Source organism: Halolamina sediminis, from assembly GCF_001282785.1.
GTDB lineage: Archaea > Halobacteriota > Halobacteria > Halobacteriales > Haloferacaceae > Halolamina > Halolamina sediminis.
This window is the reverse complement of sequence record NZ_CVUA01000001.1, coordinates 166,345-275,294: the sequence shown is the minus strand read 5'-3', so window position 1 is coordinate 275,294 and position 108,950 is coordinate 166,345. Positions and strand designations below refer to the sequence as shown.

The 108,950-nt window shown below is 68.9% G+C and carries 119 protein-coding genes, 2 tRNA genes and 1 pseudogene (1 of these 122 running past the window's edge); 62 read left to right on the top strand and 60 right to left on the bottom strand.

Annotated elements, in window-relative coordinates; genetic code table 11:
* Positions 1–34: 34 nt before the first annotated feature.
* From BN1959_RS14595 to BN1959_RS01400, 4 genes are all read left to right on the top strand, one after another.
* The gene (locus BN1959_RS14595; RefSeq protein WP_154018205.1) at positions 35–703 is read left to right on the top strand and encodes a DUF1102 domain-containing protein; all 669 of its coding nucleotides are present in this window, start codon (positions 35–37) and stop codon (positions 701–703) included.
* Positions 704–966: 263 nt separating this feature from the next.
* Positions 967–1,422 carry a hypothetical protein gene (locus BN1959_RS01410; protein ID WP_154018204.1) on the top strand — a complete coding sequence of 152 codons (456 nt, stop codon included), beginning with the start codon at positions 967–969 and terminating at the stop codon, positions 1,420–1,422.
* 232 nt (positions 1,423–1,654) lie between these two features.
* Positions 1,655–2,227: a DUF1102 domain-containing protein gene (locus BN1959_RS01405; protein ID WP_053946946.1), complete on the top strand. Its 573-nt coding sequence runs from the start codon at positions 1,655–1,657 to the stop codon at positions 2,225–2,227.
* Positions 2,228–2,604: 377 nt separating this feature from the next.
* Entirely contained in the window at positions 2,605–3,228 is a 624-nt protein-coding gene (locus BN1959_RS01400; protein ID WP_154018203.1) for a hypothetical protein, read from the top strand.
* Between the two features lie 166 nt (positions 3,229–3,394).
* Here BN1959_RS01400 and BN1959_RS01395 read toward each other — a convergent pair whose 3' ends face one another.
* A complete protein-coding gene (locus tag BN1959_RS01395) occupies positions 3,395–4,306 on the bottom strand; it encodes an MBL fold metallo-hydrolase (protein ID WP_053946944.1) in 912 nt (303 codons plus the stop codon).
* 530 nt (positions 4,307–4,836) lie between these two features.
* Entirely contained in the window at positions 4,837–5,973 is a 1,137-nt protein-coding gene (locus tag BN1959_RS14590) for a thiolase family protein (RefSeq protein ID WP_053946943.1), read from the bottom strand.
* A 114-nt stretch (positions 5,974–6,087) separates the two neighbouring features.
* Here BN1959_RS14590 and BN1959_RS14290 point away from each other — a divergent pair, with 114 nt between their 5' ends.
* Positions 6,088–7,929: a flippase activity-associated protein Agl23 gene (locus BN1959_RS14290; RefSeq protein WP_161803738.1), complete on the top strand. Its 1,842-nt coding sequence runs from the start codon at positions 6,088–6,090 to the stop codon at positions 7,927–7,929.
* A gap of 52 nt (positions 7,930–7,981) precedes the next feature.
* Positions 7,982–9,325, top strand: coding sequence for an ATP-binding protein (locus BN1959_RS01380; RefSeq protein WP_053946941.1), 1,344 nt, complete (start codon positions 7,982–7,984; stop codon positions 9,323–9,325).
* 33 nt (positions 9,326–9,358) lie between these two features.
* On the opposite strand, the gene BN1959_RS01375 is transcribed toward BN1959_RS01380, so the two are convergent.
* The 4 genes from BN1959_RS01375 to BN1959_RS01360 are packed head-to-tail and all read right to left on the bottom strand — an operon-like array spanning position 9,359 to position 13,467.
* Entirely contained in the window at positions 9,359–10,183 is an 825-nt protein-coding gene (locus BN1959_RS01375) for an ABC transporter permease subunit (RefSeq protein ID WP_053946940.1), read from the bottom strand.
* A complete protein-coding gene (locus BN1959_RS01370; protein ID WP_053946939.1) occupies positions 10,183–10,923 on the bottom strand; it encodes an ABC transporter ATP-binding protein in 741 nt (246 codons plus the stop codon). The genes BN1959_RS01375 and BN1959_RS01370 overlap by 1 nt, the downstream gene beginning before the upstream one ends.
* The gene (locus tag BN1959_RS01365; protein ID WP_053946938.1) at positions 10,920–12,857 is read right to left on the bottom strand and encodes a NosD domain-containing protein; all 1,938 of its coding nucleotides are present in this window, start codon (positions 12,855–12,857) and stop codon (positions 10,920–10,922) included. Before BN1959_RS01365 ends, BN1959_RS01370 begins: the two co-directional genes overlap by 4 nt.
* Position 12,858: 1 nt before the next feature.
* Positions 12,859–13,467, bottom strand: coding sequence for a nitrous oxide reductase accessory protein NosL (locus BN1959_RS01360; protein ID WP_053946937.1), 609 nt, complete (start codon positions 13,465–13,467; stop codon positions 12,859–12,861).
* Positions 13,468–13,614: 147 nt separating this feature from the next.
* On the opposite strand from BN1959_RS01360, the gene BN1959_RS01355 reads away from it, so the two are divergent.
* Entirely contained in the window at positions 13,615–14,382 is a 768-nt protein-coding gene (locus BN1959_RS01355) for a Nif3-like dinuclear metal center hexameric protein (RefSeq protein ID WP_053946936.1), read from the top strand.
* A 70-nt stretch (positions 14,383–14,452) separates the two neighbouring features.
* On the opposite strand, the gene BN1959_RS01350 is transcribed toward BN1959_RS01355, so the two are convergent.
* Positions 14,453–16,327, bottom strand: coding sequence for a PAS domain-containing protein (locus tag BN1959_RS01350; RefSeq protein ID WP_053946935.1), 1,875 nt, complete (start codon positions 16,325–16,327; stop codon positions 14,453–14,455).
* 190 nt (positions 16,328–16,517) lie between these two features.
* On the opposite strand from BN1959_RS01350, the gene BN1959_RS01345 reads away from it, so the two are divergent.
* Positions 16,518–17,360, top strand: a complete 843-nt coding sequence (locus tag BN1959_RS01345; RefSeq protein ID WP_053946934.1) for a fructosamine kinase family protein — start codon at positions 16,518–16,520, stop codon at positions 17,358–17,360.
* Positions 17,361–17,364: 4 nt separating this feature from the next.
* Here the strand turns inward: BN1959_RS01345 and BN1959_RS01340 are convergent, their stop codons facing one another.
* The 8 genes from BN1959_RS01340 to BN1959_RS01305 form a co-directional block, all read right to left on the bottom strand.
* On the bottom strand, positions 17,365–18,915 hold the full coding sequence (locus BN1959_RS01340) for a TrkH family potassium uptake protein (protein WP_053946933.1): 1,551 nt from the start codon (positions 18,913–18,915) through the stop codon (positions 17,365–17,367).
* A gap of 12 nt (positions 18,916–18,927) precedes the next feature.
* The gene (locus BN1959_RS01335) at positions 18,928–19,164 is read right to left on the bottom strand and encodes a hypothetical protein (protein WP_053946932.1); all 237 of its coding nucleotides are present in this window, start codon (positions 19,162–19,164) and stop codon (positions 18,928–18,930) included.
* 70 nt (positions 19,165–19,234) lie between these two features.
* The gene (locus tag BN1959_RS01330) at positions 19,235–20,347 is read right to left on the bottom strand and encodes an ABC transporter substrate-binding protein (RefSeq protein WP_053946931.1); all 1,113 of its coding nucleotides are present in this window, start codon (positions 20,345–20,347) and stop codon (positions 19,235–19,237) included.
* 201 nt (positions 20,348–20,548) lie between these two features.
* Positions 20,549–20,633 (bottom strand) — tRNA-Ser (locus BN1959_RS01325).
* 41 nt (positions 20,634–20,674) lie between these two features.
* Positions 20,675–21,169, bottom strand: coding sequence for a DUF7519 family protein (locus tag BN1959_RS01320; protein ID WP_053949289.1), 495 nt, complete (start codon positions 21,167–21,169; stop codon positions 20,675–20,677).
* 55 nt (positions 21,170–21,224) lie between these two features.
* The gene (locus BN1959_RS01315) at positions 21,225–22,499 is read right to left on the bottom strand and encodes a DUF58 domain-containing protein (RefSeq protein WP_053946930.1); all 1,275 of its coding nucleotides are present in this window, start codon (positions 22,497–22,499) and stop codon (positions 21,225–21,227) included.
* Positions 22,496–23,056, bottom strand: a complete 561-nt coding sequence (locus tag BN1959_RS01310) for a DUF7269 family protein (RefSeq protein WP_053946929.1) — start codon at positions 23,054–23,056, stop codon at positions 22,496–22,498. Before BN1959_RS01310 ends, BN1959_RS01315 begins: the two co-directional genes overlap by 4 nt.
* Entirely contained in the window at positions 23,053–24,018 is a 966-nt protein-coding gene (locus BN1959_RS01305) for a DUF4129 domain-containing protein (protein ID WP_053946928.1), read from the bottom strand. The genes BN1959_RS01310 and BN1959_RS01305 overlap by 4 nt, the downstream gene beginning before the upstream one ends.
* Before the next feature lie 128 nt (positions 24,019–24,146).
* Here BN1959_RS01305 and BN1959_RS01300 point away from each other — a divergent pair, with 128 nt between their 5' ends.
* Positions 24,147–25,196: an NAD(P)/FAD-dependent oxidoreductase gene (locus BN1959_RS01300; protein WP_053946927.1), complete on the top strand. Its 1,050-nt coding sequence runs from the start codon at positions 24,147–24,149 to the stop codon at positions 25,194–25,196.
* Here the strand turns inward: BN1959_RS01300 and BN1959_RS01295 are convergent.
* Positions 25,183–26,241 carry a zinc-dependent alcohol dehydrogenase family protein gene (locus BN1959_RS01295; protein WP_053946926.1) on the bottom strand — a complete coding sequence of 353 codons (1,059 nt, stop codon included), beginning with the start codon at positions 26,239–26,241 and terminating at the stop codon, positions 25,183–25,185. The genes BN1959_RS01300 and BN1959_RS01295 overlap by 14 nt on opposite strands.
* Before the next feature lie 152 nt (positions 26,242–26,393).
* On the opposite strand from BN1959_RS01295, the gene BN1959_RS01290 reads away from it, so the two are divergent.
* The 9 genes from BN1959_RS01290 (at position 26,394) to BN1959_RS14585 (ending at position 35,075) form a co-directional block, all read left to right on the top strand.
* Complete coding sequence (locus BN1959_RS01290; RefSeq protein WP_053946925.1) at positions 26,394–27,299, top strand: NAD(P)H-binding protein; 906 nt, start codon at positions 26,394–26,396, stop codon at positions 27,297–27,299.
* Positions 27,300–28,004 (top strand): DUF7530 family protein, encoded by a 705-nt coding sequence (locus BN1959_RS01285; protein ID WP_053946924.1) that lies wholly within the window; start codon positions 27,300–27,302, stop codon positions 28,002–28,004.
* 121 nt (positions 28,005–28,125) lie between these two features.
* The gene (locus tag BN1959_RS01280) at positions 28,126–30,357 is read left to right on the top strand and encodes a type II/IV secretion system ATPase subunit (protein ID WP_053946923.1); all 2,232 of its coding nucleotides are present in this window, start codon (positions 28,126–28,128) and stop codon (positions 30,355–30,357) included.
* The gene (locus tag BN1959_RS01275; RefSeq protein ID WP_053946922.1) at positions 30,354–32,261 is read left to right on the top strand and encodes a type II secretion system F family protein; all 1,908 of its coding nucleotides are present in this window, start codon (positions 30,354–30,356) and stop codon (positions 32,259–32,261) included. The genes BN1959_RS01280 and BN1959_RS01275 overlap by 4 nt, the downstream gene beginning before the upstream one ends.
* Positions 32,258–33,019: a DUF7289 family protein gene (locus tag BN1959_RS01270; protein WP_202594629.1), complete on the top strand. Its 762-nt coding sequence runs from the start codon at positions 32,258–32,260 to the stop codon at positions 33,017–33,019. Before BN1959_RS01275 ends, BN1959_RS01270 begins: the two co-directional genes overlap by 4 nt.
* Entirely contained in the window at positions 33,016–33,486 is a 471-nt protein-coding gene (locus BN1959_RS01265; RefSeq protein ID WP_154018201.1) for a DUF7266 family protein, read from the top strand. Before BN1959_RS01270 ends, BN1959_RS01265 begins: the two co-directional genes overlap by 4 nt.
* On the top strand, positions 33,483–34,139 hold the full coding sequence (locus BN1959_RS01260) for a DUF7263 family protein (protein ID WP_053946921.1): 657 nt from the start codon (positions 33,483–33,485) through the stop codon (positions 34,137–34,139). The genes BN1959_RS01265 and BN1959_RS01260 overlap by 4 nt, the downstream gene beginning before the upstream one ends.
* A complete protein-coding gene (locus BN1959_RS01255) occupies positions 34,132–34,539 on the top strand; it encodes a DUF7262 family protein (RefSeq protein WP_053946920.1) in 408 nt (135 codons plus the stop codon). Before BN1959_RS01260 ends, BN1959_RS01255 begins: the two co-directional genes overlap by 8 nt.
* Positions 34,536–35,075 carry a DUF7261 family protein gene (locus tag BN1959_RS14585; RefSeq protein ID WP_154018200.1) on the top strand — a complete coding sequence of 180 codons (540 nt, stop codon included), beginning with the start codon at positions 34,536–34,538 and terminating at the stop codon, positions 35,073–35,075. The genes BN1959_RS01255 and BN1959_RS14585 overlap by 4 nt, the downstream gene beginning before the upstream one ends.
* 93 nt (positions 35,076–35,168) lie before the next feature.
* On the opposite strand, the gene BN1959_RS01245 is transcribed toward BN1959_RS14585, so the two are convergent.
* Positions 35,169–35,780: a translation initiation factor IF-2 subunit beta gene (locus tag BN1959_RS01245; RefSeq protein ID WP_053946918.1), complete on the bottom strand. Its 612-nt coding sequence runs from the start codon at positions 35,778–35,780 to the stop codon at positions 35,169–35,171.
* 155 nt (positions 35,781–35,935) lie between these two features.
* On the opposite strand from BN1959_RS01245, the gene BN1959_RS01240 reads away from it, so the two are divergent.
* The 3 genes from BN1959_RS01240 to ftsZ all read left to right on the top strand — a co-directional run bounded on the left by BN1959_RS01240 (position 35,936) and on the right by ftsZ (position 37,979).
* Positions 35,936–36,415: a double zinc ribbon domain-containing protein gene (locus BN1959_RS01240; protein WP_053946917.1), complete on the top strand. Its 480-nt coding sequence runs from the start codon at positions 35,936–35,938 to the stop codon at positions 36,413–36,415.
* 187 nt (positions 36,416–36,602) lie between these two features.
* Positions 36,603–36,776, top strand: a complete 174-nt coding sequence (locus BN1959_RS01235; protein WP_053946916.1) for a ribbon-helix-helix domain-containing protein — start codon at positions 36,603–36,605, stop codon at positions 36,774–36,776.
* A 3-nt stretch (positions 36,777–36,779) separates the two neighbouring features.
* Positions 36,780–37,979: a cell division protein FtsZ gene (gene ftsZ / locus BN1959_RS01230; protein ID WP_053946915.1), complete on the top strand. Its 1,200-nt coding sequence runs from the start codon at positions 36,780–36,782 to the stop codon at positions 37,977–37,979.
* A gap of 39 nt (positions 37,980–38,018) precedes the next feature.
* Here the strand turns inward: ftsZ and BN1959_RS01225 are convergent, their stop codons facing one another.
* Genes BN1959_RS01225 through BN1959_RS01215 form a run of 3 tightly spaced genes read right to left on the bottom strand, consistent with a single transcriptional unit; the run spans position 38,019 to position 40,467 of the window.
* Positions 38,019–38,663 (bottom strand): DUF7095 family protein, encoded by a 645-nt coding sequence (locus BN1959_RS01225; RefSeq protein WP_053946914.1) that lies wholly within the window; start codon positions 38,661–38,663, stop codon positions 38,019–38,021.
* A gap of 43 nt (positions 38,664–38,706) precedes the next feature.
* Positions 38,707–40,044 (bottom strand): threonine synthase, encoded by a 1,338-nt coding sequence (gene thrC / locus BN1959_RS01220; RefSeq protein WP_053946913.1) that lies wholly within the window; start codon positions 40,042–40,044, stop codon positions 38,707–38,709.
* A 42-nt stretch (positions 40,045–40,086) separates the two neighbouring features.
* The gene (locus BN1959_RS01215; RefSeq protein ID WP_053946912.1) at positions 40,087–40,467 is read right to left on the bottom strand and encodes a helix-turn-helix domain-containing protein; all 381 of its coding nucleotides are present in this window, start codon (positions 40,465–40,467) and stop codon (positions 40,087–40,089) included.
* Positions 40,468–40,584: 117 nt separating this feature from the next.
* Between BN1959_RS01215 and BN1959_RS01210 the strand changes: the two genes are divergently transcribed.
* The 8 genes from BN1959_RS01210 to ftsY all read left to right on the top strand — a co-directional run bounded on the left by BN1959_RS01210 (position 40,585) and on the right by ftsY (position 44,870).
* Positions 40,585–41,274 carry a DUF5828 family protein gene (locus BN1959_RS01210; protein WP_053946911.1) on the top strand — a complete coding sequence of 230 codons (690 nt, stop codon included), beginning with the start codon at positions 40,585–40,587 and terminating at the stop codon, positions 41,272–41,274.
* Positions 41,275–41,391: 117 nt separating this feature from the next.
* Entirely contained in the window at positions 41,392–41,916 is a 525-nt protein-coding gene (locus BN1959_RS01205; protein ID WP_053946910.1) for a hypothetical protein, read from the top strand.
* Between the two features lie 50 nt (positions 41,917–41,966).
* Positions 41,967–42,119, top strand: coding sequence for a 50S ribosomal protein L39e (locus BN1959_RS01200; protein ID WP_049981178.1), 153 nt, complete (start codon positions 41,967–41,969; stop codon positions 42,117–42,119).
* The gene (locus BN1959_RS01195; protein ID WP_053946909.1) at positions 42,119–42,397 is read left to right on the top strand and encodes a 50S ribosomal protein L31e; all 279 of its coding nucleotides are present in this window, start codon (positions 42,119–42,121) and stop codon (positions 42,395–42,397) included. Before BN1959_RS01200 ends, BN1959_RS01195 begins: the two co-directional genes overlap by 1 nt.
* 6 nt (positions 42,398–42,403) lie before the next feature.
* Complete coding sequence (locus BN1959_RS01190) at positions 42,404–43,069, top strand: translation initiation factor IF-6 (protein ID WP_053946908.1); 666 nt, start codon at positions 42,404–42,406, stop codon at positions 43,067–43,069.
* A gap of 80 nt (positions 43,070–43,149) precedes the next feature.
* A complete protein-coding gene (rpl18a, locus tag BN1959_RS01185; RefSeq protein ID WP_053946907.1) occupies positions 43,150–43,326 on the top strand; it encodes a 50S ribosomal protein L18Ae in 177 nt (58 codons plus the stop codon).
* Entirely contained in the window at positions 43,326–43,784 is a 459-nt protein-coding gene (gene pfdA / locus BN1959_RS01180) for a prefoldin subunit alpha (RefSeq protein WP_053946906.1), read from the top strand. Before rpl18a ends, pfdA begins: the two co-directional genes overlap by 1 nt.
* A gap of 6 nt (positions 43,785–43,790) precedes the next feature.
* Positions 43,791–44,870: a signal recognition particle-docking protein FtsY gene (gene ftsY / locus BN1959_RS01175; protein ID WP_053946905.1), complete on the top strand. Its 1,080-nt coding sequence runs from the start codon at positions 43,791–43,793 to the stop codon at positions 44,868–44,870.
* 10 nt (positions 44,871–44,880) lie between these two features.
* On the opposite strand, the gene BN1959_RS01170 is transcribed toward ftsY, so the two are convergent.
* A complete protein-coding gene (locus BN1959_RS01170; RefSeq protein ID WP_053946904.1) occupies positions 44,881–46,041 on the bottom strand; it encodes a PQQ-binding-like beta-propeller repeat protein in 1,161 nt (386 codons plus the stop codon).
* Between the two features lie 78 nt (positions 46,042–46,119).
* Here BN1959_RS01170 and BN1959_RS01165 point away from each other — a divergent pair, with 78 nt between their 5' ends.
* The 6 genes from BN1959_RS01165 to BN1959_RS01140 all read left to right on the top strand — a co-directional run bounded on the left by BN1959_RS01165 (position 46,120) and on the right by BN1959_RS01140 (position 51,073).
* Complete coding sequence (locus tag BN1959_RS01165; protein ID WP_053946903.1) at positions 46,120–46,641, top strand: hypothetical protein; 522 nt, start codon at positions 46,120–46,122, stop codon at positions 46,639–46,641.
* Positions 46,642–46,707: 66 nt separating this feature from the next.
* On the top strand, positions 46,708–48,096 hold the full coding sequence (locus tag BN1959_RS01160) for a signal recognition particle protein Srp54 (RefSeq protein WP_053946902.1): 1,389 nt from the start codon (positions 46,708–46,710) through the stop codon (positions 48,094–48,096).
* Between the two features lie 47 nt (positions 48,097–48,143).
* Positions 48,144–48,602: a hypothetical protein gene (locus tag BN1959_RS01155; protein WP_053946901.1), complete on the top strand. Its 459-nt coding sequence runs from the start codon at positions 48,144–48,146 to the stop codon at positions 48,600–48,602.
* 53 nt (positions 48,603–48,655) lie between these two features.
* Positions 48,656–49,894: an MFS transporter gene (locus tag BN1959_RS01150; protein ID WP_053946900.1), complete on the top strand. Its 1,239-nt coding sequence runs from the start codon at positions 48,656–48,658 to the stop codon at positions 49,892–49,894.
* Between the two features lie 43 nt (positions 49,895–49,937).
* Entirely contained in the window at positions 49,938–50,519 is a 582-nt protein-coding gene (locus BN1959_RS01145; RefSeq protein WP_053946899.1) for a magnesium transporter, read from the top strand.
* On the top strand, positions 50,516–51,073 hold the full coding sequence (locus BN1959_RS01140; protein WP_053946898.1) for a magnesium transporter: 558 nt from the start codon (positions 50,516–50,518) through the stop codon (positions 51,071–51,073). Before BN1959_RS01145 ends, BN1959_RS01140 begins: the two co-directional genes overlap by 4 nt.
* On the opposite strand, the gene BN1959_RS01135 is transcribed toward BN1959_RS01140, so the two are convergent.
* Genes BN1959_RS01135 through BN1959_RS01125 form a run of 3 tightly spaced genes read right to left on the bottom strand, consistent with a single transcriptional unit; the run spans position 51,063 to position 52,538 of the window.
* Complete coding sequence (locus BN1959_RS01135; RefSeq protein ID WP_053946897.1) at positions 51,063–51,539, bottom strand: HPP family protein; 477 nt, start codon at positions 51,537–51,539, stop codon at positions 51,063–51,065. The two genes, BN1959_RS01140 and BN1959_RS01135, sit on opposite strands and share 11 nt — an antisense overlap.
* 4 nt (positions 51,540–51,543) lie before the next feature.
* Positions 51,544–51,960: an RNA-binding domain-containing protein gene (locus tag BN1959_RS01130; protein WP_053946896.1), complete on the bottom strand. Its 417-nt coding sequence runs from the start codon at positions 51,958–51,960 to the stop codon at positions 51,544–51,546.
* Complete coding sequence (locus BN1959_RS01125; RefSeq protein ID WP_053946895.1) at positions 51,957–52,538, bottom strand: nucleoside monophosphate kinase; 582 nt, start codon at positions 52,536–52,538, stop codon at positions 51,957–51,959. Before BN1959_RS01125 ends, BN1959_RS01130 begins: the two co-directional genes overlap by 4 nt.
* An 84-nt stretch (positions 52,539–52,622) precedes the next feature.
* Here BN1959_RS01125 and BN1959_RS01120 point away from each other — a divergent pair.
* Positions 52,623–52,722, top strand: a tRNA-Arg gene (locus BN1959_RS01120).
* Between the two features lie 94 nt (positions 52,723–52,816).
* Here the strand turns inward: BN1959_RS01120 and BN1959_RS01115 are convergent.
* From BN1959_RS01115 to BN1959_RS01055, 14 genes and pseudogenes are all read right to left on the bottom strand, one after another.
* Entirely contained in the window at positions 52,817–53,419 is a 603-nt protein-coding gene (locus tag BN1959_RS01115) for a hypothetical protein (RefSeq protein WP_237560292.1), read from the bottom strand.
* 21 nt (positions 53,420–53,440) lie between these two features.
* A pseudogene (locus BN1959_RS15465) lies at positions 53,441–53,578 on the bottom strand (double zinc ribbon domain-containing protein); the annotation flags it as partial.
* Between the two features lie 535 nt (positions 53,579–54,113).
* Entirely contained in the window at positions 54,114–55,763 is a 1,650-nt protein-coding gene (gene thsA, locus BN1959_RS01110; protein WP_053949286.1) for a thermosome subunit alpha, read from the bottom strand.
* A 335-nt stretch (positions 55,764–56,098) separates the two neighbouring features.
* Positions 56,099–57,538: a V-type ATP synthase subunit B gene (locus tag BN1959_RS01105; RefSeq protein WP_053946893.1), complete on the bottom strand. Its 1,440-nt coding sequence runs from the start codon at positions 57,536–57,538 to the stop codon at positions 56,099–56,101.
* On the bottom strand, positions 57,538–59,304 hold the full coding sequence (locus BN1959_RS01100) for an ATP synthase subunit A (RefSeq protein WP_053946892.1): 1,767 nt from the start codon (positions 59,302–59,304) through the stop codon (positions 57,538–57,540). Before BN1959_RS01100 ends, BN1959_RS01105 begins: the two co-directional genes overlap by 1 nt.
* Before the next feature lie 2 nt (positions 59,305–59,306).
* Positions 59,307–59,633, bottom strand: a complete 327-nt coding sequence (locus BN1959_RS01095; RefSeq protein WP_053946891.1) for a V-type ATP synthase subunit F — start codon at positions 59,631–59,633, stop codon at positions 59,307–59,309.
* A complete protein-coding gene (locus tag BN1959_RS01090; protein WP_053946890.1) occupies positions 59,630–60,685 on the bottom strand; it encodes a V-type ATP synthase subunit C in 1,056 nt (351 codons plus the stop codon). Before BN1959_RS01090 ends, BN1959_RS01095 begins: the two co-directional genes overlap by 4 nt.
* Positions 60,682–61,263: a V-type ATP synthase subunit E gene (locus BN1959_RS01085; protein ID WP_053946889.1), complete on the bottom strand. Its 582-nt coding sequence runs from the start codon at positions 61,261–61,263 to the stop codon at positions 60,682–60,684. Before BN1959_RS01085 ends, BN1959_RS01090 begins: the two co-directional genes overlap by 4 nt.
* Before the next feature lie 21 nt (positions 61,264–61,284).
* Complete coding sequence (locus BN1959_RS01080) at positions 61,285–61,542, bottom strand: ATP synthase subunit K (RefSeq protein ID WP_053946888.1); 258 nt, start codon at positions 61,540–61,542, stop codon at positions 61,285–61,287.
* Between the two features lie 183 nt (positions 61,543–61,725).
* Positions 61,726–63,891 carry a V-type ATP synthase subunit I gene (locus BN1959_RS01075; RefSeq protein ID WP_053946887.1) on the bottom strand — a complete coding sequence of 722 codons (2,166 nt, stop codon included), beginning with the start codon at positions 63,889–63,891 and terminating at the stop codon, positions 61,726–61,728.
* A complete protein-coding gene (ahaH, locus tag BN1959_RS01070; RefSeq protein WP_053946886.1) occupies positions 63,878–64,210 on the bottom strand; it encodes an ATP synthase archaeal subunit H in 333 nt (110 codons plus the stop codon). Before ahaH ends, BN1959_RS01075 begins: the two co-directional genes overlap by 14 nt.
* Before the next feature lie 202 nt (positions 64,211–64,412).
* Positions 64,413–65,372: an electron transfer flavoprotein subunit alpha/FixB family protein gene (locus BN1959_RS01065; RefSeq protein ID WP_053946885.1), complete on the bottom strand. Its 960-nt coding sequence runs from the start codon at positions 65,370–65,372 to the stop codon at positions 64,413–64,415.
* The gene (locus BN1959_RS01060) at positions 65,369–66,166 is read right to left on the bottom strand and encodes an electron transfer flavoprotein subunit beta/FixA family protein (RefSeq protein ID WP_053946884.1); all 798 of its coding nucleotides are present in this window, start codon (positions 66,164–66,166) and stop codon (positions 65,369–65,371) included. The genes BN1959_RS01065 and BN1959_RS01060 overlap by 4 nt, the downstream gene beginning before the upstream one ends.
* A 67-nt stretch (positions 66,167–66,233) precedes the next feature.
* Positions 66,234–67,280, bottom strand: a complete 1,047-nt coding sequence (locus BN1959_RS01055) for a helix-turn-helix transcriptional regulator (RefSeq protein ID WP_053946883.1) — start codon at positions 67,278–67,280, stop codon at positions 66,234–66,236.
* A gap of 96 nt (positions 67,281–67,376) precedes the next feature.
* Here BN1959_RS01055 and BN1959_RS01050 point away from each other — a divergent pair, with 96 nt between their 5' ends.
* Both BN1959_RS01050 and BN1959_RS01045 read left to right on the top strand, forming a co-directional pair.
* A complete protein-coding gene (locus BN1959_RS01050; RefSeq protein WP_053946882.1) occupies positions 67,377–68,684 on the top strand; it encodes a DUF7096 domain-containing protein in 1,308 nt (435 codons plus the stop codon).
* Positions 68,685–68,722: 38 nt separating this feature from the next.
* The gene (locus BN1959_RS01045; RefSeq protein WP_053946881.1) at positions 68,723–69,217 is read left to right on the top strand and encodes a type IV pilin; all 495 of its coding nucleotides are present in this window, start codon (positions 68,723–68,725) and stop codon (positions 69,215–69,217) included.
* A gap of 23 nt (positions 69,218–69,240) precedes the next feature.
* Here the strand turns inward: BN1959_RS01045 and BN1959_RS01040 are convergent, their stop codons facing one another.
* A complete protein-coding gene (locus BN1959_RS01040; RefSeq protein ID WP_053946880.1) occupies positions 69,241–69,864 on the bottom strand; it encodes a methyltransferase domain-containing protein in 624 nt (207 codons plus the stop codon).
* Positions 69,865–69,969: 105 nt separating this feature from the next.
* On the opposite strand from BN1959_RS01040, the gene BN1959_RS01035 reads away from it, so the two are divergent.
* Positions 69,970–70,812: a polyprenyl synthetase family protein gene (locus BN1959_RS01035; protein ID WP_053946879.1), complete on the top strand. Its 843-nt coding sequence runs from the start codon at positions 69,970–69,972 to the stop codon at positions 70,810–70,812.
* A gap of 13 nt (positions 70,813–70,825) precedes the next feature.
* On the opposite strand, the gene BN1959_RS01030 is transcribed toward BN1959_RS01035, so the two are convergent.
* Complete coding sequence (locus BN1959_RS01030; RefSeq protein ID WP_053946878.1) at positions 70,826–71,116, bottom strand: hypothetical protein; 291 nt, start codon at positions 71,114–71,116, stop codon at positions 70,826–70,828.
* 64 nt (positions 71,117–71,180) lie between these two features.
* A complete protein-coding gene (locus BN1959_RS01025; protein ID WP_053946877.1) occupies positions 71,181–72,272 on the bottom strand; it encodes a DUF373 family protein in 1,092 nt (363 codons plus the stop codon).
* Between the two features lie 76 nt (positions 72,273–72,348).
* On the opposite strand from BN1959_RS01025, the gene BN1959_RS01020 reads away from it, so the two are divergent.
* The 5 genes from BN1959_RS01020 (at position 72,349) to rpiA (ending at position 77,351) form a co-directional block, all read left to right on the top strand.
* Positions 72,349–73,215: a hypothetical protein gene (locus BN1959_RS01020; protein ID WP_053946876.1), complete on the top strand. Its 867-nt coding sequence runs from the start codon at positions 72,349–72,351 to the stop codon at positions 73,213–73,215.
* Positions 73,216–73,494: 279 nt separating this feature from the next.
* Positions 73,495–74,490 carry a radical SAM protein gene (locus BN1959_RS01015; protein ID WP_053946875.1) on the top strand — a complete coding sequence of 332 codons (996 nt, stop codon included), beginning with the start codon at positions 73,495–73,497 and terminating at the stop codon, positions 74,488–74,490.
* Positions 74,491–74,754: 264 nt separating this feature from the next.
* Positions 74,755–75,882, top strand: a complete 1,128-nt coding sequence (locus BN1959_RS01010) for an ORC1-type DNA replication protein (protein ID WP_053946874.1) — start codon at positions 74,755–74,757, stop codon at positions 75,880–75,882.
* Complete coding sequence (locus tag BN1959_RS01005; protein ID WP_053946873.1) at positions 75,882–76,607, top strand: VOC family protein; 726 nt, start codon at positions 75,882–75,884, stop codon at positions 76,605–76,607. Before BN1959_RS01010 ends, BN1959_RS01005 begins: the two co-directional genes overlap by 1 nt.
* A gap of 57 nt (positions 76,608–76,664) precedes the next feature.
* A complete protein-coding gene (gene rpiA / locus BN1959_RS01000) occupies positions 76,665–77,351 on the top strand; it encodes a ribose-5-phosphate isomerase RpiA (protein ID WP_053946872.1) in 687 nt (228 codons plus the stop codon).
* A gap of 60 nt (positions 77,352–77,411) precedes the next feature.
* On the opposite strand, the gene BN1959_RS00995 is transcribed toward rpiA, so the two are convergent.
* Positions 77,412–77,579, bottom strand: coding sequence for a DUF1931 family protein (locus BN1959_RS00995; RefSeq protein WP_053946871.1), 168 nt, complete (start codon positions 77,577–77,579; stop codon positions 77,412–77,414).
* A 297-nt stretch (positions 77,580–77,876) separates the two neighbouring features.
* Here BN1959_RS00995 and BN1959_RS14955 point away from each other — a divergent pair, with 297 nt between their 5' ends.
* Positions 77,877–78,032: a DUF7563 family protein gene (locus BN1959_RS14955; protein WP_202594628.1), complete on the top strand. Its 156-nt coding sequence runs from the start codon at positions 77,877–77,879 to the stop codon at positions 78,030–78,032.
* A gap of 126 nt (positions 78,033–78,158) precedes the next feature.
* Complete coding sequence (locus tag BN1959_RS00990) at positions 78,159–78,419, top strand: GIY-YIG nuclease family protein (RefSeq protein WP_053946870.1); 261 nt, start codon at positions 78,159–78,161, stop codon at positions 78,417–78,419.
* A 43-nt stretch (positions 78,420–78,462) separates the two neighbouring features.
* Here the strand turns inward: BN1959_RS00990 and BN1959_RS00985 are convergent, their stop codons facing one another.
* A complete protein-coding gene (locus tag BN1959_RS00985; protein WP_053946869.1) occupies positions 78,463–79,074 on the bottom strand; it encodes an NADPH-dependent FMN reductase in 612 nt (203 codons plus the stop codon).
* Between the two features lie 91 nt (positions 79,075–79,165).
* On the opposite strand from BN1959_RS00985, the gene BN1959_RS00980 reads away from it, so the two are divergent.
* The gene (locus BN1959_RS00980) at positions 79,166–80,578 is read left to right on the top strand and encodes a phosphoglucomutase/phosphomannomutase family protein (protein ID WP_053946868.1); all 1,413 of its coding nucleotides are present in this window, start codon (positions 79,166–79,168) and stop codon (positions 80,576–80,578) included.
* A 4-nt stretch (positions 80,579–80,582) separates the two neighbouring features.
* Here the strand turns inward: BN1959_RS00980 and BN1959_RS14950 are convergent, their stop codons facing one another.
* On the bottom strand, positions 80,583–81,728 hold the full coding sequence (locus BN1959_RS14950; protein WP_202594627.1) for a GNAT family N-acetyltransferase: 1,146 nt from the start codon (positions 81,726–81,728) through the stop codon (positions 80,583–80,585).
* A gap of 73 nt (positions 81,729–81,801) precedes the next feature.
* A complete protein-coding gene (samp2, locus tag BN1959_RS00970) occupies positions 81,802–82,002 on the bottom strand; it encodes a ubiquitin-like small modifier protein SAMP2 (RefSeq protein ID WP_053946867.1) in 201 nt (66 codons plus the stop codon).
* Between the two features lie 226 nt (positions 82,003–82,228).
* Between samp2 and BN1959_RS14890 the strand changes: the two genes are divergently transcribed.
* The 3 genes from BN1959_RS14890 to BN1959_RS00955 all read left to right on the top strand — a co-directional run bounded on the left by BN1959_RS14890 (position 82,229) and on the right by BN1959_RS00955 (position 85,857).
* A complete protein-coding gene (locus BN1959_RS14890) occupies positions 82,229–83,008 on the top strand; it encodes a hypothetical protein (RefSeq protein WP_161803737.1) in 780 nt (259 codons plus the stop codon).
* A 562-nt stretch (positions 83,009–83,570) separates the two neighbouring features.
* Complete coding sequence (locus BN1959_RS00960; protein ID WP_053946865.1) at positions 83,571–84,554, top strand: replication factor C small subunit; 984 nt, start codon at positions 83,571–83,573, stop codon at positions 84,552–84,554.
* A gap of 163 nt (positions 84,555–84,717) precedes the next feature.
* Positions 84,718–85,857 (top strand): hypothetical protein, encoded by a 1,140-nt coding sequence (locus BN1959_RS00955; protein ID WP_053946864.1) that lies wholly within the window; start codon positions 84,718–84,720, stop codon positions 85,855–85,857.
* On the opposite strand, the gene BN1959_RS00950 is transcribed toward BN1959_RS00955, so the two are convergent.
* The 3 genes from BN1959_RS00950 to BN1959_RS00940 all read right to left on the bottom strand — a co-directional run bounded on the left by BN1959_RS00950 (position 85,848) and on the right by BN1959_RS00940 (position 88,446).
* The gene (locus BN1959_RS00950; RefSeq protein ID WP_053946863.1) at positions 85,848–86,054 is read right to left on the bottom strand and encodes a DUF7472 family protein; all 207 of its coding nucleotides are present in this window, start codon (positions 86,052–86,054) and stop codon (positions 85,848–85,850) included. The genes BN1959_RS00955 and BN1959_RS00950 overlap by 10 nt on opposite strands.
* Positions 86,055–86,098: 44 nt before the next feature.
* On the bottom strand, positions 86,099–86,644 hold the full coding sequence (hjc, locus tag BN1959_RS00945) for a Holliday junction resolvase Hjc (protein WP_053946862.1): 546 nt from the start codon (positions 86,642–86,644) through the stop codon (positions 86,099–86,101).
* Between the two features lie 518 nt (positions 86,645–87,162).
* A complete protein-coding gene (locus BN1959_RS00940) occupies positions 87,163–88,446 on the bottom strand; it encodes an adenosylhomocysteinase (RefSeq protein ID WP_053946861.1) in 1,284 nt (427 codons plus the stop codon).
* A 226-nt stretch (positions 88,447–88,672) separates the two neighbouring features.
* Between BN1959_RS00940 and BN1959_RS00935 the strand changes: the two genes are divergently transcribed.
* Complete coding sequence (locus BN1959_RS00935; RefSeq protein WP_053946860.1) at positions 88,673–89,911, top strand: inorganic phosphate transporter; 1,239 nt, start codon at positions 88,673–88,675, stop codon at positions 89,909–89,911.
* 2 nt (positions 89,912–89,913) lie between these two features.
* Here the strand turns inward: BN1959_RS00935 and BN1959_RS00930 are convergent, their stop codons facing one another.
* The 4 genes from BN1959_RS00930 to BN1959_RS00915 all read right to left on the bottom strand — a co-directional run bounded on the left by BN1959_RS00930 (position 89,914) and on the right by BN1959_RS00915 (position 92,538).
* Positions 89,914–91,215, bottom strand: coding sequence for an amidohydrolase (locus BN1959_RS00930; RefSeq protein ID WP_053946859.1), 1,302 nt, complete (start codon positions 91,213–91,215; stop codon positions 89,914–89,916).
* A 61-nt stretch (positions 91,216–91,276) separates the two neighbouring features.
* Positions 91,277–91,678, bottom strand: coding sequence for a DUF7473 family protein (locus BN1959_RS00925; protein WP_237560291.1), 402 nt, complete (start codon positions 91,676–91,678; stop codon positions 91,277–91,279).
* Positions 91,679–91,683: 5 nt separating this feature from the next.
* Positions 91,684–92,244 (bottom strand): TATA-box-binding protein, encoded by a 561-nt coding sequence (locus BN1959_RS00920; protein ID WP_053946857.1) that lies wholly within the window; start codon positions 92,242–92,244, stop codon positions 91,684–91,686.
* Positions 92,245–92,343: 99 nt separating this feature from the next.
* A complete protein-coding gene (locus BN1959_RS00915; RefSeq protein WP_053946856.1) occupies positions 92,344–92,538 on the bottom strand; it encodes a hypothetical protein in 195 nt (64 codons plus the stop codon).
* Between the two features lie 85 nt (positions 92,539–92,623).
* Here BN1959_RS00915 and BN1959_RS00910 point away from each other — a divergent pair, with 85 nt between their 5' ends.
* The gene (locus tag BN1959_RS00910; RefSeq protein WP_053946855.1) at positions 92,624–93,688 is read left to right on the top strand and encodes a methyltransferase domain-containing protein; all 1,065 of its coding nucleotides are present in this window, start codon (positions 92,624–92,626) and stop codon (positions 93,686–93,688) included.
* A gap of 494 nt (positions 93,689–94,182) precedes the next feature.
* Here BN1959_RS00910 and BN1959_RS00905 read toward each other — a convergent pair whose 3' ends face one another.
* From BN1959_RS00905 to BN1959_RS14945, 3 genes are all read right to left on the bottom strand, one after another.
* Positions 94,183–94,794: a protein sorting system archaetidylserine decarboxylase gene (locus BN1959_RS00905; RefSeq protein ID WP_053949285.1), complete on the bottom strand. Its 612-nt coding sequence runs from the start codon at positions 94,792–94,794 to the stop codon at positions 94,183–94,185.
* Positions 94,794–95,816 carry an AAA family ATPase gene (locus BN1959_RS00900; protein ID WP_053946854.1) on the bottom strand — a complete coding sequence of 341 codons (1,023 nt, stop codon included), beginning with the start codon at positions 95,814–95,816 and terminating at the stop codon, positions 94,794–94,796. The genes BN1959_RS00905 and BN1959_RS00900 overlap by 1 nt, the downstream gene beginning before the upstream one ends.
* Positions 95,817–95,929: 113 nt before the next feature.
* The gene (locus tag BN1959_RS14945) at positions 95,930–97,468 is read right to left on the bottom strand and encodes a DUF4382 domain-containing protein (protein WP_053946853.1); all 1,539 of its coding nucleotides are present in this window, start codon (positions 97,466–97,468) and stop codon (positions 95,930–95,932) included.
* A 160-nt stretch (positions 97,469–97,628) separates the two neighbouring features.
* On the opposite strand from BN1959_RS14945, the gene rnz reads away from it, so the two are divergent.
* The 4 genes from rnz to BN1959_RS00875 all read left to right on the top strand — a co-directional run bounded on the left by rnz (position 97,629) and on the right by BN1959_RS00875 (position 101,340).
* Positions 97,629–98,561 carry a ribonuclease Z gene (gene rnz, locus BN1959_RS00890; RefSeq protein ID WP_053946852.1) on the top strand — a complete coding sequence of 311 codons (933 nt, stop codon included), beginning with the start codon at positions 97,629–97,631 and terminating at the stop codon, positions 98,559–98,561.
* A gap of 43 nt (positions 98,562–98,604) precedes the next feature.
* Positions 98,605–98,838, top strand: coding sequence for an antitoxin VapB family protein (locus tag BN1959_RS00885; RefSeq protein WP_053946851.1), 234 nt, complete (start codon positions 98,605–98,607; stop codon positions 98,836–98,838).
* Position 98,839: 1 nt separating this feature from the next.
* Complete coding sequence (locus BN1959_RS00880) at positions 98,840–99,229, top strand: type II toxin-antitoxin system VapC family toxin (RefSeq protein WP_053946850.1); 390 nt, start codon at positions 98,840–98,842, stop codon at positions 99,227–99,229.
* 107 nt (positions 99,230–99,336) lie between these two features.
* Positions 99,337–101,340: a DUF460 domain-containing protein gene (locus tag BN1959_RS00875; protein WP_053946849.1), complete on the top strand. Its 2,004-nt coding sequence runs from the start codon at positions 99,337–99,339 to the stop codon at positions 101,338–101,340.
* Positions 101,341–101,352: 12 nt separating this feature from the next.
* Here BN1959_RS00875 and BN1959_RS00870 read toward each other — a convergent pair whose 3' ends face one another.
* A complete protein-coding gene (locus BN1959_RS00870; protein ID WP_053946848.1) occupies positions 101,353–102,237 on the bottom strand; it encodes a mechanosensitive ion channel family protein in 885 nt (294 codons plus the stop codon).
* 117 nt (positions 102,238–102,354) lie between these two features.
* Here BN1959_RS00870 and BN1959_RS00865 point away from each other — a divergent pair, with 117 nt between their 5' ends.
* Entirely contained in the window at positions 102,355–103,353 is a 999-nt protein-coding gene (locus tag BN1959_RS00865; protein ID WP_053946847.1) for a tyrosine--tRNA ligase, read from the top strand.
* Between the two features lie 26 nt (positions 103,354–103,379).
* Here the strand turns inward: BN1959_RS00865 and BN1959_RS00860 are convergent, their stop codons facing one another.
* Both BN1959_RS00860 and BN1959_RS00855 read right to left on the bottom strand, forming a co-directional pair.
* A complete protein-coding gene (locus BN1959_RS00860; RefSeq protein ID WP_053946846.1) occupies positions 103,380–103,799 on the bottom strand; it encodes a hypothetical protein in 420 nt (139 codons plus the stop codon).
* Positions 103,800–103,860: 61 nt separating this feature from the next.
* Positions 103,861–104,040 (bottom strand): DUF7470 family protein, encoded by a 180-nt coding sequence (locus BN1959_RS00855; RefSeq protein ID WP_053946845.1) that lies wholly within the window; start codon positions 104,038–104,040, stop codon positions 103,861–103,863.
* Between the two features lie 143 nt (positions 104,041–104,183).
* On the opposite strand from BN1959_RS00855, the gene eif1A reads away from it, so the two are divergent.
* From eif1A to BN1959_RS00830, 5 genes are all read left to right on the top strand, one after another.
* Positions 104,184–104,480, top strand: coding sequence for a translation initiation factor eIF-1A (eif1A, locus tag BN1959_RS00850; RefSeq protein WP_053946844.1), 297 nt, complete (start codon positions 104,184–104,186; stop codon positions 104,478–104,480).
* A gap of 283 nt (positions 104,481–104,763) precedes the next feature.
* Positions 104,764–105,642, top strand: coding sequence for a serine/threonine-protein kinase Rio1 (gene rio1 / locus BN1959_RS00845; RefSeq protein ID WP_053946843.1), 879 nt, complete (start codon positions 104,764–104,766; stop codon positions 105,640–105,642).
* Positions 105,643–105,689: 47 nt separating this feature from the next.
* A complete protein-coding gene (locus BN1959_RS00840; RefSeq protein WP_053946842.1) occupies positions 105,690–106,232 on the top strand; it encodes a KH domain-containing protein in 543 nt (180 codons plus the stop codon).
* A 107-nt stretch (positions 106,233–106,339) separates the two neighbouring features.
* Entirely contained in the window at positions 106,340–107,035 is a 696-nt protein-coding gene (locus tag BN1959_RS00835) for a V-type ATP synthase subunit D (RefSeq protein ID WP_053946841.1), read from the top strand.
* 3 nt (positions 107,036–107,038) lie between these two features.
* Positions 107,039–107,440, top strand: a complete 402-nt coding sequence (locus tag BN1959_RS00830) for a DUF6276 family protein (protein WP_053946840.1) — start codon at positions 107,039–107,041, stop codon at positions 107,438–107,440.
* A 60-nt stretch (positions 107,441–107,500) separates the two neighbouring features.
* Here the strand turns inward: BN1959_RS00830 and BN1959_RS00825 are convergent, their stop codons facing one another.
* Both BN1959_RS00825 and ribB read right to left on the bottom strand, forming a co-directional pair.
* Positions 107,501–108,436: a branched-chain amino acid transaminase gene (locus tag BN1959_RS00825; RefSeq protein WP_053946839.1), complete on the bottom strand. Its 936-nt coding sequence runs from the start codon at positions 108,434–108,436 to the stop codon at positions 107,501–107,503.
* 49 nt (positions 108,437–108,485) lie between these two features.
* A protein-coding gene (ribB, locus tag BN1959_RS00820; protein ID WP_053946838.1) for a 3,4-dihydroxy-2-butanone-4-phosphate synthase crosses the window boundary here: on the bottom strand, positions 108,486–108,950 show its 3' portion. 216 nt of this gene lie beyond the right edge of the window; the window shows 465 of its 681 coding nt (coding positions 217–681); the start codon falls outside the window, past its right edge; its stop codon occupies positions 108,486–108,488.

The following is a 108,950-nucleotide window of genomic DNA, read 5'->3' as shown; positions in this document are numbered from 1 at the left end:
CGGAAGACCGGGGGCGTGACGAGGTACTACGACAATGGATCGACGGAAGTTCATCGCTGGTCTGGGATCGCTTACCGCCGCTGGTGCGGCGGGCATTGGTACGGGCGCGTTCACAGGTGTCCGGGCGAGTCGTGACGTTTCTCTTGAAGTGTCGGGTGACGGGAATGCCTATCTTGGCCTCCAACCGACTAGCGAATACGCATCCTTCGACGGGGATGGGGCACTAACTCTGGACTTTACGTCGGATGGGGACGGTGATGGTGGCCTGAATCCGGATGCGAACACCAACTTCAACGACCTATTCACGATCACTAACAACGGATCTGAAACAGTGGCGGTTTGGTTTAATACTGGGAAGCCAAACGCGCCCGGCGCAGGTAGTTCGGAGCCAACATTCCATGACGAGCTCGCTGACCTGTTGAATGTCTCTCCATCTGGACTCAACCCTGGTGGAGGACGAGGCGCAAACTATGGGTTCTATCGATCGGATCTGGACAGTGCAGACGAAAACTTCGACGACGTTACGTGGTCACCTTCAAATCAGGGCACAGTGAACGGTAGCTGGGAAGTTGCTCTTCCGCCCGGAACCACCGTTAGTGTTGGGTTCTGGCTTACCGTTCCTCCTGGCTCCGACTATAACGCCGATATGAGTGGTTCAATTAAGATATTTGCTTACACTGAAGACCAGGCCGAAAGCTCGTAGATGAGTTTACTGATGGCTACGATACCGTAGCCATCCCTTGCTCAACCAAAATGAGACGCCGCAAATTAATTATTGAATTCGGTTCGCTCACCACCGTGTTAGCGGCCGGAATCGGTGCGGGAGCGTTTACAAACGTGAGCGCCAGCCGAAATATGCAAGTGAGCGTCGTCAACGACGCGAACGCATATCTGCGTCTAGTTCCCGTACCGGACAGCGAAAATGCGGCGTTTGTTGATCCGGTTGAGGGAAAACTGAGTGTCGACATGTCGTCAAGTAATGAGGAGGTGCTTGGGAACGGCGTAAACGCGAACGCCGTAACCGAGTTTGACGACCTGTTTCGGATCGAAAATCAGGGAACCCAACCCGTCTACGTCTGGCTGGCCGAGGACGGCGGCCGGAACGGGAGCAAACAGCACGCGTTCTACGTCGGCTCGTGGAGCGACGACGCCACCGCGATTAGCCTCGCGAACTTCAACGGCGACCTCGACGCGCTGAAGCCTGACGGCCGACAACGCCAGCCGCAGTACGACGCCGGCGTCGACACCGCCGCGGTCGAGCTCGGCGTCGGCGACCACATGGACGTGGGGCTCGTCGTCGACACGCCGGAAGGCAGCGCGGGGAGCCGCGTACTCAAGGACGGGCAGGGGCCGACGATCCACGCGACTGCCGAACAGTCTTCGCTCGCGGACGTGCTGACGCCGGCGGTGACACCGGACTGATTCGCGCCTCGTTCTGTATGCCGACGGGATACGCCGAAATCTCGTAACGACCAGAGTCTGACGGGTTCGATCGATCCGGTACGAGACGTCTCAGGGGGAGCCATACAGCACGGAACGAACGACAGACTGACGCTGAACGGAGTCAACGGACGCAATACTACCTCCCCGTAGTGGCCTCGAACAGAGGAAACGTTCCGGTGCGGATCGGGGCGTTAACGAGGCACGAACCACAATGCAACGACGGAAGTTCATCGCTGGACTGGGATCGCTCACCGCCGCCGGGGCGGCAGGAATCAGCACCGGCGCGTTCACAAGCGTCCAAGCCGACCGAAACGTCGCCGTCGAGGTCGCCGACGACAGCGATGCGTTCCTTCAGCTGGAGCCCGCCGACGGGCCGAACGGCGAGTACGCCACGACTAGCGGCGGAACGCTCGCCATCGACCTCTCCGGGAGCAACCCGACCGATGCTGGCGGGACGGGAGTGAACACGAGGGCAATCACCGTGATCGAACGCATGTTCGCTATCGAGAACCAGGGGACGCAGGCGGTGGACGTGACCCTCGCCCCGGACTTCTTGATGTCGAACGCCGCCGGTGATTCGATGTTCGCGTACATCTATCCGGAGGACGAGTCCGAGGAGATCCTGGGTAGCGACAGCGACGGAGTCGAGGCTGACGGTATCGATCCGGTGACCCTCGGCGTGGGTGACCGCGAGCACTACGACGTGTACGTGAGCACGACCACGACCGACGCTCCGCCCATCGACGGCAGCATCACGATCGAAGCCGAGGCGTCCTCGACGTAGTTCGTCTCGCACGACAGTATCGATCGTGTCGACCGTTCTGGGACGAGGATCGAGTCGGAGAGTACTGTGAGAATCTACGTAATTCTTCCACCACCGAGCAGCCCTCACTCGGCGACGTACTGACGCGGATAGGTCACGAGAATACCCCTCATTTCGAAACACAGGCTGGATCTGGGGTGTTTCAGGAGATGTCTGTCGGGATATCCGAGTCTGGTAACGATCGCTTGTTCCCTGTCAGAGGTTCCCATACTTCGTGAGCCGAGTGGACAGGATCGTGCTGATTTCCGTCAGCGAACTCAATACTACTTACCAACGGGGGTATGTGGTGAACGAAGCGTTCCCGGGGCAGCTCGGGGCGCGAACGAGGTCAAACCACAATGGAACGACGCAAGTTCATCGCTGGTCTGGGATCGCTCACTGCCGCCGGTGCGGCGGGCATTAGCACGGGCGCGTTCACTAGTGCAACTGCAGAACGTGACGTTGCAGTTAACGTTGCTTCTGGTGACGAATCAGCATACGTAGGGATCGAAGCTCTTGAAGGGCCGAACGATGTTTTTGTGGATCAAGACGGATCCTCTGGAGGCGGGTTATCCGTTAGTTTCGCGGATACGGCAGTCGGCGGCGATGGTGTCAACGAAGACGGCGAGTTCCTGTTCGACAACCTGTTCGAGATCAGGAACCAGGGGACTCAGCCGGTGTGGATCTGGACGGAGGGAGGTGGCAGTATCAAGCCCTACGTGATGGACGGAGAAGGAATGGGCGGCGACGGAGACCGTCGTGCGATCGAGGTCGGTAGCGCCGATCAAGGGGAGTACCACCTCGGGCCTCGCGGCATGGCCTTCCACTACTTCGTGGGAGAGAAGAAGAAAGTCGGGTTCGAAGTGAATTCGTCCGGCGTAGCAACGGACAGCGATATCGGTGGCAACCTGAAGATTCACGCGGCTGCGAACAAGTCGGACGTTCCGAACCCCGGTGGGTTCGACGTTCAGAACGCTCCGTGACTGAAGAGGTTCAGTAACAGGGCATTACCCTCGCTCCCTGTGATTTCTCCTTCGTTCGGCGATTCGTTCGCATCACCACTGACGGCCGGTCCGCCACCGAACGGACCACTGTTCGGACGGAGAGAGACAGTTCGTCGAATTCAGTACCGACGCCGAGACCCGCCCCTTACTCCGTTTGCTCCCTCAGATACGCCAACACGCCCCGTGTATTAAGCCGCATCTCCGCCTCGGCCTTCCGCTGGCCCCACACCTCGGCGCCAGCCATCTCGTCCGCATGCCCAACGAAGTGCTCGATCACCGCCTCCTCGTCCGCCAACTCGGCCCGCTTCCGTCTCACAGCCTCGACCCACTCCATCAGCGTGCGCTTGTACCCCTGCAGCTGCTCCTCGTCGAACGCCCGCGGGCCGAAGTGCGAGAACGCCAGGATCTCCGGCTCCAGGTCCGCGATGGTCGACACGTCCCGGCGGGCCTGATCCAGGTCGAACTGCGGCGGCGGGCTGGTCTCCCGGATCGTGTCCACCTCGGGGACGTAGATCCCCGCGGCGTCGCCGGTGAAGACGATCCCCGCGTCGGCGTCGTGGAACACGTGCTGGTGGGGGGCGTGCCCCGGCGCCTCGTGGGCGGTGAGCGTTCGGTCGCCGAGATCCACCGCGTCGCCGTCCGCGAGGCGGGTGACTCGTTCGTCCGGGATCGGCTCGGGTTCGGCGTAGTACTGCCACTGGTCGCCGACCGCGTCCTTCGTGCCGGCGACGAGGCGCTCGGGGTCGATCAGGTGCCGCGCACCGCGCTCGTGGACGTACGCCTGCGCGTCGGGGTAGTCTTCGAGCAGATGCCCGGCGCCCCCGGCGTGGTCGAGGTGGACGTGGGTGAGCACCACCGCGTCCAGCGCGTCGATGCCGAGTTCGTCGAGTGCGCCGGCGATCTGTTCGTAGTCGCCGCCCGTGCCGGAGTCGACGACGGCGGTTCGTTCGCCGTCGATGACGTAGACGGAGCCGTACTGGGGCGTGTCGTACATCCCGGTGTCGACGTAGTGGACGTTCTCGGTGCCCGCGACTGCCTGAACGTCGCCGATGGCCATACGTTGGTGGCCGGCGGGACGGGAGAAAACGATTCTGGTGGCTTCTCGGTAGTTGGTACTGGGGAGGTCTAGACGCGTGACGGTATCTGGATCGTTGGCTAGTGGGACAGCGACCGGGACGGCGACGAAATCTCGATCGTTGGCAACTGAAACAGCAACCGCGACGGCGACAGCAGCTCGACGCTAGACCACTTGTGACCGCAGTGTGCCGGACACAAGGTCCGGCACAGCGCCGAGTCCCCACCCCTCCCCCGCGCGGCGGCGACCGGTGCCGCCGCGCGGCGTCCACCGCCACCGCACCGCGGTCGCTGTCGGCGCGAAGCGCGAGTCCCTGCGTGGACGAGCAGGCGCGAGGGACGACTGGCCGAGCGAAGCGAAGGAGGGAGTCGGCTGGGGAGGTTCGTGGGCCGTGCGGAGCGGTGCGGTCGCAAGTGGTCTAGCGTCAAGCTGCTGTTGCTGTTCGCCGTCGCGGTCGAACCACACCCAACAAAGAAAGCGCTCGCAAACAACCGAAAACCGCAGTATCAGCCTCAGTCCATCAGGAACTCGATAGCGGCTCCCTGCCCGAAGCCGACACAGAGCGTCGCCAGCCCCCGGCTATCCCCACGCTTCTCCATCTCGTGCAGTAGCGTCACGGGCAGGCGCGCTCCACTGGCCCCCAGCGGGTGGCCGATCGCAATGGCCCCACCATTCACGTTGAACTGGTCCTCCGGGATCCCCAGCTCCTCCCGGGCGTACACACACTGGGAGGCGAACGCCTCGTTCAGCTCTACGAGGTCGTACTCCTCGATATCCGTCCCGGCTCGCTCCAGCAGCCCCTTCGTCGCCGGGACGGGGCCGATCCCCATCACCGTCGGATCCACGCCGACGACCTCGTTCGTCCCGATCTCGGCGACGATATCCAGCCCGTGCTCCTCGGCGAACGCCTCCGAGGTGACCATCACCAGCGAGGCGCCGTCGGAGATCTGGCTGGAGTTGCCCGCGGTCACCGTCCCGTCGCCCGTAAACGCCGGCGGGAGCCCCGACAGCTTCTCGGCGGTCGTGCCCGGGCGGATCCCCTCGTCCTCTTCGACGACGCCGTCATCGGTCTCGATCGGGAGGATCTCGTCGTCGAAGCGTCCGGACTCGGTGGCTTCGACCGCGCGCTGCTGGCTGCGGGCGGCGTACTCGTCCTGTGCCTCGCGGCTCACGTCGTACTCCTCGGCGACCTTCTCGGCGGTCATCCCCATCTGGAGCTGGAACACGTTGTACTGCTCGGAGATCCCCGGGTGGAGGTGCTCGTAGGAGTCGCCGTCCATCGGCACCCGGCTCATGTTCTCGACGCCGCCGGCGATGATGCAGTCGCGGTTGCCCGCCGCCACCGCGTCGGCCGCGGAGATGACCGCCTGCATCGACGACGCACACCAGCGGTTGATCGTCGTCGCCGGCGTCCCCTCACCCAGCGGCGAGAGCAGCGAGATGACGCGGGCGACGTTGTTGTCCTGCTCGCCGCGCTGCTGGGCAACGCCCCACATCAGGTCCTCGACGTCCTCGGGCGCGACGCCGGTCGTTTCCAGCGCATCCTCGATCAGCGGGACCGAGAGGTCCTCGCTCCGGGTCTCGGCGAAGACGCCGTCTTCCTTCCCCTGCGGGGTCCGTCGAGCGTGTACGACGACAGGTGTCGACATACCCCGAAGTGGGAGCGGCACCGGGATAAATCCGACCGAACGCGGCGTGCGTGGTCGAGGGTTTCCGACCCCGACGGAGAAAGTACTTACAGCCCGGCCCGGACCGTTCCGGACGTGTCCCGCCCCGCTCGCTGGGCGCGCCGTCGCCCAGTCGCGGCCGTGCTGGCGCTGACGGCGCTTTCCCTCCTCCTCCGGCTGGTCGCGCTGGGCGACCGGACGATGCACTGGGACGAGGCCCGCGTCGCCTACTGGACGCTGCGGTACGTCCGCGGCGCCGGCTTCGCCTACCGCCCCGTCATCCACGGCCCGTTCGTCCCGATCACCGTCGCGCCGCTGTTCCGGCAACTCGGCCCGACGGCGTTCGCGGCCCGGCTCCCGGTCGCGATCGTCGGCGGACTCGCACCGCTGTCGGCGCTGCTGTTCCGGCGCTCCGACGGCGGTACGGCCTCGGCCACGGTCGATATCGGCCTCGACGACAGCGAGACCGTCGCGCTCGCCGCGCTGCTGGCGGTCACGCCGAGTCTCGTCTACTACTCGCGGTTCATGCGCTCGGACGTGCCGCTGGCCGTGTTCGCACTGTTCGCGCTGGGATTTGCGGTCCGCGCGCTCGCGACCGCGCGCCGACAGCACGTCCTCGCCGCGGGACTGTTCGTCGGCCTCGCGATCCCGACGAAGGAGAACGTCCTGCTGTACGCCGCCTGCGCGGTCGGGACGGCGGGGGTCGCGGTCTGCTGGCCCGCGGTCGTTCCGCTGCTCCCGTGGTACAGGGCGGACGAACCCCGGAACGCGGCGACGACTGCGTTCCGAGAGTCGATCAGTCGCGCTCGTGCCGCACTCGCCCGCCACCTGCCCGCGGTCCCGCTCGCGTTGCTGGTCGCACTGGTCCCGGTCGTGTTCTTCCTCGCGCCGCGCGGGCCCGCAGGCGACCCTACGCTGGGCGCCGCGCTCGCGGGCGATGCCGGCTGGCTCGCGCTGATCGAGCGCGCCACCGTGGGGACGTGGGAGACGTTCGCGTCGAGCTTCTGGGCCGGCAGCCGAGGGCACTCCTACCCGAGCTACGCCGGGAAGCTGCTGGCCTACCTGCTGGTCGGCGCGCTCCCGGTCGTCGGCGGCGCGGGCGTCGCGTTCGTCCGTGAGTTCCGCTCGCCGTCGCGGCCGCTGGTCGTTCCACTGGTCGCGTGGGGTGTTGCCGCGATGCTGGGCTACCCGCTCGCGACGGACATCCCGGCGCCGTGGATCTCGCTGCACATCGCGCTTCCGCTGTTCGTCCCTGCCGCAGTGGGCTGGGTCGCGATCGCTCGGGAGCACGCGTGGAACGTCGGGCTCCCCGACGCCGACACACTCCCGGATCCGGGGACGCGCGGGCGGTACGCCCGCTACGCGCTGGCCGGGCTGGTGGTGCTCTCGGCGGTGCAGGTGCCACTGGTGCTCGCCGCCTCGTCGATCACGCCGCCGCTGTACGTGAACGTGCTCGCACAATCCGCCCAGCCGCCGGACGACCTCTCACCGATGGAGGATACCGTCGCGGACGCCGCGAACGCGGCCGAGCGAAGCTCGGCTGGCAGCCGGACGCAGTCCGGCGACGACGGCGGGGTACTGTTCTACGGCGAGGCGTACTACCTCCCCAACGAGAGGATCGACGACGACCCGCCGGCCGAGGGCGAACACTGGCTCGGCTGGTGGCTGAACCGCCTGCCGATGGCGTGGTACGTCGAGCGGGCGGGCGCGGAGTCGTCGTACGCCCGCGACCCCGCCGCGTTGGGCGACCGTGAGTCGGTCCCGCCGGTCGTGTTCGCCGCGCCCCACGAGGCCGAGGGGGCGGCGTCGGTGCTCGACGAACGCGGCTACGAGCGGACGCGCTACGAACTCGGGCTCTACCACGAGCAGGCGGTCGTCGTGTTCGTCGACGAGTCGAGAGTGGACGGCGAGCCGGCGAACAGATCTGTCCACTCCTGAACGGGGCTGGGGTCCGACGCGCTTAACCGATTGGCCCGGCAACCCTAACGGGATGAGCGACCCCGCCGTCGACGTCGTAGAGTTCCTGTTGACCGCACACACCTACACCGAGGAGGAGGAGCTGGACGAGGACGACCTCCCGCCGCGGTACCGGCAGGTGTTCTGGTCCGACGGGTCCATCGAGCGTCCGCTGGCAGTCACACAGGACCGCGCGCGAACCGCCACCAGCGTCGATCACCCCTGGGACGCCGTCTCCGATCTCCTCTTTACCCAGCGCACGGAGTTCTCCGGGGAGATCTCGCTGACCCAGCCCGACATGGCGCTGGAGTGGTATCTCGACCACGCCGACGAGGACCGGCTCGCCGCCAACCCCACGCTGGCCTACGCCGCCGAGAACGACGGTGACGCCGACGTGGAAGTCACCCGAGAGCAGGCCCGCGAGGCGAACCAGCCCATTCAGGCAGACCGCGTCTGGATCGACTCGCTGCTCGACGAGTACTTCGACGAGGAGGAGGACGCGGAGATGCTCGACCTCGTCCACATCCTCGCGCCAGAGGAGATCGAGACCACGCTCGACGACCTCGTCCTCACCGAGGACCAGAACGACGAGGTGAACAAGATCGTCACCGCGATCGAGAACCGGGACTACCTCGCCAGCATCGGCCTGAGCGAGATCGGGAAGATCCTGTTCGTCGGCCCGCCCGGCACCGGGAAGACCACCATCTCCCGTGGGCTGGCCCACGAGCTCGGCCTCCCGTTCGTCGAGGTGAAGCTGTCGATGGTGACCAGCCAGTATCTGGGCGAGACCGCCAAGAACGTCGAGAAGACGTTCGAGGTCGCAAAGCGGCTCTCTCCCTGTATCCTCTTCATCGACGAGTTCGACTCAGTCGCGAAGACCCGGAAGTCCGACGAGCACGCCGCACTCAAGCGGGCGGTCAACACGCTGCTGAAGAGCATCGACGACATCTCGCTGGTGCGCGACGAGGTGCTCACGGTGGCCGCGACGAACCACCCCGACCAGCTCGACGCCGCCGCGTGGCGGCGCTTCGACGAGGTCGTGAACTTCCCCAAGCCCGACCGCCAGATGCGGTCGGACATCCTCCAGATCGTCACCCAAGACATGCAGATGGCGGAGTTCGACCCCGACGCCGTCGCCGAGGAGACGGAGGGACTCACGGGGTCGGACCTCCGGATGGTGCTGCGAGAGGCTGTCCTGCAGGCGCTCACCGAGGGCCGACGCGAGCTCACCCAGGAGGACGTGATGGACGCCGTCCAGGGGTTCGAGGAGCGGGACAACCTGAAGAACATGGACATGATCGACGGGGAAGGCGCCGCGATCGCGGGCGACGGCGACAACAGTCACGAGCACGGGCACGGTCACGACCACGACAACTGACGGCGCTTCTCCGCGTCGACGCCCCCGACGCGTCTACCGTTCGACCGGGCGCCAGACCGCCGCGGCGGCGGCTGCCAACGCGATCACGGTCCAGCCCGCGAGTCCGAACGCGCTGACCACCGGGTGCGCCGTCGCGACCCCCGGATCCGTCGCGATGGCGGGACGGATCACGAGTTCGAGCACGAGGCCGCGGAACGCGCTGGCGGGCGCCAGCCCGACCAGCACGCCGATCAGGTCGCCGACGAACCCCGTCGTCAGCAGCGCCACGAGCGCGAGGTCGGCCACGAACGCCACGACCACGACGGCCCCGATGCCCGCCGCGAGCGCCTCGCGGTCGGTCCGGGCGAGCGCGGAGCCCGCGAGCACGAACGCGACCGTCGCGAGGGTGTACCAGCCGGCGAGGAGTACGAACCGGGCGTAGACCAGCGGCGTGTCGCCGGCCGAGTGCGTCGCCAGGAACGACGAGGTTTCCGGGGCCCCGAGGCTCGCGACGACGCCGGCGGCCGCGAGCGCCGCGACGACGGCGACGAACGCCGGGAGCGCACGACCGACGAACACTCCGAGGACGTACTCGGGGCGCGAGACCGAGTACGTCCGGAGGATCGAGAGCGTCCCCCGCTCGTCGTCCCCACGGATCGACTGGAAGGCGACGGCGAACGCGAGCACCGGCACGAGGAGTTCGACCGGCAACAGCAGATCGTACGTCAGCGAGACGTAGCCACCGGGCGAGCCCATCGAGGCGCCGCCGAGGCCGATCACGACGACGGCGAACACTCCCACGACCGCCGACAGCGCCCGGTTCCGCAGCAGTGTCCGGACCTCCCGGTTCGCCACGGCGACGACGGGGCGAACGCGCATCACTCCCCACCCCCGTCGGCCGACACGTCGACGTCGACCGCGTCCCGACCGGTCCCCGCGACCGCAGCCGAGAACACGTCACGGAGTCGCGCTTCGCCGGCCTGTTCGAGCAGCGCGGCGGGCGACCCGTCGAGAACGAACTCGCCGTTGGCGATCAGGAGTACCCGGTCGGCGTACCGCGAGACGGCTTCGAGGTCGTGGCTGGTCGTCAGCACGAGGCGGTCCCCGGCGGCCATCGTCGCCGCGGTCTCGAAGATGTGGTCGGCGATGTCCGGGTCGAGCCCGCTAGTCGGCTCGTCGAGGACGACGACCGGCGGGTCGCCGATCAGCGCCTGTGCGAGCCCCAGCAGCCGTGCCATCCCGCCGGAGAGCTCGTCGACGCGCCGGTCGGCGGCAGCACTCAGCCCCACCCGGGCGAGGATCGCGTCGGCGTCGACCGCCTCCGCGACCAGCGAGCCGTAGAACTGGACGACTTCGCGGACAGTGAACCCCGGCCGGAACCGGGGCGACTGCGGCAGGTAGGCGACGGTCCGGCCGTCCGTCGCCGGGCGGGTGACCGTCCCGGCGTCGAGCGGTCGCAGGCCGGCGAACAGTTCGAGGGCCGTCGTCTTCCCGGAGCCGTTCGGCCCGACCAGCGCGACGAACGTCCCCGATTCGAGCGCGACGCTCGCGTCGTCGAGGATCGTCACGTCGCCGAAGGAGAAGGCGGCGTTCTCGAACCCCAACACCGGCTCGCTCATCCGGCCACCTCCGTCGCGTTCCGCGACTCGCGCAGCGCCGCGAGCCGCTCGGGGCGGACGGGGGTCGTCCGCGGCGCCACGTCGACGACGCCGGTCGCGCGCAACCCCGGGACGGTCTCTTGGACCGTCCGGACGAGGTCGACCGCCGGCGAGCGCGCGAGCGTCCACGCGCCGGGCGTCGACTGGACGCGCGCGTCGACCGAGCCGGTCGGCCGGAACCCGCGTTCGTAGTGGCCGTCGGCGTCGGTGTCGGTGCCCGGGATCGGCCCCCAGTAGTTACCGCGATCGCCGACGGTCCACACCCGTAGCGGGCCGAGGCTGGCCGTCGCTGCCCGTTCGTTCCCGACGACGTCGTTGGCGGTGAGGAGGTTGGTCGCGAGCGCGTCGCCGGCCCGGAGCCCAACGTCGTTCCCGACGACCGTGTTGTGGACGTACAGCGACTGCGAGCTGTAGACGTTGAACCCCCGTCCGTTGTCGGCGACGACGTTCGACGCGAAGTACGACCGCGAGCCCGCGGTGGAGATGCCGACCCGGGAGTCACGCACGTCGTTGCCGACGAGGAGGTTGCCGGAGGGGCGGGTCATCATGAAGATGCCCGCGTTCGTGTCGCGGGCGGTGTTGTTCCGCAGCAGCGAGTCGGAGGTGTACATCTCGTGGATCCCGAAGCGGCTGTCGGCGAAGGCGCTGTCCCGGACGACGATCCCGTCGGCACGGTGGGTGTAGACGCCGTCGCGGCCGCCGGTGAAACGGCTCCGTTCGACGACGATCGGCTCGTACATCGCGACCAGCCCCATGAACCCCTCCTGGGTGCCGCCGGCGATCGAGACCGTCGACTCGCGGACCACGGCGCCCCGACTGTCGAGCGTGACGATGCCCGAGGCCGGCGTCTCGATCGAGACGCCCTCGACGAGCGAGCGCTCGGCGTCGACCAGTCGGATCGCGGCGTCGCCCCGGCCGTAGGCGAGTTCGACGTTCTTCGACCAGTTGAGCCCCTCGATCTCTGTTTCGTTGAGCGTGCTCCGGCGGCTCCCCACGTCGCCGACGCCGTCGATTCGGAGCGCCCGGAGGGTGGTCCGGGGCGCCGCGATCGTGAGCACGGTACCGTTGCCGTCGCCACGGATCGTCGTCGCGTTCCCGGCGCCGGCGATCGTCAGCGACTTGTTCACGAGCAGGCCGTCCGTGCGGTAGGTGCCCGGCGGGAGTTCGACGGTCGTGTTCGGCGGGGCGGCCGCGACGGCCGCTTCGAGGCTGTCGGCGTCCTCGCCGACGACGATCGACGTCGGCCGCTCGCGGTCGGTCGCCGCGGCGACGGCGTCGTTCGCCCACGCCGAGCGGTTCTCGACCGCGTCACGGAGCGCCGATTCGGACGCCGGGTCGCGGGCAGTGACACGCTCGGGGACCGCCTTCCACGGCACGATCTCCCCGCCGTACGCGTCGACGAACGCCGCCGCGGCGTCGCGATCGGAGAACGGCACGGCGACGGGACCGCTGGGCAGGCGAGCGCGGCTGTCGACGACGACGACGGTTTCCTGCGCGGGAGCGAAGTCGACCTCGCCCTCGGCAGTCAGATAGCCGTCATCGGTGAGCGAGGCGTTGGCGCCCGCGTAGTCCGAGACGAACGCCGCGACGGGCTGGCCGAAGCGCCGGTCGTGGCCGGTTCGCTCCTGTTCGGCGACGTAGGCGCCGACGCTGTTGAAGCCGACCACGTACTCGTACGCCGAGTAGTACACTTCGACCCGGGGGATGGAGAACCCCCGGGCTTCGGTCTGGCGCACCGTCTCGTCGGTGAGGCCAAGCGTGAACGTGTCCTCGAACGGTACGGGCTCGACGTCGTCGGCCGCGCCGACGGGAACGACGAGAGTGGCACTCAGGACCACCACGGCGACGACGAACACCGCGACGAAGGCGGTCAGCGGGAGCGTGCGGCCGACCATCTCAGCGTCCGAGCGTCGAGAGGAGTTCTGGGGTTACCTCGTCGAAACCGACGATCTCCCCGCCGTGTTCGGCCTGGAACGACTCCGCCTCGGCCTCGTCGGCGAAGCCGATCAGGTCCTCGCCCATCGCGCCGACGACGGACGAGCCGGCGACGAACGTGACCGTGGTCGCGTCGACGAACGACGCGGCGTCGTAGTGTGTCGAGATGACCTGCTGGTCGCCGTCGGTCCGGATCTCGTAGTCGACCGCCGCGTAGTCCGTGACGTAGAACGCCTCGCGCGACCAGTCCTCGCGTTCGAAGTCGAACTGGAACGCCTCCCACGTGCTGTCGAACCGGGCGGGGTTGTCGTGACCGCCGGGGCGTCGGTCGGCGTAGAAGATCTCCGCCGTCGGCCCCGGGTGCTGGGAGATGACCATCCCACACACGTCGCAGGTGGCCTCCTCGGGCAGCGTCACCGCTGCGGGCGCGTCGCTGCCGTCGCCGCCGAGACAGCCGGCGAGGCCGGCAGTGATCCCGACGGTCGCCGCGATCGCGTGGCGGCGGGTACAGCTGCTGGCTGTCGATGCCGCGTCCGAGTCGGTAGCGCGGTCGTGGGTGCTGGGATTCATGGGCGGGTAGGGCGGTGGACGCCTCGGTAGGGCGGCACCGCTCGCGTACGTGAACGTACACGCTACCGGCGAAAAGGGGTGTTGGTGCGATAGTCGAAAGCGCGTCGAGTCGGGGAGTACAAGCCGGCCGCGCTCGACGGCTCTCGCATGGACCGCGCAGACTTCTTCGACAGGCTCGACGAGGAGCTCCGCACCGACGCGTACGCCGACGTGGACGCCAGCCCCAACGGGCTGCAGATCGGGAGTCGAGAGGGGGAACTGGAGACCGTCGCGTTCGCCGTCGACGCCGCCGCAGCGACGATCGACGCCGCGCTCGACGCCGGCGCGGACGCGCTGGTCACCCACCACGGGATCGTCTGGGGCGGGCTGGACCGCCTGACCGGCCGCGAGTACGAGCGGATCGAGCCGCTGATCACCAACGATCTCCCGCTGTACGTCTCCCACCTGCCGCTCGACGGCCACCCGACGATCGGTAACGCCGCGGGCGTCGCCGACCTGCTCGACCTCGTGGCGCGGGAGCCGTTCGGCGAAGTCGGCCCCGAGACCGTCGGCCTGCTCGGCGAGCGTGACGAGCCGATCGAGGTCGGCGCGCTCTCCGAGCTACTGGCCGACGAACTCGACACGGGCGACGAGGGCGTCCAGACGCTCTCGTTCGGCCCCGAGGCGGTCGAACGGGTGGCAGTGCTCACCGGCAGCGGCACCGACTGGCTGGACGAGGCTGTCGACGCCGGCGCCGACACGCTGATCACCGGCGAAGGGAAGGGGAAGGTGTACCACGAGGCCCGGGAGGCGGGGATCAACGTCCTGCTGGCGGGCCACTACGCGACCGAGACGTTCGGCGTGCGGTCGCTGGCGGCGCTTGCCGAGGAGTGGGGGCTGGAGACGGTGTTCGTCGACCACCCCACCGGGCTCTAGCGGGGCGGAGGCAGCACTCGCGACGGCGAAGGGAGGTCGCGGGACGTGGCGCTCGCCCGGTCGGGCCGGGTCACTGCGGGCGGCGCAACTCGAGGACGAACACGCTGCCCTCCGGGTCGTTGTCCTCGACCCAGACGTCGCCGCCGTAGCGCTCGACGAGCGTTTGGACGAGGTACAGCCCCAGCCCGGTGCCGTCACTGTCGAGCCCCTTCTCGCCCTCCTCGAAGATGAGCTCCTTGTGTTCGTCGCGGATACCCGGGCCGTTGTCGGCGATACGGAGCCGGACCACGTCGTCGTCGACGGCGGCCGAGACGGTGAGTTCGGGGAGCTCCTTGTCGTTGTGAACGACCGCGTTGTTCAGCAGGTTTCGGAACACCGACTCGAGCATGTCGTCGGCCAACACCTCGACGTCCGGGATGGGTCCGTCGACGGCGGCGATGGCCCGCTCGTGGTTGGCGCGGACGTCGTCGATCTGCGCCTCGAGGACGGGGCGGACCGGGATGGGGGTGCGGTCGGTCTCCGAGCGGAGCAGCACTTTCGTCACGTCGCCGGCGGTCTGGGTGATGTCGACCGCCTCACGCCCGGCCTTCAGGATCTTCCGGAGGTACGCGTCGCCTTCCTCCTCGACGAACTCCTCCAGCATGTCGCCGTAGGCGAGCACGAGCTGGAGGGCGTTGCGGACGTCGTGTCGGACGACTTGGTTGAGCACTTCGAGGTTGTCACGCTGCCGCTCGAGAGTGCGCTCGTAGTCCTTGCGTTCGTCGATGTCGAGGTGGATACCGACGGCGCGGGCGGGGTCGCCGTCCGCGTTCCGTTCGACGATCTCGCCGATGTCGCGGATCCACTTCCACTCGCCGCCGGCGGTCCGCATGCGGTGTTCCGTATCGTAGCGGTCGGTTTCGCCTTCGATGTGTGCGTTCAGGGCGGTTTCGACGCGTTCGAGGTCGTCGGGGTGGACGCGCTGCTCCCACGCATCGAGGGCGGGCTCGACCTCGTCGGGGGAGTGGTCGAGCATCCGGGCCCACTGATCGTTGAACTCCACCTCGTCGGTGCGCATATCCCAGTCCCAGATGCCGAGGCTCGCCCCCTCGACGGCGAGTTCGAGGCGCTCCTTGAGGCGCTGGAGCTCCCGTTCGCGCCGTTTCTGGTCGGTGATGTCGGTGGAGACGCCACAGACCGCCGAGATCTCGCCGTTGTCGTCGTACACTGGCGACTTCCGCGTGATCCGGGTCGTGTTCCCGGTGGCCGTCGGGATGGTCTCCTCGATCTCGATTATCTCGCCGCTCTCGACGACCTGTCGGTCGTCCGCCCGGGCCCGTTCGGCGACGTCCGGCGGGGTGATGTCGTAGTCGGTCAGCCCGACGATCTCCTCGTCCTCGACGTTGAACAGTTCACGGCACGCCTGGTTCATCATGAGATACCGACCCTCGGTGTCCTTCAGGAACACCGCCGCGGACATAGTTTCCATGACCGTCTCGAAGCGACGGTAGACCCGCTGGAGCTCCGCCTCTTGCTGTTTCTGCTCGGTGATATCCCGAGCGACCCCGACGATCTGGGCCACCTCGCCGTCCTCGACGACCGGGGTGAGCTTCGTCTGCCAGCGACTGGTCCCTCCGGGCAGATCGAGCGTCTCCTCGTACTCGATTGTCTCCCGCTGCTCGGCGCAGTCACGGTAGTTCGCTGCGACGGCCGCGCCCTGCTCGTCGCCGAGCAGTTCCCGCGGGGTCTGTCCCCGCAGTTCGTCATCGGAGAGCCCGGTTCGGCGTTGGTGTGAGGCGTTGTTCCGGCGGAAGACGAACTGGTAGTCGTCGTCGGTCCGCCGGACGTCCATCAGAAAGACGGCGTCTTCCATCTCGCGGAAGATCGCCTCGTAGACGTTGTCGGATTCGCTCCCGCTCGTCGGGAACCCCTCGGAAGCGGCATCCGCGTTCGGGTCTTCGTGCATCGTGGTCGCTCGTGTACGGGTAGGGGGTGTCGATAATTATACTGTCGGATCGCGTATCGCGGGGCTGGACGCCGCTGCCGGCGATACCGACAGAGCGGCCGGTCGACTGCGGGGGGTGCGCCCCGGACGGCGGGAGTCGTCGTCGACGCCCGAACGGTGGGATTTTCTCCCCGTCGGGAGTCGTTCGGTCGTGAACAACGACACGCGTCGGGCCGTCGAGTCGTGGGCGGAGTCGGGCATCGACTCGGCGACCGAACTCGACGGCGGGGAGGTCGGGAGCGTCCACCGCGTCGACCTCGCGGACGGCCGGCGCGTCGTCGCGAAAATCGCCGACACCGACCTCCGGATCGAAGCGCGGATGCTCCGCCACCTCGCCGAACGCGGGCTCTCGGTGCCCGAAGTGTACCACGCGACCGAGGACCTGCTCCTGCTGGCGTTCGTCGACGGCGGGTCGGCGGTCACACCGAGCGTCGAGCGGGACTTGGCCGACCGACTCGCCGCGTTGCACAGCCACGAGGCGCCGACGTTCGGCTTCCCGATCGACACGCTCACCGGACGGCTCGACCTGCCGAACCCCCGGATCGAGGACTGGCCGACGTTCTTCGGCGAGCACCGGCTGGCGTCCATGGCCGAGCACGCAGCCGGGGCGGGGCTCCTTCCGGCCGCCGATCGGGACCGCATCGACGCGCTCGTTGCGGACCTGCCGTCGCTGCTGGACCACGAGCCGACCCCGTCGCTGATCCACGGCGACGTGTGGGCCGAGAACCTGATGACCGACGGCGAGCGCGTGCGGGCGTTGCTCGACCCCGCCTGCTACTACGCCGATCCGGAGGTCGAGCTGGCCTACATCGACTGGACCGACACGGGCGGCGACGCCTTCCGCGAGCGCTACCGGGAGCAGGTGGAGCTGCCCGACGGCGTCGCCGACCGGCAGCCAGTGTACCGACTCCTGCCGCTGTTAGTCCACCTACGTCACTTCGGGGAGACGTACCTCGATCCCATCCGGGAGACGCTGGGGGAGATCGGCTACTGACCGCTCAGCGCGTCCAGAACGACGGCGTGAAGATCGCCAGCACCGAGAGCACCTCCAGCCGGCCGATCCACATCAGGAACACCATGAACAGCTTCGCGGCGTCGGAGAACGGCAGGAAGCTGTCCATCGGCCCCACGGGACCGTACCCCGGACCGACGTTGCCCAGCGTCGCGATGGCGGCGCTCATCGCTTCCAGCCCCGAGAGCGTCAGCTCCGGCGTGCGGTGGCTGTCGAGGTAGAGCAGGACCGTCCCCAGCGCGAACAGCGCGAGGAAGAGGACGACGAACACGAACACCTCGAGGATCGTCTCCTCGTCGACCACCTCGTCGTTCAGCCGGACGGGCCTGACGGCGTCGGGGTGGGCGGCGACGAACAGCGATCGGTCGGTCGCCCGCTTGGCGATCACCCAGCGGACGATCTTGATCGACCCCGCGGCCGAGCCGGCGGAGCCGCCGAGGAAGTACGCGAACAGCAGGATCGTCTGCGCCGAGGCGTCCCACGTGTTGAGGTCCATGCTGGCGTAGCCGGTGGTGGTGACGATCGCGATCGTCTGGAACAGTCCCTGTCGGAGCGCGTTCTCGACGTTGCCCGCGATCGCGTCGACGTTCGCCGGCGCCTCGGCGATCCCGACACCGAGGTACAGCACCGCGGAGACGACCGCGCCGACGCCGAGGACGGCGAGCAGGTACGCACGGAACTCCGCGTTGTCGGTCAGGTGGCGTGGCTTCCCCCGGAACACGTGCCAGAACAGCGCGAAGTTGGTCCCGGCGATCAGCATAAAGGGCATCATCGCCCACTGGATCGCGGGGACGAACGCCTCGGCGCTGCGTGGCTCCGGCGAGAAACCGCCGGTCGGGAGCGTGGTGAGCGCGTGGGCGACGGCATTGTAGAGGTCCATGTTCGGCGCGACGCCGACGGCGCCGAGCGCGGCGTACACCAGCGCGGCGAGCAGCGTGAAGCCTGCGTAGATGCCCCAGAGCGCGCGGGCGGTCTCCTGAATGCGGGGCGTGAGTTTGTCCAGCGAGATCCCCGGCGCCTCCTGGTTCATCACCTGTGCGCCCCCGACGGATATCTCGGGCAGTATCGCGACCATGAGGACGAGGATCCCCATCCCGCCGAGCCACTGGGTGAGCTGGCGCCACAACAGCATCGCGTGGCCGTGGCGGTCGACGGAGATCGCCCCCAGCACGGTCGCACCGGTGGTCGTAAACCCCGACATCGACTCGAACAGCGCGTTGACCGGCGACGCGACCGTCCCGGTGCCGGCGACGAGATAGGGGACGGTGCCCGCCAGCGGGACGACCAGCCACGCGAGGCTGACCAGCAGGAACGCCTCGCGACGGCCGAGTTCGCCCTCGTGGCCGAGCACGCGCTCGAACAGCAGCCCGACCGCGAGCATGACCGCGCTGGTCGCGACGAAGGGGACGGGGCTCTCGCCGTAGTAGAGTGCGGCCAGCAACGGGATCAGCGGGGCGAGGCCGATGTACTGGAGGACGCGGCCGACGAGGCCGAGGCTCACTCGGTACTCGACGTACGTGTTCAGATCCAGACCCATCGAACGACGGCGTCAGTTCGCACCCGATCGGGGCGAGAGGGCGATCTCTTCGATCCGGGCCTGCTCGTCCGCGATCCGCCGGAGTTCGACCGCCATCCCCTCGGCCCCGTCGTCGCTCTCGACCTGGGCCATCCGGTCGGCGGTGCTCGCGAGCAGCGCCGCCGCCTCCGCGATCGTCTCGCGCTCTCCCCCCCCGAGCCGAGAGACGATCTCGGTGTAGCACTGCTCGGTCGGCTCTTCGGTGCTCATACTGGTCGTTCTCGGGGCGGGACTATCAAACCCCGTGTGCGGGGGCTCCGAGTGTCAAGCGACCGAACGCCTAGAACTCGCCGGCGACGATGTCGCTCACGCGGCCGGCGTCGTACAGCTGTCCGTCGACGTCGTAGAGGTCCTCGGCCAGTCGCTGGGTGACGACGAAATGTGTGATCGGCCCCTGGTACAGCGGGCCGGCGCGGTAGACGTCGCCGTTCTTCACCGCGGTCAGGTCGCTGGCAACGTCGTGGTTCTCCATGAACGAGACGACGGTGTTCCGGAACTCCTCGGCGGTCTGGTGCTCGTGACCCCGACAGAGCAACACCTCGGGGTCGACTTCGAGCAGCGTCTCGTAGTCGACCTCGCTGCGGTTGCTGTGGAAGTCGCGCACCTCGGTGTCCGCGAAGGCGTCCTGTACGCCCAACTCGCGGAGGTGCTTGAAGCTCGTCCCCTCGCCGACGATGTACGGCGAGAACGACTCGGGCTCGTTGCCGGCGGCCCAGACGACTGCCGCCTCCCGACGCTCGCTCTCGGCGGGGACGGCCCCTTCGACGTTCGACTGGAACTCCGAGTGCAGGTCCGTGAACGCGTCGTAGCGGTCGGTCTCCTGGAACACCTCTGCGAGCTTCTCGAACGCCTCGTAGAGATCGTAGTACTGGTACTCCTCGTGCCAGCCGTAGCCGGTCGAGAAGATGCTGTTGCCGAAGAAGGGGCCGACGTTCTCCTCGATCTCGTCGACATCCTCCTGCTCCCAGCCGCTGAAGCGGTTCATGAGGAAGTTCGGGTCGACGACGTGGACGTCGGCACCGAGCTCGTAGAACAGCTCCTTGTCCACCCCGTCCTGATAGAGGTCGGTCATCCCCTCGGTGTCGACGCGCACGCCGTCGATCTCGTCGTAGTACTGGGTGTGGTAGCGGCTGGTAAGCCACAGCGCCTCCGGCGGCGCTTGGCCCAGCGCGATCCCCATGTCAGCCCAGCTTCCGTTGTTGGCGACCCACGTCTCGGGGACGCCGTCGAACTCGACCTCCCCCACCGGCTCCATCGAGACGGTGTAGCTGCCGCCGTTGCCGGCCGGCGTGTCGGTTCCGTCGCCGCCGGCACAGCCCGCCAGCAGCCCGCTAGCGACGACGGCACCGCTTGCGAGATACGCTCGACGCGTCGACTTCGGTCGGTCGTCCATACGGATTAGGCCGACCTAATCGTGTAAAAGCCCGTCGAAGTTTAGGCGGGCCAAAAGTGCGAGGTCGTGGAGAGGTACGGGCGGTGCTCGGAGCGGGTACAGAGCTTCAGACAGGGCTCAAAATCCCTCGGACGGCTTCGACTGCGTACGGCGCCGTGGCCGGAGCCGACGCTCCGGGCTGAGCACGTTGTACCACAGAAACGCCGAGGAGGGGATTTGAACCCCTGAGTCCGTGAGGACAGTAGATTTCGAATCTACCGCCTTGGCCAGGCTAGGCTACCTCGGCTCAGCTAACCGTCGGACGTGCTGCGGTTAATCGGTTACGGTTCAGCGTAACGCGTTCACCAGCGCGACCGCGCCGGCGACCAGCAGGAACACCGACGCGATCGGCTGCCCGCCCGCGGCGGCGACGTACACGCCGAAGCCGACGGCGACGGCGAGGCTGCCGACGAGGAACGACGACACGACGTGGACGACCTCCCCCCGGGTCGAGTCGGTCTCCTTCCCCAGCTGCTCGCCGACGGAGACGGCGTTGCTGGCGGCGTCCCACGCGAGCACGCCGAACAGCGCGCCGATCAGCACCGGCAGCGGCGGCGCACCGGTGTAGCCGGCGTACAGCACGCCGAGCAGCAGGAGCCCGCCACCGTTGGTGACCAGCCGACGCGACGCCCGCCCCAGCCCCGCGACAAGCACGAGCAGTCCGAGCCCCGAGATCGCGGCGGCGGTCGGCACCACCAGCGCCGTCGCGGTGATCGACAGCAGCGCGAACCCGGCCGAGACGGCGATGCCGAAGCGGGACGGCTCGCGGGTGATTTCGGTCATCGAGACCACCTCCGCTCGCAACGGCGAGCGGTCTTGTGGGCTCGAGGAGCGCTGGTCATCGAGACCACCTCCGGGTCGCCCGCGCCAGTTCGACCGCGAGCGGGCGCTCGCCCCAGTCGATCACCCGGATGCCGTGGCTCCGGAGCCCGCGGAGGCGCGTGTCACGTTCGAGCCGGGCGAGCCGGTGGGGGGCGGTGTCGTCGATCGTCGGATCGGGGCTGATCAGCGTGAGCTGGTGGCCGTAGGCGTCGAGCCGTTCGGCGACCGACGCGATGTAGTCGTCGGTGACGGGACTGAACAGCACGATCTGTGCGTCCGCCGGGAGCCGCCGGCGGAGTCGTCGCAGCGAGATCGAGGGGTAGAACGGCCCCTCGGCGGGGGAGACCGAGAACGCCGCGTGATCCGCGAGCAGCCGGCGGGCGGTCGCGCGGTGCTGTTCGCCCGTCGCAGGTGCGAGCCAGCACTCCTCGGGCCCGAAGCTCGCGATCCCCACCCGGTCGCCCGTCGAGAGTAGGGCCGAGAACGCCTCGCCCGCGGCCTCGACGCTCCGCTCGACGGCGTTGGGCGTCTCCTCGTCCGGCGTGCGGTACGCCTCCTCCCGGCTGTCGATCAGCAGCACCACCGTCGCCGCCCGCTCCTCGCGGAACGACACCGTCGAGAGCTCGCCGCTCCGGGCGTAGCGGTTCCAGTCCACCCGCGAGAGCGGGTCGCCCTGCCGGTACTCCCGGGTGGAGTGAAACTCCAGCCCGGAGCCGGCCACGTCGGTCGCGACCCGGCCGGAGTACGGCGTCGTGAGCCCGCGCAGGGGGAGGTCGCTGCTGGCTTCGAGCGTCGGGAGACAGCGCATCGTCGTCGTCGCCTCGACCTCGACGGTACGTTCCTGCGAGCCGCTGGCGTTGCGGACCACCGCCGTCAGCGGCTGCCACTCGTGGCGCCCGCGGCTCGTCGTCACGGTGTAGCTGAACGTCGCGCGCTTGCCCGGCCGGAGTGCAGTGCCCAGCCGCGCGGCGCCGTCGGTGACGGAGAGCCCCGGCGGTACGCCGTCGATCAGCCGGAGATCCGGCAGCGTCGCACTCCCCTCATTCTCGACGGTGACGGTCACCGTGACCTCCGCGTCTGGCGTCGGCGACTCCTCGGACAGCTCCCGTTCGACGCTGAGGGCGGCCGGCGGGGCATCGCCGAGCCGGGCGTACGCCGAGAACCCCACGCCGACCAGCGCGACGAGGAACAGCGCGGGCCGCTGGAACGGCAGCCCGAACGCGAACGCGACGAACGCCAACGCGCCGATCCCCGCCCAGTGCTCGGTGTCGACGGCGTCGACGGCGCTCATCGGCCACCCCCGGACGCGATCTCGTCGACGACCCGAACCGTCCGATCGAACGCCGCCTCGTACTGCGAGAACGGCGCCGCCGCGAGCAGGCGCGCGCGCTCGGCGGGGGCGAGCCCCACGTCCCGGCTCAGGAACCACGCCGCGACCGGGTCGTCGGTCCACTCGCCGTCCTCGATGCGGTCGTGCGCCTCGCTCTCGGGACACCCCTCGGCGTCGGCGATGGCCGCGGCCGCGACCGCGACGAGGCGTTCGCGAACCTGATCGCGGGAACGGTTGGCGCCGCGGGAGCGGTTGCTCGCAAAGCCCATCAGCTCGTGGAGATCGTCGCCGGGTGTCGGCGCCTCGTAGCGCCGCTCGGGGTCGCCGGTCTCCGTCTCGTAGATCGGCGTCCGGCGCCGGGCGAGGACGGTGCTCACCGACTGGATCCCGGCGGCGACCGCGATCAGCAACACGAAGATCCAGTTGCCGGGGAACAGCCCCGCGAACTCCTGCTGGAACGAGACGAACAGCCCCACGAGCACCGCGACGGCGCCGAGGCCGGCGAGGGCACGCCTCATTCCTCGCCCTCCTCGGCGTAGCTGTCCTCGATCCGTCGGAGCGCCGCAGTCGCGCGCTTTTCGCGTTCGTCGGTGACTTTCTGATCGCCGTACCGCACTTCCTCGAACAGGTCGGTGAGCTCGCGCACGTCGTCCGGCTCCATCCCGGCCTCGACGGCTGCGGTCGCGAACTCCGCCGGCGTCGAGGACTCGGGGTGTTCGACCGCGAGGTGGGTGGTCATCTCGACCCAGGCGCGGAACACCTCGTTGTCGAAGGCGTCGCCGGCCTCGATCCGGTCGGCGGCCTCGCCGGCGAGCCGGCCGACCGCCGCGATGTCGCTCACTTCCTCCTCGTCGTCGGGCTCGCGGTCGACCTGTGAGTTGACGATGTCGTCGGCCGACGCGACGTACAGCAGTACGATCGCCGCGAGCACCAGCACGACGAGTACGACCACGAGCAGGACCGACGGCTGGCTGGTCGCCGTCTCCGCGGCGCTGCCGAGCCCGCCGCTGCCGCCGGCGCTCCCGTTTGCGGTCCGGGTCTGGTTGGCCGTCTGTCCCGCCGGCGACGCTTCCTGGATCGTCTGGCAGGTCCCGAGCGCGTACCAGAGCATGTAGACGATCGGTCCGTAGAGAACGGCCGTCACGAGCCCCATTCCCGGCGAGTCGGTTCGCCACCACACGTAGCCCGCGAACACGACGACGGAGCCGAACAGTAGCAGCTTCGCCGAGAGGGTCTGGAGGACGGTGATACAGGCACCGCCGACCTGTCCGCCGAGTTGCATGGGGCTGCCGCCGGTCGCCGAGCTCGCGTTGCCGTCACCGCTCCCACCGCTCCCGCTCCCGAAGCCGCTCCCGCTCCCGGACCCGATGCCGGAGCCGGAGTCGGTCTCGGCGGGGTTCTCCAGCGTCGCACCCGCGGCGCCGATCGCGAGGAGGGCGAGGAGGGCGAGGACGATCGCGACTGCAGTGTCCCGCTGCACGGTGCGTGGTTGTAACAACCGAGGTATAGTGGTTTCGTTGACGAAAGCGATCGTCGTAGGGAACGCCGACTGCGCCGAGCGTGCCGGCACCGGCCCGCTTGATACGTGTGGCGCCCGAACGGCCCGGTATGCCCGAGATCGGAGTCGTCGGCGCCGGGAGCGCGGCCGCCGCCGCGACGTTCGTCCTCGACGATGCGCTGCCGAACGCCGACGTGACCGTCCTGGAGAAGTCCGGCGGGCTCTGTGGCCGCGCGGCGACCCGCCGACACGGCGAGCTACGGTACGACTACGGCGCGAACTACGTCACGTCCGACAGCGATCGCGTGAGCGAACTCCTGACTCGAACGCTCGACGACGACGGCCTCGTCGACGTGACCGAACGGATCTACACGTTCGACGAGACCGGCGAGGTACAGCCGGGCCGGGAGTCGGACGGTAACAAGTGGTCCTACCGAGAGGGGCTGACACAGATCGCCAAGCGGCTGTTCGGCCGAACCGACGCCGAGATCCACCGTCGAACGCGGGTCGAGACGCTGCGGCGCGATTCGGCAGCCGAGACGTGGACGCTCGTCGACACGGACGGCGAGGTGTGGGGCCCCTTCGACGCCGTGGTCCTGAACCCGCCCGCGCCCCAGACCGCCGAGCTGCTTCGCGGGGCCGAGTGGGAGTCGCCGGTTCGGGAGTCGCTGGTCGCGGCGGTTTCGGACGTGCCGTTCCGGACGATCTGGACCGCCGTGCTCCACTACCCCTTCGAACTCGACCTGCCGTACTACGCGCTCGTCAACACGGACAAGGAGCACGAGGTCGGGTGGCTCTCCCGCGAGGCGTGCAAGCCCGGCCACGTCCCCGACGGCGAGTCGCTGCTGGTAGTGCAGGCCAACCACGACTGGTCGGTCGAGCACTACGACGACGACCCGGCGGCGAACGTCGACGCGCTCGCGACCCACGCCAGCGAGATCGTCGGCGACGAGCGGTTGGCCGACCCCGACTGGACCGACGACCAGGGGTGGCGCTACGCACTGCCCGAGGACGGCGCGCTCGCCGGTCCGCTCGACGCCGCCGAGGCCGAAGGGCTGTACTGTACGGGCGACTGGGTTGCCGGCGAGGCCCGCCTCCACGCCGCGCTGGAGAACGGACTGGAGGTGGGCGAGGCGCTCGCGACGGCTACTCGAAGGTGAGGATCTCGATCCCGTCGGTGTCGTAGTCGGTCATCGCCGCCAGCCGGGCGGAGACGTCCTCCAACCCCACCTCGCGGCCGACGAGCGCGCCCGGGTCGAGCGTGCCGTCGTCGACCATCGCGAGCAGTTCCTCGAAGCGCGCGGGCGGCATCCCCCGCGAGCCGAGCCAGTCGATCTCCCAGCGGGTCATCCAGTCGGTCGGCAGCGACACCTCGCCCTTCTCGGCGTCGGTCGTCAGCCCCACCTGCACGTGGGTGCCGCGGGAGCGCAGACAGCGGACCGAGTTCCGCGCGGTCTCCGCGCGGCCGAGCGCGTCGAGGCTGACCGCAGCGCCGCCGTCGGTGAGCTCGTGGATTCGCTCAACTGCGTCCGCGTTGCTCCCGTCGACCGTCTCGCTCGCGCCTACGTCCGCGGCGCGGGCGAGCGCGGCGTCGCTCACGTCGACCGCGATCGGTCGCGCGCCGAGCGCGTCGGCGATCTGGACCGCCGAGAGCCCGACGCCGCCGCAGCCGTGGACCGCGACCCAGTCGCCGCCGCCCACGTCGGCGCGGTGGGAAAGCGCGTGGAACGCGGTCATGTACCGGCAGCCGACCGCGGCCACGTCCCGGAAGCTCACGCCGTCGGGCAGCGTCTGGAGGTTGTGGTCGGCGTGGGGGACGCCCACTTTCTCGGCGAACGCGCCGGGCACGTCTGACTCGAACCCCAGCGCGAGGCCGTCCTCGCAGGTGTTCCCGTGGCCGGTCCGGCACTCCCCACAGCCCCCGCAGCCGAGGCTGAACGGGACGACCACGCGGTCGCCGACCGCGACGCGGTCGACGTCCTCCCCGACCGCGACGACCCGACCCGCCGGCTCGTGGCCGAGCACGTAGTCCAGCGGCACCTGATCGTCGGCCCACTCGCCGTGGCCCTGCCAGGCGTGCCAGTCGCTCCGACAGATCCCGCACGCCTCGACCTCGACGACGGCGCCGTCGGGCCCGGGCTCGGGGTCGGACAGTTCGGTCACGTCGAGCGGTTCGCCGTACTCGCGGAGCACTGCGGCGCGCATTTGGGCGGGGTTGGAGTGGGGTGTGGGTAGGGTTGTCGGTGGGGGTGGTTTGAGGCGAGTTCGGTCCCGCGTTCAACTCCCGGGAACGGTAGGCGAGTCGAGGGTGTCAACACCGTCACAGCACCTAAACGCCTCCGAGCCCTCTCTCCCGCATGAACGTTCTCGTCACGGGGGCGACCGGGTTCGTCGGGGGGCTGCTGGTCCCGGCGCTGCTCGAGGCCGGCCACGACGTATCGGCGCTCGTCCGGGACCGATCGACGTACGACGCCCCGGAGGGCGTGACCGTGTTCGAGGGCGACGTGCTGGAGCCGTCGGGGCTGGACGAGGCGCTGGCGGGCGTCGACGCCGCCTACTACCTGATCCACGCGATGGGCGGCGGTCGCGGCTTCGAGGAGCGCGACCGGCGGGGGGCACGCAACTTCGCGAACGCGGCCGAGCGGGCCGGCGTCGACCGCGTGTTCTACCTCAGCGGCCTCGGCGTCGACGGCGACGACCTCTCGGCCCACCTGCGATCTCGGCGGGAGGTCGAGACGGTGCTCGACCGCGGGGCGTACGACCTGACCGTGCTCCGGGCGGCGATCATCGTCGGCGCGGGCAGCGCCAGCTTCCGGATCGTCCGCCAACTCGGCTCGCGACTTCCGGTGATGATCACGCCACGGTGGGTGTCCACCCGGGTCCAGCCGATCGCGATCGACGACGTGATCGCGTATCTCGTGGGCGTGCTCGACGAGCCCGAGACCGCAGACGGGACGTTCGAGATCGGCGGCCCGGAGGTGCTGACCTACCGCGAGATGCTCGCGGCCGTCGGCCGGATCCTGATCGGGCGGGAGCCGTGGATCGTCCCGGTGCCGGTGCTCACCCCGCGTCTCTCGGCGTACTGGGTCGATCTCGTCACCGACGTGCCCGCGGGGGTGGCGTACCCGCTGATCGACGGGATGGCGACGGACGTGGTCGTGACCGACGACCGGATCCAGTCGCTGGTCCCGATCGAGAGAACCCCCTTCGAGGCGGCCGTGGAGCAGGCGCTCGACGAAGAGGCCGCCGGCGAGGGGCGCTGAATGGCGCCGGATCTAGGAGAGACCTGGGTGTACGAGAGCCTCGTGAGCGCGGTGCCGGGGCTGGATCTCTCCGACCGGGCCGCGCTGCTCACGCAGTTCGTCGTCTTCGAGGCGATCGTCCTCGCGGTCGCGGCGGTGTACGACCTCTGGACGGCGGTGCCGGCCGGCACCGCGGCGATCGTCGTCGCGGTCGCGGGGAGCTGGCTGATGCTGACGTTCAGCCGGACCGTCCGCCGGATCCAGCCGCCGAGAACGTACCGCCGGCTGCTGTTCGGTTCCAGCATCGAGCTCGCGCTCAGTGTGATGGCGTTCGTGCTGTTCGTGACGTACGTGTTCGTCGTCGATCCGCGGGACGGCGGCTCGTTGGTCACGGAGCTGTTGGGCCCGGAGCCGCCTGCCGTCGCGATCGTGCTGCTGCTACTGATCACCTGGGACGTGATCTACCGGATCGGCGCCTGCTGGTGGGCGACGGTCGTCGGGCTCTGGCGCGCGCTCCGGTACGGGTTCGACCGCGAGACGACGCGGACGCTGACACGCCTCGACGCGCTCAACGTCGCGTTCGCCGGGGTACAGGTCGCGATGGTGCCGTTCGTGCTGGGCCACCCAGTGCTCGTCGCCGCGGTGGTCGGCCACCTGTTCGCCGTCGTCGTCGTCTCGGCGGCGACGGTGGTGCTACAGCGGCGCGCGGTCGGCGCCGGCGAGTGAGCGACGACTCTCGATAGCCGACGACGCACGACGCTCGGTCGCGTAAATCCGATATTTTCAGAGATGAATTCTCCGTCAAAACTCTTAAACAAGAGAACGGAACAACGGTCTCCAAGACCCCATGTCCACTACGGAGCCACGGTTCGACCGCGTGCCTGCCCCAGCCCCGCCACAGCACGGCGACGCGTGGTACGCCCCCGACACGCTCGCCCAGTACGAGAGCACGCCCGGCGTCGTCGCCACCGTCTCGCGGAACGGGGACGACGAGCGGACCGCCGAGTTCGCCTACGACGCCCGAGAACCGCCCCTCTCCCCGAGCGAGCGCGCCGAACTGGATCGGGTCCGCGACCACTTCGCCGGGACCCGGCGCCGGCGGCCTCTCACGCGGCAAGGCGCCGTCGAGCGCGCCGAGTCGGGGCTCTCGCCCAAGTACGAGCGCGCCCTCGACGGTCTACTCTCGGGCGGCGCGGGCGCGCGACGGCGGCTGCACTACCACGCGCTTCGGGATCTCCGCCTGCTCGGCGACGCCACGCCGCTGGCGCTCGACGACGAGGTGGGTGTCGCCGACAGCGAGGCGGCCGCCGACGGCAGCCTCGTGGTCCACACCACCGACTTCGCACCCGCAGTGACCGATCTCGACGCCGACAGCGCGTTCGTCGACCGGGTGGCCGCCGAGCGGCTGCGGCGCTACGAGGTCGAGTTCGCGGGCTACCCCGTCCCTGTCGTCGTCTACCGCGACGGCATGCTCGGGAGCGACCGGTTCGCCACCCGGTACGCGGTGCTGGAGCCGGACCTGCTCCCGGGCGACGAGGCGCTCATCGAGGAGTGTAAGGAGCGCGTCTGGGAGACCAGCACGGAGGACGTGATCGGCGGCGGCACCGACCGCCGCGCGTTCGTCGCCGAGCGCGCACGGCGGCTGCTCTCCCGACGACTGACCGGCCGCAACACCCGCGAGTGGCTGGCGTCGGCACGCTACCGGATCCGGTCGGCGCTGGCGGATCTCGGCGTGGGGCTGCCGCCGGTCGACGATCGCTACGCGGCGGATCGGCTGGACGACCTCGTCTACCACGTTCTCCGGGATTACGTCGGCGAGGGGCCGCTGACAGTGCCGATCCGGGACCCGAACCTGGAGGACATCGAAGCCAACCGCGTCGGCGAACGCGTGAAAGTCGTCCCGAGAACCGAGATCGCCGGCGGTGGCCGGGTGCCGACGAACCTCGCATTCGATACCGAGAGCAGCTTCGTCAACGTCGTTACCCAGCTCGCGGCGAGCGACGGGGTCGAACTCGACGCCTCGAACCCCAGCGCGAAGGTGAACCTCGACCCGTCGGGCGTCGCCGAGACGGTGCGATGTGCGGTCGCGCTGCCGGTCATCAGCGAGGGGGGCCCGCACGTCTCCATCCGGAAGCAGGCCGCCGAGACGATGACGCCCGTCGACCTGCTCCGGAACGACACGCTGTCGGCCGATCTCGTCGCGCTGCTCTGGCTCTGCTACGAGCATCAGGGCGTGGTGCTGTTCTCCGGGCCGACCGGGGTGGGGAAGACGACACTGATGAACGCGCATATGCCGTTCGTCCCCTACGACGACCGGCCGGTGTCGATCGACGAAGGGTCGCGAGAGGTCCGCCTGCCCCACGAGACCGGCGTCTCGCTGACGACGCGGGACCACGAGAGCGAGTACAAGCGTGTCACGATGGCGAACCTGATGACCGAGTCGAACTACCTCAACCCCGACACGGAGGTGATCGCGGAGATCAACACGCCCGAGAGCTTCGAGACGTTCGCCGAGACAGTCAACACTGGCCACGGCGTCGTCGGCACCACCCACGCCGAGGACGTCCGGACGCTCGTGAACCGGGTAGTCGAACAGGGCGTCCCCGCCTACCTGCTCGAAGAGATCGACCTCGTCGTCTTCCCGCACCGCTCCGGCGGCGATCGCTACGTCGCCCGGGCGGTCGAGTTCCTCTCGCCGGAACAGGCCGAGAAGCTCCCGCCCGGCGCGGGAGAGGTGATCGAGAAGGGCGACACGACGATCCACGTCAACGAGGTGTTCGCCCGCGACGTTGCCGGGGCGTTCACCCTCTCCGGGCCGACCGACCCCGCGACCCCCGACGACCGCGGGTTCCGGCTGTTCCACCGGATCGCCGCCGCGACCGATCGCTCGCCCGACGCGGTCGAGCAGGAGTTCCGGCGGAAGCGTCGCTACGTCGAGTTCCTCGACGACGAGGGCGTCCGGGAGTTCGACGAGCTGTTCGACCTGCTCGCGGATCTCCGGACCGACGAGGCGGCGACGGTCGAACGCCTCCGGCGGACCGCGGTCGCCGACGGCGGCGACGAGGAGGACGAACGATGAGCACCGAGCGCGGTCCCCCCAGCGCGGTCGACGCCGACGCCACGTCCTCTCGCCTCTCGGCGCTCGACCGGACGCTGTACACGCTGTTCGCGAGCGAGGCCGACGCCGCGCGCCACAGCGCTCACCGCGAGCAGTACCGTGGCACCGACCTCGGGGTCGGCTTCGACGTGTACGTCGCCCGACTTCACGGGCTCGCGTGGTTGGCGGCGGTGCTGGCGGTCGTGCCGACACTCACGATTGCGCTTGCGGCGCCGCCCGGCACGTACGACGCGGTCGCGGGACTGCTCGCGCGGGTCGCGCCCGTCGGCGTCGCTCCACGACCGCCCCGCCTGCTCGTCGGCGCCGTCGTCGGAACGTTTGTCGGGGTCGTGAGCCGCCGCAGCGTGATCGCGCTCGGCGGTCGCTACCTCGGTTGGCTGGCCAGCGCCCGGAAGGCCGACATCGAGCGCACGCTCCCCGGCGCCGCCCGCTACCTCCACGCGCTCTCCTCCGGCGCCGACGGGCCCCGAGCGATGCTCCGAAAAGTCGCCGAAAACGACGCCTACGGCGAGACCGCAGTCGCGGCGCGGAAGGTGCTCAACACCGCCGCACTCACCGGTAGTTTGGACGAGGGGCTTCGCCGGGTCGCCCGCGACACGCCCTCCCGAGACACACTCGCCCCTTTCCTCTTGAAGTTCCGCGAGCACAGCGAGCAGGGCGGCGACGCGCTCGCGAACTACCTCGGCCTCGAGGCTCGGATGCTCGGCCACCAGCGCTCGCAGGCCCAGCGACGCAACGAGGGGTTCCTCGAACTGGTCGCGGAGCTGTTCGTCGTGCTGCTCGTGATGCCCGCGCTGCTGGTGGTCGTGCTCACCGTGATGAGCGTGCTCGCGCCGGGGCTCTCGGCACCGATATCGACGCCGTTGGGGTCGGTCACCCAGCGTGCGGCGCTGATTTACGGCGCCGCCGGGTTCGTTCTGGTCGTCGGTGCCGGCGCGGCGGCGACGGTCGGGCACCTCCGGCCCACCGAGCGGCAAGTGACGTACAGCCGACCCGGGGGGGCGATCGCGACGCTGCGCTCGGCGGCGACCAACCCCGCGAGCGCCGCGCTCGTGCTCGCGCCGCTGGCACTCGTGGGAATCGGTGCGGGACACGTCGCTCGGATCCATCCCCTCGGCTCGCTGCTCGCGGGCTACGTCGCGTGGGGCGTCCCGGTCGGCGCCGTCGCGGTCCGCCGCGCGCGGATCGACGACGCGAAAGACCGGGAGATACAGGAGTTCGTCCACGCCGTCTCGGGCCACGTCGGGCTCGGGCGGCCGTTCGGCGAGGCGGTCGAGCTGGTGGCCGAGGACGTGGATCTCGGCCCGCTACAGGGGGACGTGGCGTCGCTGGCGTTCGACCTCTCGCTGTCGGACAGCCCCGACGGGACGGACCGCCGGACTGCGGCGCTGTCGCGGTTCGTCGACCGGGTGGGCACGCCGCTCGCGGCCCAGACGATGGGGCTAGTGACGGGCGCGCTCGACGCCGGCAGCGACACCGAATCGGTGTTCGAGACGCTCCAGACCGAGGTCGGACAGCTGCATCACGAGAAGAAGGCGCTGCGGAGCGATCTCGCGGTGTACGTCGGCGTCGGCTGGGTGACGGCGCTGCTCGTCGTCGCGATCGTCCTCGCCGTCGACCTCTACGTGCTCGATGGGTTCAGCCAGCTGTCGGCGATGCCCGGCTCCGCCGGGTTCGCGCTGGATCCGAACGCGATCCAGCCCGAACGCGAGCGGTTCCGGTTCGCGGTCGTCGCCGTCGCGACCTCGATCGCCGCGGGCTGGTTCGCGGGGATGGCCAGCCGCGGTCCCTACGACGCGCTGCTGCACTCCAGCCTGCTGGCCGGGCTGACCGCCGCGGTGTTTGCGGGGGTGGGGCTGGCGTGAGCGACGGGGCGTGCCGTCGAGCACAATCGCAGCGCGGCGGCGACAGCACTCCATGCCGCCGCGCGCAGTCGCACGTCGTCGGTGTCGCACTCCTCCTCGCGATCACGACGATCTCGATGGGCGCGCTCACCGCGGGTGTCGGGAGCGTCGTCGAGAGCAACGCCGCGGCGGCCGACGCCGACCGCGTGACCGACTCGCTCGCGGCGATCGACCCTTCGAAGTCGACGGGCGTAGAGCGTCACGACCTCGCGTTCGGCGAGGGGCGCCTGACCGTCGAGCCACGGACGGTCAGACTGCTCGACGGCGACGGCGTCGTCGCCGAGCACGAAGTCGGCGCGATCGTGTTCGAGGCGGGCGATCACCGGGTGACGTTCCTCGCCGGCGCCGTCGCCCGCGGGGAGGGGAACGCCTCGATACTGGACGAGACGCCGCCGATCGCGACCGGCGACGGGCTCCTGCTCGTCGGGCTCCCCGTCCTGAACGCGAACGGCACCGCCTCGGTCGCCGGGGAGGGCGTGTCGGCGACACTGCGAACCGACACGGGCCACGACCGCCGTAAACTCGGCCGCGGCGAGTACCGCCTCGCGGTCGAAACCGCGACGCCGGGTGCGTGGGAGCGCTACTTCGCCGAGACGAACGCGAGCGCGAGCCGCCGGACGTTCGCCGGCGACGAGCACGGGAGCGTCGTCGCCGCGTTCCCCGGCGAGCGGACGGGGTATCTCGTGGTCCACGAGACCGAACTGGGGGTGGAGACGTGATCTCGGACGATCGAGCGGTCACGCCGGCGGTCGGGAAGGCGCTGGAGGTCGGGATCGTCCTGCTGTTCGTCGGCGTGATGACGACCGCGCTGTACGGCGGTGCGGTGCCCGACTACCGCGACGCGGTCGGCGCCGAAGTCGGCGATCGTGCGGTCGTCGCAGCGGCCGAGCGAGTCGAGAACGCGGTGCCGCCGGCCGCGAGGGACGTGCGGACCGTCCACGGCGTCGACCTCCCACGGTCGATCCGGGGCGAGAACTACCGGATCGCCGTCGAGAACCGGACGCTGGTGCTCGATCACCCCGCCGCAGCCGTCGACGCTCGCGCCCGGCTCGCACTCCCCGACCGCGTCGAGTCGGTCGACGGCGCGTGGCGGAGCAGCGACGACGCCGTGGTGGTCGTCACCGGCGATCGCGGGGGGATGTCCGTCGAACTCACTGCACGCGCGGAGCTCGGGGGTGAGCGATGAGCGACGCCCGCGGGCAGGCGAACCTGCTCTCGCTGGCGGTCGCGCTCACCGCGCTGGTGTCGGCGACGGCGCTGGGGCTGGTGATCGCCGACGGGGCGTTGGCGGGTGCCGACCGCGAGGCCGGCGAGCGCCGCGCCGCGGGCGCCGCGGCCGAACGGCTCGTGAGCGCCGACGCGACGACCGTCCGGGAGAACGTGCTCGACCGAGGGGCGGTCGAGGCGCTCTCGCTGTCCGACCTCGGCGCGCTCGCCCCGCCGGTCGCGAACCGCTCGGTCCGAGTCCGGCTCGATGGGGAGACGATACTCGAACGCGGTGATCCCACCGGGACGACCGTCGAGCGAGTGGTGCTCGTCGCCGAGCGGACGACGCGCTCGCGATCGGTCGCCGTCGGCGACGGTGACGGGCTCACGCTTCCCCGTCGGACCGACCGCGTCGAACTGACGTTCGGCCCCGGATCGACGGTTGAGACGGTCCGGGCCAACGGCCGGGTCGTGCTCCACGATCCCGGCGGGCTCGTGGGGCAGTTCGTCGTCGAACCCTCGCGGTACGAGACGGTCACGCTCGACTTCGAGGGCGGCACGGCACAGGTCGGCATCGAGTCCCGGCCGCTGCGAACCGAGAAAGCCACTCTCCGGGTGACCGTCGATGGCTGACCGCGGCCAGCTCTCGCTCACGATGGTGGAGGCCGGCGTCGGGGTGCTGCTGCTGTTTGCGGCGACGGCGACGTTCGCGCTCGGGCTGCCCGCCGCCGGTGTCGACGAGGCCCAGCTCGACCGCTACGCGGAGGACGCCGGGACGGTGCTCTCCCGCGAGCCGCCCCAGCACGGCGGGCTGACTCGGCTCTCGGAGGTGACGCAGTCCGAGTCGGGGTTCGAGCGCGAGCGGGCGGCGCTCGCCCACCGCGTCGAGCGGATCCTGCCGGAGAACCTCATGTACCGGGTCGAGACCCCACACGGCGCCGTCGGCTTCCGGCGTCCGACCGGTGTGCCGACTGGCCGCGCGACGGTCCCGACCGTTGGTGGCCGGGTGATAATTCGGGTGTGGTACGCGTGAGACGAGGAACGCGGGTTCGGGGGAGCGACCGCGGGCAGACGGTGCTCGTCGCGGCGGCGATGCTGGCGCTGGCGCTGATCCCGCTGGGGTTTGCGTACCTCCAACTGGGGTATCACGAGGACGTGGCGGCGTCGACGGCGCCCGAAACGCCCGGAAGCGAGACGGTCCGCCTGCTCGAACGCGCGGTGTACGACGCCGGCGGCGAAACGGTCGGCCACCCGTGGGAGGGTCGGGCCGGCGCGGTCGCACAGGTGAACGCGTCGCTCGCGCCACGGGAGCGGGATATCGAGGCCGCGCAGGTGAAACGGGGGGTCGCGGTTCGGATCGAGCGCAACGAAAGCGCCGCGGACGCGTGGGCAACGGAGCACTGCCCGAGCGACTCGGGACGGCTGTTCGGCGACTGTGAGGCGATCGGCGGGATGGTGGTGCAGGAGCGAGCGGGCGAGACGCACCTGTTGGCGGTCGCGTACGACATCAGTGTCGTCGACGGCCGCGGGGAGACGGCGCTGACGGTCGTCGTTCGGGCCGACGGCTGACTGGACGGCGTCCGTCGGCGAAACCACCGTCCGACACCCCGCGGTAGGGCGTCGACGGTCACGGAAGCGGCGGCCGGCAGGAGCGGTGTCCGGCTAGTTCACTTTGCGGGCAAACACGAGGTTGCCCGAGACGTTGTTGACCCGGGCGCGCACCGTCTCGCCCTCCTCGGCACCGGAGACGAACATGGTGTACTCGCCGCGCTTGGCGACGCCGTCGCCCTTGCGGCCGGTGTCGGTGATCTCGACCTCGTACGTCTCGCCCTCCTCGATGTCGGTGGAGGTCTCCTGACTGCTGCTCGTGGACTGCTTGGTGACCGGGCGGAACGCCCCACACGCCTCACACCGTAGCATCATCGTCCCGTCCTCGTTGACCAGCCGGGTGTCCGGGAGGCCACACTCCGAACAGCGGACGAACTCCTCGATGTAGCTGTCGATGGCGCCCTGGAGGTCCCGCTGGGAGAAGCTCCCGTTGTAGCGCGAGCGGCCGTCCTCGAACTGGCCGGCGGTGCCGAGCTCGCTCTGGATCTCGCGGTGGAGGTGTTCGGGCTCCCGCGAGAGCGCGTCGGCGATCTCCTTGAGGTTGGTGAAGCGGGTGAACGCCCCGTCTTTCTGTACCGTCGGGTCGGGGACGCTGAGTCGCTCGTCGCTCCCGCCCAGTTCGGGCACGTTCTCCAGCGCCCGATCGAGTTGCTCCTCGTACTCCATACGCGTGATAACCGGCGGAGGAGGTTTATGACTTCCGAGGAGACGGCGAAGGTGTGAATCAACGCGTGCGCGAGCGCGGGCGTAAACGGCCGCACGACCGTCGCTCCGACGGGTCTGGGGAAACTACTTAACGGGTGCGACCCAACCATTCCGGTGTGAGCAAGATCACCTTCCGCGCCGACGACGCGCTCGTCGAGCAGTTGGACGCGCTCGACGCGTCCAAAAGCGAGGTGATGCGCGAAGCGCTCCGGGAGTTCCTCGACCGCCACCCCGACGTGGGCGGCGAGCGGGAGGTGAGTGGAGACGCAGCCGACAGTAGCCAGTCGACGGCCGACGACGGACGAGCGGCGACCGCACCCGAACTCACCGTCAACATCAACCTCGACGGGGAGGCGAGCCTCGACGGCGCCGACGGGGCGAACGTCGACCTCGCGACAGAGGCAGCCGACGACGAGGAGGCGTGTAAACAGTGCGGAGCGGCCGTGAGCGCCGACCACTCGTTCTGCCCCAACTGCGGCGAGGAACGACAGCGGCGGGCACACTGCGAGTGCGGCGAGGAGATCCGCTCGGACTGGACGTTCTGCCCGGGCTGTGGCCGTCGCAGCCCGACCTCCGAGCTGTTCGACCGCGCGTAGCCCGTGTCTGACAGCGTCGTCGGACGTCTTACATACGGCCGGAACCGGCGGAAGCTTTTTATCAGATAGCTACGTTGGTGTGCACGCGTAAGACGGTCGTCTTACAGAGCCGGCGGGGCAGGGAACCCGGCCGGGCGGGACTGTAGGCGACGGCTCGCGCCGGTTCGTCTTACCGGGGGAAACCAACATGGAGCGTGTCACACTGCGAATTCCACGACAGCAGGTCGAAGAGGTCGAACAGATGGTCGAGACTGGGGAGTTCCCCAACCGTAGCGAAGCGATTCGCTCGGCCGTCCGTGAGATGATCAACGAGAACGACACGGCCGACGGCGGCCGTGATCGCAGCTGGGCCAAGGTGTAATACATGCAGGACATCGTTCAGGACGCACTCGACAACGCGGAGGCCGAGCAGCGATCGATGCAGGACGTCGAGACCGACGACGACGAGTTCGGGGATCCCCGGATCGTCATCGTCGGTGCCGGCGGGGCGGGGAACAACACGATCAACCGCCTCTACAACATCGGCGTCGAGGGCGCCGAGACCATCGCGATCAACACGGACAAGCAGCACCTGAAGATGATCGAAGCCGACACGAAGATCCTCGTCGGCAAGTCCCTCACCCAAGGGCTCGGTGCGGGTGGCGACCCCGAGATGGGCGAGCGCGCTACCGAGATGGCCCAGGGGACGATCAAGGAGGTGCTCGGCGACGCGGACCTCGTGTTCGTCACCGCCGGGATGGGCGGTGGCACCGGCACCGGTGCCGCGCCCGTCGTCTCGAACATCGCCAAGGAGCAGGGTGCGATCGTCGTCGGGATGGTCTCGACGCCGTTCAACGTCGAGCGCGCCCGTACCGTGAAGGCCGAGGAAGGGCTGGAGCGGCTCCGTGACGAGGCGGACTCGATCATCGTGCTCGACAACAACCGGCTGCTGGACTACGTCCCGAACCTGCCGATCGGGAAAGCGTTCTCCGTGATGGACCAGATCATCGCGGAGACGGTCAAGGGCATCTCGGAGACCATCACCCAGCCGTCCCTGATCAATCTGGACTACGCGGACATGTCCACGATCATGAATCAGGGCGGCGTCGCGGTGATGCTGGTCGGCGAGACCCAAGACTCCAACAAGACCGACGAGGTGGTCAACGACGCGATGAACCACCCCCTGCTGGACGTGGATTACCGCGGCGCCACCGGTGGGCTGGTCCACATCACCGGCGGTCCCGACCTCACCCTCAAAGAGGCCGAAGGGATCGCCGACAGCATCACCGAGCGGCTGGAGGCCAGCGCCAACGTCATCTGGGGCGCCCGGATCCAGGAGGAGTACAAGGGGAAAGTGCGAGTCATGGCCATCATGACTGGTGTCCAGTCGGCGCAGGTGCTCGGGTCGGGCACGCAGCAGCAGGCCAACGAGTCCCGACGGGCGCTCAACGAGGACGATCTCGAGAACGTCGACTTCGACGCCAAGAGTAACGCACAGGAGGCAACCCAGCGCGGCGGCGCGGCCCGCGACGGCGGCGGCCGCGACCACGACGACAGCAACAGCAACGTCGACGTCATCCGCTGACGTCGTTCTCCCCGTTTTTTCACGACCGGCCAGCCGCGGCTACACCACGTCGCCGCGGACGGTCGCCCCGTCCTGTTCCGCACGGCGCCGCTGGACCGCCTCGGCGGCGGCGCGCGCGTCCGCCTCTTCGGCGCCGAGCATCTCCAGCGCCTCCGGCAGCGTCGGGAAGGCGAGCTCGCCCGCCCGGAGCTTCTCGATCGTCTCGGTCTCGCGTTCGCCGTCGATCCAGAGGCAGGCACCACGGGGGTCGAGCACCTGTTCGTAGGCCTCCCGATCCAGCGCACCCTGCAGCCGTTGGGTGACGTTGTCGCCGAACGGGGCGTTACACACTTCGAGGTGGATCGGTTCGTCGGGGTCGGTGAGGTGAGCAGCCAGACACTTCTCGGGTGCGGCGTAGCCGTTCTCGCTGGCGCGCAGGGAGTCCGGGAACTGCTCGGCCCACTCGGCGCGGACGGTGCTGCCGACGCCTTTCACGCCGTACTCCCGCTCGAAGCGGTCGGCGGCCTCGTCGTCACTCTCCAGCAGGATGTCCTTCGTGAGGTAGACGTCGAGGCGGTCGACGGGGTCGAGCCCGAGCGCGGCGTCACCGTAGAGCCAGACCTCCCGGACCGGGACGGGCATCGTGTCGGACTCGACCGTGTCGAGCAGGCGCTCGATACGGTCGAGCGCGGCGGTACGCTCCATGGTAGGAGGGAGCGCCGGCGGCATCAAGAGCGTGTCGGGCCGACTACTCGCCGACGAGATCGAGCACCGCGTCCACGTCGTTGTCGACCGGCTCCGGGTCGTCGCTGGCGGCGGTCGCGGCCTCGGGGTCCTTCAGCAGGTGGCCGGTCGTCAGACAGACCACGCGCTCGTCGGCGTCGATCTCGCCGCGCTCGCGGAGCTTTCGGAGCCCGGCGACCGAGGCCGCGGAGGCGGGCTCGACGCCGATCCCCTCGCGTGCGAGCTCGCGCTGGGCCTCGGTGATCCGCTCGTCGTCGACGGCGACGGCGGTCCCCCCCGTCTCCCGGACGCCGGGCAGCGCTTTGGGCGCGTTCACGGGCTCGCCGATCCGGATCGCGGTCGCCCGGGTCTCGACGTGGTCCCAGCGTTCGACACCCTCGGTGCCGTTCTCGATCGCCTCGACGAACGGGGCGGCGCCCGCCGCTTGGACGCCCGTGAGCTTGGGCACGTCCGCGCGTTCAAGCGCGCCGGCCTGGATGAGTTCGCGGAAACACTTGTACAGCGCCGCAGTGTTGCCCGCGTTGCCGACCGGGAGCACGATCCGGTCGGGGAAGCCGCCCTCCTCGTCGCGGAAGCGTTCGAGGATTTCGAGGCCGATGGTCTTCTGTCCCTCCAACCGGAAGGGGTTCAGCGAGTTCAGGAGGTACGCCTCCCCGCGGTTCGCTAACTCCTGGACGATGTCGAGACAGTCGTCGAAGTTGCCGTCGACTTCGAGAATGCGCGCGTCGTGGATCGCGGCCTGTGCGACCTTGCCGGCGGCGACCTTTCCCGCGGGGAGGAGGACGAGCGTCTCGAGATCCGCGCGGGCGCCGTAGGCCGCAAGGGCGGCGGAGGTGTTGCCCGTCGAGGCGCAGGCCAGTCGGTCGACGCCGACCGCCGCGGCGGCGCCGACGCCGACGGTCATGCCGCGGTCCTTGAAGCTCCCCGTCGGGTTCATCCCCTCGTGCTTGACGCGGAGGCGGTCGAGTCCGAGGTCGGCCTCGATCCCGGGCACCTCGTAAAGGGGGGTGTCGCCCTCGGGGAGACTGACGCCACAGGGGTCGGCGGCGCTCTGTCGACCGCCGTCGCCTGCGGGGTTCTCGGGGTCGACGGGGCCAGTGCGGCCCGTCTCGAAGGGGAGCGCGTCGGCGTAGCGCCAGACACCCCGGCCCGAGAAGTCGTTCCAGTCGGGCAGGTCGGCGTAGTGGACTTCGAGCAGGCCGCCGCAGTCGTCACACGAGTACCGAACCGCCGCGAACGGCGGGTAGGTGGCGCCACAGTCGATACAGGAAAGCCAGCAGTCGGCGTCGACGCCGTCGGGCCGGGTCGGCGCCGGGGCGTCGAGCGAGAGCGCGTCGGTCATCGAGACGGAGTGGGGGCGCGGGGGAGAAAAGTGGGGCGGCGATCAGTCCCCGCCGAACTCGTCGATGCGGTCGTGGACACGCTCGACCCACTCGTCCAGCGCCTCGTGGAGCATCCCCTTGGCTTCGGGCAGCGGGACGGCGGTGTACTCGTACACGTAGCCGCCGGGGTCGAGCAGGCGGCGCCGGCGCTCGACCAGCCCCTTCTCCAGCAGCGTCGTCAGCGAGCGGTTGACGTTGCTGCGGTCGCGGTCGAGCTCGTCGGCCAGCTCCGCGACGGTGCTGTCGGGGTTGTCCAGCAGGACGAGATAGGTTCGGCTCTCGTGGTCCTGCACGCCGAACACGCAGGAGAGGATCGCCCGGAAGTCGGGGGAGTCCGTCTCGACGAGGTCGGGGATCGCCGGGCTGCTCGCGCTGTCGCTCATACCCGGCCGTCGGCCGGCCGACGCTAAAAGCCGAGTGGCATCGGCACCGGCCGTGTGCCGTGGGAACACGGACTGCGTGGACTTATGTGGCCCCACGACGTTCGTTCCGGCGAGAAGATGGAGGAGAGCATCGCCGGCTTCAAACAGCGCGGCTCGTGGGGTGACATCGTCGAGCACGGCGAGCGGATCAGCCGTGCGCTCCGGGACGTCGGCGTCGACAGCGAGGCGTTCGAGGAGTGGGACGAGTGGCGCCCGAAAGCCCACGAAACCCTCGGCGAGGACGTCGAAGAGAAAACCGCCGAACAGGCGAGCATCAAGGAAGGACCCGGCGAGCGCGAAGGGAAAGGCCCCGAGGACGACATCAAGTCCGCGGGCGAGAAGCTGACGGAGTCCTACGAGAAAGTCGAGGAGGGCGACAACGGCGGCGCGATCGAGCGCTGGCAGGACTCCATCGACTACGCCACTCGGGCGGCGGACTCGGCGGGCCGGAAGGCGATCCGGACCGTCGAGGACACCGTCTACCGGAAGGTGATGACCCAGCTCGCGCCGTACTACTTCGACAACGAACTGATCAGCGCGAACGTCCAGCGCAGCTCCCGGGGCGACGAGACCAAGTTCGTGTTCGAGGTGAACGTCAACGACGACGAGCTCAAAGACGAGGTCAGCGACCGGCTCGCACAGTACGACGACGAGGTCGACCGCTGGCACGTCGACACCGAGAAGCAGGTCGAGACCGCCGAGGCCGCCGAAGGTGCGGAGTTCTCCTCGCCCGACAACGAGGGGAGTTCGAAGTCGACGCGGAACTAAGGCTGCTCCGTCAGCCGCGACAGTCCGCGCCGACTTGGAAGAAGTCGACGCGGAACTAAGGCTGCTCCGTCAGCCGCGACCGCAACCGATTTCTCCGTTCTCCCGACGAGTGGAGCCGTGACCGACTGGACCGAGCGCGGCGAGGCGATCAGCGTCGAGACGGTGCTCCGGGAGTGGGTCGACCGGGAGGCCCGGAAAGACGCCTACCCCGACGCCGACCCGGCCGGCTGGGACCGCGAGCGACTCCTGCGGGAGCTCACCGAGACGTACGAGGAGCCCGCCGAACCGGTCGTCGACGGTCGAGAGTGGTACACGGTCGAGTTCGACGGCGACGAGGTGGGCGAACTGGGGACGTTCCCGGGGTCGGGGTGGGAGTGGCTCGCCGAGGACGGGACCGTCGCGAGCGCGGTCGAACGGCTGGACGACGAGTCGGTCGCCGGGGAGGTTCCCGACGCCGCCGAGAAAGTCGCGTGGTTCGCCGAGCACCCCGGTCGGGAGTTCGGCGCCGCGGTCGCGTGGCAGCCCGACGGCGAGTGGCCGCCGCGGCTGCTCGACGGCAACCACCGGGCCTGCGGGACGTATCGAGCGGCCCGGAGCGGCGAGGACGCCTCGCTGACCGTCCACCTCGGGGTCGAGCCCTGAGCCCGCGGATGGACAGCGTTTTACGTCGAGCGAGGGAACTGGCGGCCACTATGGGGAAGAAATCGAAAGCGCAGAAGAAGCGACTCGGTAAGAAGGAGCGACAGAACTCCCGCGTGCCGGCGTGGGTGATGATGAAGACCGACATGGAAGTCACCCGCAACCCGAAGCGGCGTAACTGGCGGCGATCTAACATCGACGAGTAATGAGCGCAAGCGACTTCGAGGAGCGGGTCGTCACCGTCCCGCTCCGCGACGCCAAGAGCGCGCCCAAGCAGGAACGGGCCGACGCCGCGATGTCGATCATCACCGAGCACCTCGCGACCCAGTTCTCCGTCGAGGAGGAGGAGGTCCGTCTGGACCCGGCCGTCAACGAGACCGTCTGGGAGCGCGGACGAAGCAAGCCCCCGAGTTCGATCCGCGTGCGAGCCGCACGGTTCGACGAGGACGGCGAGACGGTCGTCGAAGCCGAGCCGGCGGAGTAACACGCCGTGTTCCGCGCGGCTTTCGCCGGCTCCTCGTACGTCGGGGTGTTCGCGCGAGCGACCGAGGACTGTCTGCTGATCCGTCCCGACGCCGAGGAGGACGTGATCGAGGGGATGACCGACGAGCTCGGCGTCGACGCCCTGCCGACCACCGTCGCCGGCTCCAACACCGTCGGCGCACTCGCGGTCGGCAACGAGAACGGCCTGCTCGTCTCGGGCCGGGTCACCGAACGCGAGCGCGAGCGCATCGAGACGGCGATCGACACGCCCGTCTACGGGCTGCCGGGGAAGATCAACGCCGCCGGCAACGTCGTGCTCGCCAACGATAGCGGCGCGTACGTCCACCCCGACCTGACCGACGAGCAGGTCGGCGTCGTCGAGGAGGCGCTCGCGGTGCCCGTCGAGCGCGGCTCGCTGGGCGGCGTCGACACCGTCGGGACCGCCGCAGTCGCGACGAACGAGGGCGTGCTCTGTCAGCCCGACGCCCGCGAGGCCGAGTTGGAGACCGTCGAGGCACTCCTCGACGTGTACGCCGACGTGGGGACCATCAACTACGGCGCGCCCCTCGTCGGCTCGGGGCTGGTCGCGACCGACGACGGCTACGTCGTCGGCCAGGACACCACCGGGCCGGAGCTGGGCCGCATCGAGGACACGCTGGGCTACCTCGACTGAGGAGCCACGCCGTCGAGTCCATCGCTGCTGGGGGAGTCCCTTTCGGAAGCTACTTCCCGCTCGCCCGGCCATTTTCGGCCATGAGTCAGTTTACTGTGAGCGGTACGTTCGAGGCCCGGGACGGGCGGCAGGCCTTCGAGCGGAGCATCGACGCGGAGAACGAGTCGGTCGCCGAGGAGCACGTACTCTCCCAGTTCGGCGCGGAGCACAACCTCCAGCGGACGCAGATCGAGATCGAGGAGGTGACCGCCGCATGATGGGTGGTGGCCAGCAGCAGCTGCAGCAGCTCTCCCAGGAGCTCGAGGAGCTCGACGCCGAGATCGAGGAGAAGGAAGCCGAGATCGAGGAGTTCCAGGACGAGAAGGCGGGCGTCGACGACGCCATCGAGGCAATCGAGACGCTCGACAGCAGCTCGACGGTGCAGGTCCCCCTCGGCGGCGGCGCGTACGTCCGTGCGGAGGTTCAGGACATCGACGAGATCATCGTCGACCTCGGCGGCGGCTACGCGGCCGAGCAGGAGCAGGGCGACGCGATCGACGCCCTCGAGTCGAAGAAGGACTCCCTCGACGACCGCATCAGCGAGGTGCGCGAGGAGATCACCGAGCTCGAAGAGGAGAGCGCCGAGCTCGAACAGCGCGCCCAGCAGATGCAGCAGCAGATGCAGCAACAGCAGATGCAGCAGATGCAGCAGCAGGGCGAAGACGGCGGTCAGTAAGGCCCCATGTTCGACGGACTGAAGGATAAGCTCGGCTCGTTCCGCGACGACGTCGAGGAGGAGGTCGAGGAGAAGGAGGCCGAAGCCGAGGCTGAAGCCGACGCGGCCGAGGCGGAGGCCGACGACGACGAACCCTCGACCCCCGCCGCGGCGCCGGATCGCGAGTCGAGTGACGAGGAGGATGACGACGGCGGCCCGGGCCGGCTGCGGCAGGCTGCCGCCCTCGCGACCGGGCGGGTCATCATCGAGGAAGAGGACTTAGAGGAGCCGCTCTGGTCGCTGGAGATGGCGCTGCTAGAGAGCGACGTGGAGATGAGCGTCGCCGAGGAGATCCTCGACGCGGTGCGCGAGCAGCTGATCGGCGAGAGCCGCAAGCAGGTCGACACCACCGCAGAACTGGTCGAGGACGCGCTGCACGACGCGCTGGTCGACGTGATCTCCGTCGGGCAGTTCGACTTCGAGCAGCGAATCGCCGAGGCCGACAAGCCAGTGACGATCGTGTTCACCGGCGTCAACGGCGTCGGCAAGACCACCTCGATCGCCAAGATGAGCGAGTGGCTGGGCCAGCGGGGCTACAGCTCCGTGCTCGCGAACGGCGACACCTACCGCGCCGGCGCGAACGAGCAGATCGAGAAGCACGCCGAGAACGTCGGCCGAAAAGTGATCTCTCACGAGCAGGGCGGTGACCCTGCCGCGGTCATCTACGACGGCGTCGAGTACGCCGAGGCCAACGACGTGGACGTGGTGCTGGGCGACACCGCCGGCCGCCTGCACACCTCCAACGACCTGATGACCCAGTTGGAGAAGATCCACCGCGTGGTCGACCCCGAGATGACGCTGTTCGTCGACGAGGCCGTCGCCGGACAGGACGCGGTCGAGCGCGCCAAGGAGTTCGACGACGCCGCCGAGATCGACGGCACGGTGCTGACGAAGGCCGACGCCGACTCCTCCGGCGGCGCCGCGATCTCGATCGCCCACGTGACGGGCAAGCCCGTGCTGTTCCTCGGCACCGGGCAGGGGTACGACGACATCCGGGCGTTCGACCCCGAGGCGCTGGTCGACGAGCTGCTCGCCGACGAGGAGTAGCGCCCCCGATCTAGTTCTCGCAGGCGGTACACGCGATCAGCTCGTCCTCGCGGCGCACCACCACACCGTTCGCGAGCGGTGCGACCAGCGAGGTTCGATCGAGTCGCCAGCGCTCGCTCCCGTCGTCGAGTTCGAACGCCACGACGGCGCCGTCGGCTGAAACGACCACGCTGTCGCCGACGACGATCGGCCGCCCGACGGTCTCGGCGTCGACCGACCAGCCGAGTTCGCCCGTCCCGGGGTCGAGACGGTGAAGCACCGTGCCGTCGGAGACGACGAGTCCGGACTCAGTTCCCGCGGGCGAGCGGAAGGTGCGGCGGTTCGCGGGTGTCGGCGTGGACCACTCTCGATCCCCGGTCGTCGCGTCGAACGCCAGCAGTTCGTACTCGGTCGGAACGAGCAGGAGTGAGCCGACGCGTACCGGTGCACGGGACGCGCGCGGCCCCTCGACCAGCCACTCGGTCTCGCCGTCGCGTCGGTTCAGCGCGTAGATCCCGCGGTCGCTCGAACTGGTCACGGTGACGTAGACCCGGCGGTCGTCGGCGACCGGCGAGAACGTGACCGCACCACCCTCGCGTTCGTCGCCGAACTCCCGATGCCAGCGGCGCTCGCCGGGGCCGGCGTCGATGGACAGGAGCCCGCCGGCGTCGCCACAGAGAAGCGTTCCGTCGACGGCCCGAGGGGTGGGTGGACCCGAGCCGTCGAGGGGTTGGGTCCACCCCTCGACGCCGTCGTCAGAGAGATGGAGTGTCGATCCCGTGTCGGTCTGGTGGACGAGTACCGTGCCGCCGTCGACCACGACGGGCGGGGCCGCGATCGTCCGGTTCGTGACGTACCAGGTCCCGGGATCGCCGTCGCGGAGACCGACAGACCCGTGGAAGCCGCCGTCGCGTGTGCGGCCGGCGGTGACGACCCGGCCGTCGACCACGACGCCACCCGCGAACGCGAGGAGGCCAGGGTCCTCGGGGGCGATCGAGACACGCCAGCGCTCGCCGACGCGTGCCGGAAGCGAGTGGTCCGGGACCGCGGCCCTGTTTCCGGCGCCGCCGCCGGGCTGGGGCCAATCGATCCCGACAGGGGCGACTGGCGAGCAACGACGGCCGGTACAGCCGGCGACGCCGACGACTGCACCAGCACCGAGCGTCGCGAGCAGATCGCGTCGGGAGGGCATTCGTCCGGGGTAGGCCGCGGACGCACTTGGCCGCTCCGGCGCGGGACGGTTTTCCGTCGGGGCGCCCAACCCCGACCCATGCCCACCGTCGTCGCGTTCGAGACCGGGAGAGGCGCCGTGCTCGCCGCCGACCGACTGGTCGTCGACAACGATACCGTCAGCAGCAAGCGCGCCGACCGTCTCGCCGAGTTCGGCGACTGCGGCGCGGCGGCCGTCGCCGACCCCGACCAGTTCCGGCGAGAACTCGACGGGAAACGGCGGGCGTACGAAACCGACCGCAGTGAGAACCCCGATATCGAGGCGTTCACGCGACTGGCGACCGAAGTGGCCCGTGACGTGGGCACCGACGCCGCCGTCGCCGCGCGGGACGGCGAGGGTCGTGTGCAAGTCCGGGCGGTGTACGCCGACGGGAGCGTCATCGACGACTCGCCGGTCGCGCTCGGGACGGGCGCGGAGCTGGCGTTCGGCCGGCTGGAGGCCGGTGTGCCGGGCGATCTCGACGAGGCCACGGCGTTCGCACGGGAGGTGATCGAGGGCGTCGGCGAGCGGGACACGCGAACGGGCGGGGACGCGGACGTGTGGACGCTCGCGAGCGAGTGACGCTGCCGGCTCCACCTGCCCACGACGGACAAGCGTTTATGGGTCGGCCGTCAACAGTGGGGTAAGATGGTACTCGACAATCTCGGGAGCTCCCTCCGGAGCACGATGGACACGCTCCGTGGGAAGTCCCGCCTGGACGAGGAGGACGTCCAGGAGATCGTGAAGGAGATCCAGCGCTCGCTGCTGCAGGCCGACGTCGAGGTCGACCTGGTGATGGATCTCTCCTCGAACATCGAGGAGCGCGCGCTCAACGAGGAGCCCCCCGGCGGCACCTCCGCACGCGACCACATCCTCAAGATCGTCTACGAGGAGATGGTCGAGGTCGTCGGCGACTCCACGGAGATCCCGCTGGAGTCCCAGACGATCATGCTCTCGGGGCTGCAGGGGTCGGGGAAGACGACGACCGCCGCCAAGATCGCGTGGTGGTTCTCGAAGAAGGGGCTCCGCCCGGCGGTCATCCAGACCGACACGTTCCGGCCCGGCTCCTACCAGCAGGCCAAGCAGATGGCCGAGAACGCGGAGGTGGCGTTCTACGGCGACCCCGACGCCGAGGACCCCGTGAAGATCGCCCGCGACGGGCTCGAAGCCACCAGCGACGCCGACGTCCACATCGTCGACACCGCGGGCCGACACGCACTGGAGTCCGAGCTCATCGACGAGATCGAGGAGATCGAACGTGAGGTCGACCCCGACCGGAACCTCCTGGTGCTCGACGCCGCCATCGGGCAGGGCGCCAAGGAGCAGGCCCGGGAGTTCGACGACGCCATCGGCGTCGACGGCGTGACGATCACGAAGCTCGACGGGACCGCCAAAGGTGGGGGTGCGCTGACCGCGGTCAACGAGACCGACTCCTCGATCGCGTTCCTCGGTACCGGCGAGACCGTCCAGGACATCGAGCGCTTCGAGCCCGACGGCTTCATCTCCCGGCTGCTCGGGATGGGCGACCTCAAGCAGCTCTCCGAGCGCGTCGAACGCGCGATGGAGGAGACCGGCGACGAGGACGAAGACTGGGAGCCCGAGGACATGCTGGAGGGGAGTTTCACTCTGAAGGACATGCAGCGCCAGATGGACGCGATGAACAAGATGGGGCCGCTCGATCAGGTGATGGACATGATCCCCGGGATGGGCGGCGGGATGATGGACCAGCTCCCCGACGACGCGATGGACGTGACCCAGGACCGGATGCGCAACTTCGAGGTCATCATGGACTCGATGACCGACGAGGAGCTCGAAGACCCCCGATCCATCGGCGCCCAGCAGGTCAAGCGCATCGCCCGCGGCTCGGGCACCGACGAGGAGACGGTGCAGGAGTTGCTCCAGCAGCACAAGATGATGGACAAGACCCTGAACCAGTTCCAGGGGATGGGCGACGGCGACATGCAGCGGATGATGAAGAAGATGCAGGGCGGCGACGGCGGCGGCGGTGGCCTCGGCGGCATGGGGCCGTTCGGATAAACGGGAGTCGGCGGTAGATTCTTTTTCCCGCTCAGTAACTGTCGGACGTGCTCGGCGTTCCGGAGGAGGAGGTGCTCGATGCGTTCGACCAGCCCCGGCCGCGGGCCGGCGAACGGATCGCCGAACTCGGCTACAACCGAACGCGGAGCGCCGAGTTCCGCGACGGCGTCACCCACGTCCGGATACTCGAACGCGGCGACGACCGGTACGTTCTCAGCTACACCGGCTCCCGCAGCGGCGCGATCGAGGTGACGCGGCGCGGGCTGGAACTGATGGGGAAGGTGATGCTCGGCGACAGGCCGGCGGTGCCGAAGTGGCTGCTCTCGCCGGGCGACGACGCGAACTCGCCGCCGGCGTGGGTGCCCGAACGCTACGTGCCCGCGCGGACGGTTCGCTGTGGCGAGTGTGGCGCCGAAACGTCGGTGCGGCGGGTCGTGACCCGCGAGGGCCGCGACGAGCAGTCGGGGTTCCGGTGTCCGGACTGCTGGGACCGGCCGCCGATCTGAGGCGTTCGCCGCATCCGCGCGCTTTTTGCCCGCGGCCGGGGTAGCCCGCGCCGATGGAGCTTCGCCGCCTCGCGCGCTACGACGCGCTGGTTCTCACCACGCTGCTGTGGTTCATGGCGAAGTTCGTTCGCTACCTGTTCCCGCCGCTGTTCGACCCGTTCCAGGTCGCCTTCGGCGTCTCCAACACCGCGACCGGGCTGGCGTTCTCCGCGCTGATGACGGTGTACGCGCTGATGCAGTTCCCCTCGGGCGTCGTCGCCGACCGCCGGGGGCCGGTCCGGGTGATCGCCGCCGGCGCCGTCGTCGCCGCCCTCGGCTCGCTCGCGCTCGTCGTCCCCTTCCCGGTGCCCGACCTCCCGGTGCCGGTCGGCCCGGCATCGACCGTGCCGGGGGAGTTCCTCGGCGTCGTCGGCGGGATGCTCCTGATCGGCGTCGGGACGGGCGCGCACAAGACCGTCGCCGTCCGCCTGCTCGCGACGGTCCACGAGCAGCGGACGGGGCGGGCGCTGGGCGTACTCGACACCGTTGCGGCCTTCGGCGGCGTCGCGGCGCCGCTGGCGGTCACCTACGCGCTGCCGGGCTGGCGCGGGCTGTTCCTCGCGAGCGGGCTCGTCGTCGCCGCGCTGACCGTGCTGTTCGTCCGGCAGACGCCGCGACATCTGGCGGGGCGCGGCGCCGTCGACAACGACGGCGGGATCGACGGCTCGCTGCTGGGCTATCTCGGGCTGCTGCGGGCGCCACGCGTGGCGCTGTTCGTCGGCGTCACCGTCGCGTTCGCGTTCGGCTACAACGGGGTTGTGGCGTTCCTGCCGAGCTACCTCGCCGCGGACGCAGGGGCGGGGCTGGGACGCGCCGTCGGCAACACGATCTACGCCGCGCTGTTCGTCGTCGCGCTGGTCCAGTTGGGGACGGGCGAGCTCACCGACCGCGTGGGCCGGCTGCCGATGCTGTTCGTCACCGTCGTCGCCGCCGTCGCCGGCGCGGCGCTACTGCTCTCGGTCCGTGGCGTCGCCGCCGTCGGCGCCGCCGTCGTCCTGTTCGGGGTCGGCGCCCACGGCTTCCGCCCGGTGCGGAGCGCGTACCTGATGTCGCTGCTGCCCGACGACGCCGCCGGCGGCGGGCTGGGGGTCGTGCGGACGGTGCTGATGACCGCCGGCGCGATCGCGCCGGGCGTGACCGGCTTCCTGATCGACACGCGCGGGTACGACGCCGCGTTCGCGGCGCTCGGCGGGTCGCTCGTGGTCGCGCTCGCGCTGCTGGGGCTGATCGCGCTGTTGAGCCGCGAGAGGTAGCCGGCTCGGGGCTTTTTCACCGGCGGCGCCGACGCCACAGTCGATGAGCGTCCTCGCCGTCGCCCGGGAGGCGTACGAGTCGGCGCTGCCCGCGTTGGGGGCGAGCGTCGTCGGCGGCCTGCTCGCGGGCGTCGTGCTCGGCGGGATGCAGGCCGAACTCCGGGCGGTCCCCGGGCTGTTGGTGCTCGTGCCGGCGCTGCTCGCGACGCGGGGGAACGTCTACGGCAGCCTCGGCGCGCGGCTCTCGACCGGGCTCCACCAGGGGTTAGTCGAGCCCCGGGTCGACCTCGGCAACCGACGGCTTCGCGGTGCGATGGCGGCCGCGCTCGCGAACGGGCTCCTCGCGAGCGCCGTCGCCGCCGTCGCGGTGTTCCTGATCCTCACAGCGCTGGGCGATCGAGTGGCGCCGGTGACGACGCTCGTGGCGGTCAGCCTCGTCGCGGGGCTGCTCTCCGGCGTCGTGCTGACAGCGGTCGTGGTCGTCGTCGTGTTCGCGGGCTACCGCCGCGGGCGCGACCCGGACACGCTGGTCGGTCCCGTCGTGACGACGACGGGCGACGTGGTCGGCGTCGCGTTCCTGCTGCTCGCGGTGCGGGTCGTTCTCGGACTCGGGGGTGGGGCGTGACGACCGACTGGACGGTTCGAGCGATCACGCGGGCGATGCTGCCCGTGCTGCTCGTGATGACGATGGTCGAGGTCGGCTCTGGACTGGTGCTCGGCTCGTTCGAGGCCGAGCTCTACCGGTACCCGACGCTGCTGGTGTTGGTTCCAGTGACCATCGGCACCGCGGGCAACCTCGGCAGCGTGCTCGCGTCGCGGCTCTCGACGGCGTTCCACCTCGGCACGCTCGAGTTCTCGGCGACCGACGAGTCGCTGGCGGGCAACGCGGTCGCGACCGTCGCGCTCGCGGTGACGCTGTTCCCCGTCGTCGGCGCGGGGGCGTGGGGGCTGCAGTCGCTACTCGGCGGGGCGCGGCTGGCCGTCGGCACCGTCGTCTGGATCTCGCTTCTCAGCGGCGTCGTACTCGCTGTGCTCGCGGTCGTGATCACGCTCGGCGCGACGTACGTGGCCTACCGCTACCGGCTCGACCCCGACGACGTGGTGCTCCCCGTCGTCACGAACAGCTGTGACGTGCTTGGCGTGGTGGTGCTGTTCGCGATCGTCCAGCTCACGCTGTAGCGTGCGGGAGTACCGCGTCGGCGGCCACCAGCACCAGCACCGACGCGAGCACGATGACGCCCTCCGTCGGCGTCGAGAGCAGACCGAGCGCGACGATGAGCGTCGTCGCACACGCCGGCGCGTGCTCGGAGCCGGTCGCGAGCATCCCCCCAGTCGTCAATGCGACCGAGACGACTGCGCTGGCGGCGAGTCGGAACGTTGCGGGCGACAGGGGCGCAAGGGGGTCGATAACCACCACCCCCGGCGAGAGCAGGGTCGTCGCGAGCAGGCCGGCGACGACGCCGATCGCGTGCCCGCCGAGGACGTTCCGCGGCCGGCTGACTGCGGCGTCGGGCGCCGTCGCTAACAGGTACGCGGAGGGGCCCAGGCTCGGAAAGAGGAACGGGCGGCCGGTGAGCACGGCGGCGACGCCGGTCACCGCGAGCAGCAGGCCGGCGTGTCCGCCGGCTCTGACCGAGAACGCCATCGACTCAGCGGTCGTCGGGATCGACCGGGCGTCCCTCCTCCGTCGGCGGGGCGACGTGGTCGATGAACGACGCCACGTCGGGGTCGCGCACGTCGACGCGGACGTGGATGTCGCCGAGTTCGTCCTCGGACCCAACCGCAAAGTTGACCACGCCCTCGAAGGCGGGCTGTTTCTTCAGGGAGAACTCGAACCCCTCGTCGTCGCGGCCGTTGAAGAACTCCCGGCGCGCGGTGTCGAGGATCTCCTGTTCGTGGAGCACGTCGGAGAACGCGTCGAGCGAGTGGCTCTCGGCGACGAAACGGTCGGGCTCGCGCCGGAACTCCGCGTCGGGGAAGAGGTTGGAAACGGCGTCCTCGACGCGATCGGCCACCTCCGTCGCCTGTACCGGGACCTCGATCGTGGCGTCGATGCTGTAGATCATTGGTGGGCTCCGTCGTCGACGTCGGTCGTTCCGCGTTCGAGCACCGCACGGACCTGCTCGCGGAAGCGTTCGAGGCTGTCGTCGTTGTGGATCGTGCGGTCGGCGTCGTCGATCACCTCGCCCATCCCGAAGCCGAGCTCGCGCTCCTCGCGCTCCCGGAGCTTCTCGCGGTCGAGGTCGGTCGCCTCCCGGCCGCGATCGCCCAGCCGCTTGGCGCGTAGGTCGAAGGGGGCCTCGATGGAGAGCAGCAGGAAGTCCTCGCCGAAAGCGTCGACGAACCGCTCCACTTCGGCCATCGAGCGCAGGCCGTCGACGAGCACGACCGACTCGCCGTCCTGCCTCTCCGCGGCCTCCCGGACCATCGGGATGCAGCGGTCGGCGATGGCTGTCTCGCCCTCCTCCTCGCGCAGTTGCTGGGCGATCTCACCGTGGTGTTCGCTCGGGTCGAGCCCGCGCCGCCGTGTCTCTTCCCGGATCACGTCGCCCATCGTCACGACCGGGATGCCCGCCTCCCGGGCGACCGCGGCGGCTTCGCCCTTGCCGCTGCCCGGCAGCCCGACGGTGCCGATGATTCGCATCGGCTCGGGGTTCTCGGCTGGCGGGGTTAAGGGCTACGGGACGAACCCGGCCGCTTTTGCTCGCCGAGGGTAATGGACGTGTGAGGGCGCGTAGCTCAGCTGGACAGAGCGTCGGACTTCTAACCCCGGTGGTCCCGCGGGGGGAGCCATCCGGTGGTCGTGGGTTCGAATCCCACCGCGCCCGTGAGACCGCTGAGCACCGTGGAATCGAAGATTCCACGAGCAGCCGGCAGGCGGAGCTTACCGGCGACGACAGCAAAGCGAGTCGTTCGCTCCCCTCAGTCGTCCGAACCCGCTTCGGCGGCGATATCACCGTACTCGGAGAGGTCGAGATAGCTCATCGATGCGTCGAGCACACGATAGAGGACGAGGTCCCGCGGTAGCCCCGTATCCGAAACGCACTCATCGATATCCTCGAGAGTGTTCGCACTCATCGAGAGGGTGTCGCTCAGGACCTCTGACAGTTCTCCGTACTTCGTTTCCGAAGACGTCTCGTACCGCCCGATCGCGCCGTATCCGACAAGCTCCTCCATCTGGGCCCGTACCCACTCCTCGTTCGCCTCGGAAGGGGCATCCGGACCGGTATCGGCGTCCTCGTTGAACTCGCGGGTGAGACGGGAGACGCTCTTCTTGATTCCGGAGCCCTCGACAATCTCGTACAGTTGCTGCTGAGACTTCGGCGCATCCTCCGGAACGCCGTACGGCGGCTCTGCTAGGCTGAGGTGGTAGCCGTACGCCCGGATCAGGTCGGGATCGCGCTGTAACAGCTCCGAGACGATGCCTCGGAGGTCGGCGTCAGCCTCCCGGATCGCCTCGTCGGCGTCGTCGACTTCCGGCCCGCGGAACGGGCCCGCGACGACGTCCTCGTCAGCAGTCGTCACGATATCGTGGCCACACTCCTCACAACGATCCGCTCCGTCCGGGAGCGGGCTCTCACACTGCGGACAGATGTCGTACTCGAGCTCACCACCACACTCGGGGCAGAACGAACTCGGGCTCTCGATCGTGGCGTTACACCCTTGGCAGTTGATAGCCGCCATAGAGAACCGTGTCCGTAAAGAAACTAAAGTTCTGCTACCGAAAGGCGGCGGCCGCGGGGGAGAGCTTCGGGAACGGACCCGATATCGGAAGCGGGACCCCGTATCCGGAAACGGATACGACACCGCTCGTCGGCCTGCCTCTGACAACCCGACGGACCAGTCGGGTAGCTGATAGGAGGAAACGCGTTCACTAATAAATTCCGGACGGACGCGTCGACCGAAACGGCGACAGCGTCCGGATCGGGTCCGAAAACGTCGGTCGTTCAGGAATTGTTCGGCGATCGGTGCTTCGGGGGGAACGGAAATCGGCGGTGTGGCGGTAGTTAGCGGCCGAACGTCACCTCGCGGGTCGCGCGAAGCGCTCCCCGCTCGGTATCGAGGCGGTTTGCCTCGCCTTTGGCGAGTTTTCCCGCCTCGCTTACATCGGCGTCACCAGAACGCTTCGCGTTCTGGTTGGCGAACGAGAGCCACCGGCTCTCGTTAACGTAGTCGAGCGAAGCTCGACTGCCTACGTAATATCGGTCTCCGACCGATCTTACATCGCGCCGCCCATGCCACCCATACCGCCCATGCCGCCCATGCCGCCGCCGCCCGGCGGCATCTCGTCCCCGCCGTCGTCGTCGCCGACCTGACCGCCCGCGAGGTCGCCCGCGGCGATCACGTCGTCGATGCGGAGGATCATCGTGGCGGCCTCCGTCGCGGATTCGACTGCCTGCGTCTTCACTCGGAGGGGCTCGACGACGCCCTCCTCCTGCATGTCGATGATGTCGCCGGTGTAGGCGTCGAGACCCGTGGTGAACTCGCCGCCGTCGTGGCTGGCGCGCAGGTCGACCAGCGAGTCGATCGGGTCGAGACCCGCGTTCTCGGCGAGGGTGCGCGGGATGACCTCCAGCGCGTCGGCGAAGGCCTCGACGGCCAGCTGCTCGCGCCCCCCGACGGAGTCGGCGAACTGGCGGAGCTGGAGCGCGAGCTCGGTCTCGGGGGCGCCGCCGCCGGGCAGCACCTGCCCGTCGACCAGCGTCGTGCGGACCACGCCGATCGAGTCGTCGATAGCGCGCTCGAGCTCGTCGACCACGTGGTCGGTGCCGCCGCGGAGCACCAGCGTGACCGAGCGGGCCTCCTCGACGTCCTCGACGAAGATGCGCTCGTCGCCGCCGATGTCCTTCTGGGCGACGCTACCGGCGAAGCCGAGATCCTCCTCCTCGATGTCCTCGAGGGCGGAAACGGTCGTCGCACCGGTCGAGCGAGCCAGCGCCTTCAGGTCGTCGTTCTTGGCACGACGGACCGCGAGGATCCCCTCCTGAGCCATGTAGTGCTGGGCGATGTCGTCGATGCCGTCGCCGACGAACACCACGTCCGCGCCGACGTCGACGAGGTGATCGACCATCTCGCGGAGCTGCTTCTCCTCCTGCTCCATGAACTGCTGGAGCTGGTCGGGGTCGGTGACGTTGACCTCGGTGTCGATCTCGGTATCCTTGACCTCGATGGCGCCGTCGAACAGCGCGACGTTGGCGTCCTCGACGGCGAAGGGCATGTTCTCGTTGACGCGCTCCTTGTCGACGATGACGCCCTCGATGAGCTCGGAGTTCTCGATGGAGCCGCCGACGACCTTCTCGATCGAGACGTTATCGGTGTCGATGCCGGTGTCGTCACGAACCGCGAGCACGGCGTCGACGACGAGTTCGGCCAGGGTGTCCTTGGCCGTCTCGGCGCCCTTGCCGGTCATCGCTGTCTCGGCGATCTTCGTCAGGGTGTCGTAGTCGTCCGCGGTGACCTCGATGGCCTCCTCGTTGAGGATCTCCTTGGCCTTCTCGGCGGCCTGTCGGTACCCCTGCGCGATCGTGGTGGGGTGAACGTCGGACTCGACCAGCTCCTCGGCCTGATCGAGGAGCTCGCCGCCGACGACGACGGCGGTCGTGGTGCCGTCGCCGACTTCCTCCTCCTGTGTCTCGGAGACTTCGACGATCATGTTGGCCGCGGGGTGGTCGATGTCCATCTCCTTCAGGATCGTCACGCCGTCGTTCGTGACGACGACGCCGCCCGAGGAGTCGACGAGCATCTTGTCCATGCCTTTGGGTCCGAGCGTGGTCCGGACCGACTCGGCGACGGCCTTGCCGGCCGTGATGTTCATCTCCTGGGCGTCCTTCCCGGAGGTCCGCTGACTCTCATCGGAAAGTACGATCATGGGCTGGTTGCCCATACGCTGTTGCTGGCTCATGTTCACCGACAGATTGTCCGTGGTTCTATAAAGATGTTACGTTCAAACCGTGAGAGACCCACGCATACAGCCACAGCACCGGCTTGCTAACTGTTCACACGACTCGTTTAAGTAGGGATGGGCAGTCGCTGCTGAAGTGGTACTTCGCGCACGCGTGCGCTCGAAATACGGGAGTTGAGGCGAATCGCGGTCAGCTTCGACACGATCGCGGCCACTCGCCGTAAATCGGCGTCCGCACAGTCACGGCAACAGGCTCCGGGCGACCGCCCGACGGCGGTCGCCGGTCGCGAGCCCCGACGGGCTCAGTCGTCCGCGGGTGCTTCCTCGGAGTCGGTGTCGGCGTCGACGGAGGCGTCCTCCACGTAGTACTCCTCGATCAGGTCCTCGCCGATACGGTTGAGCTCCGTCTTCGGGAGCAGCGAGATGAGCTCCCAACCGATGTCGAGGGTCTCCCCGATGTCGCGGTTGGTCTGATACCCCTGATCGATGAACTCCGACTCGAAGCGGTCGGCGAAGTCGAGGTACTTGTTGTCGGTTTCGGACAGCGCCTCGCGACCGACGATGTTCACGAGGTCGCGCAGGTCCTCACCCTCCGCGTACGCCGCGAACAGCTGGTCCTTGAGGTCGCCGTGGTCCTCGCGGGTGAGCCCCTCGCCGATACCGTCGTCCATCAGCCGGGAGAGGCTGGGCAGGACGTTGACGGGCGGCTCCAGACCCTTGCTGTCGAGGTCCCGGTCCATCACGATCTGCCCCTCGGTGATGTAGCCGGTCAGGTCCGGGATCGGGTGGGTGTCGTCCTCGCCGGGCATGGTGAGGATCGGGATCTGGGTCACCGAGCCATCGCGGCCGTCGATACGGCCGGCCCGCTCGTAGAGCTGGGCCAGGTCGGTGTACATGTAGCCGGGGTAGCCACGCCGGCCGGGGACCTCCTCACGCGCGGCGCCGATCTCTCGGAGCGCCTCGCAGTAGTTGGTCATGTCCGTCAGGATCGTCAGCACGTGGTATCCCTTCTCGAAGGCGAGGTACTCGGCGGTGGTCAGCGCCATCCGCGGCGTGACCGTCCGCTCGACGGCCGGGTCGTCGGCGAGGTTCATGAACACGACCGAGCGCTCCAGCGCGCCGGTGCGTTCGAAGTCGGCCATGAACTCGTTGGCCTCCTCCTGGGTGATCCCCATGGCGCCGAACACCACGGCGAACTCCGAACCCTCGCCGTCCTCGCTCTCCTCGTCTTCCTCGGGGACGGTCGCCTGTCGGGCGATCTGGAGTGCGAGCTCGCTGTGGGGCAGCCCCGACGCGGAGAAGATCGGCAGCTTCTGGCCGCGGACCAGCGTGTTCATGCCGTCGATGGCGGAGACGCCGGTCTGGATGAACTCCTCGGGGTACTCCCGGGAGACGGGGTTGATCGCCTCGCCGACGATGTCGTGGCGCTCGTCGGGGACGATGTCGGGACCGCCGTCGATCGGCGTGCCCGACCCGTCCAGCACCCGCCCGAGCAGGTCCTCGGTGACGGGCATCTTCAGCGTCTCGCCCGTGAACCGCACGGACGCGTTGCGGTCGATACCGCTCGTGCCCTCGAACACCTGGATCGCGACGAGGTCGTCGGCGGACTCGAGCACCTGCCCACGGAGCTCTCGTCCGTCGGCGGTCTCGATCTCCACCATCTCGTCGTACCCGATGGACTCGTCGACCTCGGCGAAGACGAGCGGGCCGGAAATCTCGGTGATGGTTTGGTACTCTTTCATCAGTAGAGCTCGCGAAGTTGGGTCTCGATCTCGTCTCGCAGCTCCTCGACGTGTTCGTCGACCTCGTCGTCGGGAGTGGTCGCGATGCGGTTGAGCTTCGGCGCGGCGTCGATCGCGGTGATCTCGTCGATCGGGACCCCCGCGTCGAGCGCCTCGAACGCCTCGTCGTTGAACTTCTTGATCGCGCCCAGCATCTTGTACGTCTTCTCGGGCGGACAGTACTGGTCCACCTCGATGAAGGCGTTCTGCTGGAGCCACCCCTCGCGGATGTAGCGTGCGACCTCGAGCGTGAGCTGCTGGTCGTCCGGAAGGGCGTCCTCCCCGACCAGCTGGACGATCTCGCGGAGCTCGCTCTCCTCGTCCAGCACGTCGACGGCCCACTGTCGTCGCTCGGGCCACTCGGCGTCGACGTTCTCCTCGAACCACTCGTCGAGCTGGTCCTTGTACAGCGAGTAGGACTCGTCCCAGTTGATCGCCGGGAAGTGCCGGCGCTCGGCCAGGTCGGAGTCCAGCGCCCAGAACGTCTTGACGATACGCAGCGTGTTCTGGGTGACCGGCTCCGAGAAGTCACCGCCGGGCGGCGAGACGGCGCCGATCACCGAGATCGAGCCCTCGCTGCCGTTGATGTTCTCGAAGTAGCCGGCTCGCTCGTAGAACTGGGAGAGGCGGGCAGCCAGGTAGGCCGGGTACCCCTCCTCGCCGGGCATCTCCTCCAGTCGGGAGGAGATCTCGCGCATGGCCTCAGCCCACCGCGAGGTGGAGTCGGCCATCAGCGCCACGTCGTACCCCATGTCGCGGTAGAACTCCCCGATGGTGATCCCGGTGTACACACAGGACTCCCGTGCGGCTACGGGCATGTTCGAGGTGTTCGCGATCAGCGTCGTCCGCTCCATCAGCGGGTTCCCGGTCTGGGGGTCGGGCAGCTCCGGGAAGTCGTCGATCACTTCGGTCATCTCGTTGCCACGCTCGCCACAGCCGATGTAGACGACGATGTCGGCGTCGGCGAACTTCGCGAGGCTCTGCTGGGTGACCGTCTTCCCGGAGCCGAACGGGCCCGGGATCGCGGCCGTCCCGCCCTTCGCGAGCGGGAACAGGCCGTCCAGGATGCGCTGGCCGGAGATCAGCGGCTCGGTCGGGGTCTGCTTCTCCTCGACCGGCCGGGACTCACGGACCGGCCACTCCTGGTGCATCTGGATCTCCTCACCGTTCTCCAGGGTGACTACCGGCTCCTGCACGGTGAACTCGCCTTCCTCGACGGACTCGACGGTGCCGCCCTCGTAGTCCGGCGGGACCATGACCTTGTGGTCGATGGTCTGGGTCTCGGGCACCTCACCGACGATGTCGCTGGGCTCGACGGTGTCGCCCGGCTCGACGGCGGGCTCGAACTCCCACTGCTTCTCCATGTCGATGCCGGGTGCGTCGACACCACGGTCGAGGAATGCCGACCCCATCTTCTCCTCGAGGACGTCCAGCGGACGCTGGACGCCGTCGTAGATGGAGTCGAGCATCCCCGGACCCAGGTCGACCGTCAGCGGCTCGCCCGTGTTGACGACGGGTTCGCCGGGGCCGACCCCGGAGGTCTCCTCGTACACTTGGATCGTCGTGACGTTGCCCTCGATCTCGATGACTTCACCCATCAGTTCGTCGCCGCCCACGTAGACGACGTCGTTCATCCGGGCGTCGAGGTCGACGGCGGTCACGACCGGACCACTCACGCTCTCGATCTGGCCGCGGTCTTCCGCGGCGACGTCTGTTGCCTGACTCATTGTTAGTCCTCGTCGTCCATCAGGTCGATACCGATGGCTCGTTTGATCTGGTCGCGCAGCCCGCCGCTGCCGGCGCCGCCGCCGAGCGTCACGAACGTCGGCTCGACGCTGGTCTCGACGTCCTCGCGGGTCCCCCGCGAGAGGTGGTCGAGGTCGTCGTCGTGCATCACGACGATACCGACGTCGTCGTCGGCGATCGTCGACTCGACGGCGTCGTCGAGCCGCTCGGCTTTCTCCTCCTCGGGGACGTCCTCGAACTTTCGGACGCCGGCGAGGCGGAACCCGGTCGTGAACTCCGGGCTCCCGATCACGGCGATCTCCTGGCTCATCGTACCACCAGTTCCGCCCGAATATCGTCGGGGTCGAGCCCCGCCTCCTTGCCTCGGGCGATGGCACGGATGTTGTCCGCCTCACGCTCCTTCGCGAGCACGAACGCGATCACGGGACACACCGACATCGGGTGTGCGTGTGCCGCGTTGCGTGCGTGCTCGAGCAGTGCCGCGTCGAGGGCCTGCTCGAACTCGATGAGGCTGTCCGCCTCGGCGAGGTCGTCGAGCGCGGTCGAGAGCTCGTCACCGTACCGGCTCTCGCGGATGCGCTCGACCAGCTGCTCGGTGTCCCGGGAGAGCGCCGACAGCTCGTCGGGATCGAACAGCGCGCCGCCCTCGATGTAGTACTCCGCGGGGTCGATCTCGGCGCCGCTGCGGGCGAGCCGGAGCGCGTTGCGCGCGTTCCGGAAGTCGATCTCGGCCTGGAGGTACTCGGCGTACGCCGACTCCGGGCCCGCGCCCGAGGCGCTCGTCACGCCCTCGAACAGGTTCTCGTAGTACGCCCGGTCGATGGCGTTCTCCAGCGGAACGAGCGTCCCGGTCTCCTCGTACTCCTCGGCGGCCGCCGCGAGGGCGTCGCCGAAGATTGTGCCGTCGAGCAGGTCGACGATCACCTCGATGCTCTCGGCCTCGACCAGCTGGTCGAGGAAGGTGTCGTCGAACTCGCCGGCATGGATCAGGTCGTCCTCGACCGCCTCGGTGTCGGCGTCGGCGTAGACGCCGCGGACGACCGTCTTCACGTTCCACGCGTCGAACTTCCGCAGGTAGCGGGCGACCTGCTCGTAGAGGCGGCCGTCCGCCCACGCGAGCAGCTCGTCGAACGTCTCCGCCAGCCCCGCGTTCAGCCCGTACTCGAGGAGGTCGACGCCGGAGAACCGCGAACCGAGCCGGTTGATCGGCCCCTGGTACGTCGACTCCTCCATGTAGCGGGTGATCTCGTCGGGGCTCATCCGCACCAGCTTCCGGTAGTCCTCCTCGTCGAACAGCGTCGCACGCCGGGCGCTCACGCGAGCGTTGACGTACTCCGGATTGGAACTGCCGGTGGCGCTCATTCTTCGAAGAGTTTTTCGCTGATACGTTTGAGCTCCTCGTCCCAAACCTCCGCGATCACGGAGTCGAAGGTGTTGTCGACGCTGACGCGGGAGCTCTCGCTTCTGACCACGACGCCGCCGAGGCAGTCCTCGGTGCCGGCGAACGACCAGCCCTCGTACTCCGAGAGCAGGTCGGTCAGTAGCTCCTCGTCGGCGGCGCGGCCGTACACCTGTACGTCCGCGTCATCGTCGAACTCCTCGGCGGCCGAATCGAGCTGCGAGCGAGTCAGATCCTCGCGGCGCTCGCCGTCGATCTCGGCGACGCGCTCCTCGAGCTGCTCGCGGACCTGCTCCAGCACGTCACGACGGGCTTCCAGGCGCTTCTGCTTGGCCGTAAGCTTCGCGCTCGACAGCGCCTGTTCGCGCTCCTCGTCGATCTGTGTCTCGACGTCCTGCTCGCGCTGCTGTACGATCTCCTCGGCGTCGGCCTCCGCCTCCGAGATGATCTCCTCTGCCCGGCTCTCGCCCTCTTCGCGTATCTCCTCGGCACGCGCGCGGGCTTCGTCTCGAACGTCCTCGACGACGGTTTCCAAGCTCATGAGCGGAAAGGGAGAGGAAAGTTACGCCAGGATCATGGCGACCAGCGCGAAGATGAGGATCGTCTCCGGCAGGACGGTCAGAATCAGTGCCTGCACGAAGAGATCGTCGTCCTCCGCGACGGCGCCGACGGCGGCCGAACCGATACCCCGCTCCGCGTAGCCTGCGCCGAGACCGGCGAGGCCGACGGCGAGGGCTGCCATACCGGTCGAGGTGATGGCGGGGCCGCTGGCTCCTTCCTGCAGTACGAGACTTGCGAATTGGGGTGCGCTTTCGAACATATGGGTATCAACTCGGGTTCGTAGTCGGTCGTCTCCGAACAAGCCGTAGTTGGCCCCACGACGGTCATAAACCTTCCCAAAGTCCCCGAGAGAACCGTGCGAGTCGGCCACATACGCACGGCTGACGGTGGCGTCACACGCCGAAAAATAATCAGTAGAGAGAAACGATCCGCGAAGGTGACGTCAGTCCTGTCGGCTGAACTGACGCTCGTGTCCGAACGGCTCGTACTCGCGGCCGCCGCCGTCGAAGAACTTCGAGAAGAACTCGTAGTACTCCAGGCGCACCGCCTGCAGGCCGGCACTGGTCACGCCCAGCGCGAGCACGAGCAGGTGGCCCAGCACGAGCACGACGAGCCCGCCGACCAGCGACGCGACGCCGCCGTGCATCAGGCCGCCGAACATGACCTCGGTGACCTCGTAGCCGTGGTAGGCGAGCGTCTCACCCGGACCCAGTGCGGCGACGGCGTCGGCGTCCGGCATCCCGCCGTGGCCGAAGTGCCAGCCGCCGCCCTCGTCGACGTAGACGCCGAAGAAGAACAGGTTGACCGCGAAGGCCATCCCCGCCTTCGCCAGCAGCACCGCCGCGAGTCGGGCGTAGGAGAGCACGTTCACCAGCGTGTCGAAGATCTCGACGATCTCCGCCGGCGCGCCGGCGAACAGCAGCGCGGCGCCCAGCACGAACAGGCCGATCCCGGCCTGCCCGACGATCACGGGGAAGCCGCTGAAGCCCAGCGCGAACGCGGCCTCGGGGCCGCTGTCGAACACGGTGAAGATGAACTCCGGCTTCGAGCCCTCGAACCACTTGCTCGCGATGAACACCCAGAGGCCGTTCATCGCGAAGATCCACGAGAGCTTCTCGGTCGCGGCCTCACGGATGCCGTGGAACTGGAGCTCCTCGAAGAACCCCAGCACGTAGCCGATGTTGAGGTGGACCAGCGCGGCGATGGCGCTGATCAGGATCCACGCCGGCACCCAGTAGCTGTACTCGGGGATCAGCCCCTTGTGCAGCGGTGCGTGGCCGCCCCAGACCCACTCGGAGACGAGGTGTAGGCCGAAGATCTCGCCGTACAGCACGCCGAACACGATCGTCGCCAACCCCGCCGAGATCGTCACGCCGCCCATGCTCTTGAAGCCGGGACTGTCGAACTGCGTGTAGAGGTAGCCGCCGATGGCGGTGTACAGCAGCCCGTACCCCACGTCCCCGATCATGAAGCCGAAGAACACCGGGAACGTCAGGAACAGCAGCGCGGTCGGGTCGAACTCGTCGTAGTTCGGCCGGCCGATCGCCTCGACCAGCACCTCGAACGGCTGGACGAGGCCGTTGTTGTCCTGCACGACCGGCGGCTCGTCCGCCCCGATCGTGGTGCCGCCGTCCGCCACGGCCTCACCGTGCTCGTGGACCGCCTCGCCGTCGGACTTGAACGCGGCGCGTTCGACCTCCTCGACCTCGATCCGGTCGCCGAGCTCGTCTTTCAGCGCCGCACTGACCGCCTCGTACTCCTCGGTGGGCACCCAGCCCTCGGCGACGAACGTGTTCGCCGTCGTCGCGAAGGAGAGCGGTGCCTCGGCCTTCTGGACCTGGATCGAGAGGTGCTCCTCGGCGGCCAGCAGGAACTCGGCGTGCTGGCGTCGGAGCTCGTCGAGGGCTTCCTCGATCTCGGCGATGTCAGACTCGATAGCCTGTTTCTCGCTCTCGAGTTCGCGGACGTAGGACTCCGGCGCAACCTCGGCGTCGGGCACGTCGATCGTCGTGAACGCCGCGCCGACGAGCGCCTCGTCGAGCACGTCCTCCGCGTGCTCGCTGGGGTAGACGAACACCGCGAGCACGTCGCCGCCGGAGAAGATCTCGTACTGTCGGACGCCGTCGGCGTCGAGCAACTCCCGCTCGACGGAGCCCTCGTCGCCGCGACCGACCGCGACTTCGAGGCTGTCGTAGCCCGACAGCAGGTTCAGGTCGATCCCGAGGTCGACGAACGGGCGTGCGGCGTCGAGCTGCTCCTCGATCGCGCGGAGCTCGTCCCGCAGGTCGTCACGCTCGTCGTCGAGGTCGTTGACGCGATCCTGCAGTTCGGGGAGCTCGGCAGCGATCTCCTCGTCGGAGACCGTGTGGCTGGCGTCGACCGAATCACCGTCGACGCCGAGCATGCTCTTGAGCGAGCGGACGGTCACCAGCTTCTCGGAGGCCTGCTCGGCGTCGGCATCCGGATCGCCCGGCTGGAACCCCTCCCACGAGCCGTCGTACTCGGAGACGTCGAGCACGTTCGCGTCGTGGACGACCTCGATAACCGACCCCATCACCTGCTTGGAGCCGGCCACCGAGAGCTTGCTCATCCGCTTAGGCCTGAGCATTCACCGCCTCCACGAACTGGTCGACCGCGTACTCCACGGCCTCCTCGATGTTCTCTTCGGCCTCCTCGCTCAGGGCCTCGCGCTCTTCCTCGCCCTCCTCGAGAATCTCTTCTTTCTCCTGCTCGATCTCCGCGCGGGCCTCCTCGAGCCGCTCGGCCTCGAGCTCGTCGGCCTCCGCTTCGGCCTGTTCCCGGATCTCGGTGGCCTCCTCCCGGGCCTCGGCGATCCGTTCTTCCTTCTCCCGGCGAGCCTCCTCGACGATCTCGTCGGCGTCGTCCTCCGCCTCCTTGATCCGATCAAGAACTTCCGGTCTGGGCATTAGCTGATCGGTTCGTGGTTTTTCCGGGCCGTATAAGGTGTTTGCGAAAGCGAGCGGGGTGAGTGTGAGCAGTTCCGACCGCGAGCGAGGGCGGAGCCCGAGCGAGCGGCCTTTTGGCATGAACGGGTTTTGCGGGGGCCTGGCCGCAGCGGGCGACGCAGTCGCCCGCGAGGACATGCCCCCGCAAAAGAGGTTCAGGTTTCTAGTTGAACTCCTCGATCAGCGCCGGCACCACGTCGAACAGGTCGCCGACGATGCCGTAGTCCGCGATGTCGAAGATCGGCGCGTTGGGGTCGGTGTTGACCGCGATGATCGTCTCCGAACCCTTCATCCCCGCGACGTGCTGGACCGCGCCGGAGATGCCGATCGCGAGGTACACTTTCGGCGTCACCTGCTTGCCGGACTGGCCGACCTGCCGGTTCTTCGGCAGCCAGTCGTTGTCGACGATCGGTCGCGACGCCGACAGCGTCGCGCCGGTGGCGTCACAGAGGTCGCGGATCAGGTCGAGGTTCTCCTCTTCCTCGATTCCGCGGCCGATGGAGACCAAGAACTCCGCCTCGCCGATGTCGACGTCGCCGCCGCCGACCTCCTCGAACCCCTGGACGCGGGCGCCGTCGTCGACGCCCGACTCGTCGAACTCGAAGGGAGTGATCTGGGCGTCGCCGGCGCCGTCGGCGGCGGGCCACTCGCCGCTGCGGATGCTGACGACGAACTGGTCGCCCGCAACCTCGACGGTCGTCTCGACCTTCGAGCCGTACATCTCGCGGGTGACGACCAGCCCGTCGTCGTACGCGATGTCGACCGCGTCGGTCGCGTACGGCAGCCCGAGCGAGTCCGCGACCGCGGGCGCGTAGTCGAGCCCGTTGACCGAGTTCGGCAGCAGCAGCGCGGCCGGCTCCAGCTCCGCGTGGAGCGCCTCCGTCGCGGCCGCGTACGTGTCGTGGTCGAACTCCTCGCCGGCGTCGACGGTGTGGACCACGTCGACCGGCGGCGTGTCGAGCGACGCCGCGAACTCCTCGACCGGGCCGGAGATCACGGCGACGTGGAGCTCGCCGCCCAACGCATCCGCGAGCTCGCGCCCGGCAGAGATCCCCTCGTAGCTCACGTCGCGCAGGCCGCCGCGGCGGTGTTCCGCGACGAACAGTACGTCGTTCTCGCTCATTCGCCGACCACCCCCTTCTCCCGCAGCACGGTAGCCAACTCGGCGGCGGTCTCCTCGGCGCCGCCTTCGAAGATGGTCGCGTCCGACTCGCTCTCGGGCTCGTACATGTCCACCAGTTTGAGCGCGCCGTCGACGGTATCGGCGTCGAGGCCGAGATCGCTCAGGTCGTGTGGTGCGATCTCCTTCTGCTGGGCCTGTCGGATCCCGCGAAGGCTGGCGTAGCGGGGCTCGTTGATCCCAGTCTGGATCGAGAGCACCGCCGGGAGGTCGACCTCGGTGATCTCCTCGATGCCGCCCTCCAGTTCGCGTCGAACGGTCGCGACGTCGTCGCCGGCCGCGTAGTCGAGGTCGTTGACGACGGCCGCCCACTGGTAGCCGACGCGGTTCGCGAGCGCGACGCCGGTCGCGCCGAAGGCGTCGTCGGCCGCCTGCACGCCCGTCAGCACGAGGTCGGGCTCCTCCTCGGCGACGACCTGCTCGAACACGCTCACCTTCGCGTCCACGTCGAGCAGGGTCTGTTCGGCGATCGCGTCGTCCCAGACCCGGACCGCGCGGTCGGCGCCCTTCGCGAGCGCCATCCGGATCGTTTCCTCGCTGCGCTCTGGGCCGATGGTGGCCGCGACGACTTCGACGTCCTCGTCGGCGGCCTCGGCGATCTGAACCGCCGCCTCGACGGCGTAGTCGTCCCACTCGTTGAGGTCGTACTCGAGGTACCGTTCGTCGATGGACAGCCCGTCGATCTCGAACTCGTCCTCGACGGCCGCCACCTCCTTGACGGTTACCAGAATCTTCATCGCCCAAGGGTTCCCACGGCCGGGGGTAAATCCTTTCGCTATGCCCCAGCGAACGGGCAGCCGACGGCTACTCCTCGTCCTCGCCGTCGGGCAGCGAGATCACGTTCTCCCGACCCAGCCGGAGCTTCTCGATACTGCCCTCGTCGGCCATCCGGGAGAGCAGCTGGGACACTTTCGCGTCCGACCAGTCCGTCTCCTTCACGATGTCGGCCTGTCGCATCCGCCCGCCGTTCTGTTCGAGCAGCGTCTCGACCCGCTCCTCGTCGGAGAGGAGTTCGGGGTCGACGCCGGACTCCTCGGCGTCCGACGCATCCGGGACAGCCTCGTCGTCGTCGGTCGACAGCGTCGAACTGTCGCCGTTTGCGACCTCGGCGATCGGTTCGCCGCCGCGCCAGCGCCACACCGCCAGCACGATGACGGCGACGAACAGCAGCCCCAGCAACACCGTGACGAAGGGGTCGAAACCGTCCTCGGGTCCGTTCGGCGAGTCGGGCGACTCCCCCGGGCCGTTACCCGCTTCCGGGGCGTAGGTGATCGAGAACTCCTGTGGGTCGAACGACTCCGGACCGACGACGACCAGCGAGTCGTTCTCCTGTCGCGCCTCGATGCTGCTCCGCTGTATCTCGTACCCCTGTGGCGTCCGGACGGCGATCTCCTGGCCGGATTCGAGCGATCGCAGCCACGTCCCGTCCTCGGTCAGCAGCGCGTCGCTGAGCTCGTACCCGTCGCCGGCGGGTGCGAGGAAGTTCGTCCAGTGGAACCGGAGTTGGAGTGTGCCGGAGCCGTTGCCCACCGTGTACTCGCGCTCGACGCTCGTGATGTTCATCTCCCGGTCGGCGACCGACGACGAGGCCGCCGCAGCCGACTCGAAGAAGGCGAGCCCGGGCGAACTCGACACCTCACCGTCCTCGAACCGCTCTGCGTACTGTCGGAACCCCGCCCGCTCCTCGTCGGTGTCGAACGGGATCGTCGTCCGGACCGTCCAGTCGGCGTTGCCGTCGGCCTGGAGATCCACGTCGAACGTCGTCGCCGCGCCGATATCGGGTGCCTCTTGGGCCACCGCCGCGCCCGAGAGCGCGCTGACTAACAGGAGGGCGACGAGGACGTACCGCATGTGCTCAGGGTGACAGCCCCCGGGCAAAACGCTTTCTATCACCCCGCCGACGCGCTCCGGCGAGATTTAAGGGGGAGGCCGCGGTACGATGGATCGATGAGGTCCCTCGCGCTGCTTTCGGTGCTCGCCCTCTCCCTCGCGCTCGTGTCGCCGGCCGGCGTCGGCGCCGTCGCGACACCTACCGAGACCACGGTGATAGACGACTACCGACCCAACGTCGGCGCGACGCCGACCGACGGGTCCGGAACGAACAGCGCGGTGACGCCGGTCACTTCCGGACAGGTCGACGAACCGACGAACGGGGCCAACCAGACGCGGGTACTCGTCGTCCCCGACACCGCCGTCCAGCGGACCGAGATCGACGGGGCGACCCTGAACCTCGGCCCGGCGACGCAGTTCAACGATAACGTCAGCGCCGTCGAGATCCAAACCGCCGCGGTCGTGGAGTACATCCGGGCCGCCGAGGACGACAGTGAACGGAGCCGGCGGATCATTCAGGCTTCCTCGACCGTCGAGACGGAGATCATCACGCTGCGTGACCGCCAGCAGGAGGCGATCGAGGCGTTCAACGCCGGCGAACTCTCGCCGGAGGCGTTCGTCGTCGAGCTAGCGACGATCTCCGCGAAAGCCGACGCACTCGAACAGCGGATGATGCGACTAACCGATCTGGCCGAGGAGATCGACGGGTTCAGCCTCTCGCGGCCGACGGAGATCCAGTACGAACTGCGCACGTTCGGTGGCCCGGTTCGTGAGCGAGCCGTCGACGCGATCCGGGGGACCGACGAGCCGACGCTGTTTTTCCTCACCACCGGCCCCGAGGGGTACGAGCTGGCGACCGTCGACAACGGTAGCTACTACCGCGAGGCGTACCGCGGCGCGGAGTTCTCGGGCAACACTGACGCGACGATGAGCCCGGACGAGGCGGTCGACGTGGTGGAGGCGAGCTACCCCGACATATTCCGGCTGGGCGACCCCTCCGCGACCACCTCCGGCACGACAAACATCGTCACGGTCTCCGGGCCAGGTCGGTCGCTGACGGCGTTCGTCGACAGCGGCGAGGAGGCCGTGTTCAAGGAGTACCAGCGCATCGCGCTCGATCAGTACGACTCCGAGGCCGTCGCCTCGAACACGATCAACGGGATCAACGTCACCGTCAACCGCACGTACCCGGGCGGACCGCTCCGGATCAGCGTGACTGACGCCGAGTCCGGCGAGCCGATCGACCTCGCGATCACGCTGAGTCAGGGACAGGCCGAGCGGACCGCAATCGGCCGAACCGGCGAGGACGGCACGCTCTGGACGATCTCACCGCGCGGGAGCTACACTGCCCTCGCAGTGGGCGACGAGACGACCGCCGCGTACGTCGAGACGAACTCGACCGACCCGCCCACGCTCGACGCCTGAGCCGAGAGTTGAAGTAGGAGAGCGCGGCCAGCCCCGTCGTGCTCCCCTCGCTCCCCTCGCCGACGACTACCGACCGCGCGGTCTCGCCGGCACTCGGTGCGGTACTCCTCGTCGGGATCACCGTCGCGGTCGCCGCCGTCGTCGGAACCGCGCTCCTCGGGCAGGCGACCGCGTTAGCCGGCCCGGCGCCGACGGCGACGTTCGACCTGACGGCTGAAGGAGATCAGATCACGATCAGCCACGCGGGCGGCGATCCCGTCGGGCTCGATGCGCTCCGGGTCGAGATCGCGGTCGACGGCGAGGCACTGGCCCACCAGCCACCAGTCCCCTTCTTCGCCGCCGAGGGGTTCCACGGCGGCCCGAGCGGGGCGTTCAACCCCGAGACCGACGACGAGTGGGCGGTCGGCGAGACGGCGACGATCCGGGTCGCGGAGACGAACGAGCCGACGCTCGAACCGGGCGCGCGACTGACCGTCGAACTGTTCCACGACGGGAAACGGATCGCGTCGCTCTCGACGCGAGTGGAGGAGTGAGAAACGGCGGCGATCGCCGGGAGCTACTCCTCGGGCACCGTCGCGATCGTGACGATCGCCCGCGGGCTCCCGGGATTGGCCTGCATCACGACGTGTTCGCGCTCGGGGAAGCCGGCCTCGCTGAACATGCGGTCGGCTTCGTCGGCGTCGTAGAACAGCATGATCGCGTCGGCGATCTCGTGGAACAGGCTGTTGCTCGGCTCGTCGGGACCGACGATCAGCACGGTTCCGCCGGGCTTGGTGACCCGGCGGGCCTCCTCGATCGCGTCGACGGGGTTGGGCCAGTACTCGATCGAGCCGGAGGACCAGTAGTGATCGAAGCTGTCGTCCGCGAACGGGAGGCGCTCGGCGTCGCCGCGGTAGAACTTCACCTGGTCGGTCTTCCCGAACTTCGCCCACGCCTTCTCCAGTTGGTGGACGCTCTGGTCCAGCCCGTGCACGTCGTCGGTGTGCTGGAGCAGCCCCTCGGTCCCGAAGCCGGTGCCACAGCCCACGTCGAGCACGCGGTCACCCTGCTCGATCCCGGTCCGGGAGAGCGCCTCGTCGCGCATCTCCTCGTTCCAGACGAGGGGGTTGACCGTGTCGTACACCTTCGAGAGGTACTTGTAGAAGGTACGTGCCCGTCCTTTGTCCTCCAGAACTCCCATTGCCTCCGGTTTCGGGCGGGCGGGGCATAATGCTGCGGTTTTCCGGAGCGGCGGAATCGGTGGCTATCGTCACGTACTTGAGCGATCCTCCCCGATATAGTCGTAATGGAGACGCTCGACCGCCGGGTGGAACTCGTCGACGAACGCCTGTCGGCGCTCGTCAAGTCGGTGGAGCCCCCCGAGCTGGCCGAGCGGCTGTCACACGTCACGCTGTCGGGTGGGAAGCGCGTCCGGCCGGCAGTGACGCTGCTGGCCTGTGAGGCCGCCGGCGGCGACCCCGAGGACGCCGTCGACTTCGCCGTCGGGATCGAACTGGTTCACAACGCCTCGCTGGTCGTCGACGACATCATCGACCGCTCCGATCTCCGCCGGGGCACCCCCAGCGCGTGGGCGGAGTACGGCTACGGCCCGGCGATCGTCGCGAGCGACGGCCTGCTGGGGGAGGCGTTCGCGCTGTTCTCGGCCGACGAGCACGCGATGGGCGTCGTCGCCGAAGCGATGGTCGAACTCGGCGAAGGGGAAGCGACGGAGCTGGTGGCCGAGCCCGCGAACGAGGCGGAGTACATGGAGCTCGCCCGCCGGAAGACGGGGGCACTGTTCCGTGCGGCCGCGGAAGTGGGCGCCATCGCCGCCGACGCCGACGGGTTCACCGTCGAGTCGATGGGCGAGTACGCCGAGCGCGTCGGCGTCGCGTTCCAGATGCGCGACGACGTGCTGGACGCCACCGGCGACGCCGCAGACCTCGGCAAGCCCGCGGGGCAGGACGAAGAGATGGACCGACCCTCGCTGATCCAGGTGACCGATCTGACGGCCGAGGAGGCCGACGAGCGGGCGAAAGCGGAGTCCGACCGCGCGCTCGACGCGCTCGCGACCGCGACCGTCGAGGACGGCGAGGCGCGGGAGTACCTCGAACAGCTCGCGGAGTACGTCGTTAGCCGGGAGCGGTAGTCGTCGTCGATACTCAGTCTACAGTCGTTTTGCCGTCGTCACGCCACCACCAGTAGATCACCGTGAGTCCGGCGACGAGACAGACGAGCGCGAGCACGTCCGTCACGAAGCGCAGCGGCTCCGCTATCGGAACCGAACTGCCTCCCGAGAGGGGGAGGAAACCGTACGCCAGCCAGGTGAGACCCATCCCGAGCAGCAACTGGAACCGCGGCGAGCGCAGCCGTCCACGACGATACTGGACGGCGATGCCGCCGAGGAGGAAGGCGTAGCCGACGACGAGCGCGTAGTCGATAACGGGGGACACGCTCCGATACGTGACGGCCCGATGTATCAGTGTTTCTCGGCGACAGCCGCGCACAGCGGAACGTTCAGGCCGCTTCCGCGCTCGCCGGGAAGCGGTTCTCCGCGATCGCGAACGTGAGCGTGCTCAGCACCCCGAGCAGCGTCCCCGCCGTCAGCGCCAGCGCGAGATCGGTGATCGCCATCGCGCCCTCGCCGGGGAGGAAAAAGCCGGAAACGGCGTGGAGCACGACGCTGATCGCGAGCACGTAGAACGGCGCGTTGAGGTAGCGCCACCGGAACGCACCGTCGAGGTACTCGTCGGTGACCTGCCCGAGGCTGGAGGTGACGCCGGCGGCCGCGAACCAGCCGACCGCGGCGTGGACGAACACCGCGGCCTGGGTCGGCAGCGGGACCGACGACGCCCCCTCGGTCACCGCGCCGTACCCCTGCCAGCCGCCGATCGCGACCAGCGCGGCCGCGACGACGTAGGTGATCAGCGTCACCCGCCCGGCGTACAGCAGCTGGCGGAGCTCGTCGACCGCGTCGTCGACCGCCTCCTCAAGCCCCAGCCCGCGGAACAGCGTGTAGAGCCCGAGGACGCCGGAGAGCACGCCGAGCACCGAGACGCCGGCGATGTCGAACGCGTTGGCGATCAACACCATCGGGTAGACCAGCAGGAGGACGCCCAGCGGGACGAGCAGCGTTCCGCGGGTCTCCTTGTCGCCCAGCACCTGCTTGATCGTGTAGTAGATCGACTCCAGATCCTGGGCCTGCCGGACGACGACGCGCCGCAGGCCGTCGATCGGCACCCGCGAGCGGATCACCGGGAGCACGGACTCGTCCTGCGCGCCGTCGGTGATGACGACCGCGCGGACGTTCTCGCCGGTCGACAGCGCCGCGAGCACGGTGTCGACCTCCTCGCCGACCGCGCGGTTGGCCCGCACGTCGCTGCCGTCGACGCCCGTGACGGCGGCGACTGCGACTTCCTCGCCGTCGCCGGCGAGCTCGTCGCGCGTGTGGATCGCCTGGAACAGCACGTTCACGTCGGAGTCCTCAGGGTCGGCGGTCGCGAGCCGCGTGGCGGCGTCCTCGACGTCCTCCCGGCCCAGTACGGGCGTGGAGAGCCCGGTCTTGCGACCGAGGTCGTCGTCGAGGTCGACAGCGAGGACCAGCAGCATCGCGGGGGGATACGACGCGGGGGCATATCTGTTTTCGGGGGCGGAGTTTATCTCGGCCGAGCAGCAACGACGGACGATGCCCTCCACCCCGCCGCCGACCGACGACGACGGAGAGGCGGACGGCTCGCTCTCGTGGACTGTCTCCCCCGACACGAACCGTCCGCTCTCCCTGCTCGGGTACGGGCTCTACGGGCCGATAGGCGCCGTCGCGCTCGTGCTTGCGGGCGGGGCCGTCGTCGCCACGGTCTCCCTCGCGCTGGAGGGGTCGTGGGGGCCAGTGTTCCTGCTCGCGATCGCGGTCGTCGTCGCGCTCGCCCGGCCGCCGGTCCTGGCGGCGATCAAGAGCGGTGAGACCACCGCGTCGGTGGGCTACGAGGGCTGGTCACCGAGCTGGCGGGGCGCGCTCGCGGCGTCGACGCTGTGTGGTACTGCCATGCTCGCGGCGCTACAGCACTCGCGGGCCGCAGCCGGCGCCGTCGCCGTCGTGAGTTTCGCGGCCGGGGTGATCGCGATGGCGCTGCACACCGAGGCGAGTATCGACGCCGACGGCCGGCTGGAGACCCAGTACGCCACCGCCACCCTCCGGTCCCTGTCCGGCGTCCGATCGCTCGACCTCATCGGCGTGACCGTCTTCCGGCTCTCCTACGCACGTGGCGCCGACAGCTTCCGGAACCCCCGCCTAATCGCCGTCCCCTCCGGGCAGGCTGCCGAAGTCCGAAAGCGTCTCGCTGCGGGCGTCACCGCCGATCCGGAGGCCGAGCCGATCGGTCGGACCGAGCGGGCGGTCGTCGCGCTGTTCGCGCTCGGCGTGCTCGCGACGGGACCGGGACTCGCCCTGCTCGTCGGCGACGCCGCCGAGGGCGGGGTGGTCGTCGTGGCCTACGCCGGACTGTTCTCGGTGGTGTTCGCAGCGCCGATGCTGTGGTACGCGTGGAAGGGGTGAGTCGACGATCTCGAGGGGACCTCCGCGTTCTGCCGGGACGTCGTGGGACACGTCCTCCTCGAAGTGCGCTCGCTCGACGCGCTCCGGGACCGCCTCGGGGCGAGCGGGTACGAGCCGACCCGGATCGACGGTGCCGTCGCTGTCAGGGGCCGGACGCGATCGAGGTTCGGTTCCGAGCCGAGGAGTGAGGGCCGCGTCGGCCGCCGCGAGTCCGTGAGACGCCGCCACACGGCCGCACCGTGCCGTTTTTGGGGCTCGGCCGGGTAGCGAGGGTAACTGATGATCTCGAAGGGCTGTGAACAGTGTGCCAAGGGCGGCAAGATGGTGATGTTCGTCTACGGCTACTGTGACCAGCGGGACTGCTTCTACTGTCCCCTCGGCGAGAACCGGAAGAACGTCGAGCAGGTGTACGCCAACGAGCGGCCCGTCGAGAGCGACGAGGACGTGATCGCGGAGGCGAAGAAGATGGACGCGCTGGGCTCCTCCATCACCGGCGGCGAGCCACAGGAAGTGCTCGAACGGACCTGCCACTACATCGAACTGCTCAAAGACGAGTTCGGCGAGGACCACCACATCCACCTCTACACCGGGATTACCGGCGGCCGGGAGAACATGCGCCGGCTCGCGGAGGCGGGGCTGGACGAGATCCGCTTCCACCCACCCCTCGAACTGTGGGGCGACATGCACGGCACCGAGTGGGAGGAGATCCTCTACATCGCCCGCGAGGAGGGGTTGACGCCGGCGTTCGAGATTCCCGGCATCCGGCCCGAGCCGGAGTTCCTGGAGTTCCTCGACGAGGGCGCCGCCGACTTCTGTAACGTCAACGAGTTCGAGATGTCCGACGGGAACTACCGCCGGATGCAGGCGGAGGGGTTCGAGCGCAAGGAGGGCCACATGAGCGCCGTCGAGGACAGCCGCGGCGACATCCTCGACGTGATGGGCGACCACGAGAAGGTGTACTTCTGCACCTCGGTGTTCAAAGACGCCGCCCAGCACCGCCGCCGGCTGAAGCGGATGGCCCGGAACGTCCGCCGGGAGTTCGACGACGTGACCGACGACGGGACGCTCGTCTACGGGAAGAGCTACGCCGACCCGGAGCGCTTCGAGGAACTGGGCGTGCCCGAGGAGTACTACACGGTGAAGTCCGACCACGTCGAGGTCGCGTGGTGGCTGCTGGAGGAGATGATCGAGGACGGCGACGTCGAGGACGGCGAGATCGTCGAGCAGTACCCGAACTACGACGGGACCGTGGTGGAGCGGACGCCGCTGGCCTGATTCTGTATCGCGTTTCTCGGTTGCCGACCGCGCGAACGTAGTGAGCGCGGGCCGACGAGCGACCAGAGAGAGACGGCGGAGCCGTCTCTCAGGCCATGCGGGCGACGCGTGGGTCGCCCGCAGACAACGGGAGCGAGGAGGCTTTTGGTCGAGCTTTTGCAAGGGCCTCTCCGGGGGCCCGCAGCAAAAGGTCGGGCCACACAGTCCAAACACCCCACCCATCGCTCGTAAACCGTTAAGTGGTCACCGACGTCACATCGAGCCATGACCGGGGACCCCGACGGCATGCTCTCGTGGGACGAATCCGTGTTCCGCGACGAGTCCGTCTTCGAAGTCGACTACGTCCCCGAGACGTTCAAACACCGCGAGAGCCAGCTGGAGAGCCTGAAGTACGCGCTCCGGCCCGCCGTCCGTGGCTCCCGCCCGCTCAACACCGTGATCCGCGGGCCGCCGGGGACGGGGAAGACCACCGCGGTCCAGAAGCTGTTCGGCGAACTCGGCGTCGAGGCGCCGAACGTCCGGACCGTCCGCGTGAACTGTCAGGTCGACTCGACGCGGTACGCGGTGTTCTCGCGGCTGTTCCAGAGCGTGTTCGACTACGAGCCGCCCTCCTCCGGCGTCTCCTTCAAGAAGCTGTTCGAGCAGGTGACCGACCGGCTCGTCGAGGAGGAGGAGGTACTCATCGTCGCGCTCGACGACGTGAACTACCTGTTCTACGAGAACGAAGCCTCTGACACGCTGTACTCCCTCCTGCGGGCCCACGAGACCCACGCCGGCGCGCGCATCGGCGTCGTCGTGGTCTCCTCCGATCTCTCGCTGTCGGTGATGGACGAACTCGACTCCCGGGTCCAGAGCGTGTTCCGCCCGGAGGACATCTTCTTCCCCTCCTACGACGCCCCCGAGATCGTGGACATCCTCCGGGAGCGCGTCGATCGCGGCTTCCACGACGGCGTGCTCTCGGCGCCCGAACTCGACCGCGTCGCCGAACTCACCGCCGACAGCGGCGACCTCCGGGTCGGGATCGACCTCCTGCGCCGCGCCGGGCTCAACGCCGAGATGCGGGGCTCGCGAACGATCGAGGAGGAGGACATCGAGGAGGCGTACGAGCGCTCGAAGTACGTCCACCTCGCGCGCAGCCTCCGTGAGCTCTCCGACTCCGAGCGCGCGCTGGTCCGGGTCGTCGCCGAACACGGCGGGGAGCAGGCCGGCGACGTGTACGACGCGTTCCACGAGGAGACAGATCTCGGCTACACGCGCTACTCCGAGATCGTCAAGAAGCTCGAACAGCTCGGCGTGCTGGAGACCGAGTACGCCGACGTGGAGGGTCGCGGCCGCTCGCGCTCGCTCTCGCTGGCGTACGAGCCCGAGGCAGTGTTGGACCGGCTGGAGTGATGCGCCTCCGCTCGGTCACGCTCGCGACGGCCGACCCCGATGCCCTCCGCCCGTTCTACGCCGAGAGGCTCGGTCTGCCCGTGAGCGACACGGCCGAGGGGTTCGTCGTCGCCGTCGACGAGAATCGGAGATTCTCGGCTGCCAACCAGAACGCGAAGCGTTCTGGTGACGTCGGCGCCTCGACGGTGGAGTTCCGGCGCGCGACTGCCGACACGGCGCCGACCTACCACGTCGCGTTCTCCGTCCCGGGCGGCAGCGCGGCCGCCGCCACGAGGTGGCTGGACGCCCGCGCTGACCTGCTGGCCGACGGTGATCGGACGCAGTTCCGTTACGAGTACCTCGACGCCACCGCGATGTACGCCCTCGACCCCGCGGGAAACGTGCTCGAACTCCTCGCACGCGACGGGCGTGCGGGCTCGAACGACGGCGGCGAGTTCGGCCCCGACTCGCTGCTCGACGTCGGCGAGATCGGCGTCGTCGTGGACGACGTCCCGAGGGTCGCCGCGGCGCTCGCGGACGTGTTCGACGTCGACGGCTCGCCGGATGCGGGGTTCGCGTACCTCGGCGACGAGGCCGGCGCGTTCGTGCTCGCGGCGCCGGGACGGGCGTGGTTCCCGACCGATCGGCCGGCGGCCCCGGCGCCGCTGACAGTCGTCGCGACGGGGGGCGAGGGGGCGGTCTCGTTCGATGGCGGCCGAGTCACCGTCGTCGGGATCGACCGCTGATCCCCGACCCACGGACGTGCCGACGCGCCTTTGCTCCCCCCACTCCAACGCCGGCGCATGAAGCAGACCGGCGGCGGCGAGGACGCGAAGCGGCGGGCGGGCGAGTCGGCGGCCGAGATTCCCGACGACGGCGACGTGGTCGGCCTCGGGACGGGGAGCACCGCCGCCCACGCAATCCGCGCGCTGGGCGACCGCGTCGACGCTGGCCTCGATATCCGGGGTATCCCCACCTCCTACCAGTCGCGGGAGCTCGCCCGCGAGGTCGGGATTCCGCTGACTGATCTCGACGAGGCGACGCCCGACGTGGCGATCGACGGCGCCGACCAGGTCGCGGCCGACGGGGCGCTCGTCAAGGGCGGCGGCGCGGCCCACGCCCGGGAGAAGCTGGTCGACAACGCCGCCGAACGGTTCGTCGTCGTCGCCGACCCGACGAAGGAGGCTGAGCGGCTCTCACACCCCGTCCCGGTCGAACTGCTGCCGGCCGCGCGATCCCCGGTCGCCGACGCCGTCCGGGCGGCCGGCGGCGAGCCCGAACTCCGGGCGGCCGAGCGCAAGGACGGCCCCGTCGTCACCGACAACGGGAACCTCGTTCTCGACTGCGCGTTCGGCGAGATCGACGATTCGGGCGCGCTCGCGCGGACGCTGTCGGCCGTCCCGGGCGTCGTCGAGCACGGGCTGTTCGTCGGGCTGGTGGACGAGGTGCACGTCGGACGCGACGACAGCGTCGAGATCACGTCGTACTGACGGCGCTATCGCTACCCGGTTAGGACGCGAAAAACGGAAACCGGACGACTGCTTCCGGATTTAAAGGTCGCGCGGCTGGACCGTCTTCCGATCGTTCTCCTCGGCTCGGCGAGCGGCGTCGTCGAGCAGCTCCTCGACTTCCTCGTCCAGGGCGTCGTAGAAGTCCGAAGCAACGTTCTTCTCATCGAGGTACTCCTTGACGGCGGCCTTGACGATAAGGTTGGACATATGCGTCCCTAGCTACTCGACCCCTCTTAATAAGATTTCCCAAATCGACCGAAGGGACCGCGCCAGGGGCCGAAATCAGGACATTTAGGTGTGGCGGTCCGCCGCTCGATCGGCGCCGCCGCGCCGTCCCGAGCGGGGCTGGAAATCGGGGCATACGGCCGACGGGAACTGAACGAAACCCGACGAGGACGCCCGGAACCGTTCGTTTCACGCCGTGGGAGCCAGAATGCCCATAAACCTATTGACCCGTGGGTGGCGTACCCACAATCGCCGGTACCGGTGGATACCGGACAACCGATGTCACGCTGTGACCACTGCGGGTCACACGTCTCCGAGCGATTCGCCCGCGTGTTCGCCGACGAGCAGGGCCGGCTCGACGCCTGCCCCTCGTGTGCCGCGAACGCCGGCATCGCGGAAGTCGCCCGGGACCGGACCCGTACCGAAACCCACTGACGGGGTATCGCCACACGACCGCCACGCTCCCGGCGTGGTACAGCGCCGCGCCGGCCCCCGACCCGCTCCCACTTTTGTGCCGCTTCGGACCGGACCGCTTAGGCGCCCGGCACCACTGGAACGACCGTGCACTACGTCTACGTGCTCTCGTGTGCGGACGACACACTGTACACGGGGTACACCACCGACGTGGCTCGCCGCGTCGCCGAGCACGACGCCGGCGAGGGCGCGAAGTACACCCGCGGGCGGACCCCCGTCGAGCCCGTCCACGTCGAGTCCTTCGAGACGAAGTCGGCGGCGATGTCCCGCGAACACGAGATCAAACAGCTCTCCCGGACCGAGAAGGAGCGGCTGGTCGCGTCGTCGGAGACGCCGGAGCTGGCGTAGGGCTCTTCCTCGATCGCCGGCGCCGGACTGTCACGCTACTCGCCTACCACTCGGGCTCGTCTTCGATGCGGATGAACTCCGGCGCGCGGCGGGCGTACGTGCCGACGCGGTAGCCGAGTTTACACGTCCGGGCGCGGAGGTCGTCGTCGACGAACGCGTACGCGGCGTCGGCGCCGATCTCGTCGGGCTCGGGCTCCCGGCGGCGCTCCGCGAACCGGCTGCTGGCGTTCCGCAAGCCGACCTGCGTCGGGAGCACCCAGCCGTGGACCCCACGGACGGTGCTGCGCATGTCGTTGAGCGTGTCGGCGATCGTGCCGCCGCCGGCGGTGACCAGCAGCCCCACGACGGTCTCCTCGTACTCGTCGAACCCGCAGTAGTCGTGGAAGTTCCGGAACGCCGCGGAGTAGGAGCTGTGGTAGACGGGCGCGCCGAGGAGCACGCCGTCGGCCTCTCGGACGCGCGCGAGCAGTTCCGCGGCGTCGCCGGCCTCGCCGGTGTCGCGGTCGGGGTCGTACAGCGGCAGGTCGACCGCCGCGAGGTCGATCAGGTCGGTCTCGACGCCCGCGGTCTCGGCGGCGTCCAGCGCGTACCGGAGGGCGGCCTTCGTGTAGCTCCCGTCGCGCATGCTGCCGCTGACGGCGACGACTCGGGTCATGTGAACGCGTTTCACGACACCGGCCCAAAAGGGGGTCGGAACGCCCCGCGTGACGGGTCCCTTTTTCAGCCTTAGCCACCAACTCCGACCCATGACCGACCCCACTGACGCCATCCAGTTCGGCACCGACGGCTGGCGGGCCACCCTCGACACGTTCACTGACGACCGCGTCCGCATCGTCGCACAGGGCGTCGCCGACTACCTCCGAGAGGAGGGCACCGCCGCCCCCGTCGTCGTCGGCTACGACGCCCGCTCCTCCTCGCCGGGGTTCGCCGAGAGCGTCGCCGACGTGCTCACCGACAACGGGTTCGACGTGCTGCTGCCCGAACGGGACATCCCCACCCCGACCGCGGTGTGGAACGCCGTCGATCGGGGCTACGCCGGCGCCGTGATCCTCTCCGCCTCCCACAACCCCCCGGAGTACAACGGGATCAAGTACTTCCCCGGCGACGGCGCGCCGGCGATGCCCGAAGTCACCGACCGCATCGAAGCGAACCTCGGCGAGCCCGAGGCGCTCCCCGAGAGCGAGCACGGCGTCGTCGTCCGTGACGACCTCGTGACCCCCCACGCCGACGCCGTCGAGGAGCTGGTGGCCTCCTACGGGTTCAGCACTGACGACGGGAACGTCAATCTCTCGGGGCTCACTGTCGCGTACGACGCGATGCACGGCTCCGGCCGCGGCGTGACCGACGCGGTGCTCGAAGACGCCGGCGCCGAGATCCAGCGCCTGCGGTGTGACGAGGACCCCGAGTTCGGCGGCGGCGCGCCCGAGCCGGCCGAGTCGAACCTCCACGCGCTCGCCGATCACGTCGTCGACGGTGACGCGGATATCGGGATCGCGAACGACGGCGACGCCGACCGCATCGCGGTGATCACCCCGGCGGGCTACCTCGGCGAGAACCGCTTCTTCGCCGCGACGTACGACGCGCTACTGGAGAAGGACTCCGGGCCCGCGATCCGGACCGTGTCGACGACGTTCCTGATCGACCGCGTCGCCGAGGCCCACGGCGAGCGCGTGGTCGAGACCGCGGTCGGCTTCAAGTGGGTCGCCGACGCGATGGGCGAGCACGACGCGCTGATGGGCGGCGAGGAGTCCGGCGGCTTCTCGATCCGCGGGCACGTCCGGGAGAAAGACGGCGTCCTGATGGCGCTGCTGGCCTGTGCGATCGAGGCCGACGAGCCGTACGACGGGCGGATCGAACGCCTCGAAGCCGAGCACGGCGGAATCGTCGCGGACAAGGTCAGCCTCGACTGCCCCGACTCGGAGAAGGAACGCGTGCTCGACGATCTCGAAGACCAGATCCCCGACGCGGTGGCGGGGGTTCCCGTCGAGCGGACTGTCACCGTCGACGGCTTCAAACTCCTCTGTGCGGACGGTTCGTGGCTGCTGGTTCGGCCGTCGGGCACCGAGCCCAAACTCCGCGTGTATGCGGAGGCGTCGACGGTCGCCCGGGTCGAGGCGGTGCTCGACGCCGGCCGGGAACTGGTCGCGCCGCTGATCTGAGGCGCTACGGCGTTCGGACGCCCCAGAACCGACTCCCTTCCTGTTCGACCTCGAAGCCGAGGTCCTTCCAGAACCCACGGACGCCGGCGCGGAAGTCCGCGGTAACCGTGCCGTCCTCGTCGGCGACCGCCGCCTCGACCAGCGCCGAGCCGATCCCCTCCCCCCGGCGCTTCCGGCGGACGGCGACGCCCTCGATGTGGCCGTCGCGAACCACCAGCGCGCCGACGATCCAGTCGCCCGCCTCGGCCAGCAACAGCTCGCCGTCGGGGGCGGCGTCCCGGACCGTCGAGCCGTCGATGTCGAGCAGCGCACCCTGCAGCACCCGCATCGCCGCGACCACGTCGTCGTTGCTCCCGCGCCGGAGTCTCACGTCCTCGGGGAGATCGACGCTCGTCGGCGTCGGCAGCGGGCGCTGGGGTTTCGGCCGGCGGTCGCCGTCGAGGAGCTCCGCCCCCTCGTCCGGGGTCGCTGCGTCCCCGGAGTGGGCCTCGCTCGCGGTTGATCCCCCGTTCGCCGCACCCGATTCGGCGTCGGCGGGGCCGGTGTCGTCCTCGGCACGCGGCGGCACGCGGTCGACACTCGGCGATTCGGGCGGCTGTTCGTTCGCTTCGTCGGGTGCCCGCTCGTCGGCTGTGTCGTCACCGGCGGTGCGTTCCGCCGTGTCGCCGGCGTCGAGCGTCGCGGCGTGGTCGATCGCGTCGAGGATCTCGTCGATCCGGGGGCGGTCGGTCCGGGAGTCCCCCCGGTGGGCGTACGTCTCGATCGGGTCGCTGAAGCGGAGGTCGAGCAGGATCACCGCCGGCATCCGGCCGATCACGTCGTGGAGTTTGCCCAGCAGGCCGAACCGGGTGGGCTGCTCGTAACGGTCGCCGAGTTCGGTGTCGGGGTCGGCGACGACGGGGAACGGGAGGTGGTACTGCTTCTGCCACTCCGCGGCGGTCTCGCGGTCCTCAGGCAGCACCGACACGACCTCGGCGTCGCGGGCCTCGAACTCGTCGTACCGTTTCTTCACCCGTCGGACCTGCTGGCGGCACTCGCTGCAGTAGAAGTCGCGGTGGAGGAGGAGCACGGCGAACTCCGCCTCGATCTCCGCGGGCGAGAGCGGGTCGGGGCCGGGCCCGACGTTCGGCAGCACGAACCCGCTGTTCATGGTCGGACGTGGAGCCGAGAGTACAAAACGCCGACGCCCGTGCGGTTCGGGCGGGACCGGTCGGGCGCGGGGCTCAGCCGCCGGCGATCAGCCGGAGCACGCGAACGTGGTCGGCCTCGACGGGAGCGTCCTCCGGGACGGGCGAGTCGTCGACGAGGACGGTCACCTCGTGGGAGCTGTAGCCGATCTCGCGGACGACTGCGGCGTAGTCGGCGTCGTCGGGGACGGTGACGGTGCGTTCGTCCTCGCCGACGATCTCGACCGTTAGCTGCATGGGTTTGGGTGGGTGGGGAGTGGGTTTGAGGGTTGTCCTCCGGGTAGCACGGTTCTCGGAGGATCGAACGGATCCCGAACTGCCGGTCGACGATCAGTTCGGGTAGCGGTAGTAACCGACCACGAGAGAGAGGAGGAGGATCAGGAGTAGGCTAAGCGACCAACCGGCAGTCGTTCCCTCATCGTTCGCCCCGCTGATCCGGGGAGGCACTTTACTCAAGTCCGCTGTGGGGGTTGGCGGAGCCGTTTCCGACGGTGTCACAGTCGGTGTTGCGGTAGTCGTCGCGGTTCGAGTCACAGGTGTCGCTCCAGCTACCGTCGAAGTCGGTTTAGCTGTCTCCGTCGGTGTCGCGGTGTCCGTATCCGTGGATGTCGGTTCGCCCCCGTCACCGTCACCCGGGGGATCAGCCGGTGTTGCAGTCGGTGAGGGCGTCGACGTTGCGGTCGGTGACGGTGTCGGCGTTGCAGTCGGTGAGGGCGTCGACGTTGCGGTCGGTGACGGTGTCGGCGTTGCAGTCGGTGAGGGCGTCGGTGTCGGCGTAGCGGTGGGTGAAGGCGCCGGTGTCGGTGTCGGGGTTGGCGTTGCAGTCGGTGTCGGGGTTGGCGTTGCAGTCGGTGTCGGTGTTGGCGTTGCAGTCGGTGTCGGTGTTGGCGTTGCAGTCGGTGTCGGTGTTGGCGTTGCAGTCGGTGTCGGTGTTGGTGTTGGGGTCGGGGTGGATGTTGGTGTTACAGTCGGTGTTGCAGTCGGTGTTGGAGTAGGTGTCGACGTTGGTGTTGGGGTCGGTGTTGACGTCGGCGAAGGTGTCGGCGTCGCAGTGGGGGAGGGTGTGGGGTCAGTTATCTGGAGCGTTCCGGTCGCTTCGCCGCCGCTGCTCTGGGGGTTGATGTCCAACGGAACGTCGTACGTGCCCGACGATACGGGGTTCTGCACGTCGTCGAAGACCACGACAACCTCGTCGCCGTCGTACAGGGAGTACGAGCCACCGAATCGGAGCGTTAGAACGTAGCCGCCCCCACTCACGTCGACGTTACTGAGGTCCGACATGGCGGATTCGTCGATCGTCGTCCCGGATTCGTCGTCACCGCGATCGATCCCGACGGTCGACACGTCCTCGATACTGACGTTGCTCACGTCCGAGTTCGCGTTACTCAGGTTGACCTCGAGACCGTTCAGCGAGCTGCTCTGTGATCCGACGGTGACCGTCACTTCGTACGTTGCGTTGGCCGCGTCGACCTCGCTTGGATCGGCGTCGATGCTCGGGTCGGACGCGGCCACGACGATAGTCACTCCTACGAGAAGGAGAAGGACGAGAACCACCACACCGAGCCGTGAATGACGGTTCCCAGCCATCGGAATCCCTCAGACGGCGGTTTTATCCATAGCCATCCGACATATTGATAGATATATCAATGGATCACAAAAAGGATACTGGCCGTTCTCGGTCAGTGCTCCGGCCGACGGCGATAGAGGAGGGCACGGGAGCGTTCGGGGACCCACCGGTCGCTGGACGTCGAGAAAACCGGGAGTGCTCCGGTCCGTTTATGCCCCGCCCGGACCCCTCTCAATCCATGAGCGAGGCCGACGCCGAGGGCGAGTCCGCGGGCCGGGAGATCTGGATCGAGAAGTACCGGCCCCAGACGCTCGACGACATCCACGGGCAGGAGGAGACCATCGAGCGCGTGAAGAGCTACGTCGAGGGCGGCGAACTCCCCCACATGCTGTTCACGGGCCCGGCGGGCGTCGGGAAGACGACGACCGCGACCGCGATCGCCCGCGAGATCTACGGCGACGACTGGCGCGGGAACTTCCTCGAACTCAACGCCTCCGACGAGCGCGGGATCGATGTCGTTCGGGACCGCATCAAGAACTTCGCGCGCTCGGCGTTCGGCGGCGAGGACTACCGCATCATCTTCCTCGACGAGGCCGACTCGCTGACGAGCGACGCCCAGTCCGCCCTGCGCCGGACGATGGAGCAGTTCTCGGACAACACCCGCTTCATCCTCTCCTGTAACTACTCCTCGAAGATCATCGACCCGATCCAGTCCCGCTGTGCGGTGTTCCGCTTCTCCCCCCTCTCGGACGACGCCGTCGCCGGGCAGATCCGGGAGATCGCCGAGGCCGAGGGGATCGAGATGACCGACGAGGGGCTCGACGCGCTCGTCTACGCCGCCAACGGCGACATGCGTCGCGCGATCAACAATCTCCAGGCCGCCGCGACGACCGGCGACGTGGTCGACGAGGAGGCCGTCTACACCGTCACCGCGACCGCTCGCCCCGAGGAGGTCGAGGAGATGGTCGCCGCCGCCGTCGCCGGCGACTTCCCGAAGGCCCGTGCGACTCTCGACACGCTGCTGACCGACGTGGGGATGGCCGGCGGCGACATCGTCGATCAGCTCCACCGCTCGGCGTGGGAGTTCGACCTCGACGACCGCGCAGTCGTGCGGCTGCTCGAACGCCTCGGCGAGGCCGACTACCGGATCGCCGAGGGCGCGAACGAGCAGGTCCAACTGGAGGCGCTGTTGGCGGCGCTGTCGCTGGACGACGAGGAGTAGTTGCGGTCGCGGGGAGGACACCGAACACGACCGCGAGCGAACGAAGTGAGCGAGCGGCCTTTTTCGTCGAGCTTTTTCGAGGAGCGGTGCGCCTCCGGCGCACCCGACGACGAAAAAGGTCGGGTCCGAAGTGCTTATTCACGGGGCTGTGAAACGGCGAGTCATGCAGCCGCTTCACGCCCGCTACCCCTTCTTCGACGAGGCCCGGGAGGCCGTCGGGGAGCTGGGCGCCTCGGTGCCCGAACTCGCCGCCTCGGGCGACCCGGCCGTCGAACGCGGCCGCGAGCGCGTCGAGCGCGCGCTGACCGAGGGAACTACCGCGCCCGCCGAGCCGGGGCGGTGGAGCGACGAGGCCGAACTGCTCTCCTACCCCGTCGCGCGCGTGCTCGTCTCCCTCCTGTCGGAGGAGAAAGCCGTCGAGAAGTACGCCGCCGCGGAGGCGTCGACGGCCGCCGCGCGCTTCGCCGAGGACGTGACCGGCGACGACGACGGCCTGCGCAGCACGACCGACGCCTCGGTGTCGCTCCCGCGGATCCTCCGGGAGTTCGGCCTCGAAGACGCCGTCCGGGAGGAACGCCTCGCGGGCGCGGAGCAGAACCGCAGCGCGGGCGCGACCGACCGCGACTGGTACCGCGTCGCCGTCGAGCAGTACCTCCTGCTCACCGACGACTGGGGAGAGGAGTGGCGGCTGGTGAACCGTGAGCTCGCCGACGGCGAGGTCCGGACACGTCGGGGGGAGCTGTACGGCGCCGACGGCGAGGGGCTGCTCGTGGAGGCCGTCCGGCGTCGCGTGGCGGCGGGGCTGCCGTTCGATCTCGGCGACGACCGCCGGGACGGGCTGGAGGACGCGCTCGCGGAACCGCTGTCGGCGCTGCGGGACTTGCTCGGCGAGCGCGTGGCAGTCAGAGATATCGACGCAGTAGTGCCCGACCTGTTCCCGGACTGTGTCGACGAGCTACTGACGCGGGCCGAGAGCGAGGCGCTTGACGACACCGAGTCGTTCGCGCTGCTGTCGTTCCTCGCCGCGATCGGGCTCGACGCCGACGGCGCGGCCGCGTTCTGCGCCGACACGACGCTCGACGAGGCGCAGGTCCGCTACGCGGTCGAGCGACTCGGGGAGAAACGTGGGGCGCAGTACCCGCCGCCGTCGTGTGAGACGCTCGAAGCCTACGGGATCTGTACGAACCAGAACGACCACCGCGAGCGGGCGAACCACCCGCTCGTGCTGTACCGCGAGCGGCTACGGGAGACGCCGCCGGAGGAGCGAGTTGACTGGCGCGAACGGGAGCCGGCTCAGTCCTGACTCGCGAAGTACAGCCCCAGCGCCCCCATGAGGACAATGAACCCGGTCAGTGCGCCGAGCATCGCGAGGCCGCCGGTCGCGGAGAGTCCCTCGTCGACACCGAAGGTCGTGCCGACGACGACGAACGAGACGATCAACAGGGCGACGGCGGCGATCGAGAGCACGATCTTTCGCCCCATGCCCTCCTCGATATCCATACTCCGGAATCGCCCGGGAGCACCCTAAAGCACTTCGATGCGGCTCAGTCGAGCGCCTCGGCCGCCTCGTCGACGGTGAGGGTGCCGTCGGCGACCGCCTGCAGCAGCTTCCGGACGCCCCCGTCGGGGTCGTCACCGTCGTCGGCCGTGGTAGCGGTACCGCGCTCCGTCGCCTCCGCCAGGGTGACCTTCTCGGTGTCGCCGACGAGTTCGGCCATATCGGTGCCGTCGGCGAGCGCGGTCTCCTTCTTCACGCGGTAGTTGCCGCCGTCGGTGGTGTAGCAGTCGCCCGGGTGGAAGAAGTACCAGTCCTCGCGGTCGAAACGCACGCCGATGCGGGGTTTGGCGCCGAAGTTCTGGGCGAAGTAGACGAGGGCCTGCACCTCCTCGCCGGTGAGGTAGATGGGGTCGCCCGCGGAGGATTTAGCCTCGATGGCGTAGAAGCTCTCGCCGTTGCCCGCGAGCACGTCCGGGAGCTCCCGCTGGGTCGCGCTCCCGCTGGCGGGCGCGCGCATGACGGCGAAGCCGGCGTCGTCGAGCCGGTTGACGAGCTCGCGCTCGCGCCGGTCGCCTTTCTTGTTCGTCGGCATTGGGTGAGAGTCGGGTACGAGGGGGCAAAAGGCGGTCGGTGATGGGTGGTTTTCGTGGGTTGGTTTCGATTGGGCGATGCTGCTGACGTGAGCACGAACCGCGACCGCGACAGCAGCTCGATCGTTGGCCACTTGCGACCGCAGGGTGCCGGACACGAGGTCCGGCACAGCCCCGGATCCCCACCCCTCCCCCCGCGGCCGGCGATCGTCGCCGTCATCAGAAATCAGAGATTTCTGATTGGCAGACGAGAGCTTCGCTCTCGTCGACGGCCGCGAGGCGTCCACCGCCACCGCACCGCGGTCGCGGTCGGCGCGAAGCAGAAGCGCCCCTTGTGGGCGCGACCAGCGCGAGGGACGAACGAGCGAAGCGAGTGAGTCGGCTGGGGAGGTATGAGGGCTGTACGGAGCGGTTGCGGTCGCAAGTGGTCTAGCCTCGAACTGCTGTTGCTGTTCGAGTCACCAGTTCGAAAACCGTCGGCGACGCCACCAAAACCACTGGAAAACGCGGCGAGAAGTAATTACGTCCCGTGCTGCCAGGAGTCCATGTACTCGCGCTGCTCGTCAGTCAGCCCGTCGTACTCGACGCCCTCGGCGGCGAGCTTGATCTCGGCGACCTCCTCGTCGAGTTCGTCCGGCACCTCGTGGACGCCAGCCTCGTAGCTGTCGCCGTTCTCGACGATCTCTCGGACACAGACCGCCTGAATCCCGAAAGACTGGTCCATCACTTCGACCGGGTGGCCCAGCCCGACCGGCGCGGCGAGGTTCACGAGTCGGCCCTCGGCGAGCACGTTCAGCCGACGGCCGTCGGCCATCTCGAAGGACTCGACGCCGTCGCGGGCCTCGTAGCGGTCGACCGCGAGGTCGTCGAGGTGATCGAGGTTGATCTCCACGTCGAAGTGGCCGGCGTTGGCCAGCAGGACGCCGTCCTGCATCTGCTCGAAGTGCTCGCGGGTGATCACGTCCTTGTTCCCGGTGGTGGTGACGAACACGTCGCCCTCCTTCGCGGCCTCGGCCATCGGGAGCACGTCGTACCCCTCCATGTGCGCTTCTAGCGCCTTGCGCGGTTCGACCTCACAGACGACGACGTTGGCGTCCTGCCCGGCCGCCTTCGAGGCCACGCCCTTGCCGCAGTAGCCGTAGCCGGCGACGACGACGGTCTTGCCGGCCCACGAGAGGTTCGTGGTCATCGCGATCGCCGACAGCGCCGACTCGCCCGTGCCGTGGACGTTGTCGAACAGGCGCTTCATCGGCGTGTCGTTCACCGCGAACATCGGGTAGTTCAGCTCGCCGTCGTCGTCCATCGCGCGCAGTCGGTGGACGCCGGTGGTCGTCTCCTCGGCGCCGCCGACGATGGAGTCGATCAGCTCGGGGTGCTCTTGGTGGATGCGGAACACCATGTCCGCACCGTCGTCGACCGTGATCGTCGGCTCGTGGTCGATGACGGACTCGATGGCGGCGTAGTACTCCTCGTCGTCGACGCCGCGGACGGCGTAGGAGGTGACGTTCGCCACGTCGTCCAGCGCGACGCTCACGTCGTCGTGAGTCGAGAGGGGGTTGCAGCCCGTGACCGCTACTTCGGCGCCGCCGAGGGCGAGCGTCTCGACGAGGATCGCCGTCTTGGCCTCGACGTGCATCGCCATCCCGATCGTCTCGCCGGCGAGGGGTTTCTCCGCCTCGAAATCCTCGCGGAGCGACTGGCAGATGGGCATGTGCTGGAGCGCCCAGTCCATCTTCCGGCGGCCCTCCTCGCGGAGCGCCTCGGGGTCGTCGACGTGCGCGGTGACGCGCTCGTAGGAACTCATGGCTGTGGGTTCTGGTGGTGTGGGCAAAACCGTGTCGAAGGGGCGTCCGGGAACGGTCACCCGGGCGCGCCGAAGGGACGGTGCGGCGGCGTTCAGTCCCACCACTCCGAAGGTGGCCCCGCACTCGCCGTCAAACGGAACTACATCGTTCACTCGGTTCGTCAAAACAGCTCGAGCGGCGTATCACTCCCCTCGTATTTTCCGCCTCGACACAGAACACCCGGACATGGTTACGGTGCTCGCCGTCCTCGGGATACTCGTCGCGGTGTTCGTCGGCTACAACATCGGCGGTTCCTCGACCGGGGTCGCGTTCGGCCCGGCGGTCGGCGGCCGACTCGTCCGGAAAGTCACCGCAGGGGTACTGTTCACCGGCTTCGCGCTGCTCGGCGCCTGGACCGTCGGGCGGAACGTGATCGACACGATGAGCAGCAGCATCGTCCCCGCAGCGCAGTTCTCGCCGGAGGCGAGCGTCGGCGTGCTCTTTTTCACGGGGCTCTCGCTGCTGATCTCGAACCTCTACGGCGTCCCGGCCTCGACGTCGATGACCGCCGTCAGCGCCATCGTCGGGCTGGGGCTGGCGACGGGGACGCTGAACGGGGCGCTGATGTTCGTCATCGTCTCGGCGTGGATCGTCGCGCCGGTCGTCGGCTTCGCCAGCGGCGCCGTCATCGGCCGCTACGTCTACCCGTATCTCGACGGCCGGTTCGCGTTCACGCGGCTGGAGCTCCACCTGCTCCAACTCGACCGCTCGGGGCGGATTCCGAAGCCGCGCGTGAACCGGAACGCGACCCCGCGGGATCTGGTCGGTTCGGCGCTGGTCGTCCTGATCGCCTGCTACATGGCGTTCTCGGCGGGCGCCTCCAACGCCGCCAACGCCGTCGCACCCTTAGTCGGCGCCAACGGCACGCTGACCGTCGATCAGGGCGTACTGCTCGCGGTGGGAGCGTTCGCGCTCGGCTCGTTCACCATCGCCCGCCGAACGCTCGACACCGTCGGCGACGACATCACCGAGCTGCCGATCCTCGCGGCGCTGATCGTCTCCGTCGTCGGCGGCACCATCATCACCGTGTTGTCGTATCTCGGCATCCCCGCGAGCCTCGCGGTCAGCACCACCTGCTGCATCATCGGCCTCGGCTGGGGGCGGGCCAGCCGGGCGGCGACGCTCGCGGAGCTGGCGAAACCCTCGCCCGAGACGAAGATGGGATCGGAGCTCTCGACCGGCGCGCTCACACCGGAAGAGCGGGACGAGCCCGCGAGCCCGACCGTCGGCGACATCGCGGAAGGGGAGGCCGTGGAGCCGGAGTCGCCGCCGGCGGTGCCGAGCATCGGCGACGAGCGAGCGCGGCCACAGAGCAAGGAGAGCCTGTTCGACGCCACCGCCGCGGGGCGGATCGCGGTGCTCTGGGTGCTCACGCCGACGATCGCCGTCGTCTGTTCCTACGCGCTGTTCTCGCTGCTGCTGTAACCCTACTCGACTCGCGCCACCAGTTCGTCGGCCCGTTCCTGCGCGCGCTCCCGCACGGCGTCGACGTCCAGCGTCTGTACCTCGCGGTCTTCCATCAGCACCTGCCCGTCACAGACGGTGTGGCGTACGTCCTGCCCGCTCGTCGCGTACGCGAGGTGGCTCACCAGATCGTGCTCGGGCGTCAGGTGCGCTGCGTCGAGATCGACGACCGCGAGGTCCGCGTTCGCGCCCGCCTCGATCCGGCCGGAGTCGAAGCCGAGCGCCGCGGCAGACCCCTCGGTCGCCATCCGGACGGCTGCGCTGGCCGGCACCGCGGCGGCGTCGTCGGCGCCGAGTTTCCCGAGCATCGCGGCGTCGCGGATCTCGTCGAACATGTCGAGGTCGTTGTTCGAGGCGGCACCGTCGGTGCCGAGCCCGACCGTGACGCCCGCCTCGAGCATCTCGGCGACCGGCGCGATCCCGGAGGCCAGTTTGGCGTTCGATGCGGGGCAGTGGACCACCGCCGCGTCCGAGTCGGCGAGGATCTCGATCTCCTCGTCGTCGACGTGGACGCAGTGGGCGAGGAAGTCGCCGTCCGCGAGCAGCCCCACGTCCGCGGCGTAGGAAAGCGGGCGAACGCCGCGCTCGTCGACGATCGGCTCGACCTCCTCGACGGTCTCGTTGGCGTGGATGTGGACCGGGAGGTCCGCCTCGCGGGCGCGCTCGACAGCCTCGCGCAGCAGCGCCTCATTCACGGTCGTCAGGGAGTGGGGCTTCACTGCCGTCGAGATGCGGCCGCCGGCGAGCCCGTCGTACTGGTCGGCGAAGTTGACGCTCTTCTCCATGTCCTCGCGGGCGTCGGTCTCCGACTTCCCGACGGAGACGAAGCCGTGGCCCAGTAGGGCACGCAGTCCGGCCGCCTCAACCACGCCGGCGACGTGGGGCTCTTCGAAGTACATGTCGACGAAACCGGTCGTCCCCGTGCGGATCATCTCGACCGCCGCGAGCTCGGTGCCGGCCCGGATGTCCTCGGCCGTGAGCTCGCCCTCCGCGGGCCAGATGTCCTCTTGGAGCCACGCGTCGAGCGGTTTGTCGTCGGCGTACCCCCGGAGCAGCGTCATCGGGGCGTGGCCGTGGGCGTTGACGATGCCGGGGACGACGAGCCCGCCGTCGGCGTCGAGCGTCTCGTCCGCCGCGGCGTCGATCTCCTCGGGGGCGGCGACACGTTCGATGTCGCCCGTCGACTGGTCGATCAGCACGTCGGCCTCGACGATCGAGTGGTCGGGACGGAGCACGCGACCGTTCGCGATACGGAGCGTATTCATGTACGGCAGTGGCGGGGGCGGGGGCGTTAAGCCGTCGTTCCACGGCGAGGACGGCCCCGCGCTACACCGGCGCCGAGCCGATCAGCGCGATCAGGCTGAACAGAATCGCGCCGAGGATGACGCTCACCGTGAAGTGGATGACGACGACGCCCGCGAGCAGCCGGCGGTTCAGCCCGTGGATGTAGCGGAAGACGGCGGCGTCGACGCCGAGGGCGGCCACGAGCGCGAGCAGCGGCGAGAACTCGAACGTCGCCGCGAGGAAGGCGATCGCGGCGATCGGCGGCCCGACGAGCGCGTGCGGGCGCAGCGACACGTCGCCGAGCAGGTTGCGGGCGGCGATGAACGCGGTGAGGGAGAGGAACGCGGAGAACAGGAGCCACGTCGCGATCACCGAGACGGTCGACCCCCCGATCGGTGCTGCCTGCAACGTGGCTGACTGGGAAACGGCGGCCAAGGAGACCACGGCTGTCAGTCCAGCAGGCCGAGTTCGTCGAGCCGTTCGGTGATCACGTCGACGGCCTCGGCGGCGTCGGCGGGCTGCTTCCCGCCCGTGATGACGAGCTTGCCGGAGCCGAACAGCAGCGCGACCACGTCGGGCTCCTCCAGCCGGTAGACCAGCCCGGGGAACTGCTCGGGCTCGTACTCGATGCTCTCCAGGCCGAGCCCGATCGCGATGGCGTTGAGGTTCAGGCTCTCGCCGAGGTCGGCGCTGGTGACGATGTTCTGGACGGTGATCTCCGGGTCGTCCTCGATCGGGATGCTCAGCTCTCGGAGCTTCTCGAAGACGATGTGGAGGCTCTCGTGGACGTCGTCGGTCGACTTCGCGCCGGTGCAGACGATCTTCCCCGAACGGAAGATCAGCGCGGCGGATTTGGGCTCCTGCGTGCGGTAGACCAGCCCGGGGAACTGCTCGGGGTCGTAGTCGGCGCCCTCCAGATCCATGGCGACACTCTGGAGATCGAGCTCCTGGCCGATGCCCGTCGAGGCAACGACGTTCTCGATGGTGATCGTCTCCTTGGGATCGGTCATCGCTTTAAGGGTCGACGGTGAGGTTTAAATAGGTTGGTGGGTTCGGCAGGTCGGAATCCGGAGCGGGGGCGCCGACGGCGGGCTGGCTGGCAGTCCCGCCTACTCCGCCGGTCCACCGAACGCGATCCGCGCTGTCGGGACGAACGAGTAGACGACGAGCAATACAGCGATCACGAGGAACGCCACCGCGAAGCCGGCGTCGAGATGGGGCGCCGCCACGACCGCGAAGACGAGCGCGGCGATCACCGAGCGGAGCGATCGGAGGTGAGCTTCGAGCGAGGGAGATCTCTCCATAGGGGTGGCGTCGACGACCCGAGGCAAAAACCCGGCTGCCCGCGGGAACGCCAGTCTCTTTCCCACCCCCGACCCACCCACGGGCGTGTACTGTCTCGAACTGGCTGGCGAGGACGACGCGTTCGCGGCCCGGGAGGCCGAAGCCGCGGCGGCGGGCGTCGAGATCCTCGCGCCCGGGCTCGCCCGCGCCGGCCACGTCGACCGCGACCGCCTCCGCGGGCTGGCGTACACCCACGCCGCCGACGAGTTGGTCGCCCGGACGGAGGCGGGGATCGACGCCGCCGCGGTCGCGCTGGAGGCCGCGACCATCGACCGCGAGGGTAGCGTCGCGGTCCGTGCCCGCGACGTGCGCGGGCTCACTGGTGTGAGCACCGCGGCCGCGGAGCGCCGCCTCGGCGGCGTGCTCGTCGATCGCGGGTTCGAGGTCGACCTCGACGATCCGGACCACGAGCTGCGGGCGCTGTTCTCCGCCGAGGACGGGCTGGCGGACCCGGACAGCGACGCCGCGGCCGCCGAGCAGGGGCAGATCCCCGCCAACGAGGGGGTCTGCGTGCTCGGCTGGCTCGACTGCGAGTCCGAGCGCGACTTCGGCGATCGCCAGCCCACGGATCGCCCGTTCTTCCAGCCCGGGAGCATGGCGCCGATGGACGCCCGGGCGCTCGCGAACATCGCCGGCGCGGCGCCCGGCCGGCGGATCCTGGACCCCATGTGCGGCACCGGCGGGCTGTTGATCGAAGCCGGGCTCGTCGGCGCCGATCTGGTGGGAACCGACGCGCAGTGGAAGATGGTCCGGGGCACGCGGGAGAACCTCGACGCGCTGGTCGAGGGTGTCGATTCGGCGGTCGCGCGAGCGGACGCGACCGCGCTCGCGCTGCGGGACGGAACCGTCGACGGCGTGGCGTTCGACGCGCCGTACGGCCGGCAGTCGAAGATCGCGACGCATCGGTTGGAAGACCTCGTGGCGGGTGCGCTGTCGGAGGCGGCGCGAGTGAGTGTCGACAGTGCGACCTGCGTGCTGATGGCCGACCGGGACTGGCGCGAGGCGGTCTCGGGGACGGACTGGCGGGTCACGGACCGTTTCGAGCGCCGGGTCCATCGGTCGCTGACGCGGCACGTCCACGTGCTGGAGAAGCAGCCGGACGATCAGTAGACCGAGAGAGCAAGGGGAGGTTTTTCGAGTCGAAATCAAGGCGGGTTGTCTCTGCCGTTGGCTGATCGAACAGCGACCGCTGCTACCGCGACAGCAGCTCGTTCGTCGACCACTTGCGACCGCAGGGTGCCGGGCACGAGGCCCGGCACAGCACCGAGTCCCCACCCCTCCCCCCGCGCTCGCCGACCGCTGGCGAGCGCGAGGCGTCCACCGCCAGCGCACCGCGGTCGCTGTCGGCGCGAAGCGCGAGTCCCTCCGTGGACGAGCGGGCGCGAGGGACGACTGACTGAGTGAAACGAAGGAAGGAGTCGGGTGGGGAGGTCTGTGGGCTGTGCGGGGCGATGCGGTCACAAGTGGTCATGCTCACTCCGCGGTCCTGTTCGCGGTCAGAACGGGAACTCCCCGCTCTCAAGCACGTTCAGGTACGAACTTCGTTGTCCAAACGCGAACCCCGATATTTCGGGTGAATCGACCGAACAGAAACGCCGAACAGCCTACTCCCCGGGATCCACCGCAACCACGGTCTCCCCCGCAGTCACATCCTCCCCCTCCTTCACGCGCAGATCCGCGAACTCCACTCGTTCGGGCAGCAGCACGTCGACGCGACTGCCGAAGCTGATGTGGCCGACCTTCTCCCCGCGTTCGACCGAATCACCCTCCGCCACGTACGGATGAATTCGCCGGGCGAACCAGCCCGCGATCAGCGAGAGTTCGTACTCCCCGCAGTCGATCTCGACGCGCTCGTTCCGGTCGGACTCCTTCGAGAACGCCGGCTTGTTCGCGCCGGGACGGTGGGTCACCGACTCGACGGTGCCGTCGGCGGGCGCGCGGTTCACGTGCACGTCGGTGACGTTCATGAACACGCCGACGCGGATGCGGCCCTCCTCCTCGCGGATCACCGAGACGCTGCCGTCGGCGGGCGCGACGAACCCCGATTCGGGCGGCTCGCGCTCGGGGTCGCGGTGGAACAGGACCGCCGCCATCCCCAGCGCGACCAGCCCGAGACCGATCGGCCCCGAGACCGGCGTCAGCACGAAGCCGGCGAAAAGCGGCGGCAGCCCGTACCGGAGCGCGCCGGGGGCGAGCGACGGGCGGGGCAGCGCCATCAGGCCTCCCCCCGCAGCCGCTCGCGGCCCGCGGCCCACGAACTCAGCAGGTGGGTGAGGTGGATCGTGTCGTCGCTCCCCTCGATCAGGTCGGCGTCGGCCTCGCCGGCGAGCCGGTAGAGTCGGGCGAGCTTCTCCCCCGAGTACTCGCTGCGGGCGACCCGCAGCAGCTCCTGCAGCAGTTCCTCGCCGTCGTACCCCTCGTCGAGCAGGTCGTCGACGGTCGAACGCGCCGTCGAGAAGTCGCCCGTCGCGGCCGCCGAGAGCGCCGACGCGAGCTCGTCGTCGTGGCCCACGTCGTCGAGCACCTCGTAGGCCGCCTGCATCGTCACCTCGTCGTGCTGGGCGGCGGCCGTCTGAGCGCCCAGTACCGCCTTCCGCAGGTCGCCGTCGGCGTAGCCCGCGACGAACTCCAGCCCGTCGTCGTCGTACTCGACGGCCTCGGCGTCGAGGATCTCGGCGAGCACGGCCTCGATCTCGTCGTGACTGGGGGCCCGGACGGGCACCGGGAAACACCGCGACCGGATCGGCGCGATCAGCTTCGAGGGCTGGCGGGTCGCGATCACGAACTGCGTGGTACGGTGGTGTTGCTCCATCACCCGGCGCAGCGCCTGCTGGAAGTCCTCGCGGATCGCCTCGGCGTTGTCGAGCAGGATCGTCTTGAACTGCCCCGAGACCGGCGCGTAGCTCGCGGATTCTTTGAGCACGCGGTTGATCATGTCCCGCTTGGCCATCCGGCTCCGCCCCTCGAGGAACTGCGCGAAGCGGGGGTCCTCCCGGATCTCCTTCTTCGTGCGATCGAAGAAGTCCGCGACGTTGATCTCCACGAGATCGTTCTCGTAGTCCTCGTGCGCCTCGCGGGCCAGCGCCCGGACGGCGGCAGTCTTGCCCGCGCCCGGCGGCCCCTGGACGACGAGGTTCATCGGCTCGTCGACGGCCCGCCGGAGGCGTTCGCGGGTCTCGGCCTGTGGCAGGTCCGCGATCGCGGGCGCGTGGCGCTCGGTCCAGAGCGGCTTCTCCATCGGATCGGGATAGCCCGTCGGACGGTAAGAACTCCCCGGTCCGGGCGACGCTGGCGCCGTCGCTACCGACGTGAACGCTCGAAAGAAGGGGCAAAACCGCGCGGTCGCGGTGATTAGAAAACGGGAGCGGCGAGGTCGGACGACTCGGTGCCGTTCTCGGTCGGGGTCCCGTCGTCGCCGGACTGCTCGACGGCGACTTCGAGTTCACCCTCGGCCTCGTCGCGTTCGGCTTCGAGTTCGAGCTCCTCGGCGTCGGCGGGCACGGCCACGACGACCGTGCCGTTCTCGCCGGTTTCCCCGACTTCGTCGCCGTTTGCCGTCACGGCGGCGCCGGCGACGGCGCTGCCGTTCTGGGTGACCGTCACGGTCACGTTCTCGCCGGCGGTCGCGTTGCCGTCGAGGGAGAGTTCGAGGGGCTGCTCGGCCTCGTCGTCGTCAGCCTCGTTTGCCTCAGCCGCCTCGGAGCGATCGTCCCGCTCCTCGATCTCGACCTGATCGCCCGTACCGGACTCGCCCACGACGGGCTTGAGGATGTACTTCCCGGAGTTGCCCGCCTCGAACACGGTGATGTCGAACACGAAGTCGATCGCCTCACCGTCGCCGACGGTGAACTCCTTCTTGAGCTGGAGCTTTTCGCTGGGGAGCTTCACGTTCGTCGACTCGCCGTTCGTGAGCGTGCCGTTGATCTCGGCGACGTGGACGAACGTCTTGTCGTAGGTGCCGTTCTGGACCGCGAGCGTTCCGAGCTTGGAGGCGTTTGCACCTTGGAGTTCGGTTAGGTCGACGGTAACGTTGTTCACGTCCTTCTCGACCCACGCGCTCTCGTTCTCGCCGCCGTCGTCGGCGCGGTGGACGCCGACTTTCTCGATAGTGACGTTGAGGTGCTCGAAGTTCGAGATTGCGTTGCGCTCGTCGCTGACGTAGAAGTCGAGGCTCGCGCTCGTCTGGGCCGTCGCTGTCGGCGTCCCCGTCGCCGGCGTCTCCGTTTCGGCCTCCTCGTCCTCGTCCGACTCCTCACGCTCGCCCTGCTTCGCGGCGGGGCGCTCCTCGATCTCCTGATCGGGGCCGGACTCGCTCGCGACCGGCTGGATGTTGTAGCTGCCCGACTGGCCGCGCTTCACGACGGTGATGTCGAACACGAAGTCGATCGCCTCGCCGTCGCCGACGGTGAACTCCTCGTTGAGGTGGAGCTTGCTGCTCGGCAGCTTCACGTCGGTCGAGGAGCCGTCCGTCAGCGTACCGTTCACGTCGCTAACGTGGACGAACACCTTGTCGTACGTCCCGTTGGGCGCGTCGATCTGCCCGACCATCGTGGCGTTGTTGCCCTGGAGTTCGGTCAGGTCGACGGTGACGTTGTCGACGTCCCGCGTGACCCAGCCGTCGTCCTCGGCGTCGATCTCCTCTGTCTCGGAGACCGCGGTCTCTGACGCCTCGGTCTCGCTCTCGGAGTCGTCGACGCGGTGGGCCGCGATCTCCGTGATCGTGACGTTGAGGTGCTCGAAGTCGTCTATCGCGTTGTTCTGGTCGCTGATGTACATGTTGACCGTCCCCTCCCCACTACCGTCGCTCCCGCCCGGAGCGACGCCGGAGCCACACCCCGCGACGAGGAGCATGGCCGCAGCGAGAACCGTCGCCACAGTCTGGCGTTGCATTGTACTACGTCCACTCGCTCGAGCGGGATAACCCCCGGTAGCGTTTCAGTCGGATGGCGGCCGTTTCAGTGGGATAAAGCTCGCAAACCGGGCAGGAACCCCGGCGGAGGGCGTTCACCGAGTCGACAGCCGTAAACCGCCGCCCGAACCACCCACAGCCATGACTCTCCGGACGACGTTCCTCGGCACCAGCGGGGCCGTGCCGACGACGCGGCGGGCCCCGAGCGCGGTGATGGTGAACCGCGAGGGTGAGCGGTTCCTCTTCGACTGCGGCGAGGGCACCCAGCGCCAGATGATGCGGTTCAACACGGGGTTCGACGTGAAACACCTCTTTCTCACGCATCTCCACGGCGACCACATCCTCGGCATCCCGGGGCTGCTCCAGACCTGGGACTTCCAGGACCGCACGGACGCGCTGTCGATCCACGCGCCCCCCGGCTCCCGACGGAAGCTCCGGGAGTTGATCACCGCCGGCGGCCACGACACCGCGTTCCCGGTCCGCATCAACGAGGTCACGCCGGGGACGGTCGCCCTCGACGGCGAGGCGTTCGAGATCCGCGCGTTCGAGACCGAACACCGAACCACCTCACAGGGGTACGCGCTGCTCGAAGACGACCGCAAGGGGCGGTTCAAACGCGAGAAAGCCGAGACGGAACTCGACATCCCGCCCGGGCCGGCGTACGGCAAACTCCACGCCGGCGAGCCGGTCGAGCTCGACGACGGCCGCGTCATCGAGCCCGAGCAGGTCGTCGGTGAGCCGCGGCCCGGGCGCTCGCTCGTGTACACCGGCGACACCCGGCCCGTCGAGGCGACCGTCGAGATCGCCTGTGAGCCGGACCTGCTGATCCACGACGCGACGTTCGACGACGAGATGGCCGATCGCGCGCGCTCGACCGGCCACGCGACCGCCCGCGAGGCCGGCGAGATCGCGAGCCGGGCGGGCGCCAGACGGCTGGCGCTGACGCACATCTCCTCGCGCTACCCCGGCGACGCCCGCGAGCACGAACACGAGGCGGCTGGCGCGTTCGACGGCGACTGTTTCGTCGCCGAGGACGGGCAGACGGTGGAGATCCCGTTCCCCGACTCGGAGTAGGACAGGGAAAGAGGTTTGTGCTCCTGCATACAACTGTATGCATATGTCCAAGAGCATCCGTCTCTCCGACGAGGCCTACGAGCGCCTCGCTGCCCGAAAGGAGGACGACGAGACGTTCTCCGACGTCGTGCTCCGCCTCGCCGGCGAGCGGTCGCTGCTCGATATTGCGGGAATCCTCGACGACGAGGAGGCCGACGCCCTTCGTGACGCCGTCGAGGAACGTCGGGAGCGGCGCGAGCGTGAACTCGACGAGATCGCCGGGGAGATGGAGTCGTAGCGTGCTTCTCGATACGGCGTTCCTGATCGACCTGATGAACGGCGACGAGGCGGCCGTCGAGAAGGCCGAAGAACTGGAACGCAACCTCGTCCAGCAACGGCTGTCGGCGATGACCCTGTTCGAACTGTACTACGGGATCGGCCGTTCGGCGCAGTCCGAAGCGGAGCGGGAAGAGGTCGAAACGGTGCTCTCCTCCAAGCCGGTCCACCCTGCTGACACCGCCGTGATGCGGAAAGCCGGGCGAATGGCGGGCGAACTGGCGAGCGAGGGCGACGCTGTCGGTGACGGCGACGTGATCATCGCTGCGACTGCAGCAGTCGTCGACGAACCAGTCCTCACCCGGAACGTCTCCGACTTCGAACGCCTCGACGTCGAGATCGAAACGTACTGACGGCGACTGTTTCGTCCCCGAAGACGAGTAGACCGTGGAGCTTCCCTCCCCCGACACGGAGTAGCCCCGGCGCCGGATATTTACCCGAGAACCGCCTCCGTCGAGGTGTGAACGCCCCGAGCCCCACCGACGGGCCGGTGTTCGGCGTCGACATCCAGAGCGGCGACGTCCGCGGCGACGCGCCCACCTACGCGCTCGTGATTCTCCGCCCGGACGACGGCGACGAGGGCGAAGCCGCCGTCGAGCGTGACGCCGTCTCGCGCCGGAAGCTCCGCCGCCTGATCGAGAACGAGGAGCCCACCCGGCTGGCCGTCGACAACATGTACGAACTCGCGGCCGACAAGAACGCGCTCGTGGGGTTTCTCCGATCGCTTCCCGCCGGCACGGAACTCGTACAGGTCACCGGCGCGAACCGGCCCGAACCCCTCTCCCGGGTCGCCCAGCGCCACGGGGTGCCCTACGGGAAGAAACCGATGAAGGAGGCCGAGGCGGCGGCGCGGCTGGCGTACCACAACGTCGGCCAGCGCGTCTCCGCCTTCGGCGACACGACCACGGTGAAAGTCTCTCGGGGCCGCTCGACTGGCGGCGGCGGGGGGTGGAGCGAGGACCGCTTCACCCGCCGCATCCACGGCAACGTCCGGAAGGCCGCCCGCGAGGTGGAGTCGGACCTCGACGACGCGAACCTCGACTACGAGAAGGAGGTGACCGAGAAGTACGGCGGCCTCTCGAACGCCGTCTTCGCCGTCGAGGCCCGGCCGGAGGATATCCCCGTCTCGGCGACCCGCAACGGCGACGTGCGGATCGAGATCGAGCGCGAACGCCGCGATGGCATCGAGTTCGAGCCGCTCGTGAAGCGGCGGGACCACGTCGTCGTCGGCATCGACCCGGGGACGACCACCGCCGCGGCAGTGGTTGGGCTCGACGGCACCGTCCACGACCTGTTCTCCTCACGGACGAGCGACAGCGGGGAGCTAACCGAGTGGCTGATCGAACGCGGTCGGCCGATGCTCGTGGCCGCAGACGTGACGCCGATGCCCGAGACCGTCGAGAAGTTCCGGCGCTCGTTCGATGCCGCGGGCTGGGCACCGGAGTCGGACCTGCCGGTCGACGAGAAGCTCCACCGCACCCGCGACCACGAGTACGACAACGACCACGAGCGGGACGCGCTCGCGGCGGCGCTGTTCGCCGTCGACGACCACGCCGACCAGTTCGAGCGCATCGCCGCGAAGGTGCCCCCGAAGCTCGACCGCGAGGCGGTGATCGCGCGGGTCGTCTCCGGCGAGGAGTCCGTCGAGGCGGTGCTCCGGGAGCTGACCGACGACGACGGCGACAAGGAGGCGGAAGAGGAACACGAGGAGCGCGATCTCACCGAGGAGGAACGCCGCATCCGCGACCTCGAATCCCAGGTGGGCCGGCTCAAGGAGCACGCCGAGGAGCTCGAAGCCGAGTTGGAGGAGAAGGAAAACGAGATCCGCGAGTACGAGCGCGAACTCAGCGACGCCCGCAAGCAGGAGCGCCGCGAAGCCCGGGAGCGCCGCGAGGTGAACCGGCTGGAGCGTCGCGCCGAACGCCTCGAACGCGAGCGCGACGAAGCGATCGCCGAGAACGAGGAGCTCCACGAGAAACTCGCCCGGCTGAAGACGCTCTGGAAGCTCGATCACTCGGACTTCAGCGACGTGGCGGGCGACCGCGATCTCGTCGCGGTGAAAACCGTCCCGCAGTTCACCCGCGACGCGATCGAGCGCGCCGACGAGGAGTACGGCCTCGCCGCCGGCGACGTGGTCTACCTCCGGGACGCCAGCGGTGCCGGCACGTCGACCGCCGAGCGCCTCGCCGAGGCCGAACCCCGGCTGGTGCTCAAAAACGGGAACCTCTCGGAGGAGGCCGACGCGGTGCTGTTCGACCACGAAATCCCCGTCGCGCCGGCCGACCCCGTGACGATACAGGAGGTCGACGAGCTCGCAGTCGCCCGCGAGTCGGAGGTCGAGTCGGCGATCGACGACTGGGAGGACCGCGCCGAACAGCGTCGGCGCGAGCAGACCGAGAGCATGATGGACCGCGTGATCTCGGAGCACCGCGCCGACGAGCGGCTTGGGGGCGAGGGCGCGTAGGGGAGAGGCGTTTCAGTCCCCGCCGGAGGTCGACGGTTTTCTGCGGTTCTCCACCGCGATTTCGCCCGAGAGCGACTGCCCCGACGGCGGCGCGATCGTCAGCCCCTCCTCGTCGAAGCGGCGCTTCACCCGCCGACGGAAGTCCGAGCGGATCGTCACGATGCTGCGGTCCATCGGGTCGTCGATCCAGAACTCGGCCTGAAGCGTGATCGCGTTCGGCCCGAGTTCGAGCACCCGGGTGTTCGGCGACGGCTCCGCCATCACCGCCTCGTTTTCCTCGGCGGTCTGTCGGAGTTCGAGCAGGGCGTGTTCGGTGTCTTCGTCGTAGGCGACGAGCACCTGCTCGGTGACGCGGTAGCGATCGCGGCCGAACGGGCGGGTCAGCGAGGAGCCCGTGAGCTGGGTGTTCGGCACCGCGATGGTACCGTTGTCGGGTGTTCGGACACGGGTAACCCGGAAGTGGACCGCCTCGACGGTGCCCTGTCCGCCGTCCCACTCGATCCAGTCACCGACGTTGAAGTCTGGATCGGCGACGAGGAACATCCCGCTGATCAACGAGCCGAACACCTGCTGGCCGGCGATCCCGGTGACGAACGTGATGGCGGCGATGACTACCGCCGAGTTCGAGAGGAGGTTGCCGTAGCCGGCGGTGACGAGCCCCGTCAGCACCGCGAAGCCGACGAGAACGACCCGGAGGTAGGTGCTCGTCGCCGACGCGATGGTGGGGTTGTTCCGGTTCCGCGAACTGACGATCCGGGTGACGGCCGGCACGAACAGGAGCCGTCCGAGTACGTAGACGACGACGAGGCCGACCGTGAACCAGAACAGCTCCCGAACCACCGGACCGTACCCCGCGAGGAGGCCCCGGAGCCAGTCCGGCGAGAGTTGAGCGAGCATACTCGAACGTACACAGCCGCGGGCAAAAACCCGACCGCCGGCCACCGGAGTCGGCAGCCCCGCGGCGCGTTCACACGCATCCAGAAGGCCTAACCGCTCGCTCCGAAATTCGGACGTATGGACGCACACGACCTGATCACCCGCAACGCCGCGGAGGTCGTCACCGAGGCGGAGGTCGAGGAGCTGGCAGCCGACCCCGAAGGCAAGCGCGCGTACGTCGGCTACGAGCCCTCGGGCGTGCTCCACATCGGGCACATGCTCGGCGCGAACAAGCTGATCGACCTACAGGAGGCGGGGATGGAGGTCGTGATCCTGCTCGCGGACGTGCACGCCTACCTCAACGGAAAGGGGACGTTCGAAGAGATCCGAGACACCGCAGAGCGGATGCAGGAGCAGTTCGTCGCCTACGGGCTCGACGAGGAGCAGACGGAGTTCCGACTGGGCTCGGAGTTCCAGTTTGACGAGGAGTACGTGCTCGACCTCCACGCGATCGAACTGGAGACGACCCTCTCCCGGGCGGAGCGCGCGATGAGTGAGATCGGTTCGGGCGACTCGGTGACAGTCTCACAGGCGGTGTACCCGCTGATGCAGGCGCTGGACATCGAGTACCTCGACATCGACCTCGCGGTCGGCGGGATGGAGCAGCGCAAAGTGCACATGCTCGCTCGCGACACGCTGCCCAGCATCGACTACGAGGCGCCGACCTGCCTGCACACGCCGCTGATCTCCGAGCTCTCGACGGGGATCGGGAAGATGTCCAACAGCACCGGCGTCTCCATCTCGCTGGAGGACAGCCGCGAGGATATCGAGGAGAAGGTCAACGGCGCGTTCTGCCCGGCCGGCGAAGTCGATCCGGAACCGACCGACGAGGGCGAGGAGCGCAACAACCCAGTCCTCGAAATCTTCGAGTACCACGTGTTCCCGCGGTTCGACGAAGTCGTCGTCGAGCGCCCCGAGGAGTACGGCGGCGATCTGGAGTACGACAGCTACGAGGAACTGGAGGCCGACTTCGCGTCGGGCGAACTCCACCCCGCCGACGCCAAGCCGACGCTCGCGGAGTACCTCGACCGCCTGATCGAGCCCGGGCGGGCGAAGCTGCGGGAGCAGCGGTCCTGAACCGGAGCGCGAGACGAACGGCGACGCTACGGCGGGGTCGTCGTCACGTGCTGACAGCGGGTCTGTAGCTCCACCGACGGCTCCTCGTCCGGGCCGCCGCGGATGCGCAGCTCGATCCCGGCCCAGTTCTCGCCGTCGCAGTCCGTCGCCGGCCACTCACGTTCGAACTCGGCCCCGTTCACGGTCACGAACACCGTCTCGGGCGCGCTCGACTCGGGAAACGGGACGTTCTCGTCGGCCTCGTTCCCGGCGCCGAACGTCGCGGTGCGCTCGAACACCGTCTCGCCGGCGCCGTCCTCGATCCGGACGGTCACCTCGCGGGTGACCTCGGAGTCGACGTTGTAGACGGTGACCGTGTGGGCCGGTTCGGTGCTGTCGAGGGCGCTGCAGCCGGCGGTGCCGGCGAGGCCGGCACCGAGGATCGCGAGGAGGGCACGTCGCTCCATGACCAGCGTGGTCCGGGCGACGCAGTGTAAAACGCGCTAATAGCGCTATATAGACGGCGTCTCAGGCCATCCCGAACTGCCGCATCACGTTCCCGACGAGCGCCCGGACCACTAGCCCCAGCCCCGCGAGGACGAACGCGAGGCCGGCGGCGACGATCGGCGCCTGCCACGCGACGAGCGCGATCCCGGCGATGACGAGGACGACGCCGGCGATACCGCCGATACCGAGTCGGTCGTACATGGTCGGGAGTGTGCGGGGTGCGGTGAAAACGCCGGCGGTCCCACGTTTCGTGAGAAAGTGGGAGCACGAGCGATCGCCGTTCGATAGCTCGGCCGTCCGAAATCCCACAGCGCTTAACCACCCCACCGTCCAAGCCGGTGCTGATGAGCAACGACGACCTCCCCGAGGGGATCCGGGCCCCCGAGGACGACGAGCTGTTCGCCGAGGTAGTCGAGATGCTCGGCGCGAATCGGGTGACCGTCCGGTGTGCCGACGGGGAAGAACGCACCGCCCGCATCCCCGGCCGGATGCGCAAGCGCGACTGGATCCGTGAGGACGACCTCGTGCTCGTGAGCCCGTGGGACTGGCAGGACGAGAAAGCCGACATCGAGCACCGTTACGAGAACCGCGAGGCCGAACAGCTCCGCGAGGGCGGGTACGTCACGGAAACGGACGTCTGAATCGCCGAGAGCGGTGTGCACGATCACGGCATGGGCTCGTTGACCGCCGGACGGAGCCGGCGACAGGTCGCGCGCCGTCGTCGGACTACGTCCGACTGGCAGTCAGAAGCTCCGCTTCTGACAACGTCGCCAGAACGCGCCGCGTTCTGGCTGGCGGACGAGCGCCGCTCGTCCACGTCACCAGAAATCGGAGGTTTCTGGTTGGCAGACGAGAGCCTGCGGCTCTCGTCAACGCGATCGGCTCGGACCACCCTTTTACGCCGCGGCGCCCAACCTCGAGTGAATGAGCGAGGACTACGGCTTCGTCGACGAGGAGATGGCGGAGCCCGGCGACGAGTTCGAGGAGATCGAGCTCGCCGACACCGAAGCGGACAGCACCGCCCGACGCCAGGACCGGGAGTTCGACGAGTTCCGGAAGCGGCTGAAGAACGTCGAACGCCTCAAAGTCGAGCAGGGCGCCTTCGACGACGCCACGCTGGGCGCGCTGTACAAGCTAGTGCAGGACGGCCACGTCGGCGCCTTCGGCGGCCCGCTGTCGACGGGGAAGGAGGCCAACGTCTACGAGGCCCGGGGGGAGGCGGGCGACGTGGCGGTCAAGATCTACCGGATCAACGCCTCGGACTTCCGCCAGATGCGGGAGTACCTCGAGGGCGACCCGCGGTTCGAGGGGCTGGAGGACAACAAGAAGGCGACGGTGCTGGCGTGGACCCGCAAGGAGTTCGCGAACCTCAAGCGCGCCGAGAAGGCCGGCGTTCGCGTGCCCGAACCGATCGCCGTCCAGCGGAACGTGCTCGTGATGGAGCTGGTCGGGCAGGCCGACGAGCGCCGCGCCCCGCGGCTGGCAGAGGTCGACGTGGAGAACCCCCAGCAGGCCTACGAGGTGGTGCGGGAGTACATGCGCCGGCTCTACAGCGCCGGCCTCGTCCACGGCGACCTCTCGGAGTACAACATGATCGTCCACGAGGGCGAACTGGTGATCATCGACATGGGGCAGGCCGTCACCGTCCACCACCCGAACTCGGGGGAGTTCCTCGAACGCGACTGTGAGAACGTCGCCGCCTTCTTCTCGCGGCAGGGGCTCGAGGTGACGGGCGACGAGCTGGAGGCGTACGTCACCGAGGCCGACGCGGACCCGGCGGGCGAGCCCGACGGAGCCGCGTGAACGACCGACGAGGAACGCTTACAACCCTCCAGCGGCTAAGCCGCCTCATGCAACACGTAACGGTCCCACAGGACCGCATCGGCGTCCTCATCGGCTCTGGGGGTGAGACGATGCGGGAGATCGAGGAGCGCGCCGGCGTTCGCCTCGACATCGACTCCGAGGACGGGTCGGTGGGCATCGAGACGGTCGGCGATCCCATCGACGCGATGGCCGCGCCCGACATCGTGAAGGCGATCGGCCGCGGGTTCAAGCCCGAGACGGCGCTGGGACTGCTGGAGAGCGATCTGCGACGGCTCGACCTGATCGATCTCACCGAACAGACCCGAAACGACAACGACCTGCAGCGACAGAAAGGTCGACTCATCGGCGAGGACGGCCGGACCCGGGAGCTGATGGAACAGCTCACCGGCGCGAACGTGGTGATCTACGGCTCGACGCTGGGAATCATCGGCGAGCCCGAGGAGATCGACGCCGTCCGGCGCGCGGCCGGGATGATCCTCGACGGCGCGCCCCACGGTGCCGTCTACTCGTTCCTCGAACGCAAGCACAACGAGATGCAGCAGGGCTGGAACGTCCGCGAAGGGACCTGAGGCGTCGGTTTCTCTTCGGGTCAGTTGGCCGTCGCGATCAGCCGTCGGTCGCCCGCGATCGGGACTAACAACTATTAACCACCTTCGGCCGGAAGAGACCCCTAAGAATGGCCGAGGACGTCAAACCGACCCGGAAGAACCTCATGGCGATCGAGGATCGCATCGAACTCTCCGAGCGGGGTCACGATACGCTGGAGCAGAAGCGTGACGGCCTCATCATGGAGTTCATGGACATCCTGGATCAGGCCCAGGACATCCGGAGCGACCTCGAGGCCGACTACCAAGACGCCCAGGCGACGCTCGACATGACGCGGGCGATGGAGGGCGACGTGGCGGTCCGCGGCGCCGCCGCCGCGCTGAAGGAGCACCCCGAGATCACGACCCAGTCGAAGAACATCATGGGCGTCGTGGTGCCCCAGATCGAGGCCTCGAAAGTTCGGAAGCCGATCGACGAGCGCGGCTACGGGCTGATCGGCTCCTCGGCGCGCATCGACGAGACCGCCGAGGCGTACGAGGAGCTCATCGACTCGATCATCCTCGCGGCCGAGGTCGAGACGGCGATGAAGAAGATGCTCGAAGAGATCGAGACTACCAAGCGCCGCGTGAACGCCCTAGAGTTCAAGCTCCTGCCCGAGCTGTACGAGAACCAAGAGTACATCGAGCAGAAGCTCGAGGAGCAGGAGCGCGAGGAGATCTTCCGACTCAAGAAGATCAAGGCCAAGAAGGAAGAGGAGGAGGACGAGGCCGAAATCGAGGCCGACGAGCGCGAGGGCGCGACGACCGCGTCCCCGAAAGCCGACTGAGCCGTGTCCTGTCCGGCGTGTGACGCTCCCGTCGTCGCTTTCGCCACCCCGGCGGCGCTCCGGGAGCACGCACCGGCGGCCGAGAGCGCGATCTGTTCTGTCTGTCTGCGGACCGTCGCCGCCAGCGAGGCCGGCATGGCCGACGCCCCCGCCCCGGAGAACGCCGACTTCTCGGCGATCCACGAGTCGTTCCCGACCGGAGAGGGCGGCGTCGCGTTCGCGCTCGCGCTGGGGAAGCTCGACTCGCTGGCGCTGGAGCGCGCGGCGATCGAAGAGCTGTGTGAGGCGGCCGAGCGGGCCGGCGTCGACGTTCGGCTGGCGCTGGAACGGCTGGCGGAGGTCGACGAGCTCGATCCGCCGTTCGATATCGGCCGGCGGAGCCAGCAGTTGGCGTCGTTCCGGTAGGTCGCGGTGTGGTTCTTTCGGAAAATCAGACTGCCCCGCAGATCGCTGTCGGAAGCCGATCTAGACGTACGTGAACCACTCCTCGTGGTCGTCGGTGCGGCGCTCGACCAGATCGAAAAAGGCGCTCTGGAGCTCCTCGGTCACCGGGCCGCGGCCGCCCTCACCGATCTCGATGTTGTCGACCTGCCGGATCGGCGTCACCTCGGCAGCCGAGCCGCTGAAGAACAGCTCGTCGGCCGTGTGCAGCTCGCCGCGGGAGATGCTCACGTTGTCGTGGACCTCGTAGCCGCGCTCCTCGGCCAGCGTAATCACCGTATCCCGGGTGATGCCGTCGAGGATCGACTCGCTCAGGCCGGGCGTGTACAGCTCGTCGTCGCGTACGAGGAAGATGTTCTCCCCCGGCCCCTCGGCGACGTTGCCCTCCTTGTTCAGGACGATCGCCTCTTCGGCGCCGTGGCGACGGGCCTCCTCGCCGGCCAGCATGCTGTTGACGTACAGCCCGGTCGTCTTCGCGTTGGTCGGGACCTGGCTGGAGGCGTGCTTGCGCCAGGAAGAGACCTCCACCTTGATGCCGTTCTCGAGCGCCTCCTGGCCGAGGTAGGCGCCCCACGGCCATGCGGCGACGCTCACGTCGGTCGGGCAGTCGCCGGGCGAGACGCCCAGCGAATCGTAGCCGTAGTACGCGAGCGGCCGGACGTACGCGGAGTCGAGGTCGTTGCGCCGGATGACTTCGAGCGTCGCCTCGGTGAGCTCCTCCCGGGAGAAATCGATCTCCATGTCGTAGGGCTTCGCGGAGTTGTAGAACCGGTCGAGGTGTTCCTCCCAGCGGAAGATAGCGGTCCCCTCCTCGGTGTCGTACGCGCGGACGCCCTCGAAGATCCCCGTGCCGTAGTGCATCGCGTGGCTCAGCACGTGAACCGTGGCGTCCTCCCAATCGACGTACTCACCGTTCATCCAGATCGTTCCGTCCTCCTCCATCTCCTCGAAGGCACTCATACCTGGGTGTGGGGACGGCGGGGTCTTAAAATCGTCAGAAACGGCGGTCTCAGTCCAGCCGGGCCAGCAGGTCCCGCCCCTCGACGTACGTCAGCCCCTCGCGCTCGGCGTAAGCGCGTGCGTCGGCAGGGGTGCGCGCAGCCCCGGTCTCGCCGTCGAGCATCTCACACACCACCACCGCGGGCTCGCGGTCCGCGGCCGCGGCGAGCGCGAGGCCGAGTTCGGTGTGGCCCTGCCGGTCCGCGAGCAGTTCCGGTGCGCCACGCAGCAGCGTGACGTGACCGGGCGAGCGGAACGAGTCGGCGAAGTCGTCGGCGTCGAACGCCCCCGCCGCCGCGTCGTCGGCGGCCGCGCCCAGTTCGCCGATCGTCAGCGCGCGGTCGTCGTCGGTGATCCCCGTGAACGTCTCGCGGTGGTTCACCGGGAGCGAGAACGACGAGCGGTCGTCGTAGTCCAGATGGGCCGCCTCGGTGGCGGGGTGGTCGAGCGCGTCCGCGAGGAACGGCAGCCCCCA

Coding starts and splice junctions, on each gene's coding strand:
- BN1959_RS01355 (WP_053946936.1), top strand. CDS start 13,615: ATGGACCGCGCAGACTTCTTCGACAGGCTCGACGAGGAGCTCCGCACC.
- BN1959_RS01200 (WP_049981178.1), top strand. CDS start 41,967: ATGGGGAAGAAATCGAAAGCGCAGAAGAAGCGACTCGGTAAGAAGGAG.
- BN1959_RS01085 (WP_053946889.1), bottom strand. CDS start 61,263: ATGAGCTTGGAAACCGTCGTCGAGGACGTTCGAGACGAAGCCCGCGCG.
- BN1959_RS01080 (WP_053946888.1), bottom strand. CDS start 61,542: ATGTTCGAAAGCGCACCCCAATTCGCAAGTCTCGTACTGCAGGAAGGA.
- BN1959_RS01035 (WP_053946879.1), top strand. CDS start 69,970: ATGGAGACGCTCGACCGCCGGGTGGAACTCGTCGACGAACGCCTGTCG.
- BN1959_RS00930 (WP_053946859.1), bottom strand. CDS start 91,215: ATGAATACGCTCCGTATCGCGAACGGTCGCGTGCTCCGTCCCGACCAC.
- BN1959_RS01340 (WP_053946933.1), bottom strand. CDS start 18,915: ATGGGTCTGGATCTGAACACGTACGTCGAGTACCGAGTGAGCCTCGGC.
- BN1959_RS00920 (WP_053946857.1), bottom strand. CDS start 92,244: ATGACCGATCCCAAGGAGACGATCACCATCGAGAACGTCGTTGCCTCG.
- BN1959_RS01235 (WP_053946916.1), top strand. CDS start 36,603: ATGGAGCGTGTCACACTGCGAATTCCACGACAGCAGGTCGAAGAGGTC.
- rio1 (WP_053946843.1), top strand. CDS start 104,764: ATGAGCGAGGACTACGGCTTCGTCGACGAGGAGATGGCGGAGCCCGGC.
- BN1959_RS01095 (WP_053946891.1), bottom strand. CDS start 59,633: ATGAGCCAGGAGATCGCCGTGATCGGGAGCCCGGAGTTCACGACCGGG.
- hjc (WP_053946862.1), bottom strand. CDS start 86,644: ATGCCGACGAACAAGAAAGGCGACCGGCGCGAGCGCGAGCTCGTCAAC.
- BN1959_RS00900 (WP_053946854.1), bottom strand. CDS start 95,816: ATGGAGAAGCCGCTCTGGACCGAGCGCCACGCGCCCGCGATCGCGGAC.
- BN1959_RS01410 (WP_154018204.1), top strand. CDS start 967: ATGTCGTCAAGTAATGAGGAGGTGCTTGGGAACGGCGTAAACGCGAAC.
- BN1959_RS01335 (WP_053946932.1), bottom strand. CDS start 19,164: ATGAGCACCGAAGAGCCGACCGAGCAGTGCTACACCGAGATCGTCTCT.
- BN1959_RS00950 (WP_053946863.1), bottom strand. CDS start 86,054: ATGGATATCGAGGAGGGCATGGGGCGAAAGATCGTGCTCTCGATCGCC.
- BN1959_RS01255 (WP_053946920.1), top strand. CDS start 34,132: ATGGCTGACCGCGGCCAGCTCTCGCTCACGATGGTGGAGGCCGGCGTC.
- BN1959_RS01300 (WP_053946927.1), top strand. CDS start 24,147: ATGCCCGAGATCGGAGTCGTCGGCGCCGGGAGCGCGGCCGCCGCCGCG.
- BN1959_RS01315 (WP_053946930.1), bottom strand. CDS start 22,499: ATGAGCGCCGTCGACGCCGTCGACACCGAGCACTGGGCGGGGATCGGC.
- rpl18a (WP_053946907.1), top strand. CDS start 43,150: ATGAGTCAGTTTACTGTGAGCGGTACGTTCGAGGCCCGGGACGGGCGG.
- BN1959_RS01360 (WP_053946937.1), bottom strand. CDS start 13,467: ATGAATCCCAGCACCCACGACCGCGCTACCGACTCGGACGCGGCATCG.
- BN1959_RS01150 (WP_053946900.1), top strand. CDS start 48,656: ATGGAGCTTCGCCGCCTCGCGCGCTACGACGCGCTGGTTCTCACCACG.
- BN1959_RS01040 (WP_053946880.1), bottom strand. CDS start 69,864: ATGGGAGTTCTGGAGGACAAAGGACGGGCACGTACCTTCTACAAGTAC.
- BN1959_RS00980 (WP_053946868.1), top strand. CDS start 79,166: ATGACCGACCCCACTGACGCCATCCAGTTCGGCACCGACGGCTGGCGG.
- BN1959_RS01370 (WP_053946939.1), bottom strand. CDS start 10,923: ATGAGCGAGCCGGTGTTGGGGTTCGAGAACGCCGCCTTCTCCTTCGGC.
- BN1959_RS00840 (WP_053946842.1), top strand. CDS start 105,690: ATGCAACACGTAACGGTCCCACAGGACCGCATCGGCGTCCTCATCGGC.
- BN1959_RS01145 (WP_053946899.1), top strand. CDS start 49,938: ATGAGCGTCCTCGCCGTCGCCCGGGAGGCGTACGAGTCGGCGCTGCCC.
- BN1959_RS01100 (WP_053946892.1), bottom strand. CDS start 59,304: ATGAGTCAGGCAACAGACGTCGCCGCGGAAGACCGCGGCCAGATCGAG.
- BN1959_RS01295 (WP_053946926.1), bottom strand. CDS start 26,241: ATGCGCGCCGCAGTGCTCCGCGAGTACGGCGAACCGCTCGACGTGACC.
- BN1959_RS01310 (WP_053946929.1), bottom strand. CDS start 23,056: ATGAGGCGTGCCCTCGCCGGCCTCGGCGCCGTCGCGGTGCTCGTGGGG.
- BN1959_RS00860 (WP_053946846.1), bottom strand. CDS start 103,799: ATGGAGCGACGTGCCCTCCTCGCGATCCTCGGTGCCGGCCTCGCCGGC.
- BN1959_RS00855 (WP_053946845.1), bottom strand. CDS start 104,040: ATGTACGACCGACTCGGTATCGGCGGTATCGCCGGCGTCGTCCTCGTC.
- BN1959_RS01225 (WP_053946914.1), bottom strand. CDS start 38,663: ATGGAGCGTACCGCCGCGCTCGACCGTATCGAGCGCCTGCTCGACACG.
- ftsY (WP_053946905.1), top strand. CDS start 43,791: ATGTTCGACGGACTGAAGGATAAGCTCGGCTCGTTCCGCGACGACGTC.
- BN1959_RS00885 (WP_053946851.1), top strand. CDS start 98,605: ATGTCCAAGAGCATCCGTCTCTCCGACGAGGCCTACGAGCGCCTCGCT.
- BN1959_RS14590 (WP_053946943.1), bottom strand. CDS start 5,973: ATGTCGACACCTGTCGTCGTACACGCTCGACGGACCCCGCAGGGGAAG.
- BN1959_RS00915 (WP_053946856.1), bottom strand. CDS start 92,538: ATGGAGAGATCTCCCTCGCTCGAAGCTCACCTCCGATCGCTCCGCTCG.
- BN1959_RS01015 (WP_053946875.1), top strand. CDS start 73,495: ATGATCTCGAAGGGCTGTGAACAGTGTGCCAAGGGCGGCAAGATGGTG.
- BN1959_RS01260 (WP_053946921.1), top strand. CDS start 33,483: ATGAGCGACGCCCGCGGGCAGGCGAACCTGCTCTCGCTGGCGGTCGCG.
- BN1959_RS01350 (WP_053946935.1), bottom strand. CDS start 16,327: ATGCACGAAGACCCGAACGCGGATGCCGCTTCCGAGGGGTTCCCGACG.
- BN1959_RS14955 (WP_202594628.1), top strand. CDS start 77,877: ATGTCACGCTGTGACCACTGCGGGTCACACGTCTCCGAGCGATTCGCC.
- BN1959_RS01125 (WP_053946895.1), bottom strand. CDS start 52,538: ATGCGAATCATCGGCACCGTCGGGCTGCCGGGCAGCGGCAAGGGCGAA.
- BN1959_RS01025 (WP_053946877.1), bottom strand. CDS start 72,272: ATGCTGCTGGTCCTCGCTGTCGACCTCGACGACGACCTCGGTCGCAAG.
- BN1959_RS01105 (WP_053946893.1), bottom strand. CDS start 57,538: ATGAAAGAGTACCAAACCATCACCGAGATTTCCGGCCCGCTCGTCTTC.
- BN1959_RS01320 (WP_053949289.1), bottom strand. CDS start 21,169: ATGACCGAAATCACCCGCGAGCCGTCCCGCTTCGGCATCGCCGTCTCG.
- pfdA (WP_053946906.1), top strand. CDS start 43,326: ATGGGTGGTGGCCAGCAGCAGCTGCAGCAGCTCTCCCAGGAGCTCGAG.
- BN1959_RS01375 (WP_053946940.1), bottom strand. CDS start 10,183: ATGCGCGTTCGCCCCGTCGTCGCCGTGGCGAACCGGGAGGTCCGGACA.
- BN1959_RS01075 (WP_053946887.1), bottom strand. CDS start 63,891: ATGCTCAGGCCTAAGCGGATGAGCAAGCTCTCGGTGGCCGGCTCCAAG.
- samp2 (WP_053946867.1), bottom strand. CDS start 82,002: ATGCAGCTAACGGTCGAGATCGTCGGCGAGGACGAACGCACCGTCACC.
- BN1959_RS00995 (WP_053946871.1), bottom strand. CDS start 77,579: ATGTCCAACCTTATCGTCAAGGCCGCCGTCAAGGAGTACCTCGATGAG.
- BN1959_RS01210 (WP_053946911.1), top strand. CDS start 40,585: ATGGAGGAGAGCATCGCCGGCTTCAAACAGCGCGGCTCGTGGGGTGAC.
- BN1959_RS01380 (WP_053946941.1), top strand. CDS start 7,982: ATGAGCGACCCCGCCGTCGACGTCGTAGAGTTCCTGTTGACCGCACAC.
- BN1959_RS01055 (WP_053946883.1), bottom strand. CDS start 67,280: ATGCGGTACGTCCTCGTCGCCCTCCTGTTAGTCAGCGCGCTCTCGGGC.
- BN1959_RS01330 (WP_053946931.1), bottom strand. CDS start 20,347: ATGGACGACCGACCGAAGTCGACGCGTCGAGCGTATCTCGCAAGCGGT.
- BN1959_RS14945 (WP_053946853.1), bottom strand. CDS start 97,468: ATGCAACGCCAGACTGTGGCGACGGTTCTCGCTGCGGCCATGCTCCTC.
- BN1959_RS01130 (WP_053946896.1), bottom strand. CDS start 51,960: ATGATCTACAGCATCGACGCCACGATCGAGGTCCCGGTACAGGCGACG.
- BN1959_RS01365 (WP_053946938.1), bottom strand. CDS start 12,857: ATGGTCGGCCGCACGCTCCCGCTGACCGCCTTCGTCGCGGTGTTCGTC.
- rnz (WP_053946852.1), top strand. CDS start 97,629: ATGACTCTCCGGACGACGTTCCTCGGCACCAGCGGGGCCGTGCCGACG.
- BN1959_RS01160 (WP_053946902.1), top strand. CDS start 46,708: ATGGTACTCGACAATCTCGGGAGCTCCCTCCGGAGCACGATGGACACG.
- BN1959_RS14595 (WP_154018205.1), top strand. CDS start 35: ATGGATCGACGGAAGTTCATCGCTGGTCTGGGATCGCTTACCGCCGCT.
- BN1959_RS00865 (WP_053946847.1), top strand. CDS start 102,355: ATGGACGCACACGACCTGATCACCCGCAACGCCGCGGAGGTCGTCACC.
- BN1959_RS00825 (WP_053946839.1), bottom strand. CDS start 108,436: ATGAGTGCCTTCGAGGAGATGGAGGAGGACGGAACGATCTGGATGAAC.
- eif1A (WP_053946844.1), top strand. CDS start 104,184: ATGAGCAACGACGACCTCCCCGAGGGGATCCGGGCCCCCGAGGACGAC.
- thsA (WP_053949286.1), bottom strand. CDS start 55,763: ATGATCGTACTTTCCGATGAGAGTCAGCGGACCTCCGGGAAGGACGCC.
- BN1959_RS01195 (WP_053946909.1), top strand. CDS start 42,119: ATGAGCGCAAGCGACTTCGAGGAGCGGGTCGTCACCGTCCCGCTCCGC.
- BN1959_RS01395 (WP_053946944.1), bottom strand. CDS start 4,306: ATGGCCATCGGCGACGTTCAGGCAGTCGCGGGCACCGAGAACGTCCAC.
- BN1959_RS01165 (WP_053946903.1), top strand. CDS start 46,120: ATGCCCACCGTCGTCGCGTTCGAGACCGGGAGAGGCGCCGTGCTCGCC.
- BN1959_RS01400 (WP_154018203.1), top strand. CDS start 2,605: ATGGAACGACGCAAGTTCATCGCTGGTCTGGGATCGCTCACTGCCGCC.
- BN1959_RS01275 (WP_053946922.1), top strand. CDS start 30,354: ATGAGCACCGAGCGCGGTCCCCCCAGCGCGGTCGACGCCGACGCCACG.
- BN1959_RS01090 (WP_053946890.1), bottom strand. CDS start 60,685: ATGAGCGCCACCGGCAGTTCCAATCCGGAGTACGTCAACGCTCGCGTG.
- BN1959_RS01280 (WP_053946923.1), top strand. CDS start 28,126: ATGTCCACTACGGAGCCACGGTTCGACCGCGTGCCTGCCCCAGCCCCG.
- BN1959_RS00870 (WP_053946848.1), bottom strand. CDS start 102,237: ATGCTCGCTCAACTCTCGCCGGACTGGCTCCGGGGCCTCCTCGCGGGG.
- BN1959_RS01060 (WP_053946884.1), bottom strand. CDS start 66,166: ATGAAGATTCTGGTAACCGTCAAGGAGGTGGCGGCCGTCGAGGACGAG.
- ftsZ (WP_053946915.1), top strand. CDS start 36,780: ATGCAGGACATCGTTCAGGACGCACTCGACAACGCGGAGGCCGAGCAG.
- BN1959_RS01010 (WP_053946874.1), top strand. CDS start 74,755: ATGACCGGGGACCCCGACGGCATGCTCTCGTGGGACGAATCCGTGTTC.
- BN1959_RS00955 (WP_053946864.1), top strand. CDS start 84,718: ATGCAGCCGCTTCACGCCCGCTACCCCTTCTTCGACGAGGCCCGGGAG.
- BN1959_RS01135 (WP_053946897.1), bottom strand. CDS start 51,539: ATGGCGTTCTCGGTCAGAGCCGGCGGACACGCCGGCCTGCTGCTCGCG.
- BN1959_RS00985 (WP_053946869.1), bottom strand. CDS start 79,074: ATGACCCGAGTCGTCGCCGTCAGCGGCAGCATGCGCGACGGGAGCTAC.
- BN1959_RS01215 (WP_053946912.1), bottom strand. CDS start 40,467: ATGAGCGACAGCGCGAGCAGCCCGGCGATCCCCGACCTCGTCGAGACG.
- BN1959_RS14950 (WP_202594627.1), bottom strand. CDS start 81,728: ATGAACAGCGGGTTCGTGCTGCCGAACGTCGGGCCCGGCCCCGACCCG.
- BN1959_RS01290 (WP_053946925.1), top strand. CDS start 26,394: ATGAACGTTCTCGTCACGGGGGCGACCGGGTTCGTCGGGGGGCTGCTG.
- BN1959_RS01285 (WP_053946924.1), top strand. CDS start 27,300: ATGGCGCCGGATCTAGGAGAGACCTGGGTGTACGAGAGCCTCGTGAGC.
- BN1959_RS00960 (WP_053946865.1), top strand. CDS start 83,571: ATGAGCGAGGCCGACGCCGAGGGCGAGTCCGCGGGCCGGGAGATCTGG.
- BN1959_RS01405 (WP_053946946.1), top strand. CDS start 1,655: ATGCAACGACGGAAGTTCATCGCTGGACTGGGATCGCTCACCGCCGCC.
- rpiA (WP_053946872.1), top strand. CDS start 76,665: ATGAAGCAGACCGGCGGCGGCGAGGACGCGAAGCGGCGGGCGGGCGAG.
- BN1959_RS00935 (WP_053946860.1), top strand. CDS start 88,673: ATGGTTACGGTGCTCGCCGTCCTCGGGATACTCGTCGCGGTGTTCGTC.
- BN1959_RS00835 (WP_053946841.1), top strand. CDS start 106,340: ATGGCCGAGGACGTCAAACCGACCCGGAAGAACCTCATGGCGATCGAG.
- BN1959_RS00905 (WP_053949285.1), bottom strand. CDS start 94,794: ATGGCGCTGCCCCGCCCGTCGCTCGCCCCCGGCGCGCTCCGGTACGGG.
- ahaH (WP_053946886.1), bottom strand. CDS start 64,210: ATGCCCAGACCGGAAGTTCTTGATCGGATCAAGGAGGCGGAGGACGAC.
- thrC (WP_053946913.1), bottom strand. CDS start 40,044: ATGACCGACGCGCTCTCGCTCGACGCCCCGGCGCCGACCCGGCCCGAC.
- BN1959_RS01020 (WP_053946876.1), top strand. CDS start 72,349: ATGCCCTCCACCCCGCCGCCGACCGACGACGACGGAGAGGCGGACGGC.
- BN1959_RS01050 (WP_053946882.1), top strand. CDS start 67,377: ATGAGGTCCCTCGCGCTGCTTTCGGTGCTCGCCCTCTCCCTCGCGCTC.
- BN1959_RS01170 (WP_053946904.1), bottom strand. CDS start 46,041: ATGCCCTCCCGACGCGATCTGCTCGCGACGCTCGGTGCTGGTGCAGTC.
- BN1959_RS01005 (WP_053946873.1), top strand. CDS start 75,882: ATGCGCCTCCGCTCGGTCACGCTCGCGACGGCCGACCCCGATGCCCTC.
- BN1959_RS01065 (WP_053946885.1), bottom strand. CDS start 65,372: ATGAGCGAGAACGACGTACTGTTCGTCGCGGAACACCGCCGCGGCGGC.
- BN1959_RS01245 (WP_053946918.1), bottom strand. CDS start 35,780: ATGGAGTACGAGGAGCAACTCGATCGGGCGCTGGAGAACGTGCCCGAA.
- BN1959_RS00940 (WP_053946861.1), bottom strand. CDS start 88,446: ATGAGTTCCTACGAGCGCGTCACCGCGCACGTCGACGACCCCGAGGCG.